The organism is Parafrankia irregularis (genome assembly GCF_001536285.1).
Taxonomy (GTDB): Bacteria; Actinomycetota; Actinomycetes; order Frankiales; family Frankiaceae; genus Parafrankia; species Parafrankia irregularis.
This window is the reverse complement of the sequence record NZ_FAOZ01000002.1, coordinates 1-113915: the sequence shown is the minus strand read 5'-3', so window position 1 is coordinate 113915 and position 113915 is coordinate 1. Positions and strand designations below refer to the sequence as shown.

At 71.3% G+C, this 113915-nt stretch carries 103 protein-coding genes (1 of these 103 running past the window's edge); 49 read left to right on the top strand and 54 right to left on the bottom strand.

Annotated features, from left to right (window positions below; all coding sequences use genetic code 11):
* On the bottom strand, window positions 1–879 hold the start of the coding sequence (locus AWX74_RS02990) for a helix-turn-helix transcriptional regulator (RefSeq protein ID WP_091271359.1). It extends 2133 nt beyond the left edge of the window; only the first 879 of its 3012 coding nucleotides appear in the window; it begins with the start codon at window positions 877–879; the stop codon falls past the left edge of the window.
* Window positions 880–1232: 353 nt separating this feature from the next.
* Here AWX74_RS02990 and AWX74_RS02985 point away from each other — a divergent pair, with 353 nt between their 5' ends.
* The 4 genes from AWX74_RS02985 (at window position 1233) to AWX74_RS02970 (ending at window position 4389) form a co-directional block, all read left to right on the top strand.
* On the top strand, window positions 1233–2261 hold the full coding sequence (locus AWX74_RS02985) for a Vgb family protein (RefSeq protein WP_091271357.1): 1029 nt from the start codon (window positions 1233–1235) through the stop codon (window positions 2259–2261).
* A 469-nt stretch (window positions 2262–2730) separates the two neighbouring features.
* On the top strand, window positions 2731–2967 hold the full coding sequence (locus AWX74_RS40620) for a hypothetical protein (RefSeq protein WP_193209755.1): 237 nt from the start codon (window positions 2731–2733) through the stop codon (window positions 2965–2967).
* A gap of 330 nt (window positions 2968–3297) precedes the next feature.
* A complete protein-coding gene (locus tag AWX74_RS02975; protein WP_091271355.1) occupies window positions 3298–3582 on the top strand; it encodes a hypothetical protein in 285 nt (94 codons plus the stop codon).
* A gap of 219 nt (window positions 3583–3801) precedes the next feature.
* Entirely contained in the window at window positions 3802–4389 is a 588-nt protein-coding gene (locus tag AWX74_RS02970) for a TetR family transcriptional regulator (protein ID WP_242666047.1), read from the top strand.
* A gap of 66 nt (window positions 4390–4455) precedes the next feature.
* Here AWX74_RS02970 and AWX74_RS02965 read toward each other — a convergent pair whose 3' ends face one another.
* On the bottom strand, window positions 4456–5271 hold the full coding sequence (locus AWX74_RS02965; RefSeq protein WP_091271350.1) for a helix-turn-helix transcriptional regulator: 816 nt from the start codon (window positions 5269–5271) through the stop codon (window positions 4456–4458).
* Between the two features lie 88 nt (window positions 5272–5359).
* Between AWX74_RS02965 and AWX74_RS02960 the strand changes: the two genes are divergently transcribed.
* On the top strand, window positions 5360–6268 hold the full coding sequence (locus tag AWX74_RS02960) for an NmrA/HSCARG family protein (protein ID WP_091271346.1): 909 nt from the start codon (window positions 5360–5362) through the stop codon (window positions 6266–6268).
* A gap of 96 nt (window positions 6269–6364) precedes the next feature.
* Here the strand turns inward: AWX74_RS02960 and AWX74_RS02955 are convergent, their stop codons facing one another.
* Entirely contained in the window at window positions 6365–7276 is a 912-nt protein-coding gene (locus AWX74_RS02955; protein WP_165615448.1) for an Ig-like domain repeat protein, read from the bottom strand.
* A 409-nt stretch (window positions 7277–7685) separates the two neighbouring features.
* Window positions 7686–7892 carry an RNA-binding S4 domain-containing protein gene (locus AWX74_RS02950; protein ID WP_193209756.1) on the bottom strand — a complete coding sequence of 69 codons (207 nt, stop codon included), beginning with the start codon at window positions 7890–7892 and terminating at the stop codon, window positions 7686–7688.
* 266 nt (window positions 7893–8158) lie between these two features.
* Between AWX74_RS02950 and AWX74_RS02945 the strand changes: the two genes are divergently transcribed.
* Complete coding sequence (locus tag AWX74_RS02945) at window positions 8159–9415, top strand: vanadium-dependent haloperoxidase (RefSeq protein ID WP_091271338.1); 1257 nt, start codon at window positions 8159–8161, stop codon at window positions 9413–9415.
* A gap of 215 nt (window positions 9416–9630) precedes the next feature.
* On the opposite strand, the gene AWX74_RS02940 is transcribed toward AWX74_RS02945, so the two are convergent.
* The 4 genes from AWX74_RS02940 to AWX74_RS02930 all read right to left on the bottom strand — a co-directional run bounded on the left by AWX74_RS02940 (window position 9631) and on the right by AWX74_RS02930 (window position 13003).
* A complete protein-coding gene (locus AWX74_RS02940) occupies window positions 9631–11097 on the bottom strand; it encodes a DHA2 family efflux MFS transporter permease subunit (protein WP_226931074.1) in 1467 nt (488 codons plus the stop codon).
* A gap of 78 nt (window positions 11098–11175) precedes the next feature.
* Complete coding sequence (locus AWX74_RS02935) at window positions 11176–11757, bottom strand: TetR/AcrR family transcriptional regulator (protein WP_242666076.1); 582 nt, start codon at window positions 11755–11757, stop codon at window positions 11176–11178.
* A complete protein-coding gene (locus AWX74_RS42785; RefSeq protein WP_226931075.1) occupies window positions 11639–11989 on the bottom strand; it encodes an epoxide hydrolase N-terminal domain-containing protein in 351 nt (116 codons plus the stop codon). Before AWX74_RS42785 ends, AWX74_RS02935 begins: the two co-directional genes overlap by 119 nt.
* A gap of 39 nt (window positions 11990–12028) precedes the next feature.
* The gene (locus AWX74_RS02930; protein ID WP_091271333.1) at window positions 12029–13003 is read right to left on the bottom strand and encodes a helix-turn-helix transcriptional regulator; all 975 of its coding nucleotides are present in this window, start codon (window positions 13001–13003) and stop codon (window positions 12029–12031) included.
* A gap of 113 nt (window positions 13004–13116) precedes the next feature.
* Between AWX74_RS02930 and AWX74_RS02925 the strand changes: the two genes are divergently transcribed.
* Window positions 13117–13764: a hypothetical protein gene (locus AWX74_RS02925; protein WP_091271325.1), complete on the top strand. Its 648-nt coding sequence runs from the start codon at window positions 13117–13119 to the stop codon at window positions 13762–13764.
* A 58-nt stretch (window positions 13765–13822) separates the two neighbouring features.
* Here AWX74_RS02925 and AWX74_RS02920 read toward each other — a convergent pair whose 3' ends face one another.
* Entirely contained in the window at window positions 13823–14314 is a 492-nt protein-coding gene (locus AWX74_RS02920) for a cupin domain-containing protein (RefSeq protein WP_091271324.1), read from the bottom strand.
* Between the two features lie 150 nt (window positions 14315–14464).
* Here AWX74_RS02920 and AWX74_RS02915 point away from each other — a divergent pair, with 150 nt between their 5' ends.
* Window positions 14465–15067 carry a TetR/AcrR family transcriptional regulator gene (locus AWX74_RS02915; protein ID WP_091271323.1) on the top strand — a complete coding sequence of 201 codons (603 nt, stop codon included), beginning with the start codon at window positions 14465–14467 and terminating at the stop codon, window positions 15065–15067.
* 28 nt (window positions 15068–15095) lie between these two features.
* On the opposite strand, the gene AWX74_RS02910 is transcribed toward AWX74_RS02915, so the two are convergent.
* The 4 genes from AWX74_RS02910 to AWX74_RS02895 form a co-directional block, all read right to left on the bottom strand.
* Window positions 15096–15461 carry a DUF2550 family protein gene (locus tag AWX74_RS02910; RefSeq protein WP_091272018.1) on the bottom strand — a complete coding sequence of 122 codons (366 nt, stop codon included), beginning with the start codon at window positions 15459–15461 and terminating at the stop codon, window positions 15096–15098.
* 212 nt (window positions 15462–15673) lie between these two features.
* On the bottom strand, window positions 15674–16345 hold the full coding sequence (locus tag AWX74_RS02905; protein ID WP_091271322.1) for a response regulator transcription factor: 672 nt from the start codon (window positions 16343–16345) through the stop codon (window positions 15674–15676).
* On the bottom strand, window positions 16335–17114 hold the full coding sequence (locus tag AWX74_RS02900) for a class I SAM-dependent methyltransferase (RefSeq protein ID WP_207550246.1): 780 nt from the start codon (window positions 17112–17114) through the stop codon (window positions 16335–16337). The genes AWX74_RS02905 and AWX74_RS02900 overlap by 11 nt, the downstream gene beginning before the upstream one ends.
* Window positions 17107–18483, bottom strand: coding sequence for a sensor histidine kinase (locus AWX74_RS02895; RefSeq protein WP_091271320.1), 1377 nt, complete (start codon window positions 18481–18483; stop codon window positions 17107–17109). Before AWX74_RS02895 ends, AWX74_RS02900 begins: the two co-directional genes overlap by 8 nt.
* A 110-nt stretch (window positions 18484–18593) precedes the next feature.
* Here AWX74_RS02895 and AWX74_RS02890 point away from each other — a divergent pair, with 110 nt between their 5' ends.
* From AWX74_RS02890 to AWX74_RS02870, 5 genes are all read left to right on the top strand, one after another.
* Window positions 18594–19565 carry an ABC transporter ATP-binding protein gene (locus AWX74_RS02890; protein WP_091271319.1) on the top strand — a complete coding sequence of 324 codons (972 nt, stop codon included), beginning with the start codon at window positions 18594–18596 and terminating at the stop codon, window positions 19563–19565.
* Entirely contained in the window at window positions 19562–20314 is a 753-nt protein-coding gene (locus AWX74_RS02885) for an ABC transporter permease (protein WP_091271318.1), read from the top strand. The genes AWX74_RS02890 and AWX74_RS02885 overlap by 4 nt, the downstream gene beginning before the upstream one ends.
* Window positions 20315–20464: 150 nt before the next feature.
* A complete protein-coding gene (locus tag AWX74_RS02880) occupies window positions 20465–21724 on the top strand; it encodes a malic enzyme-like protein (protein WP_091271317.1) in 1260 nt (419 codons plus the stop codon).
* An 8-nt stretch (window positions 21725–21732) separates the two neighbouring features.
* Complete coding sequence (locus tag AWX74_RS02875; protein ID WP_131799391.1) at window positions 21733–22317, top strand: WD40 repeat domain-containing protein; 585 nt, start codon at window positions 21733–21735, stop codon at window positions 22315–22317.
* A complete protein-coding gene (locus AWX74_RS02870) occupies window positions 22308–23804 on the top strand; it encodes a WD40 repeat domain-containing protein (protein ID WP_091271315.1) in 1497 nt (498 codons plus the stop codon). The genes AWX74_RS02875 and AWX74_RS02870 overlap by 10 nt, the downstream gene beginning before the upstream one ends.
* On the opposite strand, the gene AWX74_RS02865 is transcribed toward AWX74_RS02870, so the two are convergent.
* Entirely contained in the window at window positions 23770–24360 is a 591-nt protein-coding gene (locus AWX74_RS02865) for a TetR/AcrR family transcriptional regulator (protein WP_091272016.1), read from the bottom strand. The genes AWX74_RS02870 and AWX74_RS02865 overlap by 35 nt on opposite strands.
* Before the next feature lie 102 nt (window positions 24361–24462).
* Here AWX74_RS02865 and AWX74_RS02860 point away from each other — a divergent pair, with 102 nt between their 5' ends.
* Window positions 24463–25422 (top strand): NADP-dependent oxidoreductase, encoded by a 960-nt coding sequence (locus AWX74_RS02860; RefSeq protein WP_091271314.1) that lies wholly within the window; start codon window positions 24463–24465, stop codon window positions 25420–25422.
* A 46-nt stretch (window positions 25423–25468) separates the two neighbouring features.
* Here the strand turns inward: AWX74_RS02860 and AWX74_RS02855 are convergent, their stop codons facing one another.
* Together AWX74_RS02855 and AWX74_RS02850 are read right to left on the bottom strand one after the other, a co-directional pair.
* Complete coding sequence (locus AWX74_RS02855; protein WP_091271313.1) at window positions 25469–26110, bottom strand: RNA polymerase sigma factor; 642 nt, start codon at window positions 26108–26110, stop codon at window positions 25469–25471.
* Complete coding sequence (locus AWX74_RS02850) at window positions 26107–26973, bottom strand: hypothetical protein (protein ID WP_091271312.1); 867 nt, start codon at window positions 26971–26973, stop codon at window positions 26107–26109. The genes AWX74_RS02855 and AWX74_RS02850 overlap by 4 nt, the downstream gene beginning before the upstream one ends.
* Window positions 26974–27093: 120 nt before the next feature.
* Here AWX74_RS02850 and AWX74_RS02845 point away from each other — a divergent pair, with 120 nt between their 5' ends.
* On the top strand, window positions 27094–27918 hold the full coding sequence (locus AWX74_RS02845; protein WP_242666046.1) for a 2-phosphosulfolactate phosphatase: 825 nt from the start codon (window positions 27094–27096) through the stop codon (window positions 27916–27918).
* 31 nt (window positions 27919–27949) lie between these two features.
* Here the strand turns inward: AWX74_RS02845 and AWX74_RS02840 are convergent, their stop codons facing one another.
* A complete protein-coding gene (locus AWX74_RS02840) occupies window positions 27950–28198 on the bottom strand; it encodes a hypothetical protein (protein ID WP_131799390.1) in 249 nt (82 codons plus the stop codon).
* Between AWX74_RS02840 and AWX74_RS02835 the strand changes: the two genes are divergently transcribed.
* Window positions 28197–29183 carry a hypothetical protein gene (locus AWX74_RS02835; protein WP_091271309.1) on the top strand — a complete coding sequence of 329 codons (987 nt, stop codon included), beginning with the start codon at window positions 28197–28199 and terminating at the stop codon, window positions 29181–29183. The two genes, AWX74_RS02840 and AWX74_RS02835, sit on opposite strands and share 2 nt — an antisense overlap.
* A 229-nt stretch (window positions 29184–29412) precedes the next feature.
* Here the strand turns inward: AWX74_RS02835 and AWX74_RS02830 are convergent, their stop codons facing one another.
* On the bottom strand, window positions 29413–30630 hold the full coding sequence (locus AWX74_RS02830; RefSeq protein ID WP_091271308.1) for a PucR family transcriptional regulator: 1218 nt from the start codon (window positions 30628–30630) through the stop codon (window positions 29413–29415).
* A 137-nt stretch (window positions 30631–30767) separates the two neighbouring features.
* On the opposite strand from AWX74_RS02830, the gene AWX74_RS42780 reads away from it, so the two are divergent.
* The 3 genes from AWX74_RS42780 (at window position 30768) to AWX74_RS02815 (ending at window position 36047) form a co-directional block, all read left to right on the top strand.
* Window positions 30768–33539: an alpha/beta fold hydrolase gene (locus tag AWX74_RS42780; protein WP_091271307.1), complete on the top strand. Its 2772-nt coding sequence runs from the start codon at window positions 30768–30770 to the stop codon at window positions 33537–33539.
* Window positions 33536–34393, top strand: coding sequence for an SDR family NAD(P)-dependent oxidoreductase (locus AWX74_RS02820; protein WP_091271306.1), 858 nt, complete (start codon window positions 33536–33538; stop codon window positions 34391–34393). The genes AWX74_RS42780 and AWX74_RS02820 overlap by 4 nt, the downstream gene beginning before the upstream one ends.
* A gap of 211 nt (window positions 34394–34604) precedes the next feature.
* Window positions 34605–36047 carry an SDR family NAD(P)-dependent oxidoreductase gene (locus AWX74_RS02815; RefSeq protein ID WP_165615445.1) on the top strand — a complete coding sequence of 481 codons (1443 nt, stop codon included), beginning with the start codon at window positions 34605–34607 and terminating at the stop codon, window positions 36045–36047.
* A gap of 87 nt (window positions 36048–36134) precedes the next feature.
* On the opposite strand, the gene AWX74_RS02810 is transcribed toward AWX74_RS02815, so the two are convergent.
* Window positions 36135–36341 (bottom strand): hypothetical protein, encoded by a 207-nt coding sequence (locus tag AWX74_RS02810; RefSeq protein ID WP_091271304.1) that lies wholly within the window; start codon window positions 36339–36341, stop codon window positions 36135–36137.
* A gap of 122 nt (window positions 36342–36463) precedes the next feature.
* Between AWX74_RS02810 and AWX74_RS02805 the strand changes: the two genes are divergently transcribed.
* The gene (locus AWX74_RS02805) at window positions 36464–37405 is read left to right on the top strand and encodes an MTB12 C-terminal domain-containing protein (protein WP_091271303.1); all 942 of its coding nucleotides are present in this window, start codon (window positions 36464–36466) and stop codon (window positions 37403–37405) included.
* 61 nt (window positions 37406–37466) lie between these two features.
* On the opposite strand, the gene AWX74_RS02800 is transcribed toward AWX74_RS02805, so the two are convergent.
* The gene (locus AWX74_RS02800) at window positions 37467–38321 is read right to left on the bottom strand and encodes a glycosyltransferase (RefSeq protein ID WP_091271302.1); all 855 of its coding nucleotides are present in this window, start codon (window positions 38319–38321) and stop codon (window positions 37467–37469) included.
* A gap of 185 nt (window positions 38322–38506) precedes the next feature.
* Between AWX74_RS02800 and AWX74_RS02795 the strand changes: the two genes are divergently transcribed.
* Window positions 38507–39166, top strand: a complete 660-nt coding sequence (locus tag AWX74_RS02795; protein WP_091271301.1) for a dihydrofolate reductase family protein — start codon at window positions 38507–38509, stop codon at window positions 39164–39166.
* Window positions 39167–39204: 38 nt separating this feature from the next.
* Here the strand turns inward: AWX74_RS02795 and AWX74_RS02790 are convergent, their stop codons facing one another.
* Window positions 39205–39648, bottom strand: coding sequence for a PPOX class F420-dependent oxidoreductase (locus AWX74_RS02790; protein WP_226931076.1), 444 nt, complete (start codon window positions 39646–39648; stop codon window positions 39205–39207).
* A 185-nt stretch (window positions 39649–39833) separates the two neighbouring features.
* A complete protein-coding gene (locus AWX74_RS02785) occupies window positions 39834–40853 on the bottom strand; it encodes an NADP-dependent oxidoreductase (protein ID WP_091271300.1) in 1020 nt (339 codons plus the stop codon).
* 70 nt (window positions 40854–40923) lie between these two features.
* On the opposite strand from AWX74_RS02785, the gene AWX74_RS02780 reads away from it, so the two are divergent.
* From AWX74_RS02780 to AWX74_RS02770, 3 genes are all read left to right on the top strand, one after another.
* Complete coding sequence (locus AWX74_RS02780; RefSeq protein ID WP_091271299.1) at window positions 40924–41880, top strand: GlxA family transcriptional regulator; 957 nt, start codon at window positions 40924–40926, stop codon at window positions 41878–41880.
* Window positions 41881–42652: 772 nt separating this feature from the next.
* Window positions 42653–44335: a sensor histidine kinase gene (locus AWX74_RS02775; protein ID WP_091271298.1), complete on the top strand. Its 1683-nt coding sequence runs from the start codon at window positions 42653–42655 to the stop codon at window positions 44333–44335.
* Window positions 44336–44442: 107 nt separating this feature from the next.
* A complete protein-coding gene (locus tag AWX74_RS02770; RefSeq protein ID WP_091271297.1) occupies window positions 44443–45180 on the top strand; it encodes a response regulator transcription factor in 738 nt (245 codons plus the stop codon).
* Here AWX74_RS02770 and AWX74_RS02765 read toward each other — a convergent pair.
* Window positions 45066–45455, bottom strand: coding sequence for a response regulator (locus tag AWX74_RS02765; RefSeq protein WP_242666045.1), 390 nt, complete (start codon window positions 45453–45455; stop codon window positions 45066–45068). The two genes, AWX74_RS02770 and AWX74_RS02765, sit on opposite strands and share 115 nt — an antisense overlap.
* A 166-nt stretch (window positions 45456–45621) precedes the next feature.
* Here AWX74_RS02765 and AWX74_RS02760 point away from each other — a divergent pair, with 166 nt between their 5' ends.
* From AWX74_RS02760 to AWX74_RS02725, 8 genes are all read left to right on the top strand, one after another.
* The gene (locus AWX74_RS02760; protein ID WP_091271296.1) at window positions 45622–46407 is read left to right on the top strand and encodes a hypothetical protein; all 786 of its coding nucleotides are present in this window, start codon (window positions 45622–45624) and stop codon (window positions 46405–46407) included.
* Between the two features lie 43 nt (window positions 46408–46450).
* Window positions 46451–47257, top strand: coding sequence for a hypothetical protein (locus AWX74_RS02755; RefSeq protein ID WP_091271295.1), 807 nt, complete (start codon window positions 46451–46453; stop codon window positions 47255–47257).
* 37 nt (window positions 47258–47294) lie between these two features.
* Entirely contained in the window at window positions 47295–48176 is an 882-nt protein-coding gene (locus AWX74_RS02750) for a vWA domain-containing protein (RefSeq protein WP_091271294.1), read from the top strand.
* Window positions 48177–48186: 10 nt separating this feature from the next.
* A complete protein-coding gene (locus AWX74_RS02745) occupies window positions 48187–49056 on the top strand; it encodes a hypothetical protein (RefSeq protein WP_091271293.1) in 870 nt (289 codons plus the stop codon).
* Window positions 49053–50621 carry a phosphotransferase gene (locus AWX74_RS02740; RefSeq protein WP_091271292.1) on the top strand — a complete coding sequence of 523 codons (1569 nt, stop codon included), beginning with the start codon at window positions 49053–49055 and terminating at the stop codon, window positions 50619–50621. Before AWX74_RS02745 ends, AWX74_RS02740 begins: the two co-directional genes overlap by 4 nt.
* Before the next feature lie 52 nt (window positions 50622–50673).
* Window positions 50674–54450, top strand: coding sequence for a protein kinase domain-containing protein (locus tag AWX74_RS02735; RefSeq protein ID WP_091271290.1), 3777 nt, complete (start codon window positions 50674–50676; stop codon window positions 54448–54450).
* A 125-nt stretch (window positions 54451–54575) separates the two neighbouring features.
* Window positions 54576–55100, top strand: a complete 525-nt coding sequence (locus tag AWX74_RS02730; RefSeq protein WP_242666044.1) for a hypothetical protein — start codon at window positions 54576–54578, stop codon at window positions 55098–55100.
* 37 nt (window positions 55101–55137) lie between these two features.
* Window positions 55138–55491, top strand: coding sequence for a hypothetical protein (locus AWX74_RS02725; RefSeq protein ID WP_091271286.1), 354 nt, complete (start codon window positions 55138–55140; stop codon window positions 55489–55491).
* A gap of 36 nt (window positions 55492–55527) precedes the next feature.
* On the opposite strand, the gene AWX74_RS02720 is transcribed toward AWX74_RS02725, so the two are convergent.
* Window positions 55528–56811, bottom strand: a complete 1284-nt coding sequence (locus tag AWX74_RS02720; RefSeq protein ID WP_091271283.1) for a mechanosensitive ion channel family protein — start codon at window positions 56809–56811, stop codon at window positions 55528–55530.
* Window positions 56812–56939: 128 nt separating this feature from the next.
* A complete protein-coding gene (locus AWX74_RS02715; protein ID WP_091271281.1) occupies window positions 56940–57944 on the bottom strand; it encodes an AraC family transcriptional regulator in 1005 nt (334 codons plus the stop codon).
* Between the two features lie 208 nt (window positions 57945–58152).
* Here AWX74_RS02715 and AWX74_RS02710 point away from each other — a divergent pair, with 208 nt between their 5' ends.
* Window positions 58153–58623 carry an anthrone oxygenase family protein gene (locus tag AWX74_RS02710; RefSeq protein ID WP_091271279.1) on the top strand — a complete coding sequence of 157 codons (471 nt, stop codon included), beginning with the start codon at window positions 58153–58155 and terminating at the stop codon, window positions 58621–58623.
* Window positions 58624–58687: 64 nt separating this feature from the next.
* Here AWX74_RS02710 and AWX74_RS02705 read toward each other — a convergent pair whose 3' ends face one another.
* The 6 genes from AWX74_RS02705 to AWX74_RS02680 form a co-directional block, all read right to left on the bottom strand.
* Window positions 58688–59284, bottom strand: a complete 597-nt coding sequence (locus AWX74_RS02705) for an anthrone oxygenase family protein (RefSeq protein WP_091271276.1) — start codon at window positions 59282–59284, stop codon at window positions 58688–58690.
* A 12-nt stretch (window positions 59285–59296) separates the two neighbouring features.
* On the bottom strand, window positions 59297–60136 hold the full coding sequence (locus AWX74_RS02700; protein ID WP_207550245.1) for a Rossmann-fold NAD(P)-binding domain-containing protein: 840 nt from the start codon (window positions 60134–60136) through the stop codon (window positions 59297–59299).
* A 176-nt stretch (window positions 60137–60312) separates the two neighbouring features.
* A complete protein-coding gene (locus AWX74_RS02695; RefSeq protein ID WP_091271274.1) occupies window positions 60313–61152 on the bottom strand; it encodes an alpha/beta hydrolase in 840 nt (279 codons plus the stop codon).
* A 138-nt stretch (window positions 61153–61290) separates the two neighbouring features.
* Complete coding sequence (locus tag AWX74_RS02690) at window positions 61291–62010, bottom strand: class I SAM-dependent methyltransferase (protein WP_091271272.1); 720 nt, start codon at window positions 62008–62010, stop codon at window positions 61291–61293.
* 47 nt (window positions 62011–62057) lie between these two features.
* Window positions 62058–62621, bottom strand: coding sequence for a hypothetical protein (locus AWX74_RS02685; RefSeq protein WP_091271270.1), 564 nt, complete (start codon window positions 62619–62621; stop codon window positions 62058–62060).
* Entirely contained in the window at window positions 62618–63535 is a 918-nt protein-coding gene (locus AWX74_RS02680; RefSeq protein ID WP_165615444.1) for an alpha/beta fold hydrolase, read from the bottom strand. Before AWX74_RS02680 ends, AWX74_RS02685 begins: the two co-directional genes overlap by 4 nt.
* Window positions 63536–63626: 91 nt before the next feature.
* On the opposite strand from AWX74_RS02680, the gene AWX74_RS02675 reads away from it, so the two are divergent.
* Window positions 63627–64310, top strand: a complete 684-nt coding sequence (locus tag AWX74_RS02675; protein WP_091271265.1) for a TetR/AcrR family transcriptional regulator — start codon at window positions 63627–63629, stop codon at window positions 64308–64310.
* Between the two features lie 89 nt (window positions 64311–64399).
* On the opposite strand, the gene AWX74_RS02670 is transcribed toward AWX74_RS02675, so the two are convergent.
* The 5 genes from AWX74_RS02670 to AWX74_RS02650 are packed head-to-tail and all read right to left on the bottom strand — an operon-like array spanning window position 64400 to window position 70186.
* A complete protein-coding gene (locus AWX74_RS02670; protein ID WP_091271263.1) occupies window positions 64400–65005 on the bottom strand; it encodes a response regulator transcription factor in 606 nt (201 codons plus the stop codon).
* 1 nt (window position 65006) lies between these two features.
* On the bottom strand, window positions 65007–66470 hold the full coding sequence (locus tag AWX74_RS02665; protein WP_091271261.1) for a sensor histidine kinase: 1464 nt from the start codon (window positions 66468–66470) through the stop codon (window positions 65007–65009).
* A gap of 30 nt (window positions 66471–66500) precedes the next feature.
* A complete protein-coding gene (locus AWX74_RS02660; protein ID WP_091271259.1) occupies window positions 66501–67268 on the bottom strand; it encodes an ABC transporter permease in 768 nt (255 codons plus the stop codon).
* A gap of 4 nt (window positions 67269–67272) precedes the next feature.
* On the bottom strand, window positions 67273–68334 hold the full coding sequence (locus AWX74_RS02655; RefSeq protein WP_226931078.1) for an ABC transporter ATP-binding protein: 1062 nt from the start codon (window positions 68332–68334) through the stop codon (window positions 67273–67275).
* A gap of 40 nt (window positions 68335–68374) precedes the next feature.
* On the bottom strand, window positions 68375–70186 hold the full coding sequence (locus AWX74_RS02650; protein ID WP_091271256.1) for an MFS transporter: 1812 nt from the start codon (window positions 70184–70186) through the stop codon (window positions 68375–68377).
* A gap of 803 nt (window positions 70187–70989) precedes the next feature.
* Between AWX74_RS02650 and AWX74_RS02645 the strand changes: the two genes are divergently transcribed.
* The 5 genes from AWX74_RS02645 (at window position 70990) to AWX74_RS02625 (ending at window position 80336) form a co-directional block, all read left to right on the top strand.
* Window positions 70990–72312 carry a serine/threonine-protein kinase gene (locus tag AWX74_RS02645; RefSeq protein ID WP_165615443.1) on the top strand — a complete coding sequence of 441 codons (1323 nt, stop codon included), beginning with the start codon at window positions 70990–70992 and terminating at the stop codon, window positions 72310–72312.
* A gap of 110 nt (window positions 72313–72422) precedes the next feature.
* Window positions 72423–73406 (top strand): AAA family ATPase, encoded by a 984-nt coding sequence (locus AWX74_RS02640; RefSeq protein ID WP_207550244.1) that lies wholly within the window; start codon window positions 72423–72425, stop codon window positions 73404–73406.
* Entirely contained in the window at window positions 73403–74644 is a 1242-nt protein-coding gene (locus AWX74_RS02635) for a DUF58 domain-containing protein (protein ID WP_242666043.1), read from the top strand. The genes AWX74_RS02640 and AWX74_RS02635 overlap by 4 nt, the downstream gene beginning before the upstream one ends.
* On the top strand, window positions 74641–77232 hold the full coding sequence (locus AWX74_RS02630) for a transglutaminase-like domain-containing protein (RefSeq protein ID WP_131799388.1): 2592 nt from the start codon (window positions 74641–74643) through the stop codon (window positions 77230–77232). Before AWX74_RS02635 ends, AWX74_RS02630 begins: the two co-directional genes overlap by 4 nt.
* Entirely contained in the window at window positions 77229–80336 is a 3108-nt protein-coding gene (locus AWX74_RS02625; protein WP_091271245.1) for a PKD domain-containing protein, read from the top strand. The genes AWX74_RS02630 and AWX74_RS02625 overlap by 4 nt, the downstream gene beginning before the upstream one ends.
* 77 nt (window positions 80337–80413) lie before the next feature.
* Here the strand turns inward: AWX74_RS02625 and AWX74_RS02620 are convergent, their stop codons facing one another.
* Window positions 80414–82213, bottom strand: coding sequence for a hypothetical protein (locus tag AWX74_RS02620; RefSeq protein ID WP_242666042.1), 1800 nt, complete (start codon window positions 82211–82213; stop codon window positions 80414–80416).
* A gap of 460 nt (window positions 82214–82673) precedes the next feature.
* Here AWX74_RS02620 and AWX74_RS02615 point away from each other — a divergent pair, with 460 nt between their 5' ends.
* Window positions 82674–83585 carry a Dyp-type peroxidase gene (locus AWX74_RS02615; RefSeq protein ID WP_091271243.1) on the top strand — a complete coding sequence of 304 codons (912 nt, stop codon included), beginning with the start codon at window positions 82674–82676 and terminating at the stop codon, window positions 83583–83585.
* A gap of 30 nt (window positions 83586–83615) precedes the next feature.
* Here the strand turns inward: AWX74_RS02615 and AWX74_RS41090 are convergent, their stop codons facing one another.
* The 3 genes from AWX74_RS41090 to AWX74_RS02600 all read right to left on the bottom strand — a co-directional run bounded on the left by AWX74_RS41090 (window position 83616) and on the right by AWX74_RS02600 (window position 85648).
* Entirely contained in the window at window positions 83616–84137 is a 522-nt protein-coding gene (locus tag AWX74_RS41090) for an ArsR/SmtB family transcription factor (RefSeq protein WP_091271241.1), read from the bottom strand.
* A complete protein-coding gene (locus AWX74_RS02605) occupies window positions 84138–84812 on the bottom strand; it encodes an SRPBCC family protein (RefSeq protein ID WP_091271239.1) in 675 nt (224 codons plus the stop codon).
* A gap of 230 nt (window positions 84813–85042) precedes the next feature.
* A complete protein-coding gene (locus tag AWX74_RS02600) occupies window positions 85043–85648 on the bottom strand; it encodes a TlpA family protein disulfide reductase (RefSeq protein WP_165615442.1) in 606 nt (201 codons plus the stop codon).
* Between the two features lie 113 nt (window positions 85649–85761).
* Here AWX74_RS02600 and AWX74_RS02595 point away from each other — a divergent pair, with 113 nt between their 5' ends.
* Both AWX74_RS02595 and AWX74_RS02590 read left to right on the top strand, forming a co-directional pair.
* A complete protein-coding gene (locus AWX74_RS02595) occupies window positions 85762–86610 on the top strand; it encodes a PASTA domain-containing protein (RefSeq protein WP_091271236.1) in 849 nt (282 codons plus the stop codon).
* 131 nt (window positions 86611–86741) lie between these two features.
* Window positions 86742–87641: a PfkB family carbohydrate kinase gene (locus tag AWX74_RS02590; protein ID WP_091271234.1), complete on the top strand. Its 900-nt coding sequence runs from the start codon at window positions 86742–86744 to the stop codon at window positions 87639–87641.
* Between the two features lie 57 nt (window positions 87642–87698).
* Here the strand turns inward: AWX74_RS02590 and AWX74_RS02585 are convergent, their stop codons facing one another.
* From AWX74_RS02585 to AWX74_RS02560, 5 genes are all read right to left on the bottom strand, one after another.
* Complete coding sequence (locus AWX74_RS02585; protein WP_091272002.1) at window positions 87699–90383, bottom strand: permuted SH3 domain-containing protein; 2685 nt, start codon at window positions 90381–90383, stop codon at window positions 87699–87701.
* Window positions 90376–91305, bottom strand: coding sequence for a hypothetical protein (locus AWX74_RS02580; RefSeq protein ID WP_091271232.1), 930 nt, complete (start codon window positions 91303–91305; stop codon window positions 90376–90378). The genes AWX74_RS02585 and AWX74_RS02580 overlap by 8 nt, the downstream gene beginning before the upstream one ends.
* A 189-nt stretch (window positions 91306–91494) precedes the next feature.
* Window positions 91495–92730 carry an ABC transporter permease gene (locus AWX74_RS02570; protein ID WP_091271228.1) on the bottom strand — a complete coding sequence of 412 codons (1236 nt, stop codon included), beginning with the start codon at window positions 92728–92730 and terminating at the stop codon, window positions 91495–91497.
* The gene (locus AWX74_RS02565) at window positions 92730–93818 is read right to left on the bottom strand and encodes an ABC transporter ATP-binding protein (RefSeq protein ID WP_091271999.1); all 1089 of its coding nucleotides are present in this window, start codon (window positions 93816–93818) and stop codon (window positions 92730–92732) included. The genes AWX74_RS02570 and AWX74_RS02565 overlap by 1 nt, the downstream gene beginning before the upstream one ends.
* A 1-nt stretch (window position 93819) precedes the next feature.
* Window positions 93820–95283 carry an efflux RND transporter periplasmic adaptor subunit gene (locus AWX74_RS02560; protein WP_165615441.1) on the bottom strand — a complete coding sequence of 488 codons (1464 nt, stop codon included), beginning with the start codon at window positions 95281–95283 and terminating at the stop codon, window positions 93820–93822.
* 395 nt (window positions 95284–95678) lie between these two features.
* On the opposite strand from AWX74_RS02560, the gene AWX74_RS02555 reads away from it, so the two are divergent.
* From AWX74_RS02555 to AWX74_RS02530, 5 genes are all read left to right on the top strand, one after another.
* The gene (locus AWX74_RS02555) at window positions 95679–96083 is read left to right on the top strand and encodes a PPOX class F420-dependent oxidoreductase (protein ID WP_091271224.1); all 405 of its coding nucleotides are present in this window, start codon (window positions 95679–95681) and stop codon (window positions 96081–96083) included.
* 634 nt (window positions 96084–96717) lie between these two features.
* Entirely contained in the window at window positions 96718–97437 is a 720-nt protein-coding gene (gene yidD / locus AWX74_RS02545; protein WP_091271219.1) for a membrane protein insertion efficiency factor YidD, read from the top strand.
* 177 nt (window positions 97438–97614) lie between these two features.
* Window positions 97615–98715, top strand: coding sequence for an AMP-binding protein (locus tag AWX74_RS02540; protein ID WP_091271217.1), 1101 nt, complete (start codon window positions 97615–97617; stop codon window positions 98713–98715).
* Entirely contained in the window at window positions 98715–100100 is a 1386-nt protein-coding gene (locus AWX74_RS02535) for an aldehyde dehydrogenase family protein (RefSeq protein WP_091271214.1), read from the top strand. Before AWX74_RS02540 ends, AWX74_RS02535 begins: the two co-directional genes overlap by 1 nt.
* A gap of 69 nt (window positions 100101–100169) precedes the next feature.
* Window positions 100170–100652 carry an acyl-CoA thioesterase gene (locus AWX74_RS02530; RefSeq protein ID WP_091271211.1) on the top strand — a complete coding sequence of 161 codons (483 nt, stop codon included), beginning with the start codon at window positions 100170–100172 and terminating at the stop codon, window positions 100650–100652.
* Between the two features lie 242 nt (window positions 100653–100894).
* Here the strand turns inward: AWX74_RS02530 and AWX74_RS02525 are convergent, their stop codons facing one another.
* From AWX74_RS02525 to AWX74_RS02500, 6 genes are all read right to left on the bottom strand, one after another.
* Window positions 100895–102208, bottom strand: a complete 1314-nt coding sequence (locus AWX74_RS02525; protein ID WP_091271209.1) for an HNH endonuclease signature motif containing protein — start codon at window positions 102206–102208, stop codon at window positions 100895–100897.
* Window positions 102209–102544: 336 nt separating this feature from the next.
* Window positions 102545–104470 (bottom strand): TerD family protein, encoded by a 1926-nt coding sequence (locus tag AWX74_RS02520; RefSeq protein ID WP_091271206.1) that lies wholly within the window; start codon window positions 104468–104470, stop codon window positions 102545–102547.
* The gene (locus AWX74_RS02515) at window positions 104467–104958 is read right to left on the bottom strand and encodes a hypothetical protein (protein ID WP_006541157.1); all 492 of its coding nucleotides are present in this window, start codon (window positions 104956–104958) and stop codon (window positions 104467–104469) included. The genes AWX74_RS02520 and AWX74_RS02515 overlap by 4 nt, the downstream gene beginning before the upstream one ends.
* Window positions 104959–105005: 47 nt before the next feature.
* Window positions 105006–106250 carry a toxic anion resistance protein gene (locus AWX74_RS02510; protein ID WP_091271203.1) on the bottom strand — a complete coding sequence of 415 codons (1245 nt, stop codon included), beginning with the start codon at window positions 106248–106250 and terminating at the stop codon, window positions 105006–105008.
* A 235-nt stretch (window positions 106251–106485) separates the two neighbouring features.
* The gene (locus tag AWX74_RS02505) at window positions 106486–107670 is read right to left on the bottom strand and encodes an oxidoreductase (RefSeq protein ID WP_091271200.1); all 1185 of its coding nucleotides are present in this window, start codon (window positions 107668–107670) and stop codon (window positions 106486–106488) included.
* Window positions 107671–107707: 37 nt separating this feature from the next.
* Window positions 107708–108589: an NmrA family NAD(P)-binding protein gene (locus AWX74_RS02500; protein WP_091271198.1), complete on the bottom strand. Its 882-nt coding sequence runs from the start codon at window positions 108587–108589 to the stop codon at window positions 107708–107710.
* A 294-nt stretch (window positions 108590–108883) separates the two neighbouring features.
* On the opposite strand from AWX74_RS02500, the gene AWX74_RS42775 reads away from it, so the two are divergent.
* On the top strand, window positions 108884–109174 hold the full coding sequence (locus tag AWX74_RS42775) for a winged helix-turn-helix transcriptional regulator (protein ID WP_249778740.1): 291 nt from the start codon (window positions 108884–108886) through the stop codon (window positions 109172–109174).
* Window positions 109175–109370: 196 nt separating this feature from the next.
* Here the strand turns inward: AWX74_RS42775 and AWX74_RS02490 are convergent, their stop codons facing one another.
* Entirely contained in the window at window positions 109371–110291 is a 921-nt protein-coding gene (locus AWX74_RS02490) for an NADP-dependent oxidoreductase (protein ID WP_091271187.1), read from the bottom strand.
* Window positions 110292–110379: 88 nt separating this feature from the next.
* On the opposite strand from AWX74_RS02490, the gene AWX74_RS02485 reads away from it, so the two are divergent.
* On the top strand, window positions 110380–111318 hold the full coding sequence (locus AWX74_RS02485) for an AraC family transcriptional regulator (protein WP_091271183.1): 939 nt from the start codon (window positions 110380–110382) through the stop codon (window positions 111316–111318).
* Between the two features lie 71 nt (window positions 111319–111389).
* Here AWX74_RS02485 and AWX74_RS02480 read toward each other — a convergent pair whose 3' ends face one another.
* Both AWX74_RS02480 and cysC read right to left on the bottom strand, forming a co-directional pair.
* Window positions 111390–112163, bottom strand: a complete 774-nt coding sequence (locus AWX74_RS02480) for a 3'(2'),5'-bisphosphate nucleotidase CysQ (RefSeq protein WP_242666041.1) — start codon at window positions 112161–112163, stop codon at window positions 111390–111392.
* The coding region (gene cysC / locus AWX74_RS02475; protein ID WP_091271180.1) for an adenylyl-sulfate kinase at window positions 112160–113915 on the bottom strand (1756 nt) is incomplete at its 5' end. The genes cysC and AWX74_RS02480, both read right to left, overlap by 4 nt.

Below are 113915 nucleotides of genomic sequence, written 5' to 3'. Positions count from 1 at the left end.
TGGTCGGCCAGCCATCGCCGCCACCGTCGCCACCGAGAACTGCTCTCCCAGCACCGCGGCCGCCGCCAGCATCCGGCGGGCCGGGCCGGACAGGCCCGCCGCGCGCTGCCCCACCACCTCGACGAGCGACGCCGGCAGCCGCTGGCCGGCCAGAGCCGCGTCCGTCGTCAGCATCCGGGACAGCTCCCGGACGAAGAACGGGTTGCCGCCGGTCCGCCGGTGCACCTCCCTCGCCACGTCGTCGGCCACGGCCGTGTCGGTGACCGCCCGCACCAGGTGGGCGGTCTCCGCCTCGTCCAGTCCGGCCAGCGGCACCTGCACGGTCACCGGCTCCCGGCCCAGGTCCGGGAGAATCCTGCGCCACGGCGCCGCGCCACCGGCACCTACCGTCCGATGGGTGGCCAGGACCAGCACCCGCGCTCCGCGCAGCTCGCGAGCCAGGTAGCGCAACAGCAGGAGCGACGGCTCGTCCGCCCACTGCGCATCCTCGACCACCAGCAGCAGGCCGGAACGCTCGGCGAGCGCGAACACCCGGCGGACGACGGCGTCGAACAGCGCGATCCGGTCGGCCGCCGAGTTCGCCTCGATCATCGTCGGTAGATCCGCCGGGCCGTTCCCCTCCCCTGCCAGGTCGGAACGCAGCAGTTGCCGCCACAGCCAGAAAGGAGGGGTACCGACGCCTTCATGCGCCCGTGCCCACCGGGTGAGTGCGCCGGCGGCCGCCGCCATGTCGGCGGCCTCCGTGGCCAGCCGGGTCTTGCCGATGCCCGGCTCACCTCCGCACAGCACCAGCATCGGCGCCCCGCCGAAGGCGGCGGCAAGCCAGCCGGAGATGGCGGCACGCTCGCGTCGGCGGCCCACCAGGCCCGGTGCCCCCAAGCTCGTTCCTCTCCTGAATGTCGCGTTCTCGGTCCAACCTGGCTCCGTGTCGGGCCGGTCTCCAGCCTCTCACCCCGCGCGCCCGGGTTACCTGGCATTCAACCCGGATCGTGGAGGCCGACTCGCCGAACTCCGACCAGAGCGGCGCCGCGCAAACGCAACGCTTCGCCGCAGCGCGACCATCACGGGCCGCGGGCAGCACATGCAGAGCGTGAAACCGGGCTGAGGCCACGATTCACTCTGCGAGAATTCCGCCGAAATCCGCCTCTCATCATGAAGGAGGAGCCTTGTTTCCCTTACTGGAGCGAGCCCGCGCTCGTCACCGCGTAGCTGCCGTGGGGCTGGCTGCCGCTATGGGCGCTTTCGCGCTTTCTGTCGCGACCCCGGCCCAGGCGGCTGGCACGTTCACCTCGTACCCGACCCCCACCCCGGCTTCGATTCCCTGTGTCACGGCGGGTGGGCCGGACGGGGCGGCCTGGTTCGTCGAAGCGCTCGCCAACAAGATCGGCCGCATCGACCCGGCGACCGGCGCAACGGCGGAATTCCCGATTCCCTGGTCCACCGCACAGCTGCCGGCGTCGCTCAGCTGGCTCAATCTGCCGGTCGCGACACCCGCACCGGTTACCGCCCTGCCGTGCGCGATCACAGCCGGGCCGGACGGGAAGATCTACTTCGCCAACGGTCTGCGCAACCAGCTCGGCAGCATCGACCCGCAGACGAAGGCTTTCGCGCTTTACTCGGTTCCCGGCGTGGGGGGTAATCTCTTCCCCTTCAACGACCTGGCCGCCGACCCGGCCGGGGCGATCTGGTTCACCCAGACCACCGCCAACACGATCGGTCGATTCGACATCGCGACGAAGACCTTCACGTCCTACCCGGTGCCCACGCCGGGTGCGCTACCGATTGGTGTCTTCACCGGCTCGAACGGCGATGTGTGGTTCACTGAGGCCCTCGGGAACAAGATCGGCCGCATTGACGCGGCGACCAGAACGATCACCGAATACCCGGTCCCGAGCCTCCTCGCGGTCCCGTTCGTGATGCGTGCCGAGACGGATGGCGGCCGCTATGTCTGGTTCACCGAGCTCGGCGCCAGCAAGCTCGGCCGGATCGACACGGTCACCGGTTCGGTCAGCGAGGTCCCGGTGCCGGTCCCACTGTCGTTCCCGATCGGGATCTGCTCCTCACCGCAGGGGAAGATCTACTTCACTTATCTTCTCCGCGACAAGCTGGGTGCCTACGATCCGGCGACCGGCGTGTTCACCGAGACCTCGGTGCCCGGCGGCCCCCTCGGCCCACCCGCGGAGCTGAACTACGGTCCGGGCGATGCCGTCTGGATGGCCCAGCTGACCGGAAGCCGAGTGCTGCGCTACTCCCCGGCCTGATGCCGTCCGGTACCGCGCGGTTCCGCGGAACCGCGGTACGACCACCGACCTGGCCGTGAACCTGACCGCCGGGTAGGTACACATTTCCGGCGCCCGACCCGGGTCGTGCCCGCGCGCGATCGTTCCCTTCCGGGCATCCGCACCGGCACGGCCCGGGATTCAGGCCCTCGTCCTGCCGGCTTGGGTTCCAGCGGTCGTTGCCTGGACAGACCTCACCGATGGGCTGCCCGTGGGTCAGACCAGGGCGATGGGACGCTGCATACGCATCCGGCGGGCCCATGCAGCAGAGGAGAACGCGGTGGAAGCAGGCGGAGCTGACGAGCGGTGGTGGGTGCACTGCTGGTGTGGCGCCCTCAACGGCGAGTATCCGACTGAGGCCGCAGCCGATTCGGCTGTTCACAGCCACCCGCTCTCGGATCGACGGTGCGACGTGGTCCTGAAGAGCCCGGAGCCGCCAGGGCTCCGCTCCATGCCCCTGTTCCTGCTGGGCGACGAAAGCTGCACAGGCGCCACCATCGACCAGGACCTCGACGGCCAGTGGCAGGTGACCTGCCACTGCGCGGCGCTGGACAGTCTGCGCTTTCCGACCGATGAGGAGGCGGAGACGGCTATGGATGAGCACCTTGACGCCGAGGACGCACGCGCCCGGGGGCTCTTCGATCAACTTGCCGCAGAGAACTTCAACGACCGGTTTCCCCGCGGCTGACCGCGTCCGTTCTGGAGGTGAATCTGGCCCCGGGCCCCGGTGCGGCGCCCGGCGGCGGAGCGTTGCCGACGGGTCCGGACCCAGCTGTGTTGATCAGTATGCTGTGCGGCCTGTTGCCGACACTTCAGGAGTTTTCGTGCGCATAGTCCTGGCAGTGGCCGCCCTGACCCTGGTGGCCGGCTGTTCAGCGAGTTCAGGCGCGGACGACGCACCGGGCGCAGCCGGTGCGTCTGCGCAGGCCGGGGTTTCCGGTTTGCTGACACCCGGATCCCGGCGGCCCAGGTACAGCACCTCGGGCCCGACGCACTCGCCCGCGGCGGCTCCATCGAGGTGTTCCCTGACACGAACGGAGCCCAGGCCCGGAAGGCCTACATCGTCGAGACGATGGCGGCGAATCCGGCCTACACCGAATACGACTACGTGACGGGCGGGGTCCTCATCCGGGTCTCCCGGCTTGTCACCGCCGACCAGGTCGACATGTACGAGCAGGCTCTCGCGGAATTCGGCGGCGGGCCGACCGACGGTATCGACAGCAGTCCGGCCGCGGTCCCCCCGGCGGGATCGGCAGGCGCGGCAGGCATGGGAACGGCCGCCGAGATCACGGATCTCTACTGACGACCGGGCCCGAGCAACGGCTTCCTGCGCGCCAGCCACCGGCGACGGCGGATCCACCCTGACCCTGCCCACCATCAGCTGCCCCCGGCCACCGGCGGCCCCCGAAGCTAGCCTGGTCGAAACGGCGCAGACTGCCGTCGCGGACACAGGCACAGGCGGGCACAGGGGGAAACGGTGGCGGGCGGGACGGCGAAGCGTCCGTACAGGACATCACCGCATGTGGAACAGGCCCGGGCCGACCGGCGAGAAGCCGCGGCCCGGGCTGTCGAATCCGCCGCTCTCAACCTGTTCGAACTGCACGGATTCGACGCGGTGACCGCCGGTGACATCGCGACCGCCGCAGGGATCTCCATCCGCACCTTCTACCGCTACTTCCCCACCAAAGACGATCTTCTGCGCGCCGGTGTCCGCCGCCGGGCACAGGCCATCGCCACCGCGTTGGCCGCCCGAGCGACCGACGAACCACCCATGCGCTCCATCCGATGGGCTGTCCACGACGTCGTCGCCGCCGAGGACACCACCGACGTCGCCCGCTGGATCCGTATCTCCATGGTCAGCCCGGCCGCCAGCAACGTGATGCTCGGCATCAACGTCCTGGAACTCAACGCCGTCCTCGGCGACTTCCTCAGCACCCGCCTTGGCACCGCACGCGACAGCCTCCAACCCACGATGCTCGCGGTCGCCGCCGCGGCGATCATGATCGCCGCGCACGCACGCTGGAGCTTCCACGGCGGCGACCTCGCCACCATGCTCAGCGACGCCCTCGCCGTCCTCGACGCCATCCCCCCGAACTCATCCGATATCTGAACGGCACCGCGAGAACCGCACTGCGATGCGATGCGATGCGTTAAGTTGCGCTGCGTTGAGTTGCGGTCAGTGGTCGACCAACGAGAGGGCGCGGCGCAGGTCGTCGGGGGTTGTCGGAACCTGCATGACCAGCAGGAGGTCCGGGTATTCCACCGGTCGCAGCTGGTAGACGTCCAGGGCGATTCGGCCGGTGGCCGGATGGTCGATCGAAATCGTCGCTGGTCTGAAATCCCGGATCGGGTAGGTGTTCCACCACTGGCCGAATTCGGGGCTCGCCTCGGTCAGCACACGGACCAGCTCCACGAACCGGGCGTCGTCCGGGCGCTGGCCAACGGCCGCGCGGAACTGGCTCAGCACAGCCCGCGCGGCCGCTTCCCAGAACGGCATTCGTGCGCGGTTCTCCCTGTCCGTGAACATCATCCACAGCAGATTGCGCCGGCCTTCAGGTAACACGGCGGGATCATGCCTGATCCGAACGTACGGGGCGTTCCAGGCGATGAAGTCGAAGTACCGGTCGAACATGACGGACGGGTTCGGCGCGGTCGCGTCGACGAGACGCTGGACCCGGGGCTCGACCTCGTCCGGGACGGTTCGCGCCGGCGGCACCGGCAGGCCGGCCAGGACACGCAGGTGCCGGTGCTGGTCGGCATCGAGCCGCAGTGCGCGGGCCAGCGCGTCCACGACCTGTGCGGACGCCGCGATCGGGCGGCCCTGCTCCAGCCACGTGTACCAGGTGAGCGAGAGCCCGGCCAGCTCGGCCACCTCCTCGCGGCGCAGGCCGGGGGTCCGGCGCTGGCCGACGCCGTCAGGCAGGCCGACGTCCGCGGGCCGCAGGGCTGCCCGTCGCGCGCGCAGGAAGGTGGCCAGTTCGGCGCGATGCATAGATCCTCGTCCCCTTGCTGTCCAGGAGTCCTGGGTATCACCATCGCAACCAGGTTGTCGGCGGTGACCGTGGCTAGCTTTACGCCCCATGGATGATCGTGAGAATTCAGTTCTTGTCATCGGCGCGACCGGACAGCAGGGCGGTGCGGTGGCCCGAGCGCTGCTGGGACGCGGGCGGAAGGTGCACGCGCTGGTACGTGACCCGCAGCGGCCCGCGGCGCGGGCGCTTCAGGCGGCGGGAGCCCGGCTCGTCGTCGGCGATCTGGACGACCCGGCATCGATCCGCACGGCCATGGCGGACGTGAGCGGCGTCTTCCTGATGCTGAGCAGCGTGACCTCGGGCACCGTGAGCCTGGCGGACGTCGAGTCCGAGGTACGGCGCGGCAGACGCGCCGCCGACCTCGCGGCGCAGGCCGGCGTCGACCACCTCGTCTACAGCTCGGTTGCCGGCGCCGACCAGGACACCGGCGTTCCGCATCTGGAAAGCAAGGGGATCGTCGAAGCGCACATCCGGGATCTCGGCCTGCCTGCCACCGTCCTGCGGCCGGTGTTCTTCATGGAGAACTTCACGACCGTCACCCGCCCCGTCCTGACCGAGAACGGGCTGGTCGTCTCCCTCGCCCTGCGCCCGTCCAGCCGGCTGCCGCTGATCTCGATGGTCGACATCGGCGAGTTCGCGGCATTGGCGTTCGACGAGCCGGCGACGTTCGTCGGTCAGACCCTGGTGATCGCGGGTGACCATCTCGCCGCCTCGGAGATAGCCGAGCGGTTCGGCGAGGCGGCCGGAATTCCGGCGCGTTTTCACCAGACCCCGCTCGAGCAGCTGCGTGCCTTCGACGGGGAGGTCGCGAAGATGTTCGCCTGGTTCGATTCCGGCGTGATGGAACAGCCCGATCTGCCGGCCCTGCGTGCCCTGCACCCGAAGGTCCTGACGATGGGGGCGTGGCTGCGGTCGGCGGACTGGCGCCCGCAGAACGCCGGTGATTTCGGCGGCTGAAGCCGGTTCGTCGCGGCGACCGGCTGGGTGCAGCCAGTGCCAGAACCAACTGGCAGGCCTCGGAACAACCCGGCCGGCGACGTCCGCGTCGGGTGGTTACCCCGCTGTGCTCGGGAGAACGGTGAACAGAATCATCGCACGGTTGGGGACAAAGGTGCTGTCCCCCGTGTACTCGATGTAGACGTGGCCCTGGCTCGGTTCCGTGATGTAGGGCCGGGCCGGCTTCTCCGGAATGGTGATCGTCGCTCGGCCCTGGGAGTCGAGGGCCGCCTCGAACGGCGGCAGAGCGAGGTTCTCCGTGTTGCGTATCCTGCCGGTGGGGGTGCCGGTGATTCCGGCGACCGGCACCACCTGCACCTCGATGGTGTAGGACTGGCCGTCCACGAACGAACCGGGTGCCGAGGCGATGACCTCGACGTTCGGGGTGTTCACGGGCGTCGTGGCCCGGTTCGGCTGGTAGTTCACGTCGCCGCCGTAGTCGAGGGTCAGCGAGTGGTATCCCGGCGGCAGGTCGACATCCAGCTCACCTGTCGCGAACGGATCCGAGCCCTTCTTCTCGATTGTCACCGTGCCGAGTAGCTTGTCCCCCTCGTGCACCGTGACGGTGCCCGTCGCCGCGGGCAGCAGGCTCGAACGATCGGAGACCGGGACGACCTCGACCCAGATTCCCTCGCCGTCCGGCACGTGGGCGGCGCCGACGGTCACCGGTGTCCGGGTGTCGGCCGACGCCGAGGAGGTAGGCAGCGGGGAAGCAGCCGGCGTCGTCACGGCAGGGGTGGGCGGCGACGTCGGCGTCGGGCCCGGTGTCGAAGTGGTGGTCGTGGACGTCGTTGTCGGCCTGGGGCTCGGGCTCGCCGTCGCCGTCGGGTCACTGCCAGCGCCGCCAGGGCCCGAGGCGATCGGCTCGCACCCGGCAGCCAGGACGCCGCAGGCCGCCGATGCCGCGAGGGCGAGCATCACGGGTCGGCCTGCCTTGCCTCGTACGCAGGGGGATCGGCGGAACTTCATACGTTTCTCCAGGGTCAGTCGGTGGACGCGGCGAGGACGAAGCTGGCGCGCGGGTGCCCGCTGGCGGCGTCATCGCCGTGGGGAGAAGCAGCCCGAACCGAATCGAGCCCCGAAGACTACCGACCGACCGGTAAACTCATCGAGTCAGCCCGGAACCATTGTTCGGACATAGCCGATCAGAAATCAGTTGCTCTTCTGTTGATAATTTCGACGCTCGCCGAGGAAACACTCCGGCGCGAATACGACCAGGTCAGACAGAGCGGCCTCCCGACAGGCAGGCGATTCGGTGGGAGCGCGGCTTCGCCGGTTCGGTGGCCGCCGTGGCCCCGTTGCCCCCGGGGTGAGAAAGACGTCCGGGCGACCCGGGGTGACCTCTCTCCCCCCGGGGTGGATGGGCCCCAGGGGCGGCTCAGCCGACGCGAAGCTGCACACCAGCCAGCGTGACCTCGTCTCCCCGCCGAAGCTGACGGCCGCGGCGGGTCTCAACCTCACCGTTGACTTGGACGTCCCCGTTGGCCAGCACTGTCCTGACCTCCGCGCCCGCCTCCACGACGTCGGCGAGCTTGAGGAACTGACCAAGGCGGATGACGTCGTCACGAATACTCACTTCACGCATCCGCCCAGCATGCCGGACCATCGCAGCGCCTGGCCGGCTGGCTGGGGGCTCCGCCAGGAACGGGGAACGGCATCGGCGATACCCACAGCCGGTAACGCCCGGACCTGCCGAAACAGCACGTTGCACTTCAAAGCGCGACGCCTTTGATCTCGTGGTGACATCATGACCGAGGTTCATGCCGGACTGTCGTCCATCTCTCGTCGTTTTCTGCCCGCGAGCAAGGGAGACCAACTGTGGTGCGCTCGGGTCGGTTTCGCCGAAAACTAATGTGCACGGTCGTCGCCGTTTTTCTTGCCGCCGGCGTGCCGGCCGTGGCCGGTGCCTCGCCCGCACCGGGCACGGTCGCGAACACCTCGCCAAATGCCGTCATCGTCTGGGACCGTAACGCGCAGACCGCGATCTGGGATGTCGCCGGCCAGCAGCCGCAGGTGCAGGCGCGCAGCTTCGCGATGGTGCACGGGGCGATCTACGACGCGGTGAACGCCATCTCCGGGCGCCCTTACCAGCCCTATCTCAGCGCCCCGCGCACCAACGGCCGCGAATCGGTGGACGCGGCGGTCGGCACCGCGGCCTTCCAGGTTCTCAGCTCGCTTTTCCCCGCTCAGCAGGCGCGTCTGCAGGCACAGTACGACGAGTGGATGGCGACCGTCCCGGGCAGTACCGCCGCGAAGCGCGGCGGGGTCTCGGTGGGCGGCCAGACCGCCGACGCGATGATCCGGGCGCGCCAGGATGACGGGGCGTTCGGTGACCCGGCCTGGCCGGTGGGAACCGAGCCCGGCCAGTGGCGGCCGACCCCGCCCACCTACGCCTCCGACACGGCGTGGGTGGCGAAGCTCAAGCCGTTCCTCCTGCCGAGTACGTCGATGTTCCGCACCGCGGGCCCGCCCGCGCTGACCTCCGCCCAGTACGCCCGCGACTTCAACGAGGTCAAGGAGATCGGCGCGGTCAACAGCACCACCCGCACCCTCGACCAGACGCAGGCCGCGATCTGGTGGCATGACCGTCACCTGGGCGAGTGGGAGATCAAGCGGCAGCTGGCCACCGGCCAGCACCTGAATGTCCTGCAGACGGCGCGGATGTTCGCCATGGTGGACATCTCCGAGGCCGACGCGACCACCGCCTGCTACAACGAGAAGGCGGCCTGGATGTTCTGGCGGCCGGTGACCGCGATCCAGCTCGCGGACACCGACGGCAACCCGGCCACCGCGGCCGACCCGAACTGGATGCCGCTGCTCGTGACGCCGCCGCACCCCGATTTCACCTCGGGGCACACCTGCTTCACGGCGGCGAGCATGTCGGCGTTGGCGTACTTCTTCGGCCGGGACGACGTGACCTTCAGCGCCTACAGCGAGGCCTCGGGCACCACCCGGTATTTCCGGAGCTTCTCGCAGGCCATCGCCGAGGTGATCGAGGCCCGTATCTGGGGTGGAATCCACACCCGGACGGCTGACATCGAGGGTGCGAAGATCGGTGCGAAGACCACCGCCTACGCGGTCAGAAACTATTTCCGCCCCCGGCTGTAACGGATCCTTTTCCGTCATCGACCCGGACCTGCGGTTTCCCTGACCGTGGACGGTGATACGGAGAAGGATCACTGAAAGTCAGGGGCCGGCCGCCCGGGCTGCGGGTGATATTCCGCAGCGTGGGCGGCCGGCGTCCCGACTATTGGCGTGGGCGTGGGCGTGGCGGGGATTCGCAATCTGACCGGATCCGCCCCTGCGGGAAGGCGGCGGAGCCGTCAGGTACCGGCGGGCTCGTAGCCGAGGCTGCGGGCCGGTGCGTCGGTGCGGATGTCGGTCCGGTCGGTGAGCTCGTCGGCGGGGGACGTCCGGTGGCGGGGGACGAGCAGGGAGCCGAGCGTTCCGACGCCGGTCGCGACCGCGCCGACGACCAGGGCGACGCGGATGCCGTCGGTGAAGTCGGCGGCGCTGGCGTAGCCACCGGCCGCGGCGAACACCGAGGCGAGGACCGCGATACCGAAGACGCCGCCGACCTCACGGAAAGCGTTGTTGACCCCGGAGGCCACACCCTCGAACTCGGTCGGAACCGACCCCATGACCACGTTCGCGACCGGGACGAAGAACAGGGCCATGCCGACGCCGGAGACGATGAAGGCGGGGACAAGGGTCAGGAACGACGTGTCGGGGGCCAGATCGGCGCGCAGCCACAGCAGCCCGCCGGTCATCATGGCCAGGCCGGTGACCATCAGCGGGCGCCCGCCGATCCGGTCGGACAGCGGGCCGGCGATCGGCGCGACGATCAGCGGCATCACCGTCCAGGGCAGGGTGCGCAGACCTGCGCCCAGCGGTGAGTAGCCCATGACGTTCTGCAGGTACTGGGAGATCAGGAAGATCGAGCCGAACATCCCGAAGGAGAACAGCACCGCGACCGCGTTGACCGCGGCGAACCCGCGGCGGCGGAACAGGCTCACCGGCAGCATCGGCGCGCCGCCGCGCCGCTCGGACCGCAGCTCCCAGGCAACGAACGCGACCAGTCCGACCACGCCGGCGATCAGTGCACTGAGCACCCCGGCGCTCGTCCAGCCGTGGTCCTGCCCACGGACCACACCGAGGACCACCCCGAACAGGCCCAGGCTGACCAGGACGGTTCCCGTGACGTCCAGCCGGCTGGACGGCTCACGGCTCTCGGTGAGGCGGGTGAAAGCCAGGGGGATCACAGCGAGGCCCAGCGGGACGTTCACCCAGAAGATCCACTGCCAGGCCGCCCCCTGCGTGATGGCCCCGCCGACCAGCGGCCCGAGTGCGATGGCCAGACCGGAGACCGCGCCCCAGATGCCCAGTGCGGCGCCGCGGCGCTCCGCCGGGACCGCGGCCGACAGCAGGGTCATCGACAGCGGCAGCACGATCGCCCCACCGACGCCCTGCACCGCTCGGGCGGCGATGAGCGTGCTGACGCCCGGCGCCAGCGCGGCGGCGGCACTGGCCACCGTGAAGATCGCCAAACCGGCAGCGAAGACCCGGCGCCGGCCGAGCCTGTCCCCCAGCGCCGCCGCGGGCAGCAGGAGGACGGCGAAGCTGAGGGTGTAGGCGTTAACGGTCCATTCCAGCTCGGCCAGGCTGGCGTGGAGGTGCTCGCGGATCGACGGGAGCGCCATCGTGACCACCAGGTTGTCCAGGGAGGTCATGAAGGCGGCGATGCAGGTGACGACGAAGGTCCAGGTGAGGCGGTTCCGTTCGGTGGCCATCAGGCCTTCCCTCCAAGGTAGTGACTGACCACTTCCTTACGCGGTCAAAAAAATGCCGCGGATGACTCGTGTTGCTGCTCAGTCGATGCCGGCCACATCGGCGTCGGCGGACTCGGAGACCGGGCCTGTGAAGCCTTCGGCCAGCACCTTCTTGCTCACCCCGACGCCCACGCCATCCGTGCAGATGATCTGCGCCCAGCGCTCGTCGAGGGCGGGCAGATCCATGGCCGCCGAGACGTTGCAGAGCATCCCCATGGCGAAGAAGGCACGCACGACGTCGACATCCAGGCCGCTGAGACGCTCGACCGCGTACCAGAGATCCCGGAACCCCCGCCGCGTCACAGCCCTGATGTCCGGATCGCCGCACGCGGCGTACGCCTGCATCTGCATCAGCAGGTAGCTGGGTTCGGCCAGCAGGTCGTTGTAGGCCACAGCCATAGCGGCCATGGCCTCCTGGCCGGACCGCTCCCCCGCCGCGGCCTCGAAGGCCGCGACCGTTCGGGCGAAGGTCTCCTTCACGGCCGCCAGGAACAGGCCCTTCTTAGAGCCGAACAGCCGGAACAGGTAGGGCTGGGAGATGCCGGCCGCCGAGGCGATCGACTCGGTCGACGTGCCTTCCAGCCCGCCCCGCGCGAACTCCGACACCGCCGCGGCGAGCACCGACACACGGCGTTCCTCCGCCGTCAGCCTTGTCCCTGTCGCTGCCACAAGAGCGAAGGTAGTGGCCAATCACTACTTCGTCAAGCGGACGAGCCACGTCCAGGGGCACCCCCCGGGACCAGTCGACGCCGGGCAGCTCGCCGGGCCAGCGCACGGCTGCCAGTCGGCGGTGCAGGTCGTCGAGGTCCGCCTGGGGGATGTCGATCCGGAACCGGTTGATCGTTTCGCTCATACCCGGAACGCTGGAGATCCTCGCGGACAGTCCCCGTCCTCAGATTTCCGCGTTGGCGGCAGCGGCCAGCTCCGTGGCTGAGGCGGCGTGGCCGAGCCGGCGGGCGAGCGCGCGGATGTGGTCCCTGAGTTCGGGCGGTTCGAGGACCTGGAAGTCGATGCCCTTCAGCGCGACGTAAAGGGCGATCTTGTCGAGGGAGTCGCCGCCCGCGTGGAACAGGCAGCTGTCGGCGTCGCGGGGCTCGAGCCGGCCCGAGGTGGGCGAGGTGTGCTCGGCGACGACCTGAAGCGGCGCGTGAAACAGGATCGTCGCCTGATACCGGTACGGAGCGGCGGTGAGGGCGTTCGCGACATAGGCATGCGCTCCCTCGGCGGGCTCGGGCCGGGGCGTGAAGCGTGGCCCGGGCTGCGGTGGTGCCGGGTCCATGCGGTCGACGCGGAAGGTACGCCAGTCGTCGCGGTCGAGGTCGAAGGCGAGCAGGTACCAGCGTCGGCCGGTGTGCACGAGGCGGTACGGCTCGACGCGGCGGGTGCGCTGCTGATATCCGAATCGGACGCCTTCGTGGGCCCGGCAGGCGGCGGCCAGCGCAAGGAGCAGATCGGGGTCCACGGTCGGGCCGGGGCCGGTCAGCGGCAGGATGGCCGACCGCATCGCGTCGACCCGATGGCGCAGCCGGGACGGCAGGACCTGTTCGAGCTTGGCGAGCGCACGCAGCGACGTCTCCTCGAGCCCGGTGACCGTCCCGGTGGCGGCGCGCAGGCCGACGGCCACGGCGACGGCCTCGTCGTCGTCGAGCAGCAGCGGGGGCAGGGCGGCGCCCGCGCCGAGCCGGTACCCGCCGCGGGTGCCGGTGGCGGACTCGACGGGGTAGCCGAGGTCGCGCAACCGGTCGACGTCGCGGCGCACCGTGCGGGTGGTGACAGCGAGGCGCTCGGCGAGCTCGGCGCCGGGCCAGTCGCGGCGGGACTGCAGCAGGGACAGCAGCCGTAACAGCCGGGCCGACGTTTCCAGCATCCGCGTGCAGCTCCCTTCGGGCTGAGGACCGAATCCGTCCTCAGGAGTCTCCAGGGTGGCTGGTACCGGCCCGCCGACCGGGCCACCTTCTCGAGATCGAGGGCAACCGAGAGATGACACGAGAGACGACACGCATCTACCTGGAAAAGGGCCGGACGAAGATCGTCGCCTGCGCGCTGGACTGGCCCGGCTGGGCGCGCATCGGCACCACCGAGGACCGCGCCGTGGCCGCGCTGACCGCGTACACCGACCGGTACCGTCTGATCACCACCGGCGCGGAGCTGACCTTCGCACCCGGCCCGATCGACATCGTCGACACGGTGACCGGTGTCAACACCACCGACTGGGGCGCACCCGGCGTTCCCGTCGCAGCGGACAGCGGCCCCTACGGCGTCGCGGCGGCGCAGCGCGCCGTCGCGGTACTACAGACCGCCTGGCGCACCCTCGACGACCTCGCCCGGTCGGCCCCGCGAACGCTGCGCAAGGGGCCCCGCGGCGGCGGGCGTGACCGCGACGAGATCGTCGCCCACGTCATCGACAACGAGCGCGCCTACGCACGGAAGATCGGCATCCGGCATCGGCGGTTCCCGGCCGACGACCGGGCCGCGCTGACCGCCCTGCGTGCCGAGATCCTCGAGGTGCTGGGCACCCCCGCCGACGGCGTGCCGCTCACCGGCGGCGGCTGGCCACCGGCCTACGCCGCCCGCCGATTCGCCTGGCACGCCCTCGACCACGTCTGGGAGATCCAGGACAAGTCCTGAGCTGGGCCGCTCCGCCTTCGGCGTCCGAGGCGTCCGAGGCGTCCGAGGCGTCCGAGCGTCACCCGTCCGTATCGGGGGTGGCGCACCAGGGCCGCTCCTCGTAGCGAATGCCGTGCCGGGCGGCGATCGGGTTGATCTTCGCCGGATCGAGCACCCCATCGGTGAGGACGGTCGGGCCGGCCTCGAAAAGGTCCTCCAGGTAGCGCTCCCAGCCACCGGGCGAGGAGATCTGCAGCACCCGAGGGGGTGGCGTCGAGATGCGGCGCAGCGCGTGGGGAACGCCCCGCGGCAGCAGCGTGAACATGCCCGCCGACGCCGTGTAGGTCCGGTCCTCGAAGTCGACGCCCAGCACACCTTCCAACACGTAGATGCACTCGTCCGCGTGCAGATGAACATGCCGGGGGATGTCGGCCGCCACGGACACCTCAAGGAGGGAGAAGCTCCCTGCGGTGTCCTCGGTGCGCGCCTTGACCGCGAAGGCAGGCGGCAGGGGAACGCGGCCCGGCCGGGTCTGGGCGTCGCCGAGCATGATGAAGCGATCGTCAGGCATCGCTGGTCGCCTCCAGGGGCGGAAAGAAGATCTGGGACAAGTTGTTCCGAAGATATGGAACAGCTTGCCCCGAAGTTCACCGGCGGGCAAGTGCCGACGCAGTCGAACCATGGGCGGGGTCGCCCCAGAACCCGAAGGGGGTCACGCCACGTGGCCAGCGAGCCTGCGCACTCGCCGGACGGCGGGACGGTTGATCCGCGCGTGCTGCGCAGCCGCGCCGCCGCCCTCGCCGCAGCGCGCGCGATCCTGCTCGAAGACGGATGGGAGGCCGTCACCCACGTCGCGGTCGCCACCCGAAGCGGGGTCGGGCGAACCACTCTCTACCGGCACTGGCCGGACACCATCGCACTCCTGCGCGACGTGCTCCGCGAGCAGATGGAGATCGATCACACCGTTCCCACCGGCGTCCTGCGCGACGACCTGACCAGTGAGCTGGAGGTGCTGCGCGGCCAGCTCCACCGACCGCCGCTGGAACGGACGATGCGGACGATGATCGAACGCGCGCCGACCCATCCGGCCTATGGCGAGCTCAAGGAGTTCCTGTACCAGGAGGGCTCGCGCGTCCTCGGGGAAATTGTCCGCTCCGGGATCGCGCGGGGTGAGCTCGACGCACGGCTCGACCCGTCCCGGGCGGTCGACCAACTGGCCGGACCGCTGATCTACCGGCGGCTCCTCGCCGGGCAGACCTTCACCACCACCTACGTTCATGATCTTGTTGACGACTTCCTTCGGGCGCACCGCCCCCGCCCGTGATCCCCCAGCCGATCCGGTGTCGGTCAGCTCAGCCCGAGACGGGAAAAGGTTCTCCCTGATCACGTTGAATCGCGCGCCGCACGAGCGGAACATCCGGTGTCGGTATCCCGAGTTCCAGTCGTCCTGACGTCGACTGGCAGACGACGATCCTGAACAGATCAGCCTGGATCTTGAAACTCTCCGCGCCCCGGACCTCGCGTACCTGCTCAACATCGAGCCGGGGCGGCAGACGTGTCACCCGGTTACGGCGCCAGTAGTAGAAGGACCGCCACGTCAACGTTCTCCCGTCGAGGATCAGAACCCCGAAAGACCAACGAGGTGGCATGGCATCCGCGGTGCCGCGCAGAAAACACGTGACAGCCACGGGATTTTCGACGAGCCGGCCTGCGTCCATCTCGGCCGTGACCCGGCTGACGGCATCCGGGTCGGACGGTCTCAACAGTCCACGAAGAACGTCGAGGGCGGTCCGGCTGCCAGGTGATCGTCGTGTGCGGGACACGAGTGAAATGATGGCCCATCGAGCCGTGGTCCGGAGAGGGCGGACGACGCCTGCGCTGTATCAGCGCTTACGGCGCCCCGGACGATCGCGTCACCGGCGCTGGGCTCTCAGGGCTTGCCCGAGCCCACGAAGCCGGATTCGTAGGCGATGATGACCGCCTGGGTGCGGTCACGAGCGCCGAGCTTGGCGAGCACGCTGCTCACGTGGGTTTTGACGGTCTGGGCGCCGAGGTACAACCGGCTGGCGATCTCGTTGTTGGACAGTCCCTCACTGATCAGTCGAAGCACTTCGGACTCCCGATCGGTGAGCGCGGCCCGTCGCATCGTCTCCTGGGCCGCCCGGTTCCGCCGGCTGCCCGCCATGTGTCGGATTGCCTCGGGAAACAGCAGGATGTCGCTGCGGGCAATCGTTCGGACGGCCTGGATGATCTCTTCCGGCCGGGCTCTTTTGAGCAGGAACCCGCTGGCCCCACCACGGAGCGCCTCGTAGACGTAGTCGTCCAGCTCGAAGGTGGTCAGCACCAGGATCTTCGGAGGCTCGGCGACTTCTCTGAGGATTTCCCGAATGGCGGCCAGCCCGTCGACCTTCGGCATGCGGACGTCCATGATGACGACGTCCGGATTCCTCTCCCGGATCAGTGGCACGACCTGCGAGCCGTCCGGGGCCTCCCCTACGACGACGATCTCGCCACACGACTCCAGGATGGCCCGCAGGCCCACCCGCACCAGCTCCTCGTCGTCCACGAGGAGCGCTGAGACCTGGGTGCGGCTACTGGGCATTTTCGGTACTCGCCGGTGGATTCTGACGCCGCTCGTGATCAACGGCTGATTCGCCGACCGGGCCCGTGGCCGGCGACGGCGGTACCTCGAGGACGAAGAACAGGAAGGTGGTTCTGGTCGAAAGATCACGGAAGCCGTCGGGGAACAGCTCACGTGCGGCCGGGTCGGGCTGCGGCTCGCTGATGCTCGAAAGACGGAAGCCGGCGGCGGTGAAGGCATCGGTCATCGCATGCAGCGGCTTGCGCCAGAACCGCATCGGGACGGACTGCCCGTTGAGCGTCCAGCTGAAGTCATAACTGGTGGTCGCGAAGTAGTCAGGCCGAGGTTTGCTGATCATAAAGGCCACGAAAGGATGGTCCACCGACGCGATCAGCCGGCCGCCGGGCCTGAGGACTCGCCGCAGCTCGGCCAGTGTCGGCCCCCATTCCTCCAGATAGTGCAGCACCAGTGACGCGACCACGTCGTCGAACGCGCCGTCGGTGAACGGCAGGCGGTCGCGCAGGTCGACCAGCTGCAGGGCCATGTCGCTCCCCAGACGTCGCCTGGCCAACGCCAGCATTTCGGCGCTGGCATCGATGCCGGTGACGACCGCACCGCGATCGCGCAGCGCGGCAGACAGGGGCCCGGTGCCGCAGCCCGCGTCCAGGATCCGACGGCCGGCCACATCTCCGGCCAGGTCCAACATGGCGGGGCGCTCATAGAACGCGTTCACGAGACTGTTCTCGGTCTCCGCCGAGTACGCCTGCGCAAAGCTGTCGTAGTCATTCACCCGGGCCGAATCCTCGGACTGGGCAGGATACTCGGGCACATCGGCTGCTCGATCCACCGACGCAGCCTAATAGGTCAACGTCGATTGGTGGGGCACGGCCCGCGCCGCTGCCGCGCGAGCCGCTCGGAGACGCCCCATCACCGGGAACGGCCTGAACGTCGGATCCCAGGACGAGAGGCAGCCTGGCTTCGAGGATCCAGTTGTCGTTCTGGGGTTTCGCGCTGAAATCGCCGCCGAGGAGAATGGCACGTTCCCTCGCGCCTCGCAGGCCTTTGCCGCCCTGCCTCGGTGGACCGGCGGACCTGGCGGGCAGCAGACTGACGACACGCAGCTCCAGACAGACGTCGTCGACAACGACGTCGATCGTCACCGGGCCACCCGGCGCATGCCGCAGCACGTTGGTCACCGCCTCCTGCAGGATCCGGTAGGCCTCCCGCGACACGACCCCGGGGACACCGTCGATCCGCGGACTGATGGCAGCCAGGATCGGAGTTCCGGCGGTGCGCGCGTTGTCCAGCAGGGTGTCGAGCTCGGCGAGCGTGGGACGGGCTCGCGGCCCGTCGTCCGCGTCACGCAGCACTGCCAGCGTCCGCTCGAGATCGCCCAGGGCGCGCCGCCCGGCATCCTCGATCACCGTCAGGGCACGGTGGACGAACTCGGGATCGGTCGCCGCAAGCCCCCTCGCCGCACCGGCCTGCAGGATGGTCAGGGTGAGGGCGTGGCCGATGGAGTCGTGCAGCTCCGCGGCGAGTCGGTTGCGCTCCAGGAGCTGCTCGGCCCGGTACTCGACCTCGGCCAGCCGCTCCGCCGCAGACGGGCCGAGCAGAGCGCGGGCCGCTCGAGCCTGAAACACACCGACCGCGGCGATCACCCCCAGCAGAGCGAGGATCAGGGGCGGCACCAGGAACGGGCCCAACAGACGGCCGTCCGCGGAAAGCACCCGGATTCCGGTGGCCTGCAGCGGCTCCGGCCGAAAAGGGGCGAGCGCGAGCCGGCCGGCGAGCAGGACCGAGTTGACCGTCAGCGCGAGAACGGCGACACCGAGCCAGACCCGGATGAACAACCAGAGCCCGGTCCGCAGCCGGTCAGACCGGGCGCGTGACGGGGAGAGGCTGATCGCGCCGCTTTCCGCCGGCCTCAGCAACCATCGTGCCTGGACACCCTCGGCATGCCTGGTCGCCGGCACGAGTGCAGCCACCGCCAGCACCGGCAGCGGGGAGATCAGGCAGGAGACCAGGGTGCGCGGCAGCGACTCGTCGAAGCCCGGGACCACCATGACGCACATGCCGGCGAAGACCCCGCCCATGGCCAGGTGCAGCCAGCGCGTGAAGACCGCGGGCCGCAACACGGCGGAGACGAAGATCGGCATTGCTCCATGATGCCCACGGCCGCCCCTGGAGCGCCTCCCCCGCGAGAGGGAGTCGACATTCGGACCGCAGGGGGATCCGCTCGCAGCCTGCCAGGACGCTTACTACAACCATGGCGACCAAGGAGGACCGACCGACCCGGGTGAGCATCGACGTCCGGGATCTCAGCAAACGCTATGGCTCAACCGTTGCCGTGGAACAGCTCACCTTTCGGGTCGAACCGGGTCGCGTCACCGGCTTCCTCGGCCCGAACGGGGCTGGCAAGTCGACGACCATGCGCATGATGATCGGTCTCGACCGGCCGACCGGCGGCGAGGTGCTCATCGGCGGCCGGCCCTATTCACAGATTCGGGAACCATTGCGGGAGGTCGGCGCACTCCTCGATCCGTCCGCGGTACACCCGGGGCGGCGGGCTCGTGACCAGCTGCTGGTTCTGGCCAGGAGCAACAGGATCCCGGACCGGCGGGTGGACGTGATGCTCGACCGGGTGGGCCTGGCCGGTGCGGCCAGACGCCGGCTCGGCGAGTTCTCGCTGGGAATGCGTCAGCGGCTCGGGCTCGCGGCCGCGCTGCTCGGCGAGCCTCGGGTGCTCATCCTGGACGAGCCCCTCAACGGCCTCGACCCCGAGGGCATCCAGGGGGTCCGGGGCCTGCTGAGGGAGCTTGCCGAGGGCGGCCGGGTTGTCCTGGTCTCCAGCCATCTCATGAACGAGATGGCGGTGACCGCCGATCATCTCGTCGTCATCGGCAGGGGCCGGCTCCTGGCGGACGTCAGCATGACCGATTTCGGCGCCCGGTATGGCCGCGGTCGGGTCCGCCTGCGCACGACCAGGCCGGAACGGCTGGGCAGGGCGCTCATCGCCGAGGGTCTCACCCCGGCACCGGCGAAGGGCGGGGCGTGGGAGGTGGCCGACGCCCAGCCGGACCGCATCGGCGTGGTCGCCGCACGCGAAAGGGTGCCGCTCCAGGAGCTCGCGCTGCGCAGCGACTCCCTGGAGGAGGCGTTCCTGCGGTTGACCGCGGTTTCCACCGACTTCACCGCCGAGTTCACCACCGATTCCGGGCGGAAGGGTGCGCCGGAATGACCCTGCAGCCGGTGCTGTACTCGGAATGGACCAAGATCTGGTCCGTACGGTCACTCGTCTCGTCCCTGGCGCTGTCCGTTGTGATGCTCATGGGGTTCGGTGCGTTCGCGTGCGGGGCTTACGGCGATGCCGAGGCTGCCGCAGCGGACTACGACCCGCTGGCGATTGGTTTCTGGGGCCTGAACTTCGCCCAGATCTCGTTGGCTGTCTTCGCGATGCTGTCCCTCGGCGGCGAATACGAGAAGGGCACCATCACCACCTCGCTTACGGCCGTTCCCCACCGAACCCGCTTCTACCTGGGCAAGCTGACGGCCAACGCCGGCCTGGCGCTGACAGTCGCCCTCCCGGCCGCGCCGCTGACGTTCTTCCTGACCCAGGGGCTGCTCGGCGAGCACGGCGTTTCCCTCGGCGATCCCGGCACGGTGCGCGCCGTGATCTGTCTGATCCTCTACTTTCCGCTGCTGACTCTGCTGTGCATGGGTCTGGCCGCGATGACCCGTTCCCTGGCGGCGACGCTGGGCCTGCTCCTGCCGTTCCTCTTCCTGCTGTCCCCGTTGAGCATGGAGGTCCCCGGCCTGCGGAAGGTCACCCAGTTCCTGCCGGACCGGGCCGGGCTGTACGCGATCCTGACCTCGCGGGCGGACCCTGATGTCCTCTACAGCCCATGGCTGGGCCTGCCGATCATGAGCGCCTGGGTCGCGATCGCGGTCTTCGGTGGCTGGCGGGCGCTACACCGCCGCGACGCCTGACGCGCGCGGCGCCCCTGCCCGCCGGATGGGGCGCCGGAGCGCTCTGGCGCGCCGGCTGCTTGCTGACCCCGGCAACTTCGTAGATCCTGTAAGGATGCCGGACGGCCAGGTGGGGGATGCGGCCCGACGGATCCTGACACAGGTGGCGCCATGACGCCCCACGGGTCGGCCGCCGTCAGTGCGGCGTTCGGTGTCGCGGTGTACGTGTCCACGCAGGCGCGGCCGGCGGTGGATGCGGTTCTCTCCCGAAACCCGGGCATGGCGGTCATCCAGGCGGACGAGCCCGGCCCGGACGGCTGCCGGCGGATCATCGTGGACGCCGACAGCGGGCCGACACTGTCCTGGCTGGTGGAGGCCCTCCGGGAAACGCTGGGCGCTGACCTGCTCCGGACCGAGGACCCGGTGTTCACGGTCGCCTCGACGGGGAAGCTGGGCCAGCAGCTGCGGGCGTCGACCGCGACCGGGCGGGACCTGGCGTTGCTGGATGCCGACGCGGACCGCCGGGTGATCCGTCATCTGGTCGCCCATCCGGGGCAGGTCGACAGGTTCAGCGGCCGGGCCCGCCGAGTCGCGCTGCTCAGTGACGCCAGCGCGGTGCTGGACTTCGAGTCGTTGCCAGCGGAGGCGGCGCTGCCAGCCGTCGAGTCGCAGGCAGCCCACCTGCACCGGGAGACCGGTCTGGACGTGGTGCCGATTCCGCTGTCGGCCTGTGGCCCGGGCGAACTCGCCGCGATGATCCGCATGATGGCGCCGGGGTTCGGTGCGTCGGTGCTGGTCCACACGCACGTCCGGCACATCGACGCCGTCCGCGCCACGCTGCGGGCCGCGCCCGCACCGCAACCCGCATCGCACCCGGTGCTGCTGGACGCGATCAACGACGGTCTCGCCGTGGCGGCCGTGGCGGCCGCTCTGAACCATCTGCGGCGCCGGGGTGTCGACCCCCGCCACGCCCGGGTGGCAGTCGTCGATCCGCAGCGCGGCGGGGATCTCGCCGGTCTCCTGCTGGCCGCCGGGATCCACGACCTGCTGCTGTACGACCCGGTCGCCTACGGGGTGACGCTGCTGCACGAGCTCGCGGGCCGTCTCGATCTCCTCGTCGACCTGATCGGCCTGGCTGCGCCGCCGAAAGGCCCCACGCTGCTGCGGGTCCGTCCCGAATCACCGCCCCTGCTCCCGCAGGCGACCGACGGGCCGCGGCCCCTGCACGCGCTGCCCGGACTGCTGCGCGCCGCGGTCACCGCCCACTGCCCGATCAACATGGCCGCCCGGGTCGCCGCGGTCCACGCCATCGCCGCCCAGGCCCCCTTCGGCGCGCTGCTCCCGCGGCCGGACCACCCCCAGCTCGCCCCCGCCGTCGCCGACGCCGCCCTGCCAGCACTCACCGACACCGATTCCGATACCGCTACCTGACAGTGGCGGTGACGGTGGCGCCGTTCTGGGGGCATGCCGGCGCGGTGTCCGCGGTGGCGGTGACACCCGACGGGCGTTCGGTCGTCAGCGGGGGCGCGGACGACGGCACGGTGCGGATCTGGGACCGGTCGACCGGCCGGGAACGGCTCCGCCTCACCACCGGCGCGTCCCGTGTGATGGCACTGGCGGTGACGCCGGACGGACAGCAGGTCGTCAGCGGCGACGACGGCGGCGCGGTACGGATCTGGGACCTGGACACGGGCCGGCAACGCGCCAGTTTCACCCATTGGCTGGAAGATCCCGCGGACGGATCGGCGGGGCACGACGACGTGACGGCGGTGGTGGTCACCCCCGACGGGCGGCGGGTGGTCAGCGCCGGGTGGCGCGGGCCGATCCACGTGCTGGACCTGGACGGCGGCCAGCCGGTGGCGACCATCGACGTCGCGAACGTGCTGGGCTTGCGCTCACCCCCGACGGAACGCATGTCGTCATCTCCCAGATCGTCGACGCCTGGTTGCTCCGAATACACGACCTCGCCACCGGTCATCAGGTCGCTGAACATGCCTTCGGGTTACCGGCCAGGTTGGCGCTGACACCGGATGGCACCCAGGCGGTCGGCGGATGCGCCGACGGAACGGTGCGGGTCTGGGACCTGGCCACCGCCCGCGAACAGGCCTGCCTGTATCCCGCCGGGCACGCGGAGAGCACTGAGGGCACGGAGAACGCGGAGAACGCGGAGGGTTCCGGCCGGGCGCCGGGGCTGACGGCGATGACGTCGTTGGTGCTCGCGGCGGACGGCAGGCAGGGCGTCAGCGGCGGCTACGACGGGCTGGTCCGGGTCTGGGACCTCGCCGGCAGCCGGGAGCAGGCCTGCCTGAGCGGCCACCATGGCGCGGTCCAGGCCGTGGCCCTCACCCCGGACGGCCGGCAGGTCGTCAGCGGGGGCGCGGACGGGGTGGTGCGGCTGTGGGACCTCGCCGACGGCACGGAGCGGGCGGCCCTGACCGGCCACACCGGTGAGGTGTCGACGGTCGCGTCAACGCCGGATGGCAGACGGGTCGTGACCGGCGGTGGCGACGGCATGCTGCGGATCTGGGAACGGGAGACCGGCGAGGAGCAGGCCCATATCCGTCCGGGGGAGACACCAGCGACATCACAGGCGCCTTTCGTCGGACCTGACCGGATGTCGGCGCTGGCCGTGGCGCCGGACGGCCGGTGGGCCGCCAGCGGCGACCCCTCCGGGGCGCTGCGGATCTGGGATCTCGCCGGCGGCCGCCGCCTCGGGTGCCTGACCAGCGACGGCGTCCCGGTGTGGGCAGTCGCCGTCACTCCCGATGGCCGACGGATCGTGACCGGCCACGGCGACGGCACGGTCCGGCTCTGGGAGCGGGACCGTGAGCAGGACCGGGATGCCGGCAGGGATCGGCAGGTCGCTCGAGAACACACCCGTCGTAGACGTCGACGAGCGCTCTGGGAGCGGCTGTTTCCGGGCCGGGAGATGGCGGTGACCGCGCTGGCCGTGACCCCGGACGGCCAGCGGATCGTCTGCGGCGATCTGGACGGAACCATCTGGGTGGCGGGCCTCGACGGCGACCGGCAGCGTCAGCTTGGGCGGCACCGACACTGGGCGTCCGCGGTGGCCGTCACTCCGGACGGCCGTCAGGCGGTCAGCGGTGGCGGCGACGGGACGGTGCGGCTGTGGGACCTGATCCGTAGCCGTGAACAGGCCCGTCTCACCGGCCATGTCGGCGATGTGCGGGCGGTGGCGGTAAGCCCGGACGGATCGGAGATCGTCAGCTGCGGCGGCGCCGGCGGCGCGGCGGCGCGAGGGCTGGGCGGCGACGGGACGATCCGGATCTGGGACCGCGCCAGTGGCCGACAACTGGCCTGCCTCACCGGCCACACCCGCGGGGTCGCGGGTGTGGCCATCACCCCGGACGGCACCGAGATCGTCAGCGTCAGCGAGGACCACACGATCCGGGTCTGGGACCGGCGCGGTCTGCGGCAGGTCCGAGGCGGCGCCCCCGGTGATCACTCGGCCGCGGCTAGCCACCCGCCGGTCTCTTCAGCCCGTCGATGACGACGTCGAGCAGAAGGGCGGTGCGGCCCCGGAAGGCGGAGTGTTCGGCCATCGACGCGACCGCTCCCACGAGCGCGAAGACGTCCGGGCCGGTGATGTCAGCCCGGACGGCGCCGGCCTGCTGGGCGTTCTCGACCAGGCCGGCGCCCGCGTTCTGCAGCGCGGAGCAGGACGCGAAAAGCGCCGATGTCGGGTCCTGCAGGGTCGCGACCAGCGAGGCCGGTAGACCGCGGTAGACGCTGGCGCCGGCGGCGAGCTCGTGGAGCCATCTGGTGAGGGCCTGTTCGGGTGGGTGGGTCGCGCGCAGGCTGCCGGCGAGCTCGACGAGCCGTTCGAAACCCTGGCGCAGCAGCGTCTCCAGGAGCGCCTCGCGGGTCGGGAAATGCCGATAGAGGGTGCCCAGACCGACGTCGGCGCGGCGGGCGACGTCGCGTAGGGACGCCTGCACGCCCTGCTCCGCCAGCACGACCGCCGCGGTGGCGAGGATGTGGTCGTAGTTGCGACGGGCATCCGCGCGCCGGTCGCGGTGACCGGGCGAGTCCGGTCCAGCGCTCACGCCGTCCACCGAGGTTGAAATCGGAGCAGTGCTCCGTCTAGCATCCGGAGCGCCGCTCCGGAATGTGGTGACCTTCGTCTGACGATCAGGAGACGACCTCGCATGAAAACCATCCTCGTGCACCGCCCCGGCCCGCCCCGCGAGCTCCAGCTCGCCGACGTCGGCCGTCCAGAGCCCGGCCCGGGTGAGGTCCTCGTGCGGGTGCACGCCGCCGGGGTGAACCCGCCGGACTGGTACGCGCGGTCCGGGCTCGCCTCGATCCCCGCGGAACTCCGACCAGTCGTCCCTTTCCCGTTCACGCCAGGGACGGACGTGTCCGGCGTCGTCACGGCCACCGGGCCCGGCGTCACCGCCTGGGCGGTGGGGGACGAGGTCTTCGGGCTGCTTCGCTTCCCCACCGAGATAGGCGCGTCGAAAGGCTACGCCGAGTACACGACCGCACCGGCCACGGAGCTCGCGCGCAAGCCGGCCGGAGTCAGTCACATCGAGGCCGCGGCTGTCCCGATGGCGGGCCTCACGGCCTGGCAGTTCATCCGGGACCATGCTCGTGTGACCCCCGGGAGCACCGTGCTGGTCAACGGCGCCGCCGGGGGCGTCGGGCACCTCCTCGTCCAGTTCCTGCGCGTTCTCGGCGCCCGGGTGATCGCCGTCGCGTCGACGCGGCACGAGGAGTTCCTGCGTGGGCTGGGTGTCGACGAGTACATCGACTACACGACAACCCAGGCCACGGACGTCGTGAAGGATGTCGACGTCCTGTTCGACACCGTCGGAGGGCCGAACGCCCACCGCCTCACCCCTGCGATCAGGGACGGTGGCGTGCTCAGCCCGGTGTTCTACGGCGACTTCGGCGAGGAGGAGCTGGCCCGGCGCGGCGTCCTGATTCGCAGCGGCCAGGTCCGCTCCGCCGGTGACCAGCTGGCTGAGATCGCCGCACTCCTCGAATCCGGTGCCGTGCGGGCCGGTATCGACAGCGTCTTCCCGCTCGCCGAAGCCTGGCGGGCACACGAGCGGGCCGAGCAGGGCCACATCCAGGGGAAGATCGTCCTGGCGGTGGCCGAGTAACGCCTGACGCCTCAGACGCCAGACGCCAGACGCCAGAAGTCAGGCGTCAGGCGTCCAACAGGCGGCGCAGGCGCGTGCGGGCGCGGCGCAGGCGTTGCCGGACGGCCGCCGGGGTGATCCGCAGAACGCCGGCGATCTCGTCCGCGGTCAGGCCGTCCCAGCAGGAGAGGGTGAGAACCAGCCTGTCGGCCTCGCTGAGCCGCGCCAGCCCGGCCCGGATTTCGACGGCCTCGTCGGTCATCACGTCGTCAGCCATCGCAGCGCCGGTCAGCGCCTCTCGCGTCGGGACGACCGTGGCGAGATGGTCTCGCAGGCGGTCGGCGAGTGCGGCCCGGCGGGTCTGGGAGCGGCGGTGGTTGGCGAGCGTGTGGCGGGCCACGCCGAACAGCCAGGCAGCCGCCGCGTCGTCGTCGGACGGGAGGTCGCCGACCCGGCGCCAGGCGGTCATCAGGACGTCGGCGAGCAGGTCGGCGGCGTCCGCGGGCGGATCGACACGGCGGGCGAGAAACGCCAGCACCCGCGGACCGACCACATTGACCAGACCGGTGAACCGCTCCTCCACCGAGGCTGCCGGGCCTGGTGCGGACATCTCCGGATCCGTCGCGGATGTGGTTCGGACAGACGGCGACGTCGCGAGGAACGACGACGTCGCCGGGAACGCGGCGCGGGTCAGGCTCTCACCGGTCACGGGGTGGCACCGATCCAGTCGGCGTCGCAGTTCGCCGCCAGGTTCTGCCGCACCGGACCCTCGTCGCCACGCGCCGCCGCGTCGGCCATATTGCGAAGCCAGTCCCGAACGCCACCTCCGTCGGTCGCGATGACAATCGGCCAGGACGCCATACCGCCCATCACCTCGACCGCGCGGTCGACCCGGCCGCTGTCACCCGCCTGGCGGGCGACGAGCCATTCGTAGTCCCAGACACATTCCGCGTAGAACGCGAAGGCCGCCCGGACCCCGGTGACCTGCATCAACGCGCCTTCCCGCTGGCCGTTCGCGACACTGTTGTCGATGACGGGCTGCCAACTACGGCCAGCCGGCAACGGGATGTCGTTCGGTTGCAGCGATTCCATGACCTCCCGGAAGTCCGAGGCACCGGTGTTGAGCCACTCGCTCGTGTCGTTTTCCGTCATCCCCGGCGAGCCGAACATTCCGGTTCGTGCAATGAGGTCGTTGCCGAAGGTGAACGCCGCCGTTCCCAGCAGGGCCACGGCCACCAGCGCGGCGACCACCACACGCCGCCCTCTCGCACCGATCCGACCGGCCTCAGTCCGACCGGCGTCAATCCGCCCCGCGGTGATCGGTTTCTCGTCGGCTCCCGGTGCCCGGGTCAGGCTGTAGCCCAAAGCCTGCGCGGTCGCAGTGCGGTGCACGGATCCGGCGGCAGGCACAGCGGGCTCGGCAGGCCCCGTCCGCACCACCGCACATGCAAGCTCGTCGACGAGGCGGGCGACGTCCTCGCTGCTGGTGAGGTCGGGCGCGAGCGGGTCCGCGGAGCGCACCCGCTGGATCAGTTCACCGCCTTCGGGACGATCGGTTCTCCGTCGCCTCATCTCCTGATCAACCTCCGCTGTCGACGTGGTCGGCCGACCAGAACATGTCCGGCACATCTGCCGGTGTGACACCGCCGCCCTCAGCGGCATGGCCCGATCCGGGGATGTCACCATCGCAGCGTGGTTGTGCATGCCGGCGCAGTGGCCGGGGCGGATGTCTTCACCAACCAGCGCGAGTACCCGCTCAGGTTCGGGTGGGGCGGCGAGGATCTCGCGGTGCTTGCCCGGGCTGGATGTGTCCTTGTCGTCGTCGACGTCCTTAGGTTCAGCACAGCGGTGTCGGTCGCCGTCGCGCGCGGTGCCCGGGTGTGGCCTTATCGCTGGCGCGATGCGTCCGCGCGTGGGTTCGCCGTGGAGCATGGCGCGGCGCTGGCAGGTAGCCGGGATGATCCGTCCAGCCGGTGGTCGCTGTCGCCGGCGAGGCTGACCGCCATCCCGGCCGGTACGCGGCTGGTGCTGACGTCGCCGAACGGGGCGACGCTGTCGGCGCGGGCCCAGGAGCTGGGTGCCGCCGCCGTGATCGCCGGCTGTCTACGCAACGCGGCTGCGGTCGGCGGGTGGCTCGCCAAACGGATCGGCGCGGGGCAGGCCGTGGCGGTCATCGCCGCCGGGGAACGTTGGCCGGATCCGTCCGGCACCCCGCACCTGGGTCCGTTGCGGCCGGCGGTGGAGGACCTGCTCGGCGCCGGCGGCATCATTGCGCGCACCGTTGACGCGGGGGGACTACCGACGTCCGCGGTGTCACCCGAGGCACGGGCGGCGATGGCGGCGTTCCGCGCCGCGGCGGCGGATCTGCCCGGCGAGCTGATGGCCTCGGCCTCCGGCCAGGAACTGCGGGCCCGAGGCTGGGATGACGACGTGCTGTGCGCGGCACATGCCGACGCCGACGACGTGGTGCCCATCCTGCGCGACGGCGCCTACGAGCGCAGCGCCGCAGGCAGCTGAGGTCGGCTGAGGCCGGCTGGGATTCGGCCGGTCAGCCGAGGTCCGTGCGTACCAGCGCACGGATGACGTCACGGGCCTCGCGCGGCGCCGCGTCGAGCAGTCGTGGCAGGTCTCCGCCGCCACCGGGTAAGGGGCACTTCCCGACCGACCGGAGGCGGCATCTGTCCGGTGACAGCTGGTGATGTTCGAGTGTGGCGGCGTTTGACTTCTCCACGATCGCCAGCAGGTTCCCGGCGGAAGACGCGAACCAGACCGCGTGCCGTTCCGTCGAAAGACCCATGACGACGAGGACGCACCGCGGCGCCGGGCTGGTGGCGGCCGCCATTTCCCTGGCTGCCGTGGCTGCCGCAGCCACGGCGTGCGCTGGAACCGACGGCACCGGACAGCCCGACCGTCCGACCCACACCTCCGACATCACTGACACCACCGTCCCGGGTCACAACCCCGGAACCGTGGCCATCCGGGTGGATGTGCTGGGCGGCATGGTCGCCCCGGACACGCAGGCCGTCCGGCTACCGAAGGTGGTGGTCTACGAGGACGGCCGGGTGATCAGCCAGGATCCGGCGTCCGCCGTGGAGCCGGGGCCGGCGCTGCCCGCAGTCCAGCTTCGGCGCATCTCGGCCGCGGACGTCCGCGGGCTCGTCGAACGCGCCGTCGCGGCCGGTGCCGGTGGCCACCGGGACTTCGGCCAGCCGCGGATCACCGACTCGTCGTCGACCCTGTTCACCGTCCGCACCTCGGATGGTGTCCGGACGACGTCGGTGTACGCGCTGTCCGAGTACTCGCACGTGATCGGTGGCAGCGGACTGACGGCGAGGCAGCGATCCGCGCGGAAGGATCTCCAGCGGCTGCTGGACGCGCTGATCGATCTACCAGCCACGCTCGGCCCCCGTGCGGTCAGCGATGCCGGGCCGTACGTCCCGGCCGCCGTGGCCGCGCTCGTCGAACCTGTGCCCGCCGAATCTGCGCCCATCGGCCCTGTGTCCGCCGGCCCTGTGTCCGCCGAGTCTGCGCCAGCCGGCCCCATGGCCGTCACCACCGCGAGCGGGCCGGCCTGGCCCGGGCCGCCGCTTCCGGGTGAGCCGTTCGGTTCGCTCACCCGGATAACCTGCGCCACGGTCCGCGGCGACCAGGCGCGGGCGGTGCTGGCGGCGGCCAGCACCGCGGTGAGCACCGCCCTGTGGACGTCCGACGGCAGGCAGTGGCGGATCAGGTTCCGCCCGCTGCTGCCGGAGGAGTCCGGCTGCGCGGACCTGCTGCCCTGAGTTCGCGGGACGTGCCGCGTCTGGCCAGAACTCACCCACGATCGGGGACCACCCACTGGGGATCACGCGCCGTCGCACAGCCCCTGCAAATCAATCAAAAGCGATAAAAAGGGCCCGGAGGCGCTCGGCAATCCGCAAGATTTGAGGATTTTGGTTGTCAGTACGACTAAAATCCTCAACCTTTGCTCGACAGCGACAGCGGCGGCCTCACATTCGGATTCCGCGGCGGTCAGGTGCCGGTGTGCCAGTGCTGGATCTCCAGTGCGGCGGCGACCGGGATGAGGTTGTCGGCGAGCGGCACCGGTAGCAGACGCTCGGCGCGGGCGAGTCGGCGCAGCAGGGTGTTGCGGTGGGTGTAGAGCCGGGCCGCGGCGGCGGTGGCGTTGCAGCCGGCGGCGACGAAGGTGCGTACCGCCTCGCGAAGCTCGGGCGGGGCGGTGGCGAGATCCCCGAGGGCGCCGGCGACGAACTGGTCGGCGCGTTCGCGGTCGGCGGTGAGCAGCGCGACGAGCTCCACATCGGCGTAGGTGGCGATCTGGCGCGGGGCGCCCAGCCGGGCCAGCATCCGCTGCACGGTGAGGGCGTCATGATGGCTGCGCCGGAACCCGTCGAGGTCGACCCGGCGGCGGCCGATCGCGATGCGGGCGGCCGGGATCTCGGCGGCGGTGGCGTGCAGCCGGGCGAGGTCCGGCTCGCCGTGGACCCAGACCCAGCGGGTCGCGGCGCTGGCGAGCACGGTCAGTGGCCGGGGGTCGCCGGCGGCCACGGCGAGCAGGTCGGCGGCCCGGTCGAGGTCGGCGAGGTCGATGTCGGGGTCGTCGCTCCAGATGACGGCCGCCCAGTGCGCGCCTTCGAGGCGATAGCCCAGCCGCTGCTGCGCACGCTGCGGGGACAGCGGCGCCCCGTCCAGCAGCAGGGTGACGGCCTCGCGGCGCTCGGCGTGGGTGCCGTGGGTGAGGTCGGCACGTTCCCGGTCCATCTGGGCGGCGATCGCGTCGACGGTGTCCTCGATGTAGGTGGCGATCGAGCGGCAGGAGACGTCCAGCAGGACCTGCAGCTCCTCCGGGTCGGAGGTGAGGGTGAACACGATCTCGATCCAGTAGCGCAGGGCGACGCTCTGCCCGGATCGGTAGGCGCCGAGCATCGCGTCGTCCAGGCCGCGGCGGACCAGGTCGCGGGCGACCGCGAGCGGCACATCCCCCAGATCGGCGGGTACCCGCTCCCCCGGTGCACGGATGTTTGCCGCCGCCCAGTAGCGCAGGTTCGAGCGGTTGCTGCGCCGGATGGCCGCGGCGAGCACCGGGTCCTCGGCGACCTGCTGGCGGGCCGGCCCGGCGAGGGTCGCCGCGTCGAGCTCGTCGAGCCACTCCGGCTTGGGATGAAGCACCAGCTCGGCGCCGCGGCGCAGCAGCTCGCGGATCCGGCTGGGCGGAAGGTCCCAGGACACGACCCGAACCTACGGCAGGCAGTGCAATCTGCACCAGTTTCCATCCAGGATGGTGCACTGCATCCCTGGCGGATCGCGCGCGGCAGCGACACCATAAGTCCCCATACGGTGCTTGATGCCGGCTGGGAGGTCACCGAATGTCGCCGAACCCCGACTCCGCCGCGCACGCCCGCGGCTCTGCCGAGCGCACGCGCAGCCTCCCCGAGCAAGTCGGCCTTCCCGAGCAGGCCAACCTTCCCGAGCACGTCGACGTCCTCATCGTCGGGGCGGGGATCTCCGGTATCGGCGCGGCGTACTACCTGCAGCGGGACCATCCTCGGCGCAGCTACGCGATCGTGGAGGCACGCGGGGCGATCGGCGGCACCTGGGACCTGTTCCGGTACCCGGGTATCCGCTCCGACTCCGACCTGCACACGTTCGGCTACGAGTTCAAGCCGTGGCGCGGCGACGGATCACTCGCCGGTGGCGACGAGATCCTCACCTACCTCCACGAGACCGCGGCCGAGTTCGACATCGCGAGCAGGATCCACCTTCGGACGAAGGTCGTCGGCGCCTCCTGGTCGTCCCCCGACGCGCGCTGGACCGTCGAGGTCGAGGTCGGCGACGACAACAGCAGCGGTGAAAGCGGCAGCGGCGGCGAAAGCGGCGGCGGATCACTCGGCGGCGACGGTGAAGGCGGCCGGTCCGGGACCCGCCGGACGCTGACCTGCTCCTGGCTGTTGTCGGCGACCGGCTACTACCGCTACGACGAGGGCTACACCCCGCGGTTCGAAGGCCGGGAACGGTTCCGCGGGCAGATCGTCCACCCCCAGCACTGGCCGGCGGATCTCGACTGCGCCGGGAAACGGGTCGTGGTGGTCGGCAGTGGTGCGACAGCGGTGACGCTGGTCCCGGCGCTGGCCGCCACCGCGAAGCACGTGACCATGCTGCAGCGGACGCCCACCTACATCCTGCCGATGGCCAGCAAAGACGTGCTGTCCATCGGGCTGCGGCGCGCGGTCGGCGCGGAACGCGCGCACGCGATCATCCGCCCCCTCTACATTTTTCGCCAGCAGGCGATCTGGCGTTTCTGCCGGCGGTATCCGACGGCGGCCCGCCGCATCCTCCGCCGGCTGACCAGGATGCTGCTGCCCGCCGGTTATCCGGTCGACGAGCATTTCAACCCGCCGTATGACCCGTGGGATCAGCGGCTGTGTATCGCCCCCGGTGCCGATCTTTTCCGGACGATCGGCCGCGGTGCGGCCTCGGTCGTCACCGACCGGATCACCGAGTTCACCGAGGACGGTGTGCTGCTGGAATCCGGCCGGGAGCTGGCGGCGGATGTCATCGTCACCGCGACCGGGCTGAACCTGAAATCGCTCGGCGACGTGAGCCTGGATGTCGACGGGGAGCCGGTGCGGCTGCCGTCCACCGTCTCCTACAAGGGCCTCATGCTTTCCGGCGTGCCGAACTTCGCCTACCTGGTCGGCTATACGAACTCCTCCTGGACGCTCAAGGTCGGCCTGCTCGCGCAGCACCTGTGCCGCCTGCTGGCCCATATGGACGCGAACGGCTACGACACAGCCTGCCCGGCGGTCACCGGCCCAGCACTGAGCACCCAGCCGTTCCTCGATTTCGGCGCCGGCTACATCCAGCGTTCCATCGACGAGCTGCCCCGGCAGGGCGACCGGGCACCGTGGCGGACGTCGTTCGACTACTTCGGTGATGTCAGGCTGCTGCGGCGGATGCCGGTGGAGGACGACGAGCTGCGGTTCACCCGAGCCCGGCAGGCCCCGACCCCGACTCAGACGCTGACACCGGCCTCGGCGCTGACAGCAGCCCCGGCATCGGCACCGGCCTCCGCTGGGCAGGACGAGCGGTTCTGCGACCTGCCCAACGGGATGCGGCTTTGCTATCGGATCGACGAGCCGGATCAGTCCGACCGGTCCGGGCAGAGCGGCCAGAACGGGCAGAGCGGGCAGAGCGGCCGGAACGATCCGGGTGGCGCGGTCCCGGTGCTGCTGATCGCCGGGCTCAGCCTCGACCTGGCGTCCTGGCCGGAGTCGATGGTGGCCGGCCTGCTGTCCAGTGGCCTGCGAGTCATCCGGTTCGACAATCGTGACGTCGGTCGGACGACGTTCCCCGCCGCGTCACCATCGCCGCCTCCGCCGGGCCGGGCCCGGCTGCTGCTGGCCCGCCCCCGCCCCGACGCCTACAGCCTGGCCGCCATGGTCGAGGACACGGTGGGGCTGCTCGACCAGCTCGGCGTCGCCCGCGCCCATGTCGTCGGCATGTCGATGGGCGGCATGATCGCCCAGTCGCTCGCCGCCCGCCACGGGGAGCGGGTCGCCACCCTCACCTCGATCTTCTCCACCACGGGGGCGCGTCAGGTCGGACAGCCGGCCCGGTCGACGCTGCGGCTGATGGCCAGGCGCCCGCCCCGCGACCGCGAGGAGGCCGTGGCCCGCCATCTGGCGCTGCTCGGGCATATCGGGTCGGCCACCTACCCGCCCGATGTGGACGTCGAATCCGACTGGGCCGCCCGGGCCTGGGACCGCGGGCCGGGCCCGCGGGGACGGGCCGGGGTCGCCCGGCAGATCGGCGCGATCCAGGCCTCGGGCAACCGCACCGCCTCGCTCGCCGCCGTCACCGCTCCGACCCTGGTCATCCATGGCGACGCCGATCTGATGGTTCATCCCAGCGGCGGCCGGGCCACCGCGGCGGCGATCACGGGAGCGCGGCACGTCGAGATCACCGGCCTGCGCCATCACCTCGCACCGGGCGTCGTCGACCAGCTCGTCGAGCTCATCACCGACCACACCAGCACAGCCCGCGCCAGCACAGCCCGCCCGGCCGGCGAGGCCCCGGCGGCCGGCAAAGCCCGAACCGCCCGGTCGGGAGCGGCCCAGCACGGAGGAGAAGCACGCTGACCACCTTCCACAGCAGGGTCGCCGTCGTCACCGGCGCCGCGTCGGGTATCGGCCGCGCCCTCGCCCTGGGCCTCGCCGGCCGGGGCGCCCGGCTGGCCCTGGCGGACATCGACGACGCCGGCCTCGCCGAGACCGCCGACCTGGTCAAGGCGGCCGCCGGTGCCGACGTGCCCGACCTGCACACCAGCCACCTCGACGTCAGTGACCGCGCCGCGGTGGAGGTCTTCGCCACCGAGGTCAACGCCCGCTTCGGGTCCGTCCACCAGCTCTACAACAATGCCGGGATCGCCGGCGCCGGTACCACGATCCTCGACTCCGACTGGACGGTCTTCGAGCGCGTCCTGTCCGTGAACCTGTGGGGTGTGCTGCACGGCACCAAGGCGTTCCTGCCGTATCTGATCGCCTCCGGCGACGGCCATGTCATCAACATCTCGAGCCTGAACGGATTCATGGCCCAGCCCGAGCTCGGCCCCTACTGCACCTCGAAGTTCGGGGTACGGGGCTTTACCGAGACCCTGCGCATCGAGATGCTGCAGGGAAACCATCCGGTGCGGGTCACCGTCGTCCACCCGGGCGGGGTGAAGACCAACATTGCCACCGCCGCGCTCGCGGAGGCGCGGCGCCGAGACCTGGAGATCACCGACGAGCAGCTTCGACGTGCCCGACTTTACAACGAAAAGCTACTGAGGCTTCCCGCGGAGAAGGCCGCGACCACAATTCTGCGGGGCGTCGAGGCGAACCGACCGCGTATCCTCGTGGGCACCGACGCCAAGATCACCGATGCCGTGGTGCGGCTTTTGCCACGACAGTACCCGGCGCTGGCGCACCGTCTCCTGCGCCGCGCGCTCCCCTAGCGACCCGCCGGGATCCCGCGCCGCCGCACGACGCCAACAACTATCGCCAACAGGCGCAAACTGGGGTGCACGATCACCTGACGATCCACAGGAAGTGAAGATTTGGCTATCCTCGCAGCCGAAATCCTCACTTTTTGCTCCGGCGACAGTGGAAGCCTTCCGCAGGCAGCCGCCGCCGCGCGGAACCGCCGACCCTCCCTACCATGGCACTGTGGGGCGACACGCGTTCCGGCTGAGGCGGCTGCGCACGGACACCGAACTGGCCGAATTCACCGCACACTATGCCCGATATTCTGGATATTCCGTCGAAATCGAATATCTGCGCCTTGCGCGCGTCTTCGCCACCTTCGACGGCCCCGACCTCGTCGGCGGCTTCGTACTGAACGTGACTCCCCCCTTCCGCACTCTCACCCGAATTCCGCAGCCAGCGCGGGCCCGCTGCGAGATGGAGGTCGACGAAACAGACACCCAGGAGTTCACCTGCGCCTGGCTCGCGCCGTCGCTGCGCCGGAGCTGGCGTTCCCTCCTGTTCTGGTGCCATGTGCTGCACCAGGGCGGAAAGGCCGGCAGACACAGTGTCATCATGGGCACCGAGGTTCCCGCGCTGCGCGACTTCTACCACCACAGCAGGCCGCGGCCGTTATACGTCGGGCCGGTCGTGGTCGACGGCGTCGAGAAGACCGGCTGGGTTTACCAGACGACGCTCGAAAAGCGCTATTTCGGCATTCTGCGGATAGTGCGGAACAGGCTGGGCAGGGCACTGAGAGAGCGGCTGGGCCTGCCCGCCAGGAGGCCAGGGCCACGGACCGAGGGGCGGATGCGGATGCGGGTGCGGGCGCCGTTGCGGATGTCGGCGGCCGGCAAGGCCGTTCTCGCCCAGGCGGCCGACGGCGGGTGGGCGCTGGTGACAGGCGCGTCGTCGGGCATCGGCCGGGCCTACGCCGAAGCTCTCGCCGCCCTCGGTGTGGATCTGATCCTGACCAGCGACGACGCCGAGAACCTGGTCCGGGTGGCCGCCGCGCTGCGCGCCGAACACGGCGTCCGGGCGGTTGCTCATCCCCTGGACCTGGCCGATCCCTCCTTCGTCGACAAGCTGCCGGGCCTTGTCGACGGGCGGCGTGTGGACGTGCTGGTCAACAGCGCCGGAATCGGCATCAAGGGACCGTTCACCGCCACGGACAACGCCGCGTACACGGACCTGGTCCACCTCAACATGCTGGCTCCGGCACTGCTGACCCGAACTGTCCTGCCCTCGATGCTCGGTCGCGGCCGCGGTGCCGTGATCCACATCGCCTCGGTGAACGCCCTGGCACCAATCGGGCACAGCGCCGTCTATTCGGCGGGGAAGGCGTTTCTGCTCTCGTATGCGACGGCCGTCTGGCACGAGAACCGTGACAGCGGCGTGCTGTTCCAGACCGTACTGCCCGGAACGACGGCCACGCCCTTTCAGGCACGCTCCGGAAGCACCCGCCTGCCACCGTGGACGCTGACCCCCGAGGTCGTCGCCACGGGTTCACTGGCCACCCTGGGCCGGGATCTCGTCCACGTTCCCGGACTGATCAACCGTACCTACCGAGTCGTCGGCGCGGTCCTTCCCCTGCGCACGAAAACAGCTGCGGCGACCGCCGTGATGCGCCGAAGCCTCGGAGTCTGACAGCCGACCGGCGGGCGGGGAGAGACACACCCGCCGGTCGCACTCGACGCCTACGCCGCGCTCGATCCTTACAGCCGTGCTCGATACCTACAGCCGTGCTCGATACCTGCGCCGTGGTGGACGTCGTGGCCCTGAAGTCGTCCACGGCCCAGAACAGTTGTTGCTGCCGTAGCGCAGCAGGAACTGGGCGTTCGTCGCCCCGGCGGGAACCGCGGCGGTGACGGTGCACAGGCCGTTCTCACTGGTCGTCCACAGGACGGCGAGCTCGGTGGCGGCGCCGCCGTCGAAGCGCAACGAGGTCCGGCCGGTCTGGCCGAGGGCACTGATCCGCGAATCGTTGTCTTTTCCGGGTAAACCATCCCGGGCCGTGCGGACTCTCCTGTATCGGCGGCAACCTTGCCGCGGAGGAGGAGACAATGACGATGTCCGACCAGACCGGGGTGCGCCCGGCCCAGCAGCCCGCCACCGGAAGCAGGCGAAGCCTGCGGCCGAATCGGAACGGCCAGGAAGGTCGGCGCAGGCAGCGGGCACGGCGGGGGTGCCTGGCCTGGCTGACGCTTGCCGCCGTCGCCATCGTGGCGCAGATTCCCGCCCAGACGGCGACCGCCGGCGGGCCCCGGCCCGCACCGACCCAGCACCGGCCGCAGGCCGCGATCACCGCCGCCTACACGCAGGCCTTCACCGGCGGCCAGGACCCGGCGTACGCCCTCGCCGCCGTCGAGGACGGGCCGGCGCTGGCCGGCACCCTGCAGCAGGCCATGCAGAACTTCCCGCAGGCCACCAGCACCGCACAGGTGACGGTCAGTGACATCAAGCTCCAGGGGCCTCGCACGGCCGGGCTGCGTTTCCACGTCGTCTACCAGGGCGGCATCGACTTCGGCGTGCAGAACGGCACCGCGGTGATCAGCGACGGCCGGTGGAAGGTCAGCCGCGAGACCTACTGCACCGTCATGAGCTGGGCCGGGGCCATCTGCCCGGCCAAAGCCGGCCGCCAGCCACGGGACGTTGCGGCAGCCCGAAACGCGGTCCAGCAGGCCTACGCGCAGGCATTCACGAGTGGCCAGGACCCGGCGTACTCCCTTGCCGCGGTCGAGGCGGGTCCGTCGTTGGCTGGCACCCTGGAGCAGGCCATTCAGAATTTCCCCACAGCGACGTCGACCGCCACGGTGACCACCCGCGACATCGTCTTCACCGACCCGCGGCATGCGTCGCTGCGTTACGAGATCACCTACCAGGGCGGGGTGACCTTCGGTCTGCAGACCGGCAAGGCCGTGATCAGCGAGGGCCGGTGGAAGGTCAGCCGCGAGACCTACTGCCACGTCATGGGCTGGGCGGGGGCTGTCTGCCCCGCGCCCTGACCTGAGGCCGCAGCGGTACGGCGGCATAGCAGCGGCAGCGGCATGTGCCCGGCCGGCGCACTCAGCGTTTCGTGTAAAGGTGCGCCGGCGGCGGGCCGAAACGCCCGCGGAGAAAGTCGACGATGCCGCGGACACGCCCGTCGGGGTGCCAGTAGGGGCCCCGACGGGCTGGCCTGATCGCACCCGTACCAAGCTGCAACAACGCGATGCAGAGCCGGATGAACACGTGATAGCGGCCGAAGTGCTCCCGCACCATCAGCAGGGTGTTTCGCAGCTGCAGGTAGTCGATCGCCCCGGAGGGCGAGCCGACATACGGGTTCTTGACCATCGCGCCCCGTACCAGCCCGGATTCCCAGCCGGCGGCGCGTGCCCGCAGCGCCAGGTCGGCTTCCTCGCAGTACGCGAAGTAGCGCTCGTCGAAGATTCCCACCTCGTCGAGGCAGGCCCGCCGGGCGAACATCAGCGTGCCGTGCGGATGCCCGACCGTCTCCCAGCCCGCGTCGACGCTCGCGGGCACGAGGATCCCGCCGAGGTAGGCGTCGATGACCGGGGTCGCACCGTCACCGACGTCCGCGCAGGCGAGCCCTGCCCGCGGCCGCTCGGCCAGCACGCCGAGGATGTGGCTCAGGCAGGTCGGTTCGGGCAGTGCGTCGTGCGGCGCGAGCACAACCCATTCACCCGCGTCCGGGTCGGCGAGGAACCTGCGGTAGCCGATGTTCGCCGCCGGCCCGAATCCCAGGTTGGCGCCGCCGAGCACGACCGTGACGTCGTCGGCCTCGACCGGCGGGATGGTCACCGATCCGTTGTCGACGATCGTGATCGTGACGGGGATGTCCTGCGCGCGGAACGCGTCGATGGTGTCGAGGAGTCGCTCCGGTTGGTCGCGGTGAACGATGACGACCGTAAGAGGCTGCACGAATCAGTGCTACACCGACGGACCGGTGCCGGGAAACAAATACAGAAACTGCCGTCGGGGCGCCTCGTTCCGCCCAACACCTGTCGCGTTGCGCAGGACTCCAGCCACCCAGGGAGATGCGGACCTCCACTGATCTCGCTAGCCTGGCGGCGACCGCTTGCAGATCACCAGCACCGGGAGCAGCGATGTCGGCGGTACGTGTCCACAACTTCGCGATCTCACTCGACGGATTCGCCACCGGCGAGGGCCCGACGTTCGAAGCACCGTTCGGCCACGCCGGCATCCGCCTCCACGAGTGGGCGTTCGCCACCCGGTTCGGCCGGGCCTCGCACGGCCAGCCGGGTGGCAGCACCGGCGTCGACAACGCCTACGCCGAGCGTTTCGGCCCCGGTATCGGAGCCGAGATCATGGGCCGCGGCAAGTTCGGCCCCCAGACCGGCCCGTGGGAGGATCTCGGCACCGACCGGGAATGGCGCGGTTGGTGGGGGCCCAACCCGCCGTTCCACACCCCGGTCTTCGTTCTCACGCATCATCCGAGGCCGTCCATCGAGATGGAGGGCGGCACCGTGTTCCATTTCATCGACGCGGCGCCGAAGCAGGCACTCGACCTCGCCCGGGAGGCCGCCGGCGACCTCGACGTGCGCATCGGCGGCGGCCCGACCATCGTGCGTGACTTCCTGACCGCCAACCTGATCGACTCGATGCACGTCGCGGTGGTCCCGATCCTGCTCGGCCGGGGCACCCGGCTGTGGGACGGCCAGGAGGGCCTCGAGGAGCGCTTCGACATCGAGACGGTCTCCTCCCCCAGCGGCATCACCCATCTGTCCTTCACCCGCCGCGTCTGATCCCGGGAGCCGGCCGGCCGAGGTGCGCCGCGGGCAGCTCAGCGGCGGGCCGCCGCCCAGGGGCCGACCCCGCCGATGCGTTGCACGCGATACCGGACGATGTAGCCGGGGCCCTGGGGCGCCGGGAACCGCGCGTCCGCCGCGACGTAGATTCTCGTCAGGCGATCGAGCAGGCCCCAGGCTTCGTCGCTGGGCTGCACGATGGCCCGCGTGTGCAGCACGGCGTACGGGTTCATGACCACGCCGGGTTCCCGGGGCGCGGCGAAGGACAGCACCGCCCGGGGATCCCGCTCGATGTTGCGTAGCTTCGCGTACCACGACATGTGGCCACTGACCAGATCGTCGCCGTCGAGGCCGATCCAGATGACGGAGACCTGCGGACTCCCGTCCGCGTTGATGGTGCTCAGATGCGCGAGTGGGCCGGTTTCGACCAATTCCCGCAGCTCTCGAGGCAGTGTGTTCATGCCATCAGCCGTGCTCATACCCTGGCTCCTTCCCGCCGCACCGCCTGCTGCCACGCCGCACCGCCCTGCTGCCACGCCGCACCGCCTGCTGCCACGCCGCACCGGGCGCTGCTGGCACCCCGGCCGCACCGCCGCCCGCCGCCCGCCGCCCCGCGATGGCTTCATCCCGGCCGTGGCGGGCCGCCCGGCCCATCGTGCACCGATCATCCGACGGTGAGCACGAGCTTGCCGGTCACCCGGCCGCCATCGCCCACCGCATGCGCCTTCGCCGCCTCCTCCCACGGGAAGGCGGCCTCGATGACGGGGCGGAGCCGCCGCGTCCGCGCCAGCTCGGCGACCGCAAGCATGCCCTCCTGATCGGCCTCGACCAGCATCAGCCGGTGATGGACACCGCGCCGGGCAGCCTCCTGCGGCATCGGCTGAGTCTCGGTGAGCGCGAGGGACACAAGGACACCACCCGGGCGCAGCGTCCGCAGCGACCTGGCCGTGTAATCGCCACCAATCGGATCGATGACGACGTCGACTCCCCCGGCTGCCCGCTCGAAGTCCTCATGGTGGTAGTCGATCAGTTCGTCGGCGCCGAGCCCGCGAAGCAGGTCGTGCTTGACCTCGCTGGCGGTACCGATCACATACGCCCCGAGCGACTTCGCGATCTGGACCGCGAAGTGCCCGACTCCGCCGGCCGCGGCGTGGATCAGCACCCGCTGGCCGGCCCGCACACTGGCGGTGTCCACCAGCGCCTGGTAGGCGGTCAGCGCCGCCAGCGGAATCGCACCGGCGTGAGCGTGATCGAGCTCCGCCGGTTTGTGGACGAGCACGCGGGCCGGCGCGATGACGTACTCGGCGCAGGAACCGTGCCCGTACGGGTACGGCAGCATGCCGAACACCTCGTCGCCCACCTCGTGGATGGTCACCCCGAGCCCGACCGCCTCGACCACGCCGGAGACGTCCCAGCCGAGGACGAGCGGAAGCTCCCCGAGGAAGCCCGGCATGGCCCGATGCTTCCAGTCGGTCGGGTTGAGGCCCACCGCCCGCACCCGCACCAGAACCTCGGACGGGCCTGGAGCGGGGCGTTCGACCTCGACCAGCCGCAGCCGCTCAGGTCCTCCCAGACTGTCCTGGCTGATCGCACGCATCATCGCCGTGGCCGTGGACGTCACGGTCGGCGTCGCCGGCAACGTGGACGTCGTCGGGGGCGTCGTCGGGGGCGTCGTTGTCGTCATGGCTCCACACTGCCGCCGGCCCCGAGCGCCAGAAAGTGGCCCGAAGGCCGACTTGTGCAAGGATCGGGCCATGCATCAGGTTGCCGTCCTCGCGACGGACGGGGTGATGCCGTTCGAGCTCAGCACGCCGTCCAAGATCTTCGGCAATGCCTGCGACGACGCCGGCCGGCCGCTGTACCGGGTGACCACCTGCACGGTGAGTGGCGGCCCGGTGAGGACGGCCGCCGATTTCTCCGTCACCGTCACAGGTGGCGCAGCGGCGCTGTCAACCGCCGACACCGTCGTCATCCCTCCCGCCGAGGAGATGACCAGGATCACCGGCCGCGATCTCCTGCCCGCCGATCTGGCGAACGCGCTCGGCCAGGTTCGCCCCGACGCCCGGCTGGTCTCGCTCTGCCTGGCGTCGTACGTCCTCGCCGCCGGCGGCCTGCTGGACGGTCTGCGGGCCACCACCCACTGGCGGCATGCGGAGCACCTCCGGCGCTGCTACCCAGCCATCGACGTCGACCCTGGCGTCCTCTTCGTCGACACGGGGCGCATCCTCACCTCCGCGGGTGCGGCCGCGGCAGTCGACCTCTGTCTCCACATCGTCCGCCGCGACCATGGCAGCGGCGTCGCCAACCGGGTGGCCCGCAACAGCGTGGTTCCGCCCTGGCGGGACGGCGGCCAGGCCCAGTACATCGAACGCCCCGTCCCACGCACCGCGGACAACGGGACGGCGCCGACCCGCGGCTGGGCCCTCGATCGGCTCGACCAGGCACTGGGGCTCGACGAGCTTGCCGCGCACGCGGGGATGAGCCGGCGGACGTTCACCCGCCGCTTCCGTGCCGAGGTCGGGCAGAGCCCAGGGCAGTGGCTCACCGGGCAGCGGATCGACCTTGCCAGGCATCTTCTGGAGAACACCGACCTGCCAGTCGACCGCATCGCGGAGCGCGCGGGCTTCGGCACCGCCACCTCCCTGCGCCAGCATCTGCGGGAGGCGATCGCGGTGTCACCGAACGCCTACCGCAGAACCTTCCGCGCCTGACGTCCGCCGCCGTGTGAACGGCGGCCCACCCGTCTCGCCGAGTGCGGGGACTGTGATCGTCGCCCGGCCATCAGATCGAGGGCCGCCGGGTATGCGGAGCCGCCGAAGTTCTCCTCGTTCCGGGCCTTCCCGTCGACCGGCCGGAAACGCCGGGAATCACGCTCGCCGACACCCGGACGAGGAAGAATCCACGGTCGCCCGGATACCCGATGAAGACCGAACCTTTTCCATCGTCGGCTCGGTCTGCGGCTTCCCTGCCCGTGGACCGTGAGAGGGAAAAGGTTCGCTGAACCAGGCCGCGGCGAGGTGAACGGCACAGCTTTCCGTATGATGGGGCCGGGCGAGTCTCCATTACCGAGCTCCGCGATGTGCGGCCGGAGTGAGCGGCCCCCTTGTTCGGAGTCACCGTCTCGCGAATAATGATTGGCGTCCTGATCGGTCCGGTGAGTCGGGGGAAGGCTCAGGGGTGGGGAACGGGGGCCGACACGATCAGGCCCGGGGGCATACCACCCCGCGGGTCGCGGCCGTGGGAGCAGGCACAGCGCAAACAGAGGAAGCGGCAGTACCGGCAGCACAGAAAGGAGAGGCGCAGGCAGGTTCCGCCACTGCCGGGAGCGACGTCGCCACCCGGACGGAAGCTGCCCGATCCTCGCCCGCAAAGTATCCGGCCGGAGGCCGTGACAGGCGCTTTCGAGGGCGCCTCCAGCGCATTTCCCAAGATCCCGACAAAAGCCGGCGTGATGGTGGCGGGGTTGGGGTACCGGCACTGGCAGTGGTGGGAGCGCTCTTCGGCGCCACGGCGCTCTGGGTGTCCGACGGCGGCCGGGACCCGGACACGACCACCACCTTCTTCTCCGGTGTCGTCGGCGGCCTTTATCTGCTCACCGGGTCCATCGCGCACCTGCGCCGGCCCGGCCGGCTCGGCCTGCTGATGGTGATGGTCGGTATCGCCTGGTTCGCCGAGGACCTGCAGGTCTCGAACAATCCCGTCCCGCACACCATCGGGTTGTTCTGCCGGACGGTGGCCTCGGCGAGCCTGGTGCACCTGCTGCTCGCCTTTCCCGACGGACGTCTGCATGGGCGGGCCGAGCGGGCGGTGACCGGTGCCGTGTACGCGACGGTGTTGCTCCTCGTGCCGCTCGGCGTCCCGTTCTACAGCTCGATAACACCGAACCTGGTGCTGGTCGCCGACCTGACCCGGCTGCAGGAGAATCTGATCAACGGCGCGCAGGTCGGCTTCGCCGTCGCCGTGGGCGGGCTGCTGATTCGCCGGTGGTTCGTCGCGACGCCACCGGCCCGCCGCGTGCTGGCGCCGGTGTACGGCGTCGGGATCACGGGAGTCGCCGCGTCGCTGTCACAGCCGGGGCTGCCCGGTGAGAGCGCCGAGCTGGTCAACGAGATCGCCCACCTGGCGACGTTGGGTCTGCCGCTGGCCTTCCTCGCCGGCGCGTTACGGATCCGGCTCGGCCGCACCGTCGTAGGTGGCCTACTGCTCCGGCTGCCGCGGGCGGATCCGGCGGAGCTGCGCGACCTGCTGGCCCACGCGCTCGGCGATCCGACACTGCGGATCGCCTACCCCCACCCGGACGACACAGACGACCGCGACGCCTCCGAGCTCTATGTGGACGCCGCGGGGCGCCCGGTCATCCCCCGGCCGCAGGACGCGGTCACACCGGTCCTGCGCGGTCCGCGGGTGGTCGCGGTACTGCTGCATGATCCGGCGCTGCGTGCCGACCGGCACGTCCTGGAAGCCACCATCGCGGCCGCCGCGCTGGAGCTGGACAACCAGCGGCTCGCCGCGGAGGTGCGGGCGCAGCTCACGGAGGCTCGGGCCTCCCGGGCCCGCATCGTCACGGCGGCCGACGAGCAGCGCCGCAGGATCGAACGCGACCTGCATGACGGAGCCCAGCAGCAGCTGGTCACGACCGCGCTGATCCTGCGGCTGGCACGGGACCGGCTCGGCCCCGATCCGTCCGATCCGGAGCTGGGGGTCCTGCTGCGGCGGGCCGCCGACGGGCTGGAGGCCTCGGTGGCGGAGCTTCGGGAACTGGCCCGCGGCATCCACCCGGCGGTGCTCACCGAGGCGGGCCTGATGCCCGCGCTGCGGGCGCTCGCGGCCCGGTCCGCGTACCCGGTCGACGTCATCGACGGCCCGGCGCTTCCTCCGCTGCCGGACCAGGTGGCCGCGACCGCCTATTTCGTGGCGGCCGAGGCGGTCACAAACGCCACGAAGCACGCCCACGCCACTCGGGTCCACGTCGGTGTGCGGGTGTCCGCGAACCGGCTGGTCGTCACCGTTGCCGATGACGGCGTCGGCGGCGCGGACCTGGCCGGTGGGACCGGACTGCTCGGGCTGCGCGACCGGGTCGCCGCGATCGAGGGCCGGCTGGTCGTGCGGAGCTCCCCCGGCGACGGCACATCCGTCCACGCCAACCTGCCCCTGGAGATGCCTTGACCCCAGCCATCACCCCAGCTGACCAGCCTGCTCCCGCTCACCATCCTGCGACGGACCAGCCCGCCACGAACCAGCCCGGACGATCTTCCTCGTCGGGGCCTCGGGTCGTGCTCGCCGACGACGCGGAGCTGTTCCGGACGGCTCTCGCCGACCTGCTGGAACGAGACGGATGCGTGATCGTCGGCCAGGCCGCGGACGCGGACGGACTGCTCGACGCGGTCGAACGACACCGCCCCGACCTCGCGGTCGTCGACATCAGGATGCCGCCCGGCCACCATCTGGAGGGTCTGCGCGCGGCCGTCCGGCTACGTCGGCGGCACCCCGGGACGGGAGTGCTGCTGCTGTCCCAGCATCTTGAGGTCACGCATCTCGACGAGCTGGTCGGGCAGTCCGCCCGCGGCGTCGGCTACCTGCTCAAGGACCGGGTCACCGGGCCCGATTTCCTCAGCGCGATCCGCCGGGTGGCCTCCGACGGCTGTGCGTTCGACCCGGAGGTGGTCCCGCTGCTCGCCGGCCAGCGTGGCGGGGCGCGGCGCGACGAGCTGGCCGCGCTCAGCGCGCGGGAGCGGGAGGTCCTCGCGCTGATGGCGCAGGGCCGGTCGAACAGCGCGATCGCCACCGAGCTCCAGCTCACGACGCGGACCGTGGAGACACACGTACGCAACGTGTTCCTGCGGCTCTCACTGCCTGACGAGGCGGAGCACAACCGCCGCGTCCTGGCCGTGCTCGCCTATCTGCGTTCGGCCCCCCGCGCCCGCGCCACGACAAGCGCGAGCGCCTCCGCGGACAGCGTCGACTTGGGGAGGAAGCCAGCGGCGGACGACTGGTCGACCGCGTCCCCGTAGTGCTCGGCGTCGCGTACCGAGCAGAACACAACCGTGGCACCGGGAACGGTCTCCCGCAGCTCGCGGCAGACGGCGAAACCGTCCAGGTCGGGCAGGGCGACGTCGAGCAGCACGACGTCGGGGCTCGCCACGGGTGCCGCGGCCAACGCCTCGGCCCCGGTCGCGGCGTCGCCGACGACCTCGTAGCCACCGCTTTCCAGCAACGCGCGGGCCACCGCCCGGAACGGTGCGCTGTCGTCGACGATGAAGACACGCCCCACCGCCACCCGGTCCACGGCTCGGACGTTAGCACCGCCGCACCCGCCCGGAACTCCGTGCCAGCACTGGGCCGTACCGGTCAAAGAAGCCAGTGGTGGCACAGATGTGCCGGTTTCCGGCCCGCCGGACACTCGTTTCCGTGAAGGCCTTGCGCACCGGCACCGCCGACCCGTTCACCCGCGGGTGACGCCGCCACGCCCGCCGCTGTGGCGGCACCCGGCCCTGGCGCCCGTATACGCGGCGGCGCTGGCGATCGGCTGTGTCGCCCTGGCGAGCCTCGTGGTGGCACCGCACGCCTCGGCCGGTGACGATCCGCCAGGGTCGCCCACGGCGCCACCGACGGCCACCGCGCCCGTGACCGCGCCCACCACAAAGCCCGCCGCCAAGCCCGTGACCACCGCGCCGGGGAAGGTGCCCGTAACCGCGATGGTGACCGTGACGGAGGCAGGCGCCGACCTGCGCCTCAGTCACCTGGCCGTGCAGATCCGCGAGGGCGGTGTCGTGCTGGCCGACGAACGCGCCGATGACCAGGGACGGTGGTCATCCGAGATCACCGTCGGCAGACGCGAGGTCTGCGTGATGTCGGCGGATGCCCCGGTGCGCCTGGCCGGGCTGGAAACCCCGTCCGCGTGCCGGCAGGAGCAGGTGACGAACACCCGGCCCATCGAGCTGAAGGTCGAACCGGCGCGGGTGATCGCACAGGTCGCGGGGGGCGGTACCAAGGTCCCCACCGGCAGCTCCGTCACGATTCGCTACGCGCGCGGCGACGCACAGGACGGTGGTTCGCCGGATGGCAAGCTCGGGGATTCCGGGTGGTTCATCCCGAACCGGCTGCCGCCTGACGCGCAGGTCTGCCTGAAGCTGGTGGGCGGCTGGCGGTTCGTCGGCGCCGCGGAACCCGGCGGCGAGCAGTGCCGAGCGGTCACCAATCCGGTCGCGGACGTGACGTTCCCGGTGGAGGCGTCATGACGCCGGCCCTCCCATCAGGCCCCACGGGAAAGGTGGTGGCCTGGTGACCGAGAAGGCGACGCGGGTCTCCCTCGTCCTGCTCCTGGTCGCCGCCGGCGGCGCGTCACTGGCCGGCTGGGGGCTGCTGTTCCGCGACCGCCCGGGAACCACGACCGCCATGGTGGTAGCCGGCTCCTTCGCCGTGGGTGTGCTGGCGTCGGCGCTGTTGGTCCTGCCGCCCGGGTCGGCGCGACGACCGGCCGGAGCGCGGGATGCACGGCTGGGCGAAGCACCCCGTCGGCCCCAACCCAACCAGGCGCCCGGGCGCACCGGGACCGCGGGCGCACATCGACCACATCCCGCGGACCGATCTCATCCGACGGACCGGCAACAGCCCACCGACCGGCAACAGCCCAACCGGCAGCAGCCCACAGGCGACGACCAGTGGGCCCCACCGCATGGCGGCGGGAAACGTGAGGCGCCGGCCCAGGCCCAGACACCGGCCCAGGCCCAGGCCGTCCTGCTGCCGGTCGAGCGTCCCGGTACCGAGACGACCCGCGGCGGCCAGTGGTGGACCCAGACCGCAACGCCACCGGGCGGGCCCGCGGGCGGCGCCAGGGAACCCGCCGGGAACAGGACCGCCCCGGGTACCGAACCGGTCCGGCCGGCTCCCCGTGAGATCGCCGAGCTGCGCGAGGCGGCCCGGGTCGTCCAGTGCCCACGCTGCGGCGCGTTCCGTGTCGACGCCCGGTACGCCGCTACCGGGTTCGCCTTCCGCTGCCGGGTCGACGGGCACAGCTGGTCCTGGCAGCCCGGGACCGCCTGGCCGGTGACCGTCGTGACGAGCCGCCGTCGGAACGGAAACCCATGAACCCCGGACCGCGCTGACGAGAACGGACAGAGCGAGCATGTACGAGCAGACCTTCTCCCGTGCCAACCCGGGTTGCATCGTGTTCCTGCTGGACCGGTCCGACTCGATGAAACAGCCGTGGCAGTCCAGTGGGGGAACCCTCGCCGAGGGCGCCGCCCGCGCGGTGAACAAGATCCTCCTCGATCTGTGCGTGAAGTCGGCGAAGGAGGTGGGCGGCCGGGCCCGGCACTATTTCGACGTAGGCGTCTTCGGCTACGGTGCCTGCCCGGTGACGGGCGGTGAGGGCGTCGAGCCCGCACTGATCGGCCCGGTGGGTGGTCAGCCGATCGTCCCGATCTCGCACGTCTTCGAGAACCCGCTGCGGATCGAGTCGACGCCGCCGCCATCCGGGCCCGGCGCCGCGGCGACGGTGGACCCGGTCGCGGGCTCACGGCTGCCGGTCTGGGTCGAGCCCGTCCACGGCTACCGCACCCCGATGTGCCAGGCGATCGCCAGCGCCGGCGAGCACGTCTTCGAGTGGGCGGCGAGCCATCCCGACTCCTTCCCGCCGATCATCATCAACATCACCGACGGGATGGTCACCGACAGCCCGTTCGACGGCGTCGGCCTGACTGACTGGGCCTCCCGGCTCACCTCGATCGAGACCCACGACGGCCCCGCGCTGCTGTTCAACATCTTCCTGTCGCCGGCCCTCGCGCCCGAGGTGCTGTTCCCGGTCTCCGCGGCCGGGCTGCCCGAGCCGGGCCCCGAGCTGTTCGCGATCTCGAGCACGCTGCCGGCGTCGATGGTCGCGAACGCTCGCGGTGCCCGGATGGAGATCACCGACGGTGCCCGCGGGTTCGTGTTCAACGCGGGCCTCGCGACGCTCGTGTGGTTCCTGGAGGTCGGCACCCGGGTCGCCGACCTGCGGGACCGGTGAGGGCCCACCGATGATCGTCGCCCGCTCGGTCTGCTTCGCGTTGGAGAAGCTGGGGAGCACACCCCAGGAATGGGAGGACGCCGCGGCCTGCCACGACGGCGATCCGGCGGTCGGCGTCGCGCCCCGCTACGCGGTCGCGGACGGCGCCACCGAGGCCTACGACGCGATCCGCTGGGTGGACCACCTGGTCACCTCGTTCGTCGCCGGCGCCGGACCGGACCTCACCTCGGAGGGCCTGCGGGCCTGGTTCGAGTACGTCCAACAGCTGTGGGTGGCCGAGTCACCGGCCCGGTTCGCGACGGTGATCGAGGAGCACAAGTTCCGCAGCGAGGGGTCGTTCGCGACGTTCCTCGGCTGCCGTCTCACCGGCCTGGACGGACCACAGGCCCGCTGGGAGGCGGCGGCGCTCGGTGACACGGTGCTGTTCCACATCCGGGGCGGCCGGCTGCTGACCCACTTCCCTCACCTTGACGTCGACGGGTTCGGCCTGTCCCCCGACGGGGTCAGTACCCGTCCGGAGGCGCTCGGCCCGATGCTGCGCGGCCTGGCCCTCGCCCACGGCGAGCTCCGGGTCGGCGACGTCCTGTTCCTCGCCACGGACGCGCTGGCCCACTGGCTGCTGACCGAGACGGGCACGGGCGGCACCAGCCGACACGGCACCGGCACACACGGCACCGGCAGGCACGCCACCGGTGGCAAGGGCACCGGCCGGAAACGGGACGGGCTGTGGGCCGACCTCACCGGTATCGACCACGACGCGACCTTCGCGGCGATCGTCGCCGACCAACGCGCCGCGGGACGGATGCGCAACGACGACGTCACCCTGCTGCGGGTGCAGCTCGTGGCGGCCGAACCCGACGCGCTGGTGGTGTGCCTGTGACCAGCGCTCGCCAGCCGGCCGTCCGCCACCCGTCGGCAGAGGACTACATCCGCGCGGTTCAGCGGCCGGACCTCGTGTTCGACCATCCCGAGCTGACCGGGGCCCGTTTCGACGTCCATCCGCTGCTGGGCATTCCCGTTCCGGCGTCGGGCAGCACCGCGGTCGTGTTCCGCGCGACGATCGGCGGCACCGCGCACGCGCTGCGGTTCTTCACCCGCGAGGACGCGTCCACCCAGCAGCGTTACACCGCGATCGACGACTGGTTCACCGAACGCGGCCTCAGCCCGGACGTGGCCGCCTGCCGGTGGGTGGACGACGCGATCCTGGTGAACGGGCGCCGCTGGCCGATGGTCCAGATGGACTGGGTGGACGGCCACACCCTCGACCGGCATGTGGAGGAGCTCGTCGAGGCCGACGACCGCGCGGCGCTGCGGACGCTGGCCGACTCGTGGCGGGATCTGCTGCGCCGGCTCCAGTCCGCCCAGTTCGCGCACGGCGACCTGCAGCACGGCAACGTGCTCGTCGACACCGCCGGGCGGCTGCGCCTCGTCGACTTCGACAGTTCGTGGATCGCCCCGTTCACGGGCTCGCCGCCACCCACGGAAGGCGGGCACCGCAACTACCAGCCCGAGAACCGGCTGTGGGGGCCGTGGATGGACACGTTCCCCGGTCTTGTGATCTACCTGTCGCTGTTGGCGCTCGCCCAGGAACCGGACCAGTGGGAGCGGTTCAACGACGGGGAGAACCTGCTCCTGGGCCGCCGCGACTTCCAGCCGCCGCACCAGACCGAGGCCTGGTCCTGGCTGGCCGAGCTGCGCGACCCGCAGATCGACCAGCTCGCGGCCAGGCTGCGATCCTGCTGCGCGGCAGGCTGGGCGGCAACCGGCGACCTCGAGGATCTGATCACGGGCTCGTTGCCCTGGTGGACGCGCACCAGCAGCCGCGTCGTACCCGCCGCGCCGGCCAAGCCCGCGCCGGCCGAGCCCGCGGCGACCGCGACCAGCTCCACACCCGACCCGGCGACACCGCCGGCCGGGCCGGCGCCCACACCGTCCAGGCCCACCGCCAGACCGTCCAGACCAGCCACCAAACCAACCGGGCCGAGTGCCAAGCCATCCGGACCAGCTGCCAAGCCATCCGGACCAGCGAGGACATCGACGGGGCAGCGTCGCCGCCGGGGCACGCAGACAGGTACCCGGCCGGCGGAGGCAACCGCCTGGTGGCAGCAGTCATCCGGCTCTGAGGGAGCGGCCGCGGCCGGACCGGGCCGGGGCTCGGCACCGGCTCCTTCCACACCGGTGCGGCCGGCGCCCGCACACCCGGCGCCGGCTGCGGCGGCTGGCCGCGGGCGGGTGCGACGCAACCTGAGCGCCGTTGCCGTGGCAGTGCTCACCTGGCTGGCCGCCACCATCGCGATCACCCTCGCGATCGTCCAGGGCGAGGACACCCGGCCGGCGATCGCGAACGTCAGCGCACTGATTGCTCTCCTGCCGGCGGTCCTCGTCGGCGTCCTCTGGGCACGGTGGCGGCGACGCCGCCGTAAGCAGCCCGGGAACCCGCGATAGCGACGTCCGAGCACGGGCGAGACCTCGCACGGCGACCACCGGAGAAGGCGGTATGACAGAGCGGATGTTCGGCCCCTACCGCATCGAGGCCCGACTGGGCCGCGGCGGTATGGGCGAGGTCTACCGGGCGTACGACACCGCCCAGCAACGTCTGGTGGCACTCAAGCTCCTGCTCCCCAGCCTGGCCGAAGATCCGCACTACATCGAGCGGTTTCGCCGGGAATCCGCGACGGTGGCCCAGCTGCGTGAGCCGCATGTGATCCCGATCCACCGTTACGGCGAGATCGACGGCCAGCTGTACATCGACATGCGTCTCGTTGAGGGCGCCGACCTGGGCACCGTGCTGCGGGCCGGTCCGCTCGACCTGCGGACGGCCGGCAACGTCATCGAGCAGATCGCCGCCGCGCTGGACGCCGCACACGCCGACGGCCTGGTCCACCGGGACGTCAAGCCGTCCAACGTGCTCTGCGCGGGCCGGGGGCGCCCGACCGACTTCGTCTACCTCGTCGACTTCGGCATCGCCCGTTCGGTCCACGGCACCGACCTCACGACGACCGGGGCCGCGATCGGCTCGATCGACTACATGGCGCCCGAGCGCTTCGGCCCCGGGCCCGTCGACCACCGGGTGGACGTCTACTCCCTGGCCTGCCTGCTGTTCCAGTGCCTCACCAGGCGCCGGCCGTTCGCCTCCGCCGAACGGCTGGCGGTGGTACGAGCACATCTGGAGGAGCCGCCCCCAATCCTGTCCGCGGTGCGGCCGGACGCTCCGGCGGCACTCGACGCCGTCATCGTCCGCGGCATGGCGAAGGATCCCGGGGAGCGGTATCCGTCCACTGCCGCCTTCGCGGCGGCGGCCCAGGCCGCCATCATCGGTGCCGCCCCGAGCACCCCGACCAGCCCAAGCGCCCCGAACAGTCCAAGCGCTCCGCGCAGTCCAAGCGCCCCCAGCAGATCAGGTACCCCGAGCGCGGCGGGAACCCCGGCGGCGCCAGCGGCTTCGAACCCACCGCCTGCCAGCCCCGCGCCACGGGCCAGGTGGTGGGCGCAGACCCCCGGCGCTCCCGCGGCGGCACCGCCCGCACCGCAGCCCAGCCCGCCGCAGCCACAGCAGCCACAGCAGCCACAGCAGCCATCATCACAGCAAGCACCGTCACAGCAGCCACAGCAGGCGGCCCAGCCGTCAACACAACCGATGCAGCCGCCGTCCCAGCCAGCGGCACCGGCGGCGGCACAACCATCACCGCCGGCACCGGCGCCATCCCCCGCACCCGCCGGCAAGTGGTGGCAGGCGGCGAGCGCCCCGCCCACCCCCGCGCGAGCACCGGCACCGCCGTCCACAACCCCACCGCCGTCCGCAGCGCCACCGCCCACCGCAGCGCCACCGCCATCCACAACCCCACCGCCGTCCGCAGCGCCACCGGAATCGGCGCAGGCTCCGGCTTCGCTCACCGCGGCGCCCGGCGTTCCCGGGCCGCCGACCGGATCCGCCGCCGCGGTGTTCGGAGCCGGACGCTACCGAGCGGCCCAGCCCCCGCCCACCGCCCGGCTCGGTGCCGGCCAGCCCACGGTCACCGCTCTGCCAGGCGGCGGCCAGCAGACGCCAGCCGCTCGACCGGGCAGCAGCCAGGCCGGCGGCGGCCAGGCGACGACGACCATCGGACCGGGCGCCGCCCGCCCCACCCCGAGCTCGCGACCTGGCGGCGGCCGGTCGTCCGGGAGTCCGTCCGTCGGTTCGGTGGCTGGAGGGCAGTGGTGGGAGCACCGAGCCACGGCGCTGCATCCGATGACCACCGCTTCTGTCGTCATCGGCCGCGCGCCCGAATGCGACGTGGTGCTCGGCGACCCGCTGGTGTCACGCCGGCATGCGGAACTACGCCGAAGCGGCACCGAATGGAAGATCGTCGACCTCGGCAGCTGGAACGGGACCTTCGTCAACGGTCGCCGGATCGAGCAGCAGGCCCCGCTCGCCGCCGGGGATATCGTCGGCATCGGCCACGCCCTGCTGCACCTGCAGAACGGCACGCTTGTCGAGTACGTCGACGAAGGCGACATCTCGTTCGAGGCCGACGGGCTGACCGTCACCCGCTCCGGGCGGCGGCTGCTCGACGATGTCGGCTTCGCGCTGCCGCAGCGCAGCCTGCTGGCGGTGGTCGGGCCGAGCGGCGCCGGAAAGTCGACACTGCTCGGTGCGCTGACCGGGCAGCGGCCCGCCGACTCCGGCGAGGTCCGCTACGCCGGCCGTGATCTCTACGCCTCCTATGACGAGCTGCGCCAGCGCATCGGGCTCGTCCCGCAGGACGACATCCTGCACCCGCAGCTGACCGTCCGCCGGGCCCTGCGGTACGCGGCCGAACTGCGGTTCCCCGCGGACACCGGTTCCGCGGAGCGCCGCGCGCGCGTCGACGAGGTGATCGACGAGCTTGGGCTGACCGACCATGCCGAGCAGCGGATCAGCACGCTTTCCGGCGGGCAGCGCAAGCGCACCAGCGTGGCGCTGGAGCTGCTCACCCGCCCGTCGCTGCTCTTCCTCGACGAACCGACGTCCGGGCTGGATCCCGGCATGGACAAGTCCGTCATGCAGACCCTGCGCACGCTGGCCGACGACGGCCGCACGGTGGTCGTCGTCACCCATTCGCCGGCGCAGCTCGACCTGTGCGACCGGCTGCTGGTGCTCGCGTCGGGCGGCCGGCTGGCCTATTTCGGCCCGCCCGACGAGGCGCTCGAGTACTTCGGCCAGCAGGACTTCGCCGACATGTTCCTGCTACTCGACCGCTCGCGGGACGTCGACTGGACGGCCCGTTTCCAGGCCTCGCCCCAGTACGCGAAGTACGGCGCACCGCGCGGCACGGCGCCTTCCGCGGCGCCGCAGCCAGGCGGCCCGTCCAGCCCAGGCGGCCCGGCCAGCCCGGCCAGCCCAGCCAGCCCGGCCCGGGTCGCGCCGGATGCGCCGCCGCGCCAGCAGCCGGCCGTGCGCCAGTTCGCCGTGCTCGCTCGCCGCTACCTGGCGGTGATCGCGGCCGATCGGGCCTATGCGGTGTTCCTGCTGGCGCTGCCGCTGGTCCTGAGCCTGTTCGCCCAGCTGCTGCCGGGCGGGCACGGGCTGTCCTGGCACCATCGGCAGACCGGCGCCGACCGTGAAAGCGACATCTCGCCGCTGATGCTCGTGCTCATCCTCGGCTGCGCGTTCACCGGGTTCGCCGGCGCGTTCCGCGAACTGGTCAAGGAACGGTCGGTCTTCAACCGGGAACAGGCGATCGGGCTCTCCCGCGGCGCCTATCTCTGGTCGAAACTGGCCGTGCTCGGCGCGATCAGCGGCCTGCAGGCCGTGATCCTCGCCGTGGTCGGCCTGGCCGGCAAGCCGCTGCCGGACGCCCCACCGGCACTCGGCGGTGGCCTGGCCGAGGTCGTCATCGCCATGGTCGCGGTCGCGCTGGCGGCGATGGCGCAGGGCCTGTTGGTCTCCGCGATGATCGGTAACGCCGACCGGGGCATGCCGATCCTGGTGGTCGTGCTGCTGCTGCAGCTGCTGCTGTGCGGGCTGATCATCCCGTTGGACCATCGGCCGCCGCTGGAACAGCTCGCCTACCTCATGCCGGCCCGGTGGGGATTCGCGATGCTCGCGGCGACGACCGGCTACCGGCAGACCCCGTCCGACCCTGATATCGACGCGCTGTGGACGTCCGACGCCGGTACCTGGGCACTCGACCTCGCCGCCCTCCTGCTGCTCACCGCCGCAGTCGCGGCGACGATCTGGCCAGTGCTGCGCCGCGGGTCGGCACCGCCGCGGCGCCGGGGATCGGCACCACGGCGGCGACTCGGGCGGCGATGAGCCCACTCTGTCGGCCGAGCCGTTCGCCGAGCCCGCGGCGACATGTTCGGACGCGTGACGACGGAGCCACCAACGGGCCGTGGGCGCCATGGAGCACCGACGACATCCAAGCTAGTGTGGATGTCGTGAGCGTGGCCTACGAGGAAGTCCCGTTCAGCGAGCTGCTCCACCACCCGGCGGCGACCGCCAGGCGGCTGGACGAGGTGCGGGCCCTGCGGTTGCGTCGCCGCGGCGCGACGGATCTCGCCCTGATGCGCGTCGACCAGATGGAGCGGGACTCCGTCGTGGTGGACTTCGCGACCAGCATGCTCGCCGGCCTGATCCGCACCGGGAACACCGCCGCGCTGCGGCAGGCGCTGCCCGACGCGCTGCCCTGGACGATCTTCCTGCCGCCCGAGGACGTCGACACCTTCTTCACCGAGCTGATCGAGACAGCACGCGGCGCGATGGCGCTGAACACGCTGGCTCCCATCGCCGCCCTGCTGAGTCAGTGGCGGCACAGCGCCGAGATCCACGCCGATCCGGACCTGTATACGATGTTGACCCGCGAGCCCGACGGTGATCTCGGGCCCGTCCCACGCCCGTCCGGTACATCCGGTGCATCCGGCCCGACCGGTTCGACCGGCGCCTCCGGAGCACGTGGGGGCTGACACCGGGAAACACCGAAACGTTGCTGAAAAAGGCTGGATGAGCCCGAAGCGAGGAGAGCGCGCCGCCCCACCGCCCAGCGGGGCTGAGTACGACATCCGTTTCGCATCCAACAATGCCGCCGAGGGCTGGGAGCAGCTCGCCGGGCAGGCGCCGAACAACCTGCGCCGGGCCTTCGACGCCATCAGATCCAGGCCGCGCTCCCGGGACGCGCCGGACCGCCAGCACCGCCTGAAAGGATCCCTCGGCACCGCGGTCTTCAAGGGCCAGCCGCTCGAACGCTGGCAGTACGAGGTGACCACCGGCGGACGAATCTGGTATCTGGTCGACGACGCGAGCCGGACGGTCTGGGTGATCCACGCCGGAACAGGCCACCCCAAAGCCACGGACTGAAGCACGGACTGAGACGCGGAACCACCGGCGTCGGGTTCAACGCTCCGTTATGCCCGCCGACACCGGGTCCGGGGCTCGGCGGCCCTCGCCGGGCCCCGAATCCGAGGTGACCGGGGCGGTGGAGGCGTCATCGGGATGCTCACCGGTTTCGCTGAAGGCGCGCGAACGCTCCTCGGCCTCGGCGCTGCCGGTGAACAGGCGGGCGTCGGCGAGCAGCTCGGGCTGCTCCTTCTCCAGCTTCACCCGGTCCGGGGACGGGGTGCGGTCGATCTCGACCCTGGTGCGCGGCAGCGCCGGCACATGGTTGCGGCGCAGCCAGTCCACCAGCGCCTCGCGAACGTGGCAGCGCAGGTCGAAGGTCGTCGGCCCATCCTTGCCGCTGACCAGAACCCGGATCCGCACATGGTCGCCGACCGCGTCGGTGACCTGCAGGACGCTGACCCGCCCGTCCCACAGCTCGGTGTTCTCCACGATGCGGTGCATCTCGGCCCGCATGTCGGTGACGGGCACCGACCAGTCCAGATCGAACTCGACCGCGCCGAGGACGGCGGATTCCTTGCGGGTCCAGTTCTGGAACGGGTTCGTCGTGAAATAGGTCGACGGGAGAATCATCCGGCGGTCATCCCAGATGTGCACGACCACATAGGTGAGCGTGATCTCCTCGATGCGCCCCCATTCGTCCTCGACGACGACCACGTCGTCGACCCGGATCGCGTCGGTGAACGCGAGCTGCAGGCCGGCGAAGACGTTCGCGAGCGAGGTCTGCGCCGCCAGACCGGCGATGATGCCGACGACGCCGGCGGAGGCCACGATGCTCGCCCCGGCGACCCGGACGCTGGGGAACGTCATCAACATCGACGCGGTCGCGATGACCGCGATGACCAGAACGGTGATCCGCCGCAGCAGGGTCACCTGGGTCCGGATCCGGCGGGCATGGCGGTTGTCGGCGATGTCCATCCGGTAGCGGGCCAGCGCCAGGTCCTCGACGACGAAAGCAAGCACGCCGATGATCCAGGCCACGGCGGCGATCAGGGCGAGGCCGAGCACACGCACCGTCGGCGGCGTCCACGGCTGCTCCGCCGCCGCGTTCGCGGCCGTGAGCAGGGCGATCAGGACGAACGCGAAGCGGGTGGGCCGTCGTCCGCGTTCGGCGAGGTCGTGGACGATCTGCGAGTGCCGGCCGATTCGGCGCAGGCCCTGGTGCAGTAGCAGGGATGCCAGGTAGCCGACGACGCCAGCCCCGACCATGATCACCAGTACGGCCAGGCCGGAGTCCAGCGTGTCGAGGTCGGCGAACGCAGGCGCGGATCCATGGATCACAGGCAAAACTCCTTGCGATGCGGGCTTTTCCAGGCCACGCCCCGGTATGCCCGCCTCCGCCCGGGTAACGCCCGGTTGTGGCGAACGCCCGGTTACGGCGAACGCCTCCACCGCCCGGCCGGGAGACCTCAGACCACCAGCGAATCCGCACCCGGCACGCCCGCGCCCGCGCCCGCGCCCGCGCCCGGGGATTGCACCGGACGGTCCGCCCGCCGGTGTTCCTGGGGGCTGACCCCACGAACCCGCTTGAACGCGGCGCTCAGCGCGAACGCACTGCCGTACCCGACCTGCCGGGCCACCGCGGCCACCGTCGCATCGGTCGTGCGCAACAGGTCGGCGGCCACGTCGAGCCGCCAGTTCGTCAGATAGGTCATCGGCCCCTCGCCGACCAGCGCGTTGAACCTGCGGGCCAGTGCCGCCCGTGACACCCCGACCCTGGCGGACAGGGCGGCGACCGTCCACGGAAACGCCGGTTCGGCGTGCAGCAGGCGGATCGCCGGCCCGACCACCGGATCATGCTGGGCCCGGTACCAGCCGGCGTCCGGCGCGTCGGCGCTGGAAAGCCAGTGGCGCAACACGCTCACCAGCAGCAGGTCGAGCAGACGGTCGAGGATGAGCTCCTGCCCCGGCTCATCCCGGGCGACCTCCCGCCCGAGCAGTTCGACGAAGGGTGCGTCGGCGGGTGTGGTGGTGCGGGTCAGCACCGGTGGCAGCAGCCTGAGCAGGCGGCGGTGCACATCGCCGTCCAGCTGGTATGTCCCGCTGAGCATGACCGTCGCGTTCGGGCCGGCCTCGCCCCAGGTCCGCACGCCCAGCCGCATCGCGTCGGCCAGGTCGTCGCCCTGCGGTGTGCTGCAGCGCTGGCCGGGATGGATGACGACCCGCACGTCCCGCCCCGGCTCGTCGGCCATCGTGTAGCAGTCGGGGCCGCGCAGGATCGCCGCGTCTCCCGGCTCCAGCCGCACCGGCGCACCGTCGTCAGGCAGGAGCCAGGCGTGGCCGCGGATCAGCGCCACCAGGGTCAACGGCGCCCGGTCCTCGATCCGCAGTGACCACGGCGGGCTCAGGATCGACCGGAGCACGAACGCCCCGCGGGCCCTGGGCTGGTCCAGCAGCTCGGCGAGTGCGTCCACACCTGCGATCGTAGATGCTTTCGTATGTATTCGAGCCGTCCACGCATTGCTCCACGGGGAGCGAGATCAATAGCGTGGACGGAAAGGGACGGCGAACAGAATCGCAGGCAGACCGGCAGACCAGCAGACCGGAAGGCCGGCAGACCGGGTAACCAGATGACCGGCGGACGAGAGAACAGCGCGCGGCGCCGCCCTGGCAGGAGGAAGAATGTCCGAAGCGGCACTGATTGCGGCCGTGGTGACCACCGGGTTGATGTCCGGGATCTTTCTCGGATTCTCGACGGCGGTGATGCCCGCGCTGGCCCGGGTTGATGACCGGGCATTCGTCGACGTCATGCGGGCTGTCAATGCCGCCATCCAGAACGGCGTCTTTGCTCTGGTCCTCCTCGGCGCCCTGGCCAGTAGCGGCGTCGCGACCTGGCGGTACGCCGGCCACGACGACGTTCTTCCGTGGGTCGTGGCCGGCCTCGCCGGCTATCTGGTCACCCTGGCCATCACCTTCCGGGCCAACATCCCGCTGAACAACAGGCTCGATCGGACGGGGCCGGCCGAGGACGAGGACGTCCAGGATCTCCGCGCGGGCTTCGAACGGTCCTGGGTCCGCTGGCACCACGTCCGGACCCTCTCCTGCCTGCTCGCGTTCGGCTGCCTCTGCGCCGCCCTGCTCACCGCGGCCTGACCACGTCTGACCAGGTCAGTGGCGCAAACCCGATCCGGCTCGCGACCGGCCGGCGCCAGGTGGGTCAGTCCGGCGGCGACGGCCCGCCCCGGCCGTGCAGCACCAGGGCCCGGGTGAGGAAGGCCAGGGCCGCGGTGCAGGTCAGCGTGCGCAGGATGTTGACGGCGACCCAGGTGCTCTCGAAGTCGCCCCGCACGGCGGCGAGATCCCTGATGGTGCCCGGATCGCCGGCGGCGGCGAGATCCTCGTTCAGCGGCACCTCGACGGCCATGGTCAGCAGCAGCGTCAGGCAGTAGCAGGCGAGTGCCGCCACGGTCCACATCACGACCGCACGCCGGCGGAGCCGGAACTGCAGCAGCGCCGCGGCGGCGGGGGCCAGCAACGCCCCGGCGAAGACCAGGCCGAAGGCGGGGTTCTCGATGGCCGTGTTGATGTTCTGCATCGCCGTCACGAAGGTGCGGTCATCCGAGGCGGCGAGCCCCGGCATCACCGAGATGTCGAAGCCCCAGAACAGGCCGGCCATCAGCCCCGTCAGAACGGCGGACACCCCGAGCGCGGCGCCGGCCGTGCGGCCGTGCCCTGATATCCCGGGCGGCGCCGGAGCGGGAGACAGCGGCGCCGGGGAGGGAGGCGGAAAGGAATGGCCGGGTGCGACGGACATCGGCGTTCCCCCTCAGAGCGACAGGTCCCAGGCTCCGGACGCGGCCGTGTTCCGGGCGTAGTCACCGAAGTCCCGGGGCTCCCGGCCCAGCGCGCGGCGCACGCCGTCGGTCAGGCTCGCGTTGCGTCCGTCGAGGATCCTGTCGAACAGTTCGAGCAGGTCGAGCGGCAGGCCGTACTCCGTCAGCACCGCGGCGTACTGCTCGCTGGTCTGCGGTACGTACCGGATCTCCCGGCCCAGCGCCTGGCCGAGCTCCTTGGCGACGTCGTGGAAGGTGAGCAGCCGCGGCCCGGTCACCTCGTACACCTCGCCGGCGTGGCCGTCGCCGGTCAGCGCGGCGACGGCCACCTCGGCGATGTCGTCGGCGTCGACGAAGGGCTCCGCGGCGTCGCCCGCCGGCAGCGCGATCTCACCGGCCCGCACCGAGTCCAGCAGGAAGTCCTCGTGGAAGTTCTGGTTGAACCAGGACGCCCGGATGATGGTCACCTCGGCTCCGGACGCCCGCACGGCCTGCTCACCGGCCAGCGCACCTTCCTCTCCGCGCCCGGAGAGCAGCACCAGCCGGCTGACTCCAAGGCTCACCGCGAGCCTGGCGAACGCGCCGACGGTTTCGGCGGCGCCGCGGAACCCCAGGTCGGGGACGAAGCAGAGGTAGGCCGCGCGGGCCCCTTCCAACGCGTGGCGCCAGGTGCTCTGGTCCTCCCAGTCGAACCGGGTCGGCGTGCTGCGGGAGACCGCACGCACCGGCTCGCCGGCGGCGGTCAACCGCGCGGCAACCCGGCGGCCGGTCTTCCCCGAGGCGACGGTCACGAGGACGGGCTTGGCGGCGTTGCTCTGCGTGTGAGTGGTCACGACGTTCAGTCAAGTCCGCGGTGCCGGGACGGACCATAGCCGAACGGCTCAACCACATGTTCGCCCGTCCAGGGCAGACCGGCGGACCGGCAGACCGGCTGGCCGCGGTCAGCGCCGGCCGGCCCCTGCGCACGAAACGGCCGCCGTCCTGCGGCAGGCCGCGCCCGAGCCGTCGGTCAGATGAAGCGCCGGACGAAGTCCAGGGCGGTGTCACAGACCTCACGCCAGCCGGCGTCGATGGTGAGGGAGTGGCCGCGGTTCGGGATCTCGGTGATCTCGGTGACGGCGTCCTTGTTGTGTTCCTGCTTCTTGAAGGCGGCGTTGGTGATCGCCCAGGGAACCGTGTGGTCCTTCTCGCCCGAGATGAGCAGCAGCGGCCCGCGCTCGGGGTTCTCCGTGTCGACCTTGACCTCGGACCAGGGGTTGAAGTTGGCGACGGCGGCCTGGAAGAGCGGCTTGCCGGGTGCCGGAACGGCGAAGGTGTCGTAGAGCTGCTGCGCCTCCTCCTCGCTGACGGCGTTCGCGAAGGCATAACGGAACTGGTCATAGGTGAGCGGCACGGCACGGTGGACGTTGGCCGGGTTCCCGAGCACCGGGGCCGACGAGCGCAAGGTGGAGATCGGCAGCGGCAGGACGCCCTGGAAGGGTGCCGGGTCGACCGCGACGGTGGCGGCGGACAGCCCCCGGCCGGCCAGGATCTGCGCGAACAGCCCGCCGAAGGAGTGCCCGATCACGACCGGCTTCTTGTTCAGGCGGCCGATGATGTCGGCGAAGTGGTCCGCGACCTGGCCGACGGTCTTGCCGGCGAACACCTCGGGATGGGCGTTCGCCTCGGCGACGGTCTCCGGATCGTCGGGCCAGCCGGCCAGGACGGGCGCGAAACCGGCTTCGCTGAACGCCTCCGCCCACCGCTCCCAGCTGCTGGGCAGCAGCCAAAGCCCGTGGACGAACACGACCGGCGTGCGCCCGGAGGCGTTGGCCTCTTCGATCTGCTGAATGTCGTGCTCGCTGGGCATGGCGGGAGGCTCCCTCGGTCGACGGCATTCCCATCCTGGCCGAATCACGGCCAGGAAATCCGGTGACCTGGCAACTCACCGATCGCGGGGATTGCGGCGGGGACCGGCGGACCGGGAACGGAGGCCGGACCGCGCCGATCAGGACACGTCGAGTGGACGCGGTTCGGACGCGACGAACGTCGCCACCCCGCCGATGATCTCCACCCGGTGGGTGGCGAACACGGCCTCCAATGCCCGGTCCAGGGCTCCCACCTGGTCTTCGGTGTTGTGAAAGATCCCCTTCTGGTTGTAGAAGCCGAGCAGTTTCCGCGCCGGCGCGGACAGCTTGGCGGCGTCGGCGAGGATCGTCGATCCGAACAACACCGCACGCGGCCCCATGGTCGGCCGGATCGCCGCCAGCAGCTTTTCCGCCTTGACGTCGAGCGAGCCGGGCATGCAGTGCAGAAGGTAGTTCACACCGACCGAGTCGAACGGGGCGCCCGGCAGGGTGCCCACCGGCTCGAGCGCATTGCGGACGGCGGTCAGCGGCGCGAGCCTGCTGATCCTGGCCGAGGCCGTCCGCAGGGAGTTCTGGTTGAGATCCACCAGCGTCACGGCGGGGCTCGATGTGGGCCACCGTGCCTTGTCGAGGTAATAGCCGGTGCCGACACCGATATCCAGGTGCCGGGCGCTGACGTGGTCGTCGTACAGGCGGCGCAGCCGCTTCGTCGGGCAACGCCAGACAAAGCTGTTGGAAATTCCGAGCACCCCGATGTCGTAGGCGGCCAGAACCCACCGGTTGTAGGCCGCCTGACCGGCAACGACGTCATCGGAGAGGTCTCCGGAACCGGCCGCACCACCTGAAGTAGCAGATGCCATACGGCAAGTCTCTCCTATTCGGCCGTCACCGGCCGCTTACCAGCCGCTCACCGGCCGCTCGTCGACGCGCGGTGCCAGGTGAGGGTGATCGTGCCGTCCTCGACGTCACGCCATCGGCGCGCGAGGTCCCGCAGGCGGGTGTGGATCGTGTCGACGCGATCGGATGTGGTGCTCTGCGGCAGCTGGAAGCCGAGGCGTCGGGCGGTACCGGGCAGGTCGGGGGTGGCGAAGGAGCCCGGGTCGACCCTCGCAAGGATGATCTTGCCGGACTGTTCCAGGTGGGGCTGCGGGCCGAGGATGGCGACGGCTTCCTCGGCCCGCCTCAGGCCGGTGAAGTCGGTGTCGGGCCGCTGGGCGAGGGGCACCCCGTCGCGGGTCAGCACGGCCTGGTCACCGACCATGACCACGTAGGCTCCCTGGTCGATCAGGCCCCAGAAGCCGTCGGTCAGGTCGAGGCCCTCCTCCACGACGAGGTGGACGAGGTCGTGGGGCAGGGCATCGCCATAGCTGGGGAACTCCCAGCTGGTCGTGGTCATGTCGCCGCGGGTGACGTGCACCTGGTCCGCGCGTCCGCGGCGGCGTGTGAACGAGACGGTCAGCGCGCCGGTCACGGCCGGGCCACCGGGCGAGGCGCCTGCCGTTCGTCAGATCGTGGGCGAGGGCCGGCCGGATCTGCCACGGCGGGATCCTGCGCGGGTCCGGTCGCCTGGTCGAGGACGTCGTGCAGGCGGGCCGCGAACGCGGCCGGTCGCAGCACGAAGCCGGAATGCCCGCCGGGGAACTCGGCCAGCGGCCGGCCCAGTTCCTCGGCCAGGGCGCGGGCGCACTGGCGGGGGAAGCCGGTGGAGGTGACGCCGGCCGCGGGCACGATCCGGCCCGCCGCGGCCCGCAGACCGGGCCAGGCCAGCCGGTGGAGCCGCACGGCGGGAGCGTCGTGGGTCAGAAAGAACGCGAGGTTGGCGATCCGCTCCGGCCTGGGCCGCGGCACGGCGACGTCCGGCTCCCGGTCGGTGACGTCGACCCCGCCGAGCGCGGGGAGCCGCCGCGTGGCCGCGGCGAGCCCCTCCTCGCGGTACAGCCGTTCGATCTCCTCCTGGGCGTGGACGGCCTGCTGACGGTCCGGCTCGGGGAGCAGCTCGGTGGCCGGCGGCTCGTGTGCGACGAGCCGCCGCACCTGGTGGGGGTGACGGCAGATCAGATCGAGCCCGATCAGGGCGCCGAGGCTGACGCCGAACACCAGCGCCGGGCCGCCGGCGACCGCCGCGAGCACCCGGGCGGCGTCGTCACCATGCGTCGCCACGTCGACAGCGGCGTCCGCCTCCTGGAGTGGGCTGCGTACCTGGCCGCGCCGGTCATAGCTGATCACCGCGTACCGGCCGGTCAGCCCGGCGGCGAGCGCGTCGGTGGCGTCGGCGTCGCCGTCACCACCCGGCAGCACCAGCAGCGCGGGCCCGTCGCCGCGGATCTTGTAGTGCAGCGTGGCTCCTGGTACGTCCAGCAGCCCTGTCCGGGATCCGTCTCGCACGTTCCACCTCAACCTACACCAGATAAGATACTCGGGTTTCTTATTGGCCAGCGTAGCTGGCCGCATTAGGGAACTCAAGTATCTTGTTGGCATGCCGCTCGACAGGGACACCCCACTGGCGGAGACCCGTGACCGGCAGACGGCACCCCGGACACGGCGGCGGGGAGACACCCTCGAGCAGGCGATCCTGGACGCGGCCTGGGAGGAACTCGCCGCGGTCGGCTCCGCCGAGCTCACCGTCGCCGCGGTCGCGGCCCGCGCGGGAACCAGCAAGGCCGTGCTGTACCGCCGCTGGCCCACCCGAACCGACCTGCTCGCCGCCGCCATCAGCCGGCGCGTCGTCGACCTGGCCGGCCCACCGCCCGACACCGGGAGCCTGCGCGGCGACGTCATCGCCGTCCTGACCACGATGAACCAGCGCGCCCACGCCGCCCAGGCCGTCCCCGACATCGGCGGCGACCTGGCCGTCCACCTGCGTCGCCAGGCTCACGCGGACGGCGCCGACCAGACCGGAATCGTCCTCGACCGTGCCGCCGGCCGCGGAGAGATCGACCTCGACACGCTCCCTCCGCGCCTCGCGCGCCTTCCCGTCGACCTGCTGCACGCCGAGCTGTCGCTGCGGCACTCGCCCGCCCCAGACGACCTGATCGTCGAGATCGTCGACGATCTCTTCCTCCCACTCGCCTTCCTGCGAGCCTCACCAACCGCACCACCCGCACCGCACGCACCGCACGCACCGCACGCACCGCACGCACCGCGCAGCGACACGCGCTGAAGCCACGAACCACGCCGCTCCAGGCGAGCAGACACTCCGGTCAACCGAGCTGGCCGGCCCCGTGCCGGCGCTGCCCGGGGTCTGCCCGGCTAGAGCCAGCCGGAGTCCTCGGCGACGCGCAGGGCCTCCATGCGGTTACGGGTTCTGGTCTTGGCGATCACCGCCGACAGGTAGTTGCGGACAGTGCCCTCGGACAGGAAGAGACGCTGGGCGATGTCGGCGACGGTCGCGCCGTCGCGTGCGGCGACGAGCACGTCACGTTCGCGGCCGGTGAGCGGGCTGGCCCCGCCGGCCAGCGTGGCCGCGGCCAGGGTCGGGTCCACCACCCGTTCGCCGCGGGCAACCCGGCGGATCGCCTCCGCGAGGGCCTCGGCGGGGGCGTCCTTGACGACGAACCCGAGGGCACCGGCTTCCATCGCGCGGCGCAGGTAGCCGGTGCGGCCGAAGGTCGTCACCACCAGCACCTGGGTGTCGGGGGCGGTGGCCCGCACGGCCCGGGCTGCGGCGAGGCCGTCGATGCCCGGCATCTCGACGTCCATCAGGACCACGTCCGGATGCAGCCGGTTCACGGCGGAGACCACCTCGTCACCGCGCCCGACCTGCCCGACGACCTCGAGATCGTCCTCCAGTGAGATCAGGGCGGCCAGCGCACCGCGGACGAGGTGCTGGTCGTCCGCCAGCAGAACTTTGATCACTTCAACGGGCTCCTTCTTCGGCCCGCGCCGTACCCGCCCCGCCCGGAAGGCCAGTGCCCAAGCCAGCAGTGCCCGAGCCGGCAGTCACCGGGGCAGCGGTGTTCGGCAGAGGGCCCGCCGGGAAAGCAGTCGTCGGGACCGCCGCGGCGAGCGGTTCCACCGCGGACGGGATGACCGCGCGCAGCACGAAACCCCTTCTCACGGGCCGCATGTCGGCCGCCGCGAGGCCCGACGTGGCCGCGGCGGACACGGCGGACACGGCGGACACGGCGGACACGGCGGGGCCGGCCTCCAGCTGGCCGCCGACGGCGGCGACGCGCTCCCGAAGCCCGCCCAGGCCCGAGCCCGGACGGGACGAGGCCGGCGCCGACGGCGGCCCGGACCCGTCGTCGGCGATCTCGATGCTGTGCCCGTCCACACGCACGCGGACATGGTGGGCACCGCTGTGGCGCACCGCGTTCGTCACTCCTTCCCGAAGCACCCAGCCGAACAGCTCGCGCAGCTCGCCGGGGACGGCTTCGGTGGTGGCGGGCAGCTCCGCCGAGATGCCGGCCGCAGCCAGCACCTGCCGGGCGGATGCCAGCTCGGTGACCAGGTTCACCTCCCGGTAGCCAGCCACGGTGGCCCGCACGTCGGCGAGGCCCTGGCGGCCCAGTGCCGCGACCTCGGCCATCTCGGCGGCGGCCCGCTGCGGGTCGCGGCGGGCAAGCTTCGAGGCGAGCTCGGCCTTCACCGTGATCGTCGTGAGCGCGTGGCCGAGCAGGTCATGCAGGTCGCGGGCGATCCGCAGCCGCTCCTGCTCCTTGGCCAACCGCTCGATCTCCAGGCGGGCCCGGGTGAGCTCGGCCTGGTTGCGCGCCCCCGCCCGCACCCCGTACATCGCGATCGCGGACAGCAGTGCCGGGCCGGACAGTGACCACTGCGGACCGTCGGCCTGCCACCACCCGACCTGCTCCGGCAGCCAGGTCTCGACCACCACGCACGCGGCCACCAGCGGCAGCGAGACGATCGGACGCAGCAGCAGGACGAACGTCATCGCCAGGTAGATCGTCATCACCAGGCCACCGCCGCCCGCGATCGGCAGGTAGCAGACGACGCAGGCCGTCATTCCGCTCATCACCGTCAGCCGGTGGCGTTCCTGGTCGCCGAACAGCACCTGCGGCAGCAGACCGATGTAGAGGTAGATGAACACGGCCAGGATCACGAAGCCGTACGCCATGGTGGCGGGGCCTTCGTTCAGGCGGGCCATGTCGACGACCGCGTACGCGAGGTAGATCAGGAACACACCCGCGCTGCGACGCCAGCGCGCCGCGTTCATCCCGGCCTCGTCGGCCCGCCGCTCCCCCGTCAGCGTGGGGCGCAGAAGCCAGGCCACCAACGCCCCGGGCAGGTCGCGATCACCGCGTACCCCGGTCACCGCCACCGCGGGTTCACCATCGCCGGCTGGCCAGCGGGCACTCGCCATCGCCGGACTCGCCTCTCCGCCGCGCCCGCGTCAGGTACGCAGTTGGTCGCGGGCGTAGGCCCGGCCGGCGACGGCGGCGAGCACGACCGACCAGATCGCGAGCGTGCCGAGCCCCTGCCAGCCAACCCAGCCGCCTTCCAGGACCGCACGGCCGGCCTGCGCCGACCAGTACATCGGAAGCTCCTTCACGATATCGGCGAGCCAGCCCGGGAACTGCTCGATCGGCACCCAGATGCCGCCGGCGAGCGCCAGCAGGCTGAACACCCCACCCGCGACGGCCTGCAGGTTCTCCGGGCGCACGAGATAACCCAGCCAGACGGCGAACCCGCCCAGCGGGAGGAGGCTCAGCAGGATGGACGCACCGGCACCCAGGTAGGTTCCCGCGGACAGTTCCACTCCGCGGGTCGCCCGGCCGTAGGCGAAGACGGCGACGATCGGCAGCACGGCCGTGGTGAAACCGGTCGCCACCTTCCCGAACACGTACTGGGAGCCGGTCAGGGCGGTGAGCCGCAGCTGGCGGTTCCAGCCGATCGACCGTTCGACGGCGATGCGCCCGGCGGAGCCGAGTACCGCGTTCATCGCACCGAACGTGGCCATGCTGATCATGATGTACGGGGCGATCTCCAGCCCGCCGAGCGTGTCGCCGTCGTCGCTCGCGCTGAACGCGGCGAACAGGAGGATCGGCATGACCAGGCTGAAAACGACCAGCCGGGTGTTGCGCATAGCCCGGATGATCTCGGAGCGGACGTACCGCAGGTAGGTGCCCCGACCGCCAGCGGCAAGATAGCTCTCGATCATTTATCTATCTCCTCGAGGTCGAGGCGGAGGCAGGGGCAGAGGTCGGGGTCGGGGTCGGGGTCGCGTCGCCGGTAAGGGCGGTGTCGCCGGTGAGAGCGGTGTCGCTGGTGAGAGCGATGAAGGCATCCTCCAGCCCGGCACCGACAATTTCGATGTCGCAGGCGTCCGGGCAGGCGGCGAGCAGCGCGCGCAGCGCCCGGTCGCTGTCCGGGCAGGCAAGGCTGACCACGTCACCGCGCCGCTCCGCGCGGGCGACCCCGGGCAGCCGGCGCAGCTCGTCGAGCGCGGAGACGTCCAGCCCGCGCACCGTGGCCCGGATCGTCCGGCCACCGACGAGTGCCTTCACCTCGGACGTCGGCCCGTCCGCGATCACCCGGCCGCGACGCAGCAGCACGATGCGGTCCGCGAAGTCGTCGGCCTCCTCCAGGTAGTGGGTGGCGAACAGGACTGTGCGGCCACCAGCCGCCCAGGCCCGCATGGCCACCCAGAACGCGCGTCGGCTCTCGACGTCCATCGCCGCGGTGGGCTCGTCGAGCACGATCAGGTCCGGGTCCGGCAGCAGGGCGAGGGCGAACCGGACCCGTTGCCGCTGGCCGCCGGAAAGCCGGTCGGTGCGGGAGCCGGCGAGGTCGGTGACACCGGCCCGGTCGAGCACCTCGTCGACCGGCAGCGCGCGTGGGTAGAGCGACGCGACGTCGCGCAGCATCCGCCCGACGGAGACCCCTGGCAGCAGCCCGCCGTTCTGCAGCATCGCGCCGACCCGCCCGGCGGCGCAGGCCTGGCGTGGGCCGAGCCCGAACAGCGTGACCGCGCCCTCGTCCGGCCGGGCGAGGCCCAACAGCATGTCGATCGTCGTCGACTTGCCGGCGCCGTTCGGACCGAGCAGCGCGACGATCTCCCCGGCGCCAACGGCCAGGTCGATGCCGTCGACAGCCCGGACCGCCCCGTACATCTTGCGCAGCCCGGACAGGCGGACACTCGCAGGAGGCTCGCTCGTCATGGTGTCGAGGGTCCTCTCCGGGCCGGCCTCACCCCAGTCATGGTCGTCACTGTTCAGCCATGACATGTGTCATGAACCATGACCCAGGCGAGTAACAGGAAGCGCCTCAGCCCCGGGGCGACGGGGCTTCTCCAGGTAGGGGTTCGGGGAGAGGTTCGGGGAGGGCTTCGGGCGACGTCCCGGTGGGCTGGCGCAGCGGAATCCGGCCGGTGAAAACGGTCGCGAGCAGCGCGAAGAAGACGAGGACCGCCAGCGACGCCCGCAACGCCGTCACGCGCGCGTCGGCGTTCTCCTCGACGAGGACGTCGACTGTCTGCGCGGGCACACCGGCGGCAGTGAGCTTTGCCCGTAGATCCCGGTCGGAAAGAAACGGAGCACCCTGGGCCAGCCTCACATCCGCCTGCGCGGCGACCTCCGGCGGAACCGCCGGATTTTCCCGCACTCCGGCGAGAAAGGACGTCGTCAGGCTGGCGATGAGCACCGTTCCGGCCACGGCCGTCCCGATCGAGGCACCCAGGTTCGTCACCGTGTTCTGTACACCGCCGACCTCCGCGCTGTGCTCGTCCGCGGCGGAGGAAACGGTGACACTGCCCAGCTGTGAGGCGAGCGCGCCGATGCCCAGGCCGGCGAGCAGCAGCGGCCAGACCACGATCTGCGGCCCGGCGCCGAGATCGAGTGCCGCGACCAGGATCACGATCCCGACGAGGAGCGCGAGAAAGCCGCCGCGGACGGTACGGCGCGGGGAGGCATGCGGAAAGGCCTTCGGGATGCCGACCGCGGCGACGAGCAACGTCACGGACAACGGAAGCAGCCAGACACCGGTCCCGACTGCCGACAGCCCCAGGGACACCGACAGGAACAACGGCACAACAAAGAAAAGCCCGGCCTGCAGGAGATACTGGAAGAAGAACGACGTCAGGCCGCCGCGCAGGACGGGGCTTCGCAGCATCGCGGGGTCGAACAGGGATGCCCGCCCACGCGCGATCCGTGCGTTCTCCCACCACAGGAACAGGCGCAACACCACCAGGCCGGTGAGCACCAGCCAGAACGTCGGTGAGATTCCGAGCCAGGCAGGAGCACCGGCCTTGGGACGGAACAGTCCCCAGGATCCCGCCCGCAGAATGCCGTACACCGCCAGGCACAGGCCCAGGGCGGACAGCACGGTACCCACCGGATCGAGGCCATCCACCTCACCGGCCCTACCAGCCCCACCGGTGCGTCCAGCCCCACCAGTGCGGCCAGCCCCACCGGCCCCGTCACGCCGGCCGGATGGGGTAGGTGCTGGCCGTGCCGTGCTCGGCGCCGGGGCCTGTTCCGGTGTGTCGGTCAGCTGGCGGGCGAAGAACAGGATGCCCAGCACGACCAGCACCTCTCCGGCGAACACCCAGCGCCAGGAGAGATAGGTGGTGAACAGGCCACCCACGAGCGGCCCGGTGGCCACCGCGATCGCGCCCGCCGAGGCGACCAGGCCGTAGGCGCGCGGCCGGTCGGCCGCCGCGAAGTTCGACGCGACCAGCGCGACGATCGCGGGCATGATCAGCGCTGCGCCGATCCCTTCGAAGAAGGACCAGCCCAGGATGAGCACGGGCAGGTTCCCTGCGAGCGACGTCGTCAGCGACCCGCAGCCGTAGATGGCACACCCCACGGCGAAGACCCGCCGCCGGCCGAAGATCCGTCCGATCCGACCACCTGTGATCATGAATGCCGCCATGACCAGCGTGTAGAAGGTGATGGCGGTCTGGATGCCGCTCACCGTGGTGCCGACATCCGCGGACACCGTCGCGATCGACACGTTCATCACGGAGCTGTCCAGAGTCATCAGGAACTGCCCGGCGCACAGCGTGAGCAGCACCGCCCCACCGCCGGAACCAGCACCGGCACCGGCACCGGGGTCAGGGCCATCTCCGGTCTGGGCCATAGCCGTCCTCCCCACCGAGGCATCCGGGCAGGTGCCGCCGCGGTCACCGCCATATCCGCCGCATTTCTCCGCGTCCCGCCGGTTCGGGCCTCGTCGACGGATTCGGCGACGAGCGCGGAGCCAGCGGTCGGCCGCCTCATTGTCGGTGCACCCGCCAGCCAGCACACCTGCTCAGAAACCTGAGCCGCCACCTGGTGCCCCTTTGACGACAAGACAGCCAACCCGGCGCGAGGAGATGAGGATTCTTCCCCCACCACCGCGATAGAACGAAAGTCGCGCAAAGCCATCTTGACGATCCACAAAAAGTGAGGATTTTGGTCGTTCCAGCAGCCAAAATCCTCAATTCCTGCTTGTCGGCAATGCCAAGCCGAAGCTCACGATTCCGCGAGAGGCTTCAGAACAACCGAAATCCTCTCAAACTTGATCGACATCACCTTTGCGGCAAGGACGGACCTGACCCCGAGGGCCACGTGCGCGATTCCGGTCGACGACGAGTCGCAGACGGAATCTCGGCGGCAGGCTCGCCGACGATGCTCCCGTCCTGCAGGAGATCACTCCAGCGAGGACGGCAAGGCCTGGCGGGTGGCGAGGGTGGCTCCAGCGATGAACAGATCCATCCGTCCCACCCCTAATACGAGAACAGCACAATGATCCGATTCGTTTCAGCGCCACACGATCACCGCCACGCCAACAGGCACACCAGGACGCATCAGAACGCACCCGACATCACCCGATCTGCGATGATGGACTGCTGCACCGCCGCGGGCTCCAGGGTCACGGCGTTCCGTGCCTGGGGGGGCGAGATGGTGACCGACAACCGTGATCTGATCATGGCCGCATTACCCGGCTACCAGATAGGCAACGAGATCGGCCACGGCGCTTTCGGTGTGGTTTTCGCCGGCCAGAACCGGCTCCATCGCGAGGTGGCCGTCAAAGTCGTGCACGGTGCCGATGGCGACGGTGACGCCAAGGCGGAGGCCCTCACCCTGGCCAGGGTCGAGCATCCGCACGTGGTGCAGGTGTACGACTACATTCAGCAGAACGGCTCCGCGTTCATCGTCATGGAGCTGCTCGGCGGCGGCACCCTGCGCGGGCGGGCCACCCGCGGGCTGTCCACGGAACAGGTGTGCGCGGCGGGTCTCGCCACGGCCGCGGCCCTCGGATACGCCCACGGGCAGGGCGTGCTGCACCGGGATGTGAAGCCGGCGAACGTCCTGTTCACGAACAGCGGGCAGCTCAAGGTCGCCGACTTCGGAATCGCCCGCGAGTACGCCGGCACCGCGCTGCAGACGGCGACCGCCGTCGGAACCCCGCGGTACATGGCACCGGAACAGTTCCTGGCCGGACGGCTGACGCCGTCCACCGACCTGTACGCGCTCGCCGTCATTCTCTACGAGCTGCTCGCCGGCCGGCCGCCGTTCCGGGCGGCGCCGACCGACGCGCAGTCCTTCGAAGGGCTGCGGCGCAGCCATCTGGACGAGATACCGCAGCCGCTGCACACCGCACCGGCGCCACTCGGCGCCGTCGTGCTCCGCGCGCTGGGAAAGCGCCCCGCCGACAGGTACCAGACGGCCCGCGAGTTCTCCGCCGCGCTGGCCCGCGCGGCCTACGACTCGCTCGGGCCGGGCTGGCTGGAACGCGCGGGCATGACGCTGGCTCTGGATGACGACATCCGCGCTCTCGCCGCAGGTGACGCGGTCACAGTCAAGATCCCGCCGCCGGCACGGACTGCTGCACCGGCTGCCTTGCTGTTGCCGTTGCCGCCAGCGCCAGCGCCGCTGCCTGCGCCAGCGCCGCTGCCTGCGCCCGCGCCGCTGCCTGCGCCCGCGCCGCTGCCTGCCCCAGGGCCAGCACCTGCGCCGTTGCCCGCGCCGTTGCCCGCGCCGGCGACTGTGGTCGTGCCCGGACCGGTGCCTGCCACTGCGCGGGCGTTCCCGCGGCCGGCCGCTGCGCCCCGCCCCACGGGTGCGCTGCAACAGGTGGTCGGGGACGAGCCGCGGGTGGTGGTCCACACCGGGTCCGATGTCGGCTACCGCAGGTTCGGCGTCCGCGCGGCGGTCGCCGTGACGGTGCTGCTCGGTTCGGTCGGCCTGCTGGTGGCCGCGGTGGTGGCGCTGGCCAGGTGACTCCGGCCGTGGGCGGAGTACCGGCATACCCGCCAGGGCCAGGGCCCGGGCCAGGCCCGGTGAAGACGCTGGGCGGCAGGAGAAGGCCTGCCGCCCCGAACGGGGGAATGATGACGGAATCTCTGGTGGACGCGAGCGAGGCCACCTGGTTCGCGGAACGCTGCGCGGCACTCGTCCGCAACGTGGAGACGTTGATCCGGGGCAAGACCGAGATCGTTCGGCTCGTCACCGTGTGCATGGCGGCCGAGGGCCACGTGCTGATCGACGACGTCCCCGGAACGGGCAAGACGTCGCTGGCGAAGGCGGTGGCGAACTCGGTCGCCGGCACGATGCGGCGGATCCAGTTCACGCCCGACCTGCTGCCCACCGACGTCACCGGCGTGCAGGTGTGGAACCAGGAGAAGAAGGCCTTCGAGTTCCAGGCGGGCCCGATCTTCGGCAACATCATTCTGGCCGACGAGGTGAACCGCGCCTCGCCGAAGACACAGTCGGCCCTGCTGGAGGTCATGGAGGAACAGCAGGTCACCGTGGACGGCCAGCCGCTCGCGGTACCGCGCCCGTTCGTCGTCGTCGCCACCCAGAACCCGGTCGAGCACGGCGGGACGTACGACCTGCCCGAGGCGCAGATCGACCGGTTCATGATGCGCCTCACGCTCGGCTACCCCGACCACGCGGCCGAGGTGGAGGTGCTGGCGAACCGCCGAGGCGGCCAGTCCGCCGCCGCGGTGACGCCCGTTCTGACCACGGCCGACGTCGAACGCATGATCGGGATCGCCCGGCGGGTGCACCTGTCCGCGCAGCTGCTGGGGTACATCGTCACGCTCGCCGACGCCACCCGGCGCCGGCCCGAGGTGCGCCTCGGGGTGAGCACCCGCGGTGCGCTGGCGCTCGCCGCCGCCGCGCAGGCGCACGCGGCTGCCGACGGCCGCACCTACGCGACGCCGGACGACGTCAAGGCGCTGGCACCGTCCGTTCTCGCGCACCGGGTGCTGCTGCGTCCCGAGGCGGAGATGTCGGGCCTGCGTGCCGTCGACCTGCTCGGTGAGACGCTCGCGTCGGTCCCGGTCCCGAACCAGCGGCTGGCGATGCGGTGATCACGCGATCCGGTGCCACGATGATCGTGGCCGCGGCGGTGCTCCTCGTAGCGGGGATCCTGCTCGACTATCCGGAGCTGGTCGTTCTCGGGCTGGGCGCGGTGACGGTCGTGGCCGCGGCCGCCGGCTGGATGCTCGCCAGGCCCGAGGTGACGATCGAGCGCGAGATCCGTCCGGACCGGGTCGCCGAGGGCGGGACGGCCCGCGGCGTCCTGGTCGTGACCAACACGGCGCGACGTCGCTCCCCACCGATGGTCGTCGGCGAGTCGGTGGGCGGGCAGCGGGTCGGGATCACGGTGGCGAGCCTGCCGCCGGGCGGCTGCCAGCAGGCCGAATACCAGCTGCCGACGGCCCAGCGCGGCGTCTTCGAGGTCGGGCCGCTGACCCTCGGGCACGCCGACCCGCTGCGGCTGATGCATCTGCGGCGGGGGTTCCCGTCCCGGTCGGTGCTGCGGGTGTACCCGAAGCTGCTGCCGGTGGTGCCGCTGCCGACCGGCGGATCACCGGACCTGGACGGACCGACCACCGCCGCCGCCGCGCCGGGCGGCGTGGCCTTCCACGGCCTGCGCGACTACGTCCGCGGCGACGACCTGCGTCTCATCCACTGGCGTTCCACCGCGCGGGCCGGCAAGTTCATGGTCCGCCACAACGTCGTGCCCCGCGAGCCGCGGATGCTGGTCGTGCTCGACACCAGCGCCGCTCCCTACCTGGACGCCCCGAACGGCGGCCGTGCGAACGACGGCCGCCGCGGTGACGGCGCCGGTCACAGCGCCGGCGATGGCCGCGGCCGGGGACAGGTACAGGTGCACGGCCACTTCGAGGACGCGGTGCGCATCGCCGCCTCGCTCGCCGCCGCCGCGGTGACGCACGGCTTTCCCGTCGAGGTGCATACGACCGGTGGCCAGCGCGCGGTCGCCCAGCGGGGCGAAGGGGCGCCGATGGCGGTCCTCGACCTGCTCGCCGGGGTCGAGGCCCGTGCGGACGACCCGGGCCTGACCGCACTGACGGGGATGGTCCCCCGCGACGGCGGTGTCGTGCTCGGGATCGTGACCGGTCAGCCGGCCGCGGCCGCCGCGGCCACGGTGTCGGCGGTCCGCCCACGGTTCGCGATGGTGACTCTCGTCCAGGTCGGTGCGGCACCGGGGCGGCCCGGCCCGGCGGTTCGCGGGGCGCTGGTGCTCAACGTGCGCACCAGCGAGGATTTCGTGGCCGCCTGGAACACGCGGGTGGCCCGTTGAGCCGCGAGACGCAGGTACCGGGCGCCGGTGCGCTGCCCGGGGGCGCCGCGGGGCGGCAACGAGATCTCGCCCTTGCGGACATCTCCGACGCGGCCACGCTGCTGGCACCGCCGACCGCGGGACGACCACCGGGTCCACTGCCTGCGGTACCCATGCCGATACCGATGCCCGCCGCCCCGTCCTCGTCTGCGTCTGTGCCGGCGGCCGCGGCCACCGCTGTGGCACCCACGGCAGTGGGCTCGAAGGCCCGGCCCCTGGGCCGTCGGTTCACGCAGGCCGCCGTGGTCGTCCTGCTGATGGCGCAGGTGGCGGCGACCTACCGTGGCTTCTTCGCGGGCACCGCGTTCCTGGCGCCGCTCGGCGGCGCGGTGCTGCTGGCAGGCGTGCTGGCCGCGGCGACATCCGCCCGCCTGAAGATCGACGCGATCGTGGCGGTCGCCGCCGGAGGCTGGCTGCTGTTCGCGCCGCTCGCCCTGTTCGGCGCCCGCGGCGGCGCCGCGCCGTCGGCCTTCACCGACGCGCTGCGCGACGGCTGGGCGGACCTGCTGACCGTCGGGCTGCCCGCCGACCCGACCGGCGAGCTGCTGCTCGCCCCGAGCCTGCTGCTGTGGGCGGCCACGTTCGCCGCCGTCGCGCTGGTCCTGCGCACCCAGGCGGTGCTGCTCCCGCTGCTACCCGCGGTGCTCGCCGAGGTTCTCACCCTGATCGTCACCGCGGCCGGTGAACGGTCCCAGCTGCTGCTCACCGGATGCCTCACCTGCACCGCGCTCGTGCTGGTGCTGCTGCGGGCGTCGCAGTCCGGCGAAGCGGACGGACAGGAGGGTTCCGGCCCGTCGGCGTCAGTGCTGGTGCTCGGGCTGCCGCTGGTCGCCGCCGCCGCCGCGGTCGCGACCGTCGGCGCGGCCGTCCTCCCCCTCGCCGACGGCGATGGGCGCTTCGACCCGAGGGAGCATCGGACCCCACCGGTCGAGGCGACACCGCTGCTCGACCCGCTCGCCCAGGTGCAGGTCGAGCTGCGGACGAATCCGCCGCGCTCGCTGTTCACCGCGCGGCTCTCCACCAGCACCGGACGCCTCCCCGTGGACCGGCTGCGCATCGCCGCGCTCGGCGACTTCGACGGGGCGACCTGGCGCGACGCCGGGCTCTTCCTGCGCGCCGGCAGCACCCTGCCCCAGGACGGCCCGGCCGTGACGGTCCCCACCGCCCAGGTGGGCCTGGACGTGTCGATCGAGGCCTGGGACCGCACCCTGCTGCCGCAGGTCGGTGTGCCGGTCACGCTGCACGGGCGGGAGATCTCCGTCCAGGCCGAGTCGGGTGCCGTCGCGGCGACGTCCGTCCCGCGCGACGGCGACGGCTACCAGCTGCGGGCCGAGGTCGCCACCCCCGGCGCGGAGGACCTCCGTCTCGCCCGCGCGGCGATCGGGCCCGCGACGGACGGTGCGGTGGCGCTGCCGCCAGGCCTGGCCCCCGAGCTGACGCAGCTCGCCGACGAGGTGATGGGGACGGCGGCGACGTCCTACGACAAGCTGCTCGCGCTGGAACGCTACCTGCGTGACCCGCAGCGTTTCCCGTACGACGGGGACGCCCGGCCGGGCCACTCGTACGGCGCCGTGACCCGCCTGCTCGACGCCGGCAGGACAGCAGCCAGCGGCACGACAGCCGCATCGGGCACGGGCACGGGTTCCGGGTCGGGGCCCGGGTCGGACGCGGACCGCCGTGGCTACGCCGAGCAGCACGCCGCCGCCTTCGCCATCCTCGCCCGCACCCAGGGGTTCCCGACCCGGATCGCGGTCGGCTACCTGCTGGACGAACAGTCCGGTGACGGCCAGGGGACCTTCCACGTGACGACCCGACAGGCCCACGCCTGGCCGGAGGTTGCGCTCGACGGGCTCGGCTGGGTCCCGTTCGAGCCCACCGACGTCAGCCGGCTCGGGCTCGCGCTGCCCCCGGTCGACCGCGCGACCGGCGCCGACACCGGCCAGCAGGAACAGAGCGTGGATGTGGTGACCCCGGTCGTCGTCCCCCAGCTCGACCCGGCCGGCACGGGCGCCGGCGGCGGCACGGGCACCGGCCGGAGCTGGACGTGGCTCGGCTACGCCGCCGCGGCGGCCACCGTGCCGGTGCTGCTGGTCGCGCTGGTCCCGGTGGAGAAGCGTCGCCGCCGGCGACGACGGCGGCGCACCGGCACCCCGACCACGCGGATCGAGGCCGCCTGGCGGGAGGTCGGCGACCGGCTCGCCGAACACGGCCTGACCGGCACCGCCGCGCTCACCCCGCGGCAGGTCTGCGGCCACGCCGGGGCTCTGCCCGGCTGCGCCCCGGCGGCGCACCATCTCGAGGCGCTGGCGCCGCTGGTCACGATGGCGCTTTTCGCCGCCGCCGAGCCGGGCGAGGACGACGCCCGCCAGGCCTGGCACCTGACCGACCTGACCATCAACGATCTCGGACGTCGGCCCGGGCACGGCTGGCACGGGCACGGTGCACGGGCGCGGGCCGCGCTCGACCCGCGCCCGCTGCTGCCCCGCTCCCGCTCTGACTCCCGCTCCCGCTCGGGCCGGCCGAGGGACGTACACGAGGTGACGCGATGACGAACCTGCGCCGGCCCCCGAAGGTGCGCCGGCCCCCGAACGTGCGCGGGCCCCGGAAGGTGCCGCGGCCCCGGAACATGCTGCGGGTGGTGGTCGCGCTGGCGCTGCTCGCCGGTGGGGCGGTGCTCGTCGGCCAGGCCGGCGGGGTGCCGGGCAGGCTGCTGGCCGTCGAGGACGGCGCGGCCTGGCTGGTGTCCTCCGCCACCGGCCAGGCCGCGCTCGTCGACGGTGCGTCGTCCCAGGTGGTGACCAAGGTCGCCGTCGGCAGCGGGGATCTGACGTCCGCGCAGTCGGGGCCGGACGCCTACGTCGTCAACCGCACGGCGGGCAGTGTGCTGCGCATCGACGGCGCGACGTACGAAGCCTCCGAACCAGTCCGGTTCGGTTCGGGCCAGCGACAGCTGCGGGTGTTTCCGACCAGCGCCGCGACCTACGTCGTCGACGAGGAGTCGGGCCTGGTCACGACCGCCGACCCTGGCACCCTGCAGGCACGTTCGCTGCAGTCGGTCGCGGCGCGCGCCGGGTCGGGCAGCGCGGTCACCGACAGCTCCGGCCGGCTGTGGCTGATCGACCGCGACAACGGCGACCTGGTGCGGCTCGACGAGCACGGCGGGAAGGGCCGGACCCGCGCCGGTGTCGCCGCCAGCAGCCAGCTCGTCCTCGCCGGCGACCGGCCGGCCGTGGTCGACCCGGCGGCCCGCACCGTCCACGCGGTCGGCGACACCGGCGGCGGAGGCGGCGCCAGCGGCGACGACGCCAGCGGAGGCGGCGCCAGCGGCGACGACGCCAGCGGAGGCGGAGGCAGCGGCGGCAGCGGAAGCGACGGAGGCGGTGCCGAAATCGGGCCCGATGCCAGCACCTGCCTGGAGACGACGGCCACCGACCGGTCGGTGGTGATCCTCGGCAGCACGAGCCGTCCGGTGGTGTACGCGGCCAGCGGCCAGCACGGCACGCTGGTGATCAGCAATCTTGCGACGGGGCGTTGCGACACCGTCGTGGATCTCGCCGCGGCAGGCCACGACCTGGGCCAGCCGCGGGAGGCCGCCGGCCGGGTGTTCCTCCCCGACTTCACCGACGGGCATGTCATCGTCGTCGACGTCGACCAGCGCCGGGTCGTCGCCCGGCCCGAGGTGCTGCCCGCCGGCACCCGGTTCGAGCTGGTCACGCAGGGCCCGTTCATCTTCTTCAACGACCCGTCCAGCTTCCGGGCCGGCGCGATCCGCCTCGACGGCAGCGTGCGGGTCATCGAGAAGTACAACCCGGACCGGCCCGGTGACGGCCTCGCCGGCGGCTCCGCGACCAGCGGCGCAGGCGCTGGCGACAGCAGCACGGACGGCGGCGCGCAACCCGCGACGGCACCGCTGCCCGACACCGCCCCCTCCCCGCGCATCAGCGACGTGAAGAACACTTCGGACGGCGCCGAAACCAGCGACCCCGAGGTGACGATCCAGGTGTCGGCGGTCCGGGTCCGGATCGGCCAGCCGGTCACACTGCGCCTCGCCGCCCGGGACGGAACCCGGATCGCGGGCGCGACCTGGTCCTTCGGCGACGGCACGACCGGCAGCGGCAGCCAGGCGAGCCACGCCTGGTCCCAGTTGGGGAACTACCTGGTCGTCGCGCACGCCGTCCTCGCGGACGGCCGCCGCGCCACCCCCGCCGTGCACCTCACCGTCGACCGCCGCGGCACACCATCGGTCGAGAACGCCGCCGCCCCACCGGGAACGGCACCGATCGACGCGCCGCCGACGAACCTGCTCGTCGCACGACTGACGGTGACACCGGCGAGCGGCGAGGCGCCGCTGCACATCACCGCGGACGCCTCCGGCTCCACCGCGGGCACGGCCCCGATCGCCGGCTACGCCTTCGACTTCGGCGACGGCACCGCGGCCGGCGGCCCGGGGGCGGCGGCGAGCGCCACCCACACCTACGAGTCCGCCCAGCCCGGAGCAACCTTCGTCGTGTCGGCAACCGTGACCGACCAGGCAGGGAACACCAGCCGCGCCAGCCAGCAGGTCACGATCATCGGTTCGGGTGCACCGGCCGTCCCCACCATGACCGTGACCGCCGCCGGCGACCGCTGGCGCGTCGAGGCGGCCCCCGGCACGGGCGGCGCACCGACCGCCCGCTTCGGTCTCACCGCCGACCGGGCGGACGTCCAGGTCACCCCGATCACGGAAAGGATCTTCGACGTGATCCCGTCGACCTGCGACGGCTTCAACCTGACTCTCACCGCCTACGCCGCCGACGGCACCGAGACCCCGGCCAACCCACAGGTCCTCGACCCAGGCGAACTCGACCCGCAGTCGGTCGGCCTGTGCGCTCCCGAGAAGCCGGTGCTCGAGGTGCAACCCGCCGACGGCTTCGGCTTCAGTGTCGTCGTCAAAGATCCGGTCACGGACGGGTCGGTCACCTACGCGTGGTCCTACACGGACGGCGGTGGCGGCGCCGGTTTCAGCGTGCAGCCGCAGGCTGACCGGATCTCCTTCCGTACCACCGACTGCAGCCAGATCACCGTCACGGTGACGGCCACCGGCACAGGCGGAGCCCTGACCTCCGACCCGGTCACCGGCATGGGCTGCACCACGCCCGCCGCGGTCGTCATCACCGGGACGGTCGTCGGCACCCAGATCACCTGGACCCTGACCCCGCCGACCAACACCTACGTGGAGCAGTACTCCGTCTCGCAGACGTTTCCGGGCGTCGGCGGCCAGGACGCGCAGAACAGCGTCACGACGGCGCTCTCGACCACCATCGTCGTCGACGGCGTTCTCGGTGGGACCTACGGAATCACCGTCGAAGCGAGGAACGCGGCCGGCAGCTCAACCGCCCACGACGAGGTCACCCTGGACAGCGGCGGCCCGCCCCCGACAACAACGTCGCCACCCCCCAGCGAGACCACGGGTCCGCCGGAGACCGAACCGACGACTCCAACGCCCGAACCGACCACGCCGACAACCGACCCGTCGACGCCGACAACCGAACCGACCACGCCGCAGACAACCGACCCGCCGACGACGGATCCGGAGCCGATCCCGGATCCGCCGGAGACCACCGAGCCGCCGCCCGCGCCGACGCCGGAGCCGACCCCGCCGGCGGGCGGATAACACCGTGGTGGCGCCGGGACGGAACAGTTCCGTCCCGGCGCTGCGGGGTCTGGCCATCCGTGGGCGTCCCAGCGGCCTCAGTACGGTTTGGGCTGGTGGTAAGCACGTCCGTCGAGGACGGTTGTCATGGTGCCGGTGGGTTTGTAGATGTTGGTGATGACGGACCGTGGGGAGACGGTGTAGCCGCCTGGTTCACTCGTCCGTTTCGTGCCGGTGTGCTGCCCGGTGAGCGTGAGGTTCGCGTGGAACGTGATGTCACTGCCGCCGGTCCCGGCGTTCTGGACGCTCTCGGTGCCGTTGACGGTGTTGACGCCGTCGTCGCTGAAGTCGGTGTAGGTGACGGAGATCGACGCCAGGCCGGTCTTCGTCGCGTTCTCCGCTATCTTGACGGCGGCCCTGCCGGACGCCTTGCCCTTGAGCGTGTAATCACCGGCGGGAATGTGCGGAAGGGCGGGGGCCGGATCTCCCGCCTGGTAGGGCGTGCCCCAGGGGATGGTGTCCGGGAGCGGGCTGACGGCGGGCGGCTTCTGCGGCGTGCGGCTCGTGAGCTCGGCGAGCATCAGTCGTGAGGTGCGACCGCCCGGCTCGCTGGACGGCGGGCAGGTGGCTGGGTCGCCGACGGCCGGACCGCAGTTCTCCGCCGACGGATAGGCCTGCCAGTAAGTGATCTTCGTGCCGTCCGGGGAGAAGGCGGAGTCGGCTCTCGAACCCCACAGCGGGTCGTCCGCGCCGCTGCCGGGCCCCGCCGCAAGGGTGGAACAGGAACCGGTCCTGCACGTGTTGATCTGCTGGCCGTTGTAGCCGTCGCGAGGCCCGTACTGGTCGATGAGGAATGGCTGGAAGAGGCGGCGGTCGTGAATGTTGTAGCCCGCCGAGATCGCGGCGCCGGTCGGGAGCAGGTCGGTGATGGGTGGAACCCCTGGCAGCCCGGTCAGGAAATAGAACCGGTCCTGGTAGCGGACGTCCATCTCCAGCGACCATTTGCCATCCGCCGAGCTGGAGATGGGGTCGCTGTACCCGGGGTCGCCGTCTATACGGCGGGTCTCGCCGGTGGTCAGGTTGGTCGCGACATGGTCGAGGTTGGCTGACTGGAAGTTGGCGATGCCGAGCGCCGACTGGCCGTCACCGGTCCAGCCCTTGAACTCGCCGAGCGTGTGGGCCTGCTTGCGGACGAGCTGGGCCGGATTGGCCGGATCCACCCGGAGGAAGGTGCCGAACGGCTCGTCGGAGCTGTAGAGCCCGGTGATGTTCGTGATGTCGTAGCGCGGCGTTCGCGGTTCCCCGGTGGACGGGTTGGGGTTGAACGTGAGGGTTCCGTAGTAGGCGAGCTCGCCGAACATGTCGTCGGCGGTCGCGGGGAAGATGACGCGGTTCCAGCCGACGTGCACGTTGTCCGGGTTCAGCTTGAGCCCGATCATCATCCCACTGCCGCCGGACTCGTCGGCCGTGGTTCCCCAGCGAACCGGGTAGACGTGGAGCGCCTCCGGAGTGCAGCCCGGGTCCAGGATCCTGTGTTGTCCGCAGTCGACGATGTTGTTGCCGGCGAGGATCCTGGAGCCGTTCCGGAAAGGCTGGGCCCAGTCGAACTGGCTGGACGCACCGGCGCGGTTCTCGGCCGGTATCCCGCACGTGATGCATTTCCAGGCGTCCCCGCCGGGAAACGTCACCCCGCCCGTTTTGATCATGGCGAGCTGACTGCCGGTGTAGATGCTCGCCGGGGCGGGAGCCGCTGGTGCTCCGGCGTAGGTGAAGGTCGCAAGGACCGTGTCGTTGTCGAGGAAGTTGCCAGCCGAGACGGACGCAATGCAGCCGGTACCGCGCGGGTTGACGGCGGGCGTGCACGATCCCTCGTCGGCCGAGGGTGCAGTCGGGGGCACCGGTAGCTCGACGAGATCGATCGGCTCGGGCTTTGGTGGCGCCGGGATACCCACTGCCTGGCCGCTGGGACGCGCAGGGTCGCCCGACGATCCCGAGCCTTCACAGGCGCCGAATAACAACGCCGCCGCGAGGACACCGACGAGCCATCTCAAATGCTGCCCGCGAGCCTGCGCCATTCGTCCTCCTGAACCTCGGTAGGCCTTCTGCCCACATTTCCGGCGAGACCGTACCGACCAGGGCATTAGCTCAGCGTTAGCGCACGGAGGCGACCGCGGTCGCGGAGTCGGGGACCCGCTCGAACGGCAGGCGGCAGGACACCGGGGTCGATCGAGTCATGTGGCCGCTCGCCCGCACGGTGCACATCGGGCCAGAACGCCGAGCGCCCCATCCGGTCCAGGTACTGTCTGGCACGCGTGCGGTGCGCGCGCGCCAGGTCAGATGGGGTGGAGGGCGGTACGGGTGACACAGCCGGGGATCTTCGGGCTCGGTACTCCGGAGCACTGCTATCTGGAGTTCTCGCTGCACCAGGACGCGTCCGCCGCCGATATGGTCAAGGCGGTCGCGGGCCTGAGCGACCCGCTGTCGACCGGCGGCGGGGTGAACCTCGTCGTGGGCTTCCGGCCCGAGCTGTGGGCACAGGTCGCACCGGACGAGCTGCCTCCGGACGTCCGGAGCTTCACCGAGCCGATCATCGGCACCGACGGTTTCCAGATGCCGGCCACCCAGCGGGACGCCTGGGTGTGGGTCGCGGGCGGCGACCGCACGGCGGTGTTCAACAACAGCCGCAACGTCATCGCCGCCCTCGTCGACATCGCGTCGGTGGCCAGCGAGGTCACCGGCTGGGGGTACGAGCACAACCGTGACCTGACCGGCTTCATCGACGGGACGGAGAACCCGTCCCTGCTGGTGGCGCCGAATGTCGCGGTCGTGGGGGCGGGCGGGCCGGGCGCTGGCAGCAGCGTGCTGCTGTTCCAGCAGTGGCGGCACGACTCCGACGCCTTCCAGGCCCTGCCCGTCGAGGAGCAGGAGCGGGTGATCGGGCGGACGAAAGCCGACAGCGTCGAGCTGGGCGAGGACGTCATGCCCGCCACCTCGCACGTCTCGCGGACAGTCGTCGAGGAGGACGGCGAGGAGCTCAAGATCTTCCGCCGGAACACCGCCTACGGTGCCGCCACCGAGCACGGCACGATGTTCGTCGGCTTCAGCCGCGAGCAGCGGGTGCTCGACATCATGCTGCGCCGGATGGCCGGCGCCTACGACGATGGCCTGCGCGACGAGCTCACCCGCTACTCGACGCCGGTGAGCGGCGCCTACTACCTGATCCCGTCGGTGGCCGCGCTGAGCCGTTTCGCCCCCGAAGACGAGGACTGAGCGGACCGGGGGCTGAGTCAGCCAGGCCGTCTACGCCCCGGGGCGCTCGGCCGGCCGCGGCGCCGGCCCGGCGATGGGGCCGGACCGGCGTGCCCGCCGGCCGCGTGCGATCTCGGTGGCCAGTGCGTCGAGGGGCTGGACGAACTGGCCGAGTTGGTCAGCGTCGCATGCAGCGGACTCAACGGGCTCGCCTGGCACGACCACCGGGACGCCTGACACGGCCACCGGGTCCGCTGGCACGGCCGCCGGGTCGACTGCCCGGGAGGTCGCGGTTTCCCGGGCGGCGCGCGCGAGGCGGGTGAACCAGTCCTGGGCGGCCTCGATCCCGGCTGGGTCGAGGGCGTAGAAGCGGCGGGCGCCCGCGGCCCGCACAGTCACCAGGCCCGCGTCGCGTAGCACCCGTAGATGCTGCGAGACGGCGGGCTGGGAGATCTGCGCGTCGGCTCGCAGCGCCTCGACGACGGCCCCCGCCGGCTGCTCTCCACCCGCGGCCAGCAGCTCCAGAATCCGTCGGCGGGTCGGTTCGCCGAGCGCGTCGAGGGCGAGGTCCACCTAGTTCCCGGAACCCGAGGAACCCTCGGAGTCCGAGGGTTCCTCGGGCAGGGTTGTGTAGAAGGCGACCGTCCGCCCCGCGGCGTCGTGGGCCGGGCCGGGCTCGTCGCCGTCACTGACAGCGGCGTCTGCCCAGCCGGCGGCTGACCTGCGGACGAACTCGATCCCTTCGGGCGACGTGGGAAAGGTGATCGCGATCGTCGGGTCGACCGGCGCGCCGCTTTCCAGGTGCAGGCCGAGGCCCATCAGCGCGAGGTCCCAGCCGACACCGACCGCACCCGGGCCGAACTGCCCCCACATCTGTGGGTCGACCGGTGCCTCATGGACAAGCTCCAGTGTGGTGCCCCGGCCAGCCGGGGCGAGCGTGATCTCCAGCCACGACATCATCTCCCCGAACTCCCAGGTCACGGCGAACGAGTCGGGTGCGGTGCAGCGTTCGACCACGCCACCGGCGTTGCCTTCGAGCTGGTAGCGGCCACCGACCTCAAGGTCTCCGCTGACGGGCAGGAACCATCGCGGGATGCGCTCGGGGCTGGTCAGCGCCTCCCAGAGGTCGAGCCGGTCGGTGGGATAGGTGCGGCGAGCCACGACGATCCTGGTCGCGGCCCCACCCCGGGTGCCGCTTCGAACCTCTCGGACTACCAGCCCGGCCGTGGCCGCGGGATCAGCGATCATAACCTCACCCTATAAGCATGGGCTTATATTTCAAGCGTATGCGCCTGCCATTGTCGGGCGAGTTCGGCGGGCCGCGTCCGCATCGACACGTCCCGGCGGTCGCGCTGGCAGCGCGGACGAGGTCATGCGCGGTTCGGGAGGTTCGGGTGGTTCACGGTTCCGCGGAACCGCCCGACCGATGCGGTTCCGCGGAGCCACCACACCGCGCGGTTCCGCGGAACCGCCCCTCGTCAGGTGAGCCCGGCGATGACGGCGTTGAGGGATTCGGACGTCACGGCGCTGAACAGTCGCGCCGCGATCCGCCCGTCGGAATCGAGCACAAAGGTTGTCGGCAGACCCGGTACGTTCCAGCGCGCCGCCACAGTGCCCCGCTCATCGACGATGTTCGGGTAGCGCACGGCGTTGTCTCGCACGAAGGCCCGGGCGGCGGAGGAACCGTCGGCCTCACGGTTCACGCCGATGAAGGCGACCTCCGGATGTGTCTGCGCCATCTCGACCAACGCCCTCGTCTCCGCCCTGCACGGCCCGCACCAGGAGGCCCAGAAATTGACCACGGCCGGACGGCCACGAATGGACGAGAGGTCGAACGCGTCTCCGGTGAGAGTCCGGCCGGACATCGCCGGCGCCGGCTTCCGGTCAACGGCCGGAATCACCTCGGCGGCACCGCCTACCGACCCGCGTTCGCCGCGGCCATCCGCCGAACCACCGGCAGAACCGTCCGCCGTGCTCGCCCCGGGCGAACATCCCGCGAATGCCAGTACCAGGCTGGCCCCGACCACCAGCGCGAGAACTGCCAGGCGAGCGGATCCCGGTAGTAACCGTCGTTCGTTCTCCACAGGAGAGCACCTCATCGCCATTCCAGCCAGACGACTTCTACAAGACGTAGAAGCTACCGAACCGGAATCGCACCGGTCTCGCGCCGATACAGGCGTCAGGTTATCCTGACATCATGAGCAAGAGCGGAAGTCCGTGGCAGGACGCCCGCCGCGCTTGGGAACACCTCGCCGGCTGGCATCGCACCCCCTCGAAACCACCCGCCGACAACCCCGACAACCTCAACAGCCCCGGAGAAGCGGCGCTGGAGGCGCTGACCGACATCGGCACGGTGCGCAGACTGCTGGATCAGGTCGAGCTGGACGCGGTCCGCGCCGCCCGGCGGGAACGCAGGTCCTGGGCAGAGATCGCGATTCGGCTCGGCGTCAGCCGGCAGTCCGCCTGGGAACGCTGGCACGAGCTCGACGATGAGATCGCGGGCCCGCGTCCGCCCGCTGGCACCAGCGGGGAGGCCGGCGGCAAGGGCGCCGGTGGCAACGCCAGCGGCACCGCGAGTGGCCAGCCCGGCGACGCTCCCGACGAGAACGCCACGCAGAGCCGACGGCGCTCACTGCGTTTCGGGACGGAATCCCTGCTCGGCCGGGCGGCGAGCGAGATGCTGCAGGACGCGACCGACCAGCTCTCGGACGCACGGCGGCGGCCACGGCGGCACTCCCGCGTCGTACCGAGCGTGATCGGCCTTTCCTGGGACGATGCGCGCGTCAAGCTCTCCGGAGTGAGCCTGATCGGGGTCGGGCCGGATCCCGACGGCCCGCCGGTCCCCGTCGACGCGCTCGACTCCGGTTCGGTCGTGGTGAGCCAGGTTCCCGCCGCCGGCACCCGGGTGGCGATCGGCACGATGGTGCGACTCAGCCTCGGGCCCGGCGGTGGCTCCGCGGGCGTACGCGAGCCCCGGCGGCCGGTGCCGTCGCCGATCCCCGCCCGCGAGATGCACCACGAGCCTGCCGACGAGGCGGTCGGCTGACCCGCCACGAAGGCAGCGGGCACGGCCATGGCCGGCACGACAACGGCCACGGCCACGGCAGCCACAGCGGGAGCTTCCTCGTCGCGGGCGCCTACCTGCTCGACTGCCTGATCAGCACGCCCCGGCTACCGGTGTGGGGGGACGACCTGCGCGCCGACGCGATCCGGACCGCCCCCGGTGGAAAGGCCCTCAACCAGGCCGTCACCCTCGCCCGGCTCGGTGCGCGGGTGACGGCCCTCGGATGTGTCGGAGCCGACGCGGTCGGCGCGGCCGTCCGGGGCGCCCTCGCCGCCGAGGGCATCGACACCGCCGCGATGGCGGTCGTCCCAGGCCGGCCGACTCCGGTCTGCGTCGTCTACTCCCGCGCCGACGGGGAGAACGCCTTCGTGTGGCAGGTGCCGGATGCCTTCGCCGTCACCGCCGATCTCGTCACCGCCGCCCTCGGCGAAACCGGCCCGGCCGCGGGCGCGGCGCGGCCACCGGAGGCGCTGTTCGTCACGCTCGACGCCCCTGAGCACATCGGAGGCGTGCTGCGTGCGGCAGGGGAACACGGCCTGCGTGTGGTGGTGAATCCGGCGCCGCTGCCGGCGGACCTGTCAGTCGTCGGCGGGATCGCGTGGGAGCAGGTCGACATCCTGGTTCCCAACGAGGCCGAGGCGCGGGCCCTGCTCGCCGGTCGGCGAGGTGCACACGGGCCCGCCGCGCATCTCGCCGACGCCATCGCCGACGAGCTGGGCGTGGAAACGGTCTGCGTGACCCTCGCCGAGCGCGGGTGCGTCCTGCGGATCGACGGGAGCAGCACCGCCGTCCCCGCGCCACCAGCCGAGGTCGTCGACACCACCGCGGCCAGCGACGCCTTCACCGCGGTGCTCTGCGCCCAGCTCCTCACCGGTGCCGGTGCCGGTGCCCGGGCCGCCGTCCGCCGAGCCCAGCACGCCGCCGCGCTCACCATCAGCCGCCCCGGTGCCTACGAGGCACTTCCCACCCGGGCCGAGCTGCGTGGCTGGCCCGACGAGGAAAGCAACCGGTAGCGGCGGCACCAACCGCTGTTACCGGTCGCCTCACTCCGTCAGGTCACCGGTCGCCGGTCAGCGGCCACCGCCTCCAGCGGGGACGCCGCCGGTGAATCCACCGCCCGCGAAGCCACCGCCGGCGCCGCCGGGGAACGTCCCGCCGCCGTTGTTGCTGCTGCTGCCACCGCCGAACAGTCCGCCGCTGTTGGACGAGTCGTCCGAATCGTCGGAGGGCAGCGCGGCGTTGACGTCGGCGAGGACGACCTGGTCACCGGCTTCGAGTCCGGAGGTCACCTCGGTCCGCTCGGGGCCGGTCGCGCCGATCTGCACCTGGACGGCCGTCGCCTTGCCGTCCTTCAGCACGTTGACCGTGGTCAGCTGGCCGGTGCGGTGCACCGCGGACGTCGGCACGGTCAGGACGTCCCTGACCTCCTTGACCGTGATCGACACGCTGGCGCCGGTGCCGTCATAGAGGTTGGCGCTGCTCGGCTTCAGCACGATCCTGACCGGATAGGTCGTCGTCGACCCGGTGCTGCTGTTCAGCGCGCCGATCGACGACACCGTGCCGGTCAGGGGCTCCTTGACACCGTCGACGGTGATGGTCGCCGGGTTGGACACCTTCACCGTGTCGACGGCGGACAGCGGGACCGTCGTGGTGATCTGCTTGTCGCCTTCGCCGAGCACGGTGATGGTCGCGCTCGACGAGAAGGAGCTGACCTCGCTGCCGACGGCGACCGAGATGGCGCCGACCGTCCCGCTGATCGGGCTGGTGAGCGTGGCGCCGTTCAGGTTCGCCTGGGCCACCGTGACCTGCGCGGCCGCCGCGTCGATGGCGGCCTGGTCGGCGGCGAGCTGCTCGGCGGTGGCCACCTGGGTCGTCCGCGTCGACGAACCGCCGCCCGTAGCGCCGGACATCGCGCCACCAGAGGTGGAGCCGCTGCCACCGGAGCCGCTGAAGCCCGAACCACCAGTGCCACCGGTACCGCCAGTCGTGCCGGTGGCACCGGTGGTACCGGTCGTGGATCCGCCGGTGCCGCTGGTCGCCCCACGCCCGTCCGTGCCAGGAGTCGCGCTCTGCGTCGCAGTCGAGCCGGTGCCGCCGGAGGGGCTGGCTGCCGCGGATGGGCGGCTACCGGTGCCTGTACCAGTACCCGCACCGCTGCCGGTACCCGCACCGCTGCCGGTACCCGCACCGCTGCCGGTCGAGCCCGTCGCGGACGGCTTCGGGGAGGGAGCGGTCGAGGGCCGGCCACCCGTACCGGAGCCGTTCGTACCGGAGCCGTTCGTACCGGAGCCGTTCGTACCGGAGCCGTTGGTGCCCGGAGCGGACGTCCCGCCGGGGGACGGCGAGGTCGACGGAGGCGAGGTCTGCGGCGCGCCTGATCCGCCGCCGGCGCTGCTCAGCGCGCTGACGGCCTTGTCGAGGTTGGTCTTCGCCGAGGCGAGACGCGAGGTCAGGGAGGCCAGGTTCGACCCGCCCGACGCACCGGACGACCCGCTGAACCTGGTCACGAGCGCGTTGATCGCGTTCTGGCACCGCGTGACGTCGATGGTGCCGGTGCCGCCCACCTGCTGGATCTTCACGGTGTACTCGGCACCGGCCTTCAGCCCGGTGAAGGTGTACGAGCCGGTCCTGGTCGCGATGACGGAGCCGTTCCGGCTCAGCGTCACCTTGTCCTGGTCGCCGACGGTGCCGCTGATCGTGCCGGCCGTGGTCGGCGTCGCCGTGAAGGAGATCGGGGCGGGCGCGGCGCCACTGCCCACAGCGCAGCCGCCGCCCTGGGCGGTCAGCGCGGTCAGGTCGGCACCGAGATCCGCCAGCACGCTGTCCAGCTCCGACTGGGCGGCGATCACGTCCTGCTGTGCCGCGGTCACCGCGGTCGCCAGCGTGCTCGGCTTCCCGGGGGTGGTCGTCGTCGCGGCCGCAGTCGCGGCCGTGGCGGTGGTGTTCGCGGCGGTGGTGTTCGCGGCGGTGCGGATGGCGGCGCCCGAGGAGACGCTCACGATCCGTCCCGCCGAGACCGTGGCCACGACCCGTCCGGTCTCCAGGCTCGTCAGTTGCACGCCGGTGGAACCGCCAGACCCGGGGGCGGCCGTGGAACCGGACGCGGAGTTCGCCAGCAGGCTGACCGCGCCGTCCGACGACCCGGAGGTCAGGTTCGTCGACCCGCCCTGCGAGCCGCCGCTACTGCTGCTGGATGTCTGCCCGGACGCGTCGTTCGCCAGCGTCAGCTTCGCGTCAGCCAGGTTCTGGTTCGCCGTGTTGAGCGCGACCTGCAGCGCGGCCGGGTCCAGATAGGCGAGCACCTGCCCGGCGCTGACCTTGTCGCCGATCTGCACCGGCACCGAGGTCACCGTCCCGCTGACCGGGAAGGCGAGGGTCGCCGTGTTGACCGTGCTCAGGGTTCCGACCGAGGTCAGGGTCTGAGTGACCGATGCGGTGCTCGCGGCGGCGAGCCGGTAGGAGGGGCCGTCATCCCCGCTGGTCGCGAGCCCCGTGCCCACTCCTGCCGCCACGACCACCACTGCGGTCACCGCAACGGCCACGCCCTTGCGCCGGGGCTTCGGCCGGCGCCGCCGGCTCCGCATCGCAGTGGAGTCCGGCTTGGCCCGCACCGCACCGTCAGCCGGCACCGCACCGTCAGCCGCAGGCACAGCGCCGTCAGCCGGAACGGCACCGTCGGCCGGAACGGCACCATCAGCCGGAACGGCACCATCAGCGGGAACGGCACCATGGGCAACGGCGACGTCCTCAGCCATTGGCAGTCCCGTTGCCGTTGGAGCCGTTGCCGCCCGCACCGCCGCCGCCGCCGAACCCGCCACCGCCGCCGAACCCGCCGGCACCGAAGCCGGTCGTGCAGGTTCCGTTCGTCGCGTCGCTCAGCGCGATCCGGGTCGCGGTCACGGTGCCGGTGTCGTCGGTGTCGCCGTTCACGACCGCGCACCGCCCGACCGTCGCCGCGTCGGCGGCCGCCGTGGCCGACCTGGTGTAGGTGGTGCTGCCGTCGACGAGCACCGTGTAGGTGACGGTCTCGTTGCTGCCGAAGCTGGTGCCCGAGACGGTGATCGTGGAGCCGGAGACCGCCGTCACCTCGCCCGTCGCCCGCCCACCGAACCCGCCGCCGCCCCCCGGCGCGCCCTGACCACCGTTGCCGCCGCCACCGAAGCCACCGCCCTGGCCGCCAGGCGCGCCGCTCGGCATCGCGGTCGGCATACCACTCGGCATACCGCTGGGCGTACCGCTCGGCCGGGTGCCGCCGCCGAAGCCGGTGGTGCAGGAGCCGTCGGTCGGCTGGCTGATCGACACGGTCGTGGCCGTGAAGGACGTCGGCATGGCCGTCGGCTGCGCCGTGGACCGCGCGCTGGGCGTGCCGGAGGCCTGCGTGCCACCCGTGGACACGCTCGCCGCGGTGACGCACACGCCGGTCGTGACATCGCCCAGGGCCGCCGAGACGGTCTGGGTGAACGTGGTGCTGTCGCCGAACTTCACCGCGACCTGGCCGGACTGCTGGTTCTGCACCTGCATGGTGCCCGAGTCGACCGCCGCGATGAGGCCCGACGCGGCAGCGCCGCCGGCCCGTCCGCCGCCGGTGCCCTGCCCGGTCTGACCGCCGCCCTGCTCGCCCTGCGCGTTGGACGTCCCGGAGGAGCCACCGCAGCCGGCCAGCACAGCGGTCAGCACGGCGGCGGACGCGACAGCGGCGGCGACGGACGCGCGACGACGCGCGGGACGACGTCCACCGGTCGATGACCCGTATGGCCCGGATGACTCGGATGACTCGGATGACTCGGTCGACGGCACGGACCCGGTCGATGGAACGGAAGTGGGAGCCTGGCCAGTCATGTTCTTTGTCCTCGTCATGGTCGGCGACTAGTCGCTGCGGAGCGCGTCGATGGGAGCCAGTCGGGCGGCGCGGCTGGCGGGATAGACACCGAAGGCGACGCCGATGGCCACGGCGACGGCGAGGGAGCCGAACACCGCCCACCAGACGATGGCCACCGAGTTGTCGATGAACTGGGGCAGTACCAGCGCCCCGGTGATGCCCAGCAGGGCACCGACCGCGCCGCCGACGAGGCTGAGCATCGACGCCTCGATGAGGAACTGCCGTCGGATCGCGGCGGGCGGTGCGCCCAGGGCCTTGCGCAGCCCGATCTCGCGGGTGCGCTCGGTCACCGAGACCAGCATGATGTTCATGACACCGATACCGCCCACCAGCAGCGACAGCGCCGCGATGCCGGCCAGCAGCACGGTGAGCGTCCTGCTCACGGACGTCGCCGTGTCGAGCAGCGAGTCCTGGGTGGTGATCGTGAAATCCGCGCTGGACGAGTCCGTGATGCTGTGCTGGTTCAGCAGCAGGTTGTTGGCTTCCTGGTAGGCCGCCGACAGCGTGTCCGCGGAGGTCGCCTTGATGTAGATGGTCGAGACCGAGTTGCGGGTCGTCCCGCCGAACAGCCGGTTCGCCCCGGTCGACATCGGCACGATGGCCTGGTCGTCGAGGTTGCTCGAGCTGTCCGACCCGGCCGATTCGAGCACCCCGATGACCTGGAACGCGATGTTGTTGATCGTCACGCTCTGGCCGACCGGGCTGCGTCGGCCGAACAGCTCCGTCGCCGTGTCCGAGGCCAGGACGGTGACCGCCGCCGACTGAGCTTCGTCCGTCGTGGTGATGAAGCGGCCCTCGGTGAGGGTGCGGCTGCGCACGGGCAGCCAGTCCGGGGTGGTGCCGACCACGGTGGTCGTCCAGTTCGTCGAACCGTTCAGCAGCGACATGGAGCTCTGCTTGATCGGGGCGACGCCCTCGATGTCGGGGGCGGCGGTCTTCGACGTCAGCGCGGTCGCGTCGGACGTGGTCAGTGTCGACGAGGAGCCGAACCCGCCGCGCAGGCCTGTCGAGGAGTCCGTCGAGCTGCCCGGCGAGACGATGAGCAGGTTGCTGCCCAGCGAGTTGATCTCCTCGCCCACCTCGTCCTGCGCACCGACACCGAGGCCCACGGTGAGGACCACGGCGGCGATGCCGATCAGGATGCCGAGCACCGTCAGCCCGGACCGCAGCCGGTGGGTGCGGATGGCGTCCAGCCCGGTGCGGAGTGTCTCCAGCCAGCCCATCAGCGGGTCGCCACCTGAGTCGTCGGCTGAGTCGCCGGCTTAGTCGCCGGATGCGCGACCGGCTGGGCCGCCACGGCGGAAGCCGAGCCAGCCGCGGAGTCGACTGCGGCGTCGGCCGCGGAGTCGGAATCGATCAGCCCGTCCCGGATCCGAAGCACCCGCCGGGCCCGGTCGGCCACCTCCTGCTCGTGGGTGATCAGGACGATCGTTCGGCCCTGCGCGTGCAGCTCGTCGAAGAGGTTCAGCACGTCGCGGGTCGCCGTCGAGTCGAGGTTGCCGGTCGGCTCGTCGGCGAGGATGAGGGACGGGTCGCCGACCAGCGCGCGGGCCACCGCGACCCGCTGCTGCTGGCCGCCGGAAAGCTCACCGGGCCGGTGCTCGACCCGATCGGCGAGGCCGACCCGCTCCAGCGCGGCGACGGCCCGGCTGCGGCGGACGTCCCGCCGCTCCCCCCGGTACACCAGCGGCAGCTCGACGTTGCGCCAGGCGGACAGCGACGGCAGCAGGTTGAACTGCTGGAAGACGAACCCGATCCGGCGGTTGCGGATCTCGGCCAGGTCCTCCTCGGTCATCGCGCTGACGTCCTCGCCGGAAAGCCGGTAGGTGCCGCCGGTGAGCACGTCGAGGCAGCCGATGATGTGCATCAACGTCGACTTTCCCGAGCCGGACGGACCGACGATGGCGACGTACTCGCCCTGGCCGATCCGGGTCGAGACACCGCGCAGCGCGGCGACGTCCAACGCACCGGCCCGGTACGACTTGGACACCTGGTCCAGCTCGATGACCGGTGCCCCGGTTGCAGCTCCGGTCGCGGTCGCGGTTCCGGTCGCGGTTCCGGTCGCGGTCGCGTGCTCGGCGCCCAGCGGCAACCGAGCCAGCGGCATCGTCGCCGGCTCCTCGTAGGCCACCGGGGTGAACTGGGACGGGACGTCCCGGGACTCGGTGCCCCTGGCCCAGATGTCCGTGCTCGAGGAGTCCGGGGCCGGGGAGTCCGGGGCCGGGGTGCCTGCCGTCGGCGTGTCCGTGAGCCCCTGCTGGGGTGACTCGGCCGCCGCCGCACGCTCACGCCTGCGCGATCTCCTGGCCATGTCAGTTGCCCCCGCCGGGGAAGCCGCCCCCGCCGCCGGCCGCTCCCCCACCCGGGAAGCTGCCGCCACCGGGGAAGCTGCCGGTGCCGCCGCCGAAGCCGCCGTAGCCCTGGCCACCGTTGCGGTTCGTGGTGCCGCCACCGGTGCCGGTACCGCCGGGGACCACACTGATGACGTCGTACTTCACCTGGTCGCCCTCGGACAGGCCGGAGACGATCTGGGTGTAGCCGCCGCTGGCGGTTCCGGTGGTGACCTCGCGGGTCGTCGTCGAGTCACCGGAGACGAGCTTCACGACGGACTTGCCGTCCTGCTGGGTGATCGCGCTGGTCGGGATGACCAGGACATTGCTGAGCTGCTTGTAGATGAGGGTGACGGTCGCGCTGGCGCCGGAGTGCAGGCCGGTGGGGCTGCCCGTCACCTTGATCACCACGGGGAAGGTCGCGGTCTGGCCGGAGCTGGACGCGATCAGGCCCACCGACTCGACCGTTCCGTAGATCGTGCTGCTGGTCCCGCTCGCGGCCGTGCCCGAACCGGTGCCGGTGCCGCCCGTCGTGCCGGTGCCGCCCGTCGTGCCGCCACTCGTCGTGCCGCCACCCGCGGTGCCGCCGGCGGCCACACCGCCGTTTCGGGCCGCGAACTGCCCGAAGCCTCCGCCGGTGGTGGTGGAGGAAGAGCTGCTTGAGCTCGGCACGATCGTCGCCTGGTTGCCCTTGGCGATCAGATCGACGCTGTTGGAGTCGACGGTCGCGTTGACGATCCACGAGTCGGTGCTGATGACCGTGATCTGCCCGCTCGTCGACGTGGTGGACGTGCTCCCCGAACCGGTGGACGTCCCGCCGCCCGCGCTCATTCCGCCTGTGCCGCCGCTGCCGCCGCCGGATGACCCGGAGCTGCTCGAGGAGCCGGAGACCTGCTGCCCGACCACGAGGCCCATGCTCGTCACGACGCCGTTGACCGGCGAGGTCATGGTCGCCCCGGCCAGGTCCTCCTCCGCCGAGGTGACGCCGTCCGTCGCGGTCGTGACCGCCGACTCGTCGGCGGCGATCTGCTCGCTGGAGGCGTCGGCACTCTCGTCGGAGGCGAGTTTCTCCTGGGCGTTGGCCAGCGTCAGCTTCGCCTGGGCGAGGCTGGCGGCCAGCGAGGCCGAGTCGATCGCCGCCAGCTTCTGGCCGACGGTCACCTTGTCACCCTCGCTGACCAGGACACTGGTGACCTTGCCGGACGCCGGGAACGTCAGATCAGACTGGGTCGCGGGTGCGATCGTGCCGGTCGTGGAGATCGACTGCTTGATCGTACTGAGCTCCGCCGTCACCGTTCGCGAGGTGACAGTCGGCGTCGCCGCGTCCGCGTCGTCGGATCCACCACGGGTGACCGCGTAGATGATGATGCCGGCGGCGATGACCACCACCACGACCAGCGCGACCAGCAGTCGACGGCGCGCAGCCAGCCGGCCCACGAATGTCATGACCGGGCGCATGGGGCCGGTATCTGTCTCTGCACGTTCGAGAGCCTCTCGAGGGCAGCTGTGGCCAGCCCGTGCGGAATCTATGTGTAGGCTATGAATCACCGTTTCCGTTGTTTAGTGCATGGATTTGTGCTGGTAGGTCGATGGGCACCCAGATGATCCGGGTTCGGGCGGCGGGCAGACGTTGATCCCACTCCGGAATACCGCACACCGATCCACTGCGACACCACCGGATCGACGAACATCCACCGATCACACGCGAACACCGACAGGTCGACCACGCGGGCGACCGGATGTTCCTCCTGATGCGCCGCCGGACCGAGCCCCGGCGTTCCGTCGCCAGTTCCCGGGACGGCGCTTGACCTGAAGCCCGGTTGAGCCTGCAGGATCAGCACATGATCTTCACCACCGTCGAACTCGCCTATCTGGCCGGGCAGCGCCTCGGCCGGCTGGCCACCGTCGCGCCGGACGGCACACCACAGAACAGCCCGGTCGGTTTCCGGCACAACGCCGCCACCGACACCATTGACGTGCACGGGTACAACCTGGGCGCCAGCCGCAAGTTCCGCAACGTCGCCGCGACCAGGGTGGTCTCCCTCGTCGTGGACGACATCGCATCGGTCGACCCCTGGCAGGTGCGCGGACTGGAGATCCGCGGGGAGGCCGACGCCGTCACCGGCGAGGATCCCCCGGAGGGATACCTGAGCCCGGAGGTGATCCGCATTCGTCCACGACGGATCATCAGCTGGGGAATCGACCCGGAAGCGCCCGGGATGCAGGCGCGCAACACCTCACTCTGAATCCGCGCACGGCCGGCGGCGACTGATTCCCGTTGGTCCGGGGTATGCCCGAGCTGCAATGAACCTTTTCCGTCGTCAACGCGGACTCGCGGCATCCCTGGCTGTGGGCCGTGAGATGGAAAAGGCTCAGTCCGGCCGGAACTTCCTCGATGACATGGCGTTTCATGCGCCGGGGGGAGCAGAGATGGCGTACCGGAAGAGCACCCGATTCCCACTGCTGATCGCCGCTGCCGCACTCGGTTCGACTCTTTCCGCGGCGCCCGCCCTGGCCGCGCCGGCGTCACCGCCACCTGACCGCGTGCCCACCGCCGCTGGATGCTACTGGCGTCATGTGAGCGGCCACTGGGTCTGGGCGGCCGGAGAACGGCGCTGGGTGCCCCCGCGATCCGTCTGGGTCTGCGGGCGCGGGTAATCCTGGGCCCGGTCGGCGGCAGCCCACCCGCCGACCGGGCCAACCGCTCGTTCCCCAACCGCGCCTCGCTCGTTCTCCGACCGCCGTCCCCCGACCGCCCGCCTGACCGCCCACCCGCCGGCGGAACCTGCCACCGGAACCGCCTGCGTAGGAGCCACCGGCGGCGATACGGTCAGCTGCGCCGCGTCGCCTGCGGCACAGGCGAGCCGGAGGCGCCCGCACATGCAGGTCCAGACACCGTGCCGAGACCAGCGGTCCGCACCGACACCCACGCGGCGCACGACCGCGGACCGGCCGGCCGCGGTCCGCACGGCCACCGGACCCACGGCCGTGGAGGTGTTCCCCGCGATCGAGGACTCGGCCGACGGCGGCCCCGGACCGGACGAGCAGCGGCGCGGGCGCGGACGACGGCTCAGGCAACGGCTTGCGCGATGGCGTGCTCGGCGGCGCGAGCGGCGCCGTGGGCGGCGGCGCTCCTCGGCCGATGCCGACGACGGATGCGACGCTCTCGACGCATGTGACGGTTGTGACGCCTGCGACGGTTGCGACGGATTTCCCGCCTTTCTCGCCCTGTCGACCTGGTTCACCGTGCTGTCGACGCTGGCAGCCGCCGGTGCCCGCCTTCGCCTCGGCCACACCGCGGGCACCAACCACACCGGACGACACTCCAGCCACGCCGGACACGCCAGTCACGCCGGACACACCGGTGGATCCGTCGCGCGGTCGGCGTCCGTCCGCGGTGCGCTCGGGGCCATTCACCTGTACCAGCGGTTCGGGTCGCCGCGGATGCGGGCGCGGTGCCGCTACACGCCCACCTGCAGTGCCTTCGCCGCCATGGCGATAACCCGCCACGGGCTGGCCGACGGAGCCGCCCTGACCGCACGCCGGCTGCGCGGCTGCCGTCCGGGGGTCGTTCCGGGCACCGCCGACCCGGTTCCCTAAGCCCAGGCGCAAGTAGCAGCAGCGGCAGCGGTGACGGCCGGCAGGCCGCGGGCGGCGACACGGCCGTGTCGGTCTTACCTTGCGGGGAAGAACCACAACATCGCGGGATGTGAGGGGACAGGTGGTCCGACCTTCCTCCCGTGCGGCCGCGTCGTCGTCTGCTTCGAGGGAGGTCCCATGCCACTCCTGGCCGACAAGGTTCTCGATCTGCCGTTTGATGTCGTGCCCGACCCGGAGGAGTTCATCCGGGCGGCGATGGAATGGCATTTCAACCCTGCGACGGGCTCACCGTTCTGGCTGCGGCGAGCGGAGTCCCTCGGGTTCGACCCACGGGCCGAGATCCGGTCCCATCATGATCTCCGACGTTTCCCGAACGTCCTGCCCGACCTGCGGGACGCCCACGCGGAGGATCTCATTGCGCGGGGGTACGGCGACCGGCCGGACGTCGCCGGGTTCTTCGAGAGCGGCGGCACCACCGGCGCGCCCAAACGAGTGGTCCTCATGCGGGAGTGGGAGGACCGCCTGCTGCGCCTCCACGAGGACATCCTCGACCAGCACGGCATCCCGCGTGGGCTGAACTGGCTGGGTGTCCTCCCTTCCGGGCCGCACATCATCGGCGCGCTCTTCCGGCTGGTCACCGAGCGGCACGGCTCGTACGTGTTCACCATCGACCTCGACCCGCGCTGGGTGAAGAAGCTCATCGCCCAGCGGCGCCTCAGCGACGCCGACGCCTACGCCGAGCACATCATCGACCAGGCCGCTGACATCCTGCGCCGGCAGAACGTCGGCGCTCTCAACATCACCCCGCCGCTGCTCGAACGCCTGTCCCGGCACCGGGACCTGGTCGACCTGGTGAACGAGAAGGTGCGCGCCATCATGTGGGGCGGCGCGCACATGGACGCCGACACGCTGGCGCTGTTCCGCACCGAGGTGTTCCCCGAGACGATCTTCCTGGGCCAGTACGGGAGCACCATGTACCTGGGCTCCGCCGCCGAGCGGCCGAACCTGCCGGTGGAGGCGCCCTGCATCTTCGACCCGTACTCGCCGTACCTCACCTTCGAGGTCGTCAACCCGGACACCCTCGAGCGCGTCGGCTATGGGGAGCGAGGCCAGATCCTGGCCAGCCATGTCAGCAAGGGCTTCCTGCTGCCGAACAACCTCGAGCGGGACATGGCGACCCGGATCAAGGCGCTCGACGGCACCGTCGGTGACGCTGTCGCCGATGTCGCCCCGGTCGCGACCTTCGAGAACGAAGCCGTCATCGAGGGGGTGTACTGATGACGTCCGCGGTCACGTCCCCGGTCGAACTTGCCGCTCTCGGCCCGGCCGGCGAATATCGGACCAGGAACCAACAAGCGATCATGGATGTCGCCGGCGCACAGGTCGCCCAGCTCAGTCTCGTGCCCCCGCTGTACGTCCACCGCACGGTCAGCCAGCTGCACGCCGCCGACGCCCTGCCCGTCGACGCCTGGACGGAGATCCTCGCCGACGGGGCGAAGCTCTTCGCGAGCACGACCATCGGCGGGCTGGCCGTCGGGGAGTACCAGCGGCTGGTCAGCCGCGTCGGCGGGCTGCCGATCTCGACCGTGCGGGGGGCGACGAGCTCCACCGCCGAATGGATCACGAAGGCCGCCGACACCGTGGCCCGGGCCTGCCCGGTGGGAACGGCCAGCGACTGGCGGGATCCGTCCACCTGGCGTGGGCGGGCGGTCTGGGCCCGCCGCGGCGAGGTGTTCGCGGTCCACGCCGCGGGAAACCATCCGGGCACGCATGCCCTGTGGCCGGAGGCGCTCACGTTGGGGTACCGGATCGCCGTCCGCCCCTCGCGCCGTGACCCGTTCACCCCGCACCGGCTCATCACCGCGCTGCGCCTCGCGGGCGCGCCCAACGACCAGGTGGCGCTGCTGCCCACTGACCACGGCGGCGCCGACGCCATCCTGCAGGCCGCCGACCTCGGGATGGTCTACGGCGGCGACGACGTGGTGAGCAGGTTCGGCGCCGACCCGACCGTTCTCATTCAGGGGCCGGGACGGTCGAAGATCCTCATCACCGCCGACGCCGACTGGCGTGATCACCTGGACGTCATCGTCGACTCGGTGGCCCGCGGCGGGGGCACCGGCTGCGTCAACGCGACCGCGGTGTTCGTGGAGGGCGACCCGGCGCCACTGGCCGAGGCCGTCGCCGACCGGCTGGCCCGACTGCCGAGCCTGCCCCCCGAGGAGGACTGCGCCGCCCTTCCGGTCCAGCCACTGGCGAGCGCCCGGGTCCTCGAGGAGTACCTGGCCCGCAAGGCCGCCGGCACCCGCGCCTGGCTCGGTGGCGACGGCATCGTCGACGAGCTCGGGGACGGCAGCGCGGTGCTGCGGCCCGCCGTCCACGAGCTGGACTCGCCGACCGCCGCGCAGGCGGGGATCGAGCTGTCGTTCCCCTGCGTCTGGATCGCTCCCTGGACCCCCGACGCCGGCATCACCCCGCTGCGGGACTCGCTGGTGCTCACCGTCATGACCCGGGACGGCCGGCTGATCGACCAACTGCTGAACGAGCCGACCATCCGGAACGTCTACCTGGGCGACCAACCCACCGTCTGGATGGCCGCGGGCGTCCCGCACGACGGGTACCTCGCCGACTTCCTGATGGAGAACAAGGCGTTCATCCGAAGCTGATCGAGACCGGAACGAGACCCACGCCACGCTGATCGCCCCGGCGCCGCGGGACGCGATAGAAGGGGAGCTATGGGAGCGAAGTACGACCCGGCGCGGATCCGGCTGGCGAACTACCCGTTCGCCCTCACCATGCAGCCGCGTTTCGGCGACATGGACAGCCTCGGCCACGTGAACAACGTGGCCATTGCGGCGCTGTTCGAGGAGGCCCGCATCGCGATGAATCGGGCCCTGCTCGGCGCGAACCACGGCGGCCTGCCCCACGAGCGGCGTCCTCTCCCGGTGGTCGCGGCCCGAGTGGAGATCGACTACCTGGGAGAGGTCGCCTACCCCGGTACCTACGAGGTCGGGGTCGGGATCGGCCGGCTCGGCAACACCTCGATCCTGCAGGTGTGCGGGCTGTTCGAGGGCGAGACCTGCCTGGCGCTGTGCGACACCGTCATCGTGCACCGGTCGGAGAACGGCCCCGCCCCGGTACCCGAGCGCGTCCGCGGCGTCCTGGCGTCCATGTCCTTCCCCGCCTCCGCCCAGGTGCCGGCCGGTTCTGGCGCCTGACGTATCGATGCGCATCTTTATCGACAGGTGCATCAGAAACCGCTGGCGGTGATTCCATCGCGACGGAAATTCATCCTGCCCATATACTGAGGCCAGCGCATCGTAGTAACCTGTGACGAGCGGGCAGACCGTTGAGCCGAAGCTCTGCACACCGACCACGCTGACGCCGTTCATAAACGACCTCGTAATCCCGTAGTTGACGTCCTGTCGCCGACCGGCCGCCTCGGCCGGGGCTCGATTACTCACCTCAGCCGGTCGTTTTCACCCGACATGCCGTGGTCGATGGTGGTGCTCTCCCCGTCGAGATACGAATGCGGACGGACTTCGTACCGGCGACCGGTCGGACTCGTCCACCGGAACACCCCGGGCCGGGGCTGGGTCACCCGCCACCGACCGTGATGACGCACCCGATGATGCCGCCGGCACAAAGGCCCCAGATTCTCCACCAGCGTCTTCCCACCCCCGGCGTACGGCTTTGTGTGGTCCAGATCGCAACGCCACGCCCGACGGGAACACCGCGGGAACATGCAACACGGATTCCGCGCCCGCACATACCGTTTCTGCGCCGGACTCGGATACCGCCGCTCCCCCAGCTCCACCAGATGACCCTGCGGGTCGGTCAACATCCGCCGCCACGTCGACGTCGGCCGCAACGCGATCTCCCGCGCCACCGTCGCCGGGATCGGCCCGTATCCAGCGAGTTCGCCAGGCTCACCGTCCAACCCGAGCAACGTCCCGATCGGAACGATCACCTGCACGTCCGCACCTGTCACACCCGCTGGACCGGGCTGCCCACACCGGCCCAGGATCAGATCCATCAACGTGTCCGCACGGACCTCATCCCGACTCCGACCATCCCCCTCGTCCCTGTCCGCGATCGTGGCGTCGGTGATCTGCTCGATCCGCCCCTGACACGCCAACGCCGCCTCTGCGGGCAGCAACGCCCCCAACACCGCCATCCCATCCTCCTCCGGCTCCACCCACACCCGCCGTTCCCGACGCCGCTCCTCCCTTCGCCGCGCCGCGCCGTCGGGATCAACCCTGATCACCCCCCGGCGGCACGCCGCCGTGAACCCAGCCCGATGCGCCCGCGGCCCCTTCCCCAACACAAGGTCAGCCACCCGGCCCGCCAGCCCCACCTCCAACGGGGCGGTCGCGTGCTCCAACGATTTCAGCCGGGGCAGGTCCAACACCCCCGCAGCCAACGCCTCCACCCCGACAGGGAGACGACGGACGACCTGGTCGGCGAAATGCAGATGCCACTCCGCGGACCCCGTCGAGACCCGCATCACCCCCGCCACCTCACCCGCAACCACCGAATCGAACAGATCCAGCTCGTCGTACCCCTCCGGTGGCCGCGCCGCGGCAAGCTCCGCCTGAACCCGGATCGCCGTCGCCTGCGCCGCGGCGATCCCCGCCACCGCCACCCGTAGCCGCTCCAGCCGCTCGTTCAACCAGCCCTCGAACACCCGATGCGCAACCGGAACCCCCGCCTCCTGCCCGCCATCCAGAGCCGGCGAGGTGGATGAGCTGGTGGAGCTGGTGCGGGGAGTCATGGCACTGCACCTCCGGTCCGAAAACACACCACGAGGTCGAACGGGCGTTCGATCGCAAGGGTGATACTAGGCCGGGAAACAGCCGGCGAGACCGGGCCGGGGAACGGAGGACACAACGAGTTCACCCACCACCCGGACCGCCTTGACAGACAGACACCCAAGCCGGCAACCTCTGATTCTCAGACCAACCAGAAGAACGACTCCGCCCCGAGTAGTCCGTCCACATACCCCTGCAGCCGATATAATCGCGGCGCGATTCCCCGCCTCACATCGATGCGTTCAAAAGGAAAATCTGGAGCACAGTCCGAGCGAGACCACAGGTCCTCCGCCCGGGTTTCAACGTCCGTCCGTATCCCAATCCCGCGGCCAGCCGTAGCGCACGGCGGCATCGGCCTGGGTGCCTTCGACGAAGTCGTTCTCCCGGCGGATCACCAGGTCGTCCCCCACCACGTGGAACGACACCGCCACGCACGTGCGCGCGTTCTCCGGCGCATTCCCCAACCGGATGGTGAGCTGCTCTCCGGTCCGTGCGGAGACGACCACCGACGGCCGTAGCAGCCCCCACTCTGGCGCACGGTGCAGGCCGTAGGCATAGACGAAGAACCGCTTGAAGGTCGCGAGCGTGCCGAGATCGGCGAAGATCGTCTGCTCGTCGCGCTCGTCGCCCCCGACGAGCCGCAGAACCTGGCGGCCAGCACGCCCGGTACCGGTCGCAGTGCCGGCGCCGTACTGCTGGATCACCCCGGTCTCACCGTCCAACGCCTGCCAGAAGCACCCGAAATGGATGTTGCTCGGACGGGGCAGGCCTGTCCGAGTCGTCAGGGGTGTCCAGTGCAGCGACACGGTCATGGCGCCGCTGATGCCCCGTTGCTCACCGGTCCAGATGGTGGCGGGATGTTCCGCATCCAGCGTGCTTACGCGCTCGTGGCGCTGGCGGTAGCGGGATGACCGCTCGCTCACCTCGATGGTCGCGGGCCTGGGGCCCACGTCCGTCTGGCTGAGGTCGAGCGGCGACGGCGTGGACTCCCGTGGTGACGACGGGTGCGCGCCGGCTGGGACGTCGTGGCGCGGCCTGGCCGCAGGACCCTGGTACCGCGCGGCGGGTGCCTGTGCCGCACCCGGTGGACGGAGCGTGACCGGCTGCGCAGGCGGGGATGCGGGCAGCGTCCGTGCAGGCGGAGGCGAAGCGGGAGGCACAGGCGGCTGCGCAGACGGCGATGCAGGCATCACTCGCGCAGGCGGAGGCGGCACAGGCGTCGCCCGCGCGGACGGCGGCCGCGCGGGTGCGGACGACGGCGGTGCAGGCGCAGACCCAGGCGGAGGCGGTGTGGGTCTGGCCGGCCGCGGTGGCACGGAGGGCCGCGGGGGCACGGGCGACGGCGCGGGGGCTGGGGCCGCCCGCGGACGTCTCGCCGCCTCCAAGTGATCAGCGACCTTCCGTCGGCTGTGGGATCGGGAGAGCCGGCTCATGAACGAGGCCACCTCCCCCGGCCTGGCCACCGGCAGTTCACCCGGCAAACCAGCGCCACCCGCGGTGCCTACGCCACTCGGCGAGCCGGCATCTCTCGGGGAGCCGGTCAGGCCCGCCATCCCGTCCGTGTAGCCCTCTCCGACCGCCCGGAACTTCCAGCCGGTCGGATGCCGGTACAACTCGCCGAAGACGAGCGCGGTCTCGTAGCCGGTCTCGACCGTGAAGGTGTAGCTGACGATCTCGATGCCGGTGGTGTCGTCGTAGAGCCGGATCGAGCCGCGCGGCACCGAACGGAAGCTCCGACCGGACCCGACGGCGGCATAGATCGCGGCCGCGAACTGGAGCCTGGTGACCGTTCGCGGCACGGCGGCAAGGGTGACGACGACCTCCTCGCTACCTCCGCCGGAGGGCTGCCTCGGCGGGGGCGACACCCCGATCGACTCCGTGGGATTCGGCACCTGGCTGGTGAGAAGCAGCAGCGGTGTGGGCTCCGCGTCATCCACCAGGACGAGAACGCCGTCGACCTCGAGCCCCGCGCGAGGCCCGCCGCCAGCCTGAGCACCGCCACCGGCCTGAGCACCGCCACCAACCCGAGCACCGCCACCAACCCGAGCATCGCCGCCGGCCTGAGCATCGCTCCCGACACCAGCCCCGGTTCCTCCCCTGGTCCCAGCCCGGGCCCCGGGTTCGGGTGCGGCACCGTTCCAGGAGGTCACGACACGGACACGCTCGATCCCGGGTGCCTCCTTCGCCAGCAGCACGTTGCCGCCGCGGGGCAGGGTCGCCGTCAAGAGTCCAGATCCGATCGGCGGAACTTCGCCTCCAGGAACCGGGCCTGGATCGCCAGTTTCGCGGCGTCCCCGGAGTAGACGGAGTCCTGGAGCTCGATGGCGCCCTCGTCGAGGAGCTGCAGCTGGCGCACCAGGTCCTCGGCGGGGGTCGTCCCGGTGATGCCCGGGCGGTCGGTGTACTGCGATGGCAGCGCCAGGAAGTCGTCGAGCGCCCGCGGCAGGTAGTCACGGACGATCATGGTCAGGTAGCGTAGCTCCTCGTCGCTCGCCGACCTGGCCTCGACATACACCAGCAATGGCCGCAGGACGTCGTCGATGTCGCGCACGGTCGGCACCGCGCCGGGCGGGAGCCGCCCCCCGTCGGCGTTCGCTCCGGTGACGATCGCCGCGAGCTCCTTGCGCAGCTCGGCTGCTCGCCCCGCGGGGGACGTCTGCGCGTCCTGTTCGGCGTCTTCTTCGGCGCGCCCGCCACGCCGCCGGAAGATCATGCTTCCGGCCCTGGCCGTGGGCCCGCCGTCACTGGGGCGGGCACCGGTCAGCCCTCGCCGTTGTGGGCCCGCTCCAGGTAGGCCTTCGAACGGCCGACCTGCGTTTCCAGCGCGGCGACGGTGGTCGCGAGGCTGTCGACCGCCTTGACCTTGTAGGTGTCGATCGCGTCCATCGTCGCGAAGACGTTGTCGAACGCCTTCTGCAGCGTCTCGACGTCCACGGTGCTGGATGAGGCCTGTTCCTGGATGCGGCCGGACTGCTGGCGCAGCAGCTCGCTCGTCGACAGGATCATGTTGTTGGTGGTCGCGTTGAGCGCCGTGATCTGGTCGAGGACCAGCTGCTGGTTGGCCAGGGCCTGAGCCACCATCACGGCGGTGCGCAGGGCTGCGACGGTCGTGGACTGCGCCCGGTCGACACCCTTGATCAGTTCGATGTTGTTCTTGCGGACGAGGTCGAGGGCCAGGTAGCCCTGCACGCTCACAGCCAGCTGGGTGACCAGGTCCTGCTGGCGCTGGCGGATGGGGAACAGCGCGTCGGAGGTGAGGGCGTCCGCCGTCGCCGGGTCGGTGATCCTGATCTGGTCGATCCGGGCCGAGACGGCGCTGTCGAGGGCGCGAGCGAGCGTGGCATACTCGGTGATCTTGCCCATCGCGGCCCAGAGTGTGGCCTTCTCGTGCTCGATGGCCGCATTGTCCTTGCGCAGTTCGTCCTGACCCGAGCCAAGCGCGCCGATGATCGCGTCGAGCTGCTTCTGCGCGGACTGGTAGCGCTGGAAGTAGCGGGCGATCTTGTTTCCCATCGGGACCACGCCCAGCAGCTTGCGGGCGCCCTTCAGGTCCGCCTTCCCCGGATCGAGGTCGGTGACCGTCTGGCGCAGCTCGACCAGGGTGCCGGCGACCCGGGCCTGAGCGTCCGCCCCGGCCCGACCGCCCCGGGACCCGCGGCTCGACTGCAGCGCCGCCGCCGGCCGGTCCAGCATCCGGCTGGACACCCGCGCGCTCGCCACGATCTCCCGCTCACCCATCCGGGTGATGTCGTTGATCTTGGACTGGAAGGCGGGGCTGCGCGGGTCCTGCGCCGCGAGATCGGCCGCGAACGCCGCGGCGCGCTCCCGCAGCGCCACCTTGGTCGCCTCGTCGAGCGGGACCATGCTGTCCACCTGGTCGTCGGCAACGACGGGCACCGGGGCGGGCGGCACCAGCTCCAGCACGCCACCCGTGGCAGCAGCCCCGGCGTAGGCGGCACCGGCCCCCGAAGCCGGTGTGCCACCAAGGTCCAACGAGTCCGACACGGCGTCCCCTCCCCGACATCCGCCGGGCAGTAACCCTGCTCGGCCGGCGTGGCCCACCACAAACCGGATGAAGTGGGCCGCACGAAGTGTCTGCCACCTTCGACCCTACGCGAAATGCCTTGTCGACCAGCGGACTCAGGCGAAGCCCCCGGGCCCCGCCACGACCCGCCCAGGTACCGGTGGAAAGCACGCGGGCGGTGCTCGTCAGCGGTGTTCCTCAGGTGAGACGGTCTCGTCAGGTGAGACGGGTCTCGTCCGCCTTGTCGTAGGGACGGATCTCCGCCAGGCGCCCTTCCCGCAGTTTCGTGGTCCAGGCGGGTTCGGAGAGCACGGCCCGGCCGAGCCCGACCAGGTCGAACTCGCCGCGGGCGAACAGCTCCAGCAGCGGGGCGAGGCTCAGCGACGCGGCCGCGCCCTCATGGTCGCCGCGGAAGGCCGTCGGCACCCCGACCGAACCGATGGCGATGGTCGGGAGGCCGGTCAGGCGTTTCGTCCAGCCCGCGAGGGTGCGCGGTGAGTCGTCGAACGCCGGCAGCCAGTAGCGGCGAGTGGACACGTGCAGGGCACTGACGCCGGCGTCGACGAGCGGGCTCAGCAGCGTGTCGAGATCGTGGGGTGTCTCGGCGACGACCGCGTCGTAGTGCCCGCCCTTCCACTGAGAGAACCGGTAGATCACCGGGTAGTCCGGGCCGACCTCGCCGCGGACCGCCGCAACGACCTCCGCCCCAAGGCGGGCCCGGCCAGACAGGCTCCCGCCGTAGCCGTCGACGCGGCGGTTGGTGAGCGACCAGAAGAACTGGTCCAGCAGGTAGCCGTGGGCACCGTGGAGCTCGACGCCGTCGAAACCGACCCGCCGCGCGTCCGCCGCGGCACGGGCGAAGGAGGCGATCACCGCGTCGATCTCCGCCGTGGTCGCCGGCTCCCCGGCCACGGCGCCGTCGGCCCGCAGGCCGGACGGGCTGAGCACCGGCGCCCGCGGATGCGGCGGTGCCCCGGGCTCACGAACGGCCCCAAGATGCCACAGCTGGGGCACGATCCTCCCGCCGGCCCCGTGCACGGCTTCGACGACCCGGCGCCAGCCGGCCAGCGCGTCGTCGCCGTAGAAGCGCGGCACCCGGTCGCTCGTCCCGGCCGAGGGATGGTCGACGTAGGTGCCCTCCGTCACGATCAGGCCGAGGTGCGCGGCCCGTCGCGCGTAGTAGGCGGCGACGTCCTCGCCGGGCACACCACCCGGGGAGTGCTGGCGGGTCATCGGCGCCATCACGAAGCGGTTGGCCAGCTCGACGCCCGCCAGCGAGAACGGCGTGAACAGCGGCGCCGCGTCGGTTCCGTCCAACAGGCGCGCGCTGGCCTCCACGATGGAAGAGCTCGTCGCCGCAGAGCTCGACGTTGCAGGGACAGGGCTCGAGGACACAGTCACACCGCGGTTCAAGGTTGGTGCGGGTCCCCCTGTTCCGTCACGAAGCTGCGGACGCGGTGGCGTCGGCCACGGTGGCAGCCACGGCGTCGGCCAGCGGGGCCGTCGGATGGCCGATGAGCCGAGCCAGGTCACCGGTGGTGATCAGCAACCGCCCGGCGCTGATGGCCCGGTCCGCGTCGGCGAGGACGGCCGCGACGGGCGCGGGAACACCGGCACCGGTCAGGACGGCCTCCAGCTCCGCCTGGGTGACATCCCGGTACACAACCGCCCGGCCGGAGTGCGTGGCGACCTGCTCGGCCAGCTCCGGAAGCGTGAAGGACGTGTCGCCGCCCAGCTCGTACACAGCACCCTCGTGCCCCTCGCCGGCGAGGACCGCGGCGGCGGCCTCGGCGTAGTCGGACCGGGCCGCCGCGCTGATCCGACCCTCACCGGCACTGCCGACGATCACACCGGTCTCCAGCCAGACCGGGATCTGGCTGGTGTAGTTCTCGAAGTACCAGCCGTTACGCAGAAAGGTGAACGGCACACCGATCTCGCGGATGCCCTCTTCTGTCCCCCGGTGCTCCGCGGCCAGCTGCAGGTCGGTGGTGTCGGCGTAGGGGGCGCTGGTGTAGGCGACGAGCGCCGCGCCGGCGTCGCGCGCGGCCCTGGCCGCACCGACGTGCTGTTCCACCCGGCGGCCGAAGTCCGTCCCCGAGACGATAAGCACCTTCTCCGCGCCGGCGAAGCCGGCCGTGAGCGACGCCGCGTCGTCGAAGTCGATCCGCCGGACGTCCACACCCTGCCCGGCCAGCGCCGACAGCGCGCCGACATCGCGCGTTCCCGCAACGATCCGCCGAGGGTCGACGCCTCGCGCGAGCAGGTTCTCCACGACGAGGCGGCCGAGGTTGCCGCCGGTTCCGGTAACGACGAGGGACATCAGATCTCCAGGTGGCTGCGTCTGCGTTGCCGCACTGCTGCGTTGTCAGGGCGCGTCCGCGCCCACCCGGACTCTCCCGCAGACACTTCCCAGTGCACAGTACCCACCTTCAAGTAAGGTACTGACCTTATGGTTAGCACTCAGCTCACCGATCAAGCCGCCGGACAGATCCAGGCCGGCAAACCAAGCCGGGGCACCGAACCGACCGGCGATCATTTCGACGAACTCCGGGCTTTCTTCGCGGACGGCGTCTTTCCCTCGTCATGCCCGACCAGGACTGTCCTGGATCACGTGATGAGCAGGTGGGGCGTCCTCGTCCTGCTGACACTGGCCGAGCGCACCCTGCGCTGGGGTGAGCTGCGCCGCGCCGTGCAGGGAGTGAGCGAGAAGATGCTCGCCCAGACCCTTCGGACACTCGAACAGGACGGGCTCGTCCACCGCGAGGCGTTCCCCGTCATCCCACCACATGTGGAGTACAGCCTCACCGAGCTTGGCAGCGATCTCGCGATCCAGATGGCACCCCTGATGGCCTGGATCGCCCGGCACGCGGACGAGATCGTGGCCCGTTCGGCGCAGCCCACCTGAGGCGGTGGCCGATATCCCGCGGCGGCCGGGAATCGCGCGGTCGACGACGCGCAACAAATCGCGATACGAGAACAGATCCGTACCGATCAGTCGCATGGGACTCGACAGCCGGGACGGACGTCGTCGCCTGGGTCAACGAGCAGATGAACCCGCACGATCGCGGCCCGCTCACACGCCTACAGTCGTTTGGGGCGCCTCAGGGAACAACTATGATCTTGCCGCGGGTGCGGCCGGACTCGGCGTCGCGGTGTACCGCGGCAAGGTCGGCAAGGGGGCGGTACGCGGCGACGTCGATGTGGACCGCACCGGTGTCGACGAGTGCGACGAGTTCGGCAAGCTGGCTGGTGTCATTGCGCGCCACGAAGTTCTTGACTGTCACGGGAATGCCGGTGGGCAGTTCGATCGGGGTGGTGATGGAAACGAGAATGCCGCCCGGACGAAGCAGTGGGGCCAGGGCATCGGCCTGCCGCCGGGTGATCGCGGCGAGGTTGAGTACCGTGTCGACCGGCTCATCCAGCTGATCGGCAATGGGTGAGGCGGTGTAGTCGATGATCTCGTCGGCGCCCAGGCGACCGACCGCTCCGGAACTGCGTGGGCTTGCCGTCGCGATCACGTGTGCTCCTGCGTACTTGGCGAGCTGGACCGCGAACCCACCGACCCCGCCGCCAGCGCCGTTCACAAGGACCCGCTGGCCGGTTGTGACGTGGGCGTGGTCAAAAACCGCCTGCCAGGCAGTGAGTCCGGCAACGGGGATGGCCGCGGAGTAGGTGAGCGGGATCGAGGTCGGTGCCGGTACCAGTGTCTCGATCGGGGCAACGGCGTATTCGGCCGCGGCGCCGCTGTCGAGAAGGCCGATGACTCGATCGTGGATGGTGAACGTACGGACGTTGCTACCGACCTCGACGACCGTTCCGGCGACGTCCCAGCCGAGGACGTGCGGCAGCTCCAGCGGAAAGACGGAGCGCAGCAGCCCGGAACGCAACCCGATCTCGGATGGGTTGAAGGAGGTCGCGGCGACGCGAATCAGTACCTCGCCCCGTTCGGGAACGGGGCGAGGTACGTCTTCGTGGCGGAGGACAGAGGCGTCTCCGTACCCATGAATGCGGATCGCGCGCATACATCGAACCTAGGGCGAAAACGCGGTCCAGCCCATGCGCAGGAGTGCCTGATTCATATTCGATCGTCTCACCGGTAATACTGCGCAGATGGATATGCTCAGCGACGTGATCACGGTCATGCGTACCGGTCGTCCGCGTTCGGCGCGGGTGACCTGGCACGCCCCCTGGGCACAACGGTTCGGATCCGTGCCCGGCTCCGTCGGCTTTCAGGTGATCATGCGGGGACCGTGTTGGCTTGTCGCGCCGGACACTGTTCCTGTGCCGTTGGCCGCCGGGGACGTGGTGTTCCGGCCGCACGGGCGCGGGCACACCCTGGCGGACAGCCTGAAGACCTCACCGGATGCGACCCCCTGCGATCCGAGCGACCCGCGGCTTTTCGAGAGCCACATCGCCGACACCGTCGGCACCCCTGCTCGTACGCCTGCCCCCGCTGCGGTGACGCTCTGCGGTGCCTACCAGGTCGATCCGGCCCGGACCCATCCGCTTCTGCGCGATCTGCCGGAGCTCGTACACCTCCCTGCACATCTGACGCGGCATCCCGAACTACGCTCCACCGTCGATGCGCTCGCTACCGAACTGGAGCACCCCCGTCCTGGCAGAGACGTCATCGTCCCCGCACTGCTCGACACCCTGCTGGTCCACATCCTGCGAACCTGGTTCGACGAGCAGCCCACATGCGAGCCCGCCACCGGCTGGGCAGCTGCGCTCAATGACCCGGCGACCAGCCTCGCGCTACAGGCCATACACCGCGACCCGGCGCGGCCCTGGACGGTCGCGGCGCTGGCCGCCGAGGCAGGACTGTCCCGGGCGCCCTTCGCCCGGCGCTTCGCCTCCCTTGTCGGACAGCCGCCGCTGAAATACCTGACCTGGTGGCGGATGACCACCGCCGCCCAGATACTGCGAGAGTCCGACGCGCCGCTGAGCCACATCGCGGCCCGGGTCGGCTACACGTCGGAATTCGCCTTCGCCAGCGCTTTCAAACGCCGCTACGGGACCGCACCCGGCAAGTACCGCCACGGCGGGTAGCGGAATTGCCTCCTGGTGCGGATCGCCACCCCGGACGGCGGTGTGCTCCGCGCAGGGGCTACTGGTCGCCGCTACTGGTCGGCCAGCGCGGCGAGGACGTCCTCGGCCAGCTCGGGGCGGCAGATGAGCAGGTCGGGCAGGTACGGGTTGGCCTGGTTGTAGACCAGCGGCGAGCCGTCGAGGCGGGAGGTGTGCAGGCCCGCGGCGGCGGCGACCGCGACGGGCGCGGCGGAGTCCCACTCGTACTGGCCGCCGGAGTGGGCGTAGACGTCCGCCTCGCCCCGTACGACAGCCATCGCCTTCGCCCCGGCGGAGCCCATCGGCACCAGGGTGGCGTCCAGCCGGCTGAGCAGGTGGTCGACGCAGGCCGGCGGACGGGTCCGGGACACGACCAGGCGAACCGGCCCGGGCTGCCGCGGCGGCAGCACCGGGGGCTCGCCGGTGTGCAGGACGAGACCGCCGGCTGCCGGCAGCGCCACGGCTCCGAGGACTGCCCGGCCGCCGACGGCGAGGGCGACGTGGACGGCCCAGTCCTCACGGGGCGGTTCGCCGTACTCGCGGGTGCCGTCGAGGGGGTCGACGATCCAGACCCGCTCGCGCTGGAGCCGTTCGGGGCTGTCAGCGCTCTCCTCGGAGAGGACGGCGTCCGCTGGCCGGGCCGCCGCCAGCCCGGCCAGCAGCAGCTCGTTCGACTGCCGGTCGCCCTCGGCGCCACCCTGATCGCGGATGGCGACCAGATGCGTGCCGGCCTGGACGGCGAGGGCCGCGGCGAGGCTGTGGTCGTCCAGGTCAGCCAGGCCGCCCAGGCCGGCCAGGTTGGCGGCCGAGGTCGGGGATGTGCTCACGATGCCTCCGGTGGGGTCAGGATGCCGGTGCCGCGCAGGTAGTCCACGACCGTCTCGGCCGCGGCCTCGGCCGAGACGGACCCGCTGGCATCGAGCACGATCTCCGCGTTCTCCGGCGCCTCGTACGGCGAGTCGATGCCGGTGAAGTTCACCAGGTCGCCGCGGCGGGCCTTGGCGTAGAGCCCCTTGCGGTCGCGGGACTCCGCCACCGACAGCGGCGTGTCGACGAAGATCTCGATGAACTCGCCCGCGCCGAGCAGCTCGCGGGCCATCTGCCGCTCGGCCCGGAACGGGGAGATGAACGAGGCCAGGACGATGGTGCCGGCGTCGACCATCAGCTTCGCGACCTCGGCGACCCGGCGGATGTTCTCCACCCGGTCGGCGTCGGTGAAGCCGAGGTCCTTGTTGAGGCCGTGGCGGACGTTGTCGCCGTCCAGCAGATAGGTGTGGAAGCCCTGGTCGTGCAGGCGCTTCTCGACGAGGTTGGCGATCGTCGACTTGCCGGCGCCGGAAAGCCCGGTGAACCACAGCAGCGCCGGCCGCTGGCCCTTCTGCCGGGCCCGCGCGGTCTTGTCGACCTCGACGGCCTGCCAGTGGACGTTGTCGGCGCGGCGCAGCGCGAAGTGCAGCAGCCCGGCCGCCACCGTCGCCCGGGTGAAGCGGTCGACGAGGATGAAACCGCCGGTGTCACGGTTGGCCGTGTACGGGTCGAACGGGATCTGCCGGTCGAGGTTGATGTTGGCGACGCCGATCTCGTTGAGCTCGAGCGTGCGGGCCGCGGTGCGTTCCAGGGTGTTGACGTTGACCTTGTACTTGGGCTGCGCGATGGTCACGCTGGCGGTCCGGCTACCGATCTTGAGCAGGTAGGGCCGGCCCGGCAGCATCGGCTCGTCGCTCATCCAGACCAGGTGGCATTCGAACTGGTCGGCGATGCCCGGCGGGTCGCCGGCGGTGGCGATGATGTCACCGCGGCTGACGTCGATCTCGTCGGTGAGGGTGAGGGTGATCGACTGGCCGGCGATCGCCTCGTCGAGGTCGCCGTCGGCGGTGACGATCCGCTCGACGGTGCTCTCCTGGCCCGACGGCAGCACCCGGACCCGGTCGCCGGGACGCACGCTGCCGCCGGCGATCTGGCCGGAGAAGCCGCGGAAGTCCAGGTTCGGGCGGTTGACCCACTGCACCGGCAGCCGGAACGGGCCGGCGTGCAGATCGTCGGCGATCTCCACGGTCTCCAGGTGCCCGACCAGCGTCGGCCCGGTGTACCAGGGGATGTTCGGACTCAGCTCGGTGATGTTGTCCCCGCGCAGCGCCGACATCGGGATCGCGACGATGTCGGTGAGGCCGATCTGGGTGGCGAACTGGCGGTAGTCCGCCTCGATGGCGTCGAACGTCTCCTTGGAGTATCCGACGAGATCGAGCTTGTTCACCGCCAGGACGACCTTGCGGATTCCCAGCAGCGACACCAGATAGCTGTGCCGGCAGGTCTGGGTGAGCACACCCCGGCGGGCGTCGACGAGAATCACGGCGAGGTCGGCGGTGGACGCGCCGGTCACCATGTTCCGGGTGTACTGCTCGTGCCCGGGGGTGTCCGCGACGATGAACTTACGCCGCTCGGTGGAGAAGAACCGGTAGGCGACGTCGATCGTGATGCCCTGTTCGCGTTCCGCGGCGAGCCCGTCGACGAGCAGCGCGAAATCGAGCCCGTCGCCCTGGGTGCCGACCTTCTTCGAGTCGCTTTCCAGCGCGGCGAGA

What these genes read in the sequence shown, in the direction of transcription:
- AWX74_RS02985 (WP_091271357.1), top strand. Translation starts at nt 1,233, where the DNA reads ATGGGCGCTTTCGCGCTTTCTGTCGCGACCCCGGCCCAGGCGGCTGGC.
- AWX74_RS40620 (WP_193209755.1), top strand. Translation starts at nt 2,731, where the DNA reads ATGCCCCTGTTCCTGCTGGGCGACGAAAGCTGCACAGGCGCCACCATC.
- AWX74_RS02965 (WP_091271350.1), bottom strand. Translation starts at nt 5,271, where the DNA reads ATGCATCGCGCCGAACTGGCCACCTTCCTGCGCGCGCGACGGGCAGCC.
- AWX74_RS02960 (WP_091271346.1), top strand. Translation starts at nt 5,360, where the DNA reads ATGGATGATCGTGAGAATTCAGTTCTTGTCATCGGCGCGACCGGACAG.
- AWX74_RS02955 (WP_165615448.1), bottom strand. Translation starts at nt 7,276, where the DNA reads ATGAAGTTCCGCCGATCCCCCTGCGTACGAGGCAAGGCAGGCCGACCC.
- AWX74_RS02950 (WP_193209756.1), bottom strand. Translation starts at nt 7,892, where the DNA reads ATGCGTGAAGTGAGTATTCGTGACGACGTCATCCGCCTTGGTCAGTTC.
- AWX74_RS02945 (WP_091271338.1), top strand. Translation starts at nt 8,159, where the DNA reads ATGTGCACGGTCGTCGCCGTTTTTCTTGCCGCCGGCGTGCCGGCCGTG.
- AWX74_RS02940 (WP_226931074.1), bottom strand. Translation starts at nt 11,097, where the DNA reads ATGGCCACCGAACGGAACCGCCTCACCTGGACCTTCGTCGTCACCTGC.
- AWX74_RS42785 (WP_226931075.1), bottom strand. Translation starts at nt 11,989, where the DNA reads ATGAGCGAAACGATCAACCGGTTCCGGATCGACATCCCCCAGGCGGAC.
- AWX74_RS02930 (WP_091271333.1), bottom strand. Translation starts at nt 13,003, where the DNA reads ATGCTGGAAACGTCGGCCCGGCTGTTACGGCTGCTGTCCCTGCTGCAG.
- AWX74_RS02925 (WP_091271325.1), top strand. Translation starts at nt 13,117, where the DNA reads ATGACACGAGAGACGACACGCATCTACCTGGAAAAGGGCCGGACGAAG.
- AWX74_RS02920 (WP_091271324.1), bottom strand. Translation starts at nt 14,314, where the DNA reads ATGCCTGACGATCGCTTCATCATGCTCGGCGACGCCCAGACCCGGCCG.
- AWX74_RS02910 (WP_091272018.1), bottom strand. Translation starts at nt 15,461, where the DNA reads ATGGACGCAGGCCGGCTCGTCGAAAATCCCGTGGCTGTCACGTGTTTT.
- AWX74_RS02905 (WP_091271322.1), bottom strand. Translation starts at nt 16,345, where the DNA reads ATGCCCAGTAGCCGCACCCAGGTCTCAGCGCTCCTCGTGGACGACGAG.
- AWX74_RS02895 (WP_091271320.1), bottom strand. Translation starts at nt 18,483, where the DNA reads ATGCCGATCTTCGTCTCCGCCGTGTTGCGGCCCGCGGTCTTCACGCGC.
- AWX74_RS02890 (WP_091271319.1), top strand. Translation starts at nt 18,594, where the DNA reads ATGGCGACCAAGGAGGACCGACCGACCCGGGTGAGCATCGACGTCCGG.
- AWX74_RS02885 (WP_091271318.1), top strand. Translation starts at nt 19,562, where the DNA reads ATGACCCTGCAGCCGGTGCTGTACTCGGAATGGACCAAGATCTGGTCC.
- AWX74_RS02880 (WP_091271317.1), top strand. Translation starts at nt 20,465, where the DNA reads ATGACGCCCCACGGGTCGGCCGCCGTCAGTGCGGCGTTCGGTGTCGCG.
- AWX74_RS02860 (WP_091271314.1), top strand. Translation starts at nt 24,463, where the DNA reads ATGAAAACCATCCTCGTGCACCGCCCCGGCCCGCCCCGCGAGCTCCAG.
- AWX74_RS02850 (WP_091271312.1), bottom strand. Translation starts at nt 26,973, where the DNA reads ATGAGGCGACGGAGAACCGATCGTCCCGAAGGCGGTGAACTGATCCAG.
- AWX74_RS02835 (WP_091271309.1), top strand. Translation starts at nt 28,197, where the DNA reads ATGACGACGAGGACGCACCGCGGCGCCGGGCTGGTGGCGGCCGCCATT.
- AWX74_RS02840 (WP_131799390.1), bottom strand. Translation starts at nt 28,198, where the DNA reads ATGGGTCTTTCGACGGAACGGCACGCGGTCTGGTTCGCGTCTTCCGCC.
- AWX74_RS42780 (WP_091271307.1), top strand. Translation starts at nt 30,768, where the DNA reads ATGTCGCCGAACCCCGACTCCGCCGCGCACGCCCGCGGCTCTGCCGAG.
- AWX74_RS02805 (WP_091271303.1), top strand. Translation starts at nt 36,464, where the DNA reads ATGACGATGTCCGACCAGACCGGGGTGCGCCCGGCCCAGCAGCCCGCC.
- AWX74_RS02795 (WP_091271301.1), top strand. Translation starts at nt 38,507, where the DNA reads ATGTCGGCGGTACGTGTCCACAACTTCGCGATCTCACTCGACGGATTC.
- AWX74_RS02790 (WP_226931076.1), bottom strand. Translation starts at nt 39,648, where the DNA reads ATGAGCACGGCTGATGGCATGAACACACTGCCTCGAGAGCTGCGGGAA.
- AWX74_RS02785 (WP_091271300.1), bottom strand. Translation starts at nt 40,853, where the DNA reads ATGACGACAACGACGCCCCCGACGACGCCCCCGACGACGTCCACGTTG.
- AWX74_RS02780 (WP_091271299.1), top strand. Translation starts at nt 40,924, where the DNA reads ATGCATCAGGTTGCCGTCCTCGCGACGGACGGGGTGATGCCGTTCGAG.
- AWX74_RS02750 (WP_091271294.1), top strand. Translation starts at nt 47,295, where the DNA reads ATGTACGAGCAGACCTTCTCCCGTGCCAACCCGGGTTGCATCGTGTTC.
- AWX74_RS02745 (WP_091271293.1), top strand. Translation starts at nt 48,187, where the DNA reads ATGATCGTCGCCCGCTCGGTCTGCTTCGCGTTGGAGAAGCTGGGGAGC.
- AWX74_RS02735 (WP_091271290.1), top strand. Translation starts at nt 50,674, where the DNA reads ATGACAGAGCGGATGTTCGGCCCCTACCGCATCGAGGCCCGACTGGGC.
- AWX74_RS02725 (WP_091271286.1), top strand. Translation starts at nt 55,138, where the DNA reads ATGAGCCCGAAGCGAGGAGAGCGCGCCGCCCCACCGCCCAGCGGGGCT.
- AWX74_RS02710 (WP_091271279.1), top strand. Translation starts at nt 58,153, where the DNA reads ATGTCCGAAGCGGCACTGATTGCGGCCGTGGTGACCACCGGGTTGATG.
- AWX74_RS02705 (WP_091271276.1), bottom strand. Translation starts at nt 59,284, where the DNA reads ATGTCCGTCGCACCCGGCCATTCCTTTCCGCCTCCCTCCCCGGCGCCG.
- AWX74_RS02695 (WP_091271274.1), bottom strand. Translation starts at nt 61,152, where the DNA reads ATGCCCAGCGAGCACGACATTCAGCAGATCGAAGAGGCCAACGCCTCC.
- AWX74_RS02690 (WP_091271272.1), bottom strand. Translation starts at nt 62,010, where the DNA reads ATGGCATCTGCTACTTCAGGTGGTGCGGCCGGTTCCGGAGACCTCTCC.
- AWX74_RS02675 (WP_091271265.1), top strand. Translation starts at nt 63,627, where the DNA reads ATGCCGCTCGACAGGGACACCCCACTGGCGGAGACCCGTGACCGGCAG.
- AWX74_RS02665 (WP_091271261.1), bottom strand. Translation starts at nt 66,470, where the DNA reads ATGGCGAGTGCCCGCTGGCCAGCCGGCGATGGTGAACCCGCGGTGGCG.
- AWX74_RS02660 (WP_091271259.1), bottom strand. Translation starts at nt 67,268, where the DNA reads ATGATCGAGAGCTATCTTGCCGCTGGCGGTCGGGGCACCTACCTGCGG.
- AWX74_RS02655 (WP_226931078.1), bottom strand. Translation starts at nt 68,334, where the DNA reads ATGTCATGGCTGAACAGTGACGACCATGACTGGGGTGAGGCCGGCCCG.
- AWX74_RS02650 (WP_091271256.1), bottom strand. Translation starts at nt 70,186, where the DNA reads ATGGCCCAGACCGGAGATGGCCCTGACCCCGGTGCCGGTGCCGGTGCT.
- AWX74_RS02645 (WP_165615443.1), top strand. Translation starts at nt 70,990, where the DNA reads ATGGTGACCGACAACCGTGATCTGATCATGGCCGCATTACCCGGCTAC.
- AWX74_RS02640 (WP_207550244.1), top strand. Translation starts at nt 72,423, where the DNA reads ATGACGGAATCTCTGGTGGACGCGAGCGAGGCCACCTGGTTCGCGGAA.
- AWX74_RS02625 (WP_091271245.1), top strand. Translation starts at nt 77,229, where the DNA reads ATGACGAACCTGCGCCGGCCCCCGAAGGTGCGCCGGCCCCCGAACGTG.
- AWX74_RS02605 (WP_091271239.1), bottom strand. Translation starts at nt 84,812, where the DNA reads ATGATCGCTGATCCCGCGGCCACGGCCGGGCTGGTAGTCCGAGAGGTT.
- AWX74_RS02595 (WP_091271236.1), top strand. Translation starts at nt 85,762, where the DNA reads ATGAGCAAGAGCGGAAGTCCGTGGCAGGACGCCCGCCGCGCTTGGGAA.
- AWX74_RS02585 (WP_091272002.1), bottom strand. Translation starts at nt 90,383, where the DNA reads ATGGCTGAGGACGTCGCCGTTGCCCATGGTGCCGTTCCCGCTGATGGT.
- AWX74_RS02570 (WP_091271228.1), bottom strand. Translation starts at nt 92,730, where the DNA reads ATGGGCTGGCTGGAGACACTCCGCACCGGGCTGGACGCCATCCGCACC.
- AWX74_RS02565 (WP_091271999.1), bottom strand. Translation starts at nt 93,818, where the DNA reads ATGGCCAGGAGATCGCGCAGGCGTGAGCGTGCGGCGGCGGCCGAGTCA.
- AWX74_RS02560 (WP_165615441.1), bottom strand. Translation starts at nt 95,283, where the DNA reads ATGACATTCGTGGGCCGGCTGGCTGCGCGCCGTCGACTGCTGGTCGCG.
- AWX74_RS02555 (WP_091271224.1), top strand. Translation starts at nt 95,679, where the DNA reads ATGATCTTCACCACCGTCGAACTCGCCTATCTGGCCGGGCAGCGCCTC.
- yidD (WP_091271219.1), top strand. Translation starts at nt 96,718, where the DNA reads ATGCAGGTCCAGACACCGTGCCGAGACCAGCGGTCCGCACCGACACCC.
- AWX74_RS02540 (WP_091271217.1), top strand. Translation starts at nt 97,615, where the DNA reads ATGCCACTCCTGGCCGACAAGGTTCTCGATCTGCCGTTTGATGTCGTG.
- AWX74_RS02535 (WP_091271214.1), top strand. Translation starts at nt 98,715, where the DNA reads ATGACGTCCGCGGTCACGTCCCCGGTCGAACTTGCCGCTCTCGGCCCG.
- AWX74_RS02530 (WP_091271211.1), top strand. Translation starts at nt 100,170, where the DNA reads ATGGGAGCGAAGTACGACCCGGCGCGGATCCGGCTGGCGAACTACCCG.
- AWX74_RS02525 (WP_091271209.1), bottom strand. Translation starts at nt 102,208, where the DNA reads ATGACTCCCCGCACCAGCTCCACCAGCTCATCCACCTCGCCGGCTCTG.
- AWX74_RS02515 (WP_006541157.1), bottom strand. Translation starts at nt 104,958, where the DNA reads ATGATCTTCCGGCGGCGTGGCGGGCGCGCCGAAGAAGACGCCGAACAG.
- AWX74_RS02500 (WP_091271198.1), bottom strand. Translation starts at nt 108,589, where the DNA reads ATGTCCCTCGTCGTTACCGGAACCGGCGGCAACCTCGGCCGCCTCGTC.
- AWX74_RS42775 (WP_249778740.1), top strand. Translation starts at nt 108,884, where the DNA reads ATGAGCAGGTGGGGCGTCCTCGTCCTGCTGACACTGGCCGAGCGCACC.
- AWX74_RS02490 (WP_091271187.1), bottom strand. Translation starts at nt 110,291, where the DNA reads ATGCGCGCGATCCGCATTCATGGGTACGGAGACGCCTCTGTCCTCCGC.
- AWX74_RS02485 (WP_091271183.1), top strand. Translation starts at nt 110,380, where the DNA reads ATGGATATGCTCAGCGACGTGATCACGGTCATGCGTACCGGTCGTCCG.